Origin of the sequence: Bacteroides nordii (assembly GCF_019930665.1) — a bacterium.
GTDB lineage: Bacteria > Bacteroidota > Bacteroidia > Bacteroidales > Bacteroidaceae > Bacteroides > Bacteroides nordii.
Genome location: NZ_CP082886.1, coordinates 3,114,262 through 3,229,604, shown reverse-complemented (window position 1 = coordinate 3,229,604; position 115,343 = coordinate 3,114,262). Strand labels below are relative to the sequence as shown.

The following is a 115,343-nucleotide window of genomic DNA, read 5'->3' as shown; positions in this document are numbered from 1 at the left end:
GCGAAGCGTGAAAAACCGATGTATCAACTATCTTCAGCAGGAATATGTGCAACGGGAGGTCAGTATTAATCAATATGAAGATAAAGCGGCTATCGAAGAGCTGTTTTTTATCGAAAGTAAACATCCGTTGGAGAGTTTGCTTGAACAGGAATTGGAAAATAAAATAAATGAGGTGATAAATAGCTTGTCGCCCGAGTGTCGGCAAGTATTCCGGATGAGTCGTTTTGATAATATGAAATATGAGGAGATAGCGAGTACGTTGAATATCTCTGTTAATACAGTAAAGTATCATATGAAAAATGCGTTGATGAAGTTAAGGGCAGAATTAAAGGATTATGTGATATCAATTCTTGTGTTATTAACGATCATTTAATAATTTTGAAACAAAATAGAAATATCAGACTACACAAAAACACGAGATACTTGTCTTAGTTATAGATTATGGAGAAAAATATAACAAATATAGATAGCTTAATACTCTCTTTTCTGGAGAGGAGCATTTCTTCCGAAGAATTACAGGCTTTGAGGAAATGGGTAAAGGAGTCTGCCGAAAATGAAACCTATTTCCGGCAGTTTGAAGAGTCATGGTTAGTTTCTGCCGGTTCCGCAGAGAAATCCCGTTTTCATAAAGAACAGGCTTACAAGAACTTCGTGGCCCGCATTAATAGTACTAATAAGAAAATAAAGAGCAGGACTTTTCCTCTTCGTAAGGTGTTTTACTATGCAGCCTGTGTGCTCCTTATTTTCATGGCAGGAATTGGAACGCAATACTTATTTGAACGCTTTCAGGATAAAGAACTTCTGACTTATTCTTTGGAAGCTCCCCGAAAAGCAAAGGTGAAGATGAGTTTGCCGGACGGAAGTTTGGTATGGTTGAATGCGGCATCTACTTTGTGTTATAACAACGAGTTTGGAGTAAGTAACCGTGATTTGACTTTGCAAGGCGAGGGATATTTTGAAATCAGTAAGAATCCTGAATTACCTTTGATTGTAACTTCGGGCAATGTAAAGGTGCGAGTACTGGGTACTAAATTTAATGTACAGAACTATCAGGATGATGATGAGATTCGCGTGGCACTTTTGGAGGGTTCTATTGATTTTTCCGATAGTAGATATGATAAGTCTATTGTGATGAAACCCAATCAGTTGATAACTTGTAATAAAAGAACCGGGGTCTTGACTTTGAAGGATATTAATGCTGAGTATTCTAATTCATGGATTTATGATGATGTTTTCTTTAATGAAGAGAAGTTGGGTACTATTGCTAAAGTTTTAGAGAGAGCTTTTGATGTAGCTATTCATTTCGAAAATGATGATTTGAAGAACTTGATATTCTATGGAGACATCACGATAGAAGCTGATAATATAGTACAGATTATGGACATTATGGCAGCTACGAATAAGTTCAATTATCGTTATGATATGGATAAAAAGGAGATTCGTATTTATCATTAGTATTTCTTTCTTTTTCTGATTCTGTTCACCACAGAGTCGCACAGAGTTACACAGAGTTTTAAATCTCTGATGAAACGCGGATGAACGCAGATTAAAAGACTGTAGTTCTTTATCATCTATTTGTTTTTCTTTGCGAAAATCTGCTTTCATCTGTGTTTCAATAAACCATCGCCTGTCGCACCTCCCCGTGCGGGAAGCACAAAATACAATTCACATGAAAGAGCAGCGCAAATGTTTCGTTTTTTACTGCATTGTTTTTGTATTCATAATTCAGCCTTTATCTCTTGTTGCTAAAGATTATCTGACGCTGGGTAGTGAACAACAAGGGTGGAGAGTACTCATTCATCCCGAAAGTGGAGTTATTCATCAATATCAGCAGCAAATAGGGAATGTATGGGAAATAATTCCTTTCAGAGAGGATACATTGGCCGGTCCGGCCTGGAAAGGCATACGGCTGTCTCCATCCTCTGGTCAGCCCGGCACTTTTGAAGCAGAAACAAGAGCTATTCATTATGCACTCCGCTATCGTCCTGCAGCAGATCATTTGATTGTAGAGTGTATACTCTCCAATCGGGGAAAAGAAATCTTTGAACCGGAATATTCCCGTCTTTTTATTGGAATAGACTCAGAGATGAAAACATTTCCGGAGTGGGACACTAAGTTCTTTCCTACTTTACTACGGTGTGAGAAAGATTTTACCTGGGGATATTTCATGTCTCCGAGGCAGGTTATTATGGGAATTGGTATAGAAGAGCCGGTTGCTTCCTATACATTGAATTATGTATATGAAGGTTTGTTGGAGTGGAAATGGGGACATCAGATAAAAACTGCAAGTCTGGACTTGCTGCATTGTTTGCCTTTACCGGAACGACATCCGCAGAACAAAATCTTGCTGAAACCTGGCGAGACTAAAAAGTGGATACTCCATTTGGGAGGTATCGGTCAGCTGTCCGAAGTGAAAGAAACCTTGTCTCAATGGATACAAGCCCCGATGATTGAGTGTGACAAATACACGATCAGCGGAAAAGAGAAGAGTCGTCTGTATATTCACAGCCGGTATCCTTTGAAAAGTCTTGTTGTAAAAGCTCCGGATGCTGCATTAACCGAATTATCCGTTGATAAGGTTTCTGAATACTTATATACAGCCAGTTTCGTACCTTCTGCTCAAAAAGGAGTTTATCAGATTAAGGCCACAACCACAAACCGGAAAACTGCAGAAGCAAGTATTTATGTACGCCATCCCTGGTCATGGTACATGAAAAATGCCCGCGACTTTGTTGCGCAGAATCCGCCTTTGTTCTCCAATGGTTGCGAAGCTTTCTATGGTTACTATACTGCTTTTCTTGCCACCCGGCATTTTCCGGATACTTCTAAAGATAAGGGACTTGAAGAACGGTTCAACCGTACACTTCCGTTCTTTATAGATACTCTGACCTGGATTCCGAAGAAAGAAGCAGCACCGGACCGGGTGCAAAACTTCTCTTCGCTGATTGGTATGCTTGTTGATTTATGGGAGGCGACAGGAGAGATTAGTTATCTGGAGAAAGCGGCTCATATTGGTGATTATCTTTGTTCGGAGAAGGTTCAGTCCGCGGATGGTGCCTATCGTTCTAAAGGAACACATTATACAGCTGTAATTTATCCTGCAAAATCCATGCTTGAGCTGGTTGCAGCCGAAAAGAACTTTATGGGGCTTCCCCAGTGGAAAGAACGCTACGAAAGGCATCAAAAGTCGGCCTACAAAGCAATCGACGATCTGTTGTTGCGTCTGGACGATATTCAGACAGAAGGAGACATGACTTTTGAAGATGGGATGATAACCTGTAGTGCTTTACAATTGGCTTTGCGCGGTTTATCTGAAGAGGATTCTGTCAAACGTCAGCAGTATACGTCGGCAGCAGTTTATTTGATGGACAAACACCAGTGTCTGGAACAGTTACTCATTCCCGATTGTCGCATGCGGGGCGGGACGCTTCGTTATTGGGAAGCGCTCGATGTCTATTTCGTTCCCAATCAGATAATGAATTCTCCTCACGGTTGGACGGCCTGGAAAATTTATGCTTCTTATTACCTTTATTTATTGACGGGGAAAGTACATTATCTTACTGATTTTATGGATACGTTAGGAGCATGTGCTCAGATTATGGACTTGAATGGATATTTACGCTGGGGATTTGTTCCCGATCCTTATATAAAAGGGATGGTTTGTGTGGAACGGAGTGACAAACGGCATGACTGGCATCCGGTAGATTCTATTGTTGGAGAGCAATATCTGGATATGATCAGTCCCTGGTTACGCCCTGATGACGAGAACTCTGTTTGTGCTTTTGGCGAACGGGGTGGTTCGGGAGATAATACAGTACAGGAAATTTTTAAAGTAATGGAGGAGTGTACCCTGACTTCTGCCTATGTAGTGATAGATGAAACGGGCAGGATACAAAGTTGGAATTGTTCGGCGGGGTATGAAAACGGAGTTCTTCGTATTGTCCCCGATGAAGATTTGATTAACGCTATTCATCTTAATTCATTCCGTAAGATAGAGGTGGAAACCAATCTGGCAGGAAAACGCATTCGTAAAAGTTGTTTGCCTGGCATGAGATGGGTAAGAGATGAGCTTTAATTCAATATTTGTTCTCTTAGAGATACTTTTCTTTTATTCCTGAACCTCCTTTTTCTTATCGGTGAGGAACGATGTACGAGATGTACATGTCATACAGTACGAGATGCACATGTCGCGCTGTACGAGATGCACATCTCGTACTGCTTTACATGTACATGTTTTACATCGTTCCTCATCGGCCTTCGATCGGTTTCGTTAGGACTTCCGGTGGGTTTTATTCTATTAAAATATATTTAAAAAAAAGTCGGCTTTCAGACTACACAATTTCTTCCCGTATCTGTCTCTTATATAAACCGGAATACTTCGATCTATGTATACTATGTTTTGAGATTCCTGCTTTATTGTTTTTTCCGTATTAATCTTATTTAATCCTTATGATGAAAAAAAAATTAGGACTATTTACATTACTGCTGCTTTGCTGGTGTACCCTGATCCAGGCACAGAATGTATCGCTTAACCTAAAGAATGTAACGGTTAAGGAAGCGCTTGAAGCCGTAAGAAAACAGACCGGGAAGTCTTTTTTCTTTAATGTAAATGACGTCAATATGAATCAGCGTATCACGATGAATATCAAAGACGAATCTTTGGAAAAAGTTCTTGCACTTATTTTGGAAGGGCAACAGTTGAATTATGAAATAAAAGATAATCATATTATTCTTTCCAAATTACAAGCGAAGGCTCAAGTTGAGAAAGAACTTACTATAAGTGGAAGAGTGACGGATGCAACCGGTGAATTATTGATTGGCGTGAATGTAGCCGTGAATGGAGTAGGAATGGGAATTACCGACATCGATGGTAATTACCAGATGAAAGCGCCGGTAGGAAGTACGCTTACTTTTACCTATGTGGGCTATAAATCCCTTTCCGTAAAAGTGAAGGAGCGGACTACCATTAACGTAAGAATGGAAGAAGATAATAATGCATTGGACGAGGTAGTAGTGATTGGTTACGGTACGCAAAAGAAGGTAAACCTTACCGGAGCTGTAGGTTATACCGATTCAAAAGCGATAGAAAACCGTCCGGTAGCCAGTTTAGGACAAGCCATTCAAGGAGCTATTCCTAACTTGAATATATCCTTCGGATCAGGAAAACCGGGAGAGGTTACCAATATGAATATCCGTGGTTTTGCTTCGATCAACGGAGAGTCTAAACCACTGATTCTGATTGACGGAGTGGAAGGAAGCATTGATAATCTGAATCCGCGTGATGTTGAGTCAATCTCTGTATTAAAAGATGCTTCCTCGTCAGCCATTTATGGAGCCCGTGCACCGTTCGGAGTTGTTTTGGTAACTACGAAAAAAGGAAAAAGCGGTAAGATGCAAATCAGCTATAACGGTCGGTATAGCTTTTCTACCTCTACCACTAAGACTGATTTCATCACTACCGGTTATGATGCTGCCCGGTTGGTAGATGGATTTATGCGCTCTTATAATGGAAACTCGTATACCCGGTATACGGAAGATGATTATAAAGAGTTGGAAGCGCGTCGTTATGATAAAGTAGAGAATCCGGAACGTCCCTGGACAGTTGTACAGAATAGGAGTGGAAAAGATACCTATATGTATTATGCTAATTTTGACTGGTATAATTATCTGATCGATGCAAGTCGCCCGACTTGGGATAACAATGTTAGTATCTCAGGAGGAGATGATAAAATCAACTATTTAGTTAGTGGAAATTTCAATACGCAGAGAGGTATTTATGTGCAGAATTCCGATCGGTATAAAACTGGAAACCTCAGGGCAAGGCTAAATGCGGAAGTTACTTCCTTGTTCTCGCTTAGTTTCACTTCCAGCATGTTTTCTTCCAAATATTCAGCACCGGGATTAGGGCATGGAAACAACATACCGAATTATACTTTCCATGCAATGCCTTTCCTGATGCCATATAATCCGGACGGTACTCATGTGTTCCAAACTCCGGTGATAGGTGAACAGCCGTCAGACGGTGTACACATTATGACAGCAGACGGTTTCTCTAAATCAGTAGAAGATAAAAAGCAATATACCAATTCGGTAGGTGCTATTTTCAAAATATATAAGGGGCTTTCATTCCATGCCAATTATACTTTCAAACATAATATCGTAGATTACATGGAGCGTACGGCTATGTCTCAATTTTCACAGTATCCGGGTGAATTGGAAGAAGTTACGGGCTCTTTGTTTAAGAATAAGTTACGCCAGCTGGACGAACGTATTTATTACCATAGTACAGATGCTTATTTAAACTATGAGCAGAGCTTCCATGGACACAACGTGCGTGCTGTAGCCGGATTCAACTATGAACAGAACGCTTACAAACGGATTTATGGTACAAAATTGAATATACAGTCTAATACTCTGAATGACTTTAACCTGGGAGAAATAGGTAAAGATGTAACTTTAGAGGGTGGACAAACAGAGTGGGCTATATTAGGTTATTTCGGTCGTTTGGGATATGACTGGAAAGGTCGTTATCTGGCTGAATTTAATATGCGTTGGGATGCTTCATCCCGTTTTCCGAAAGATAAACGGTCCGGGATATTTCCTTCGTTCTCTGCCGGATGGCGTGTGAGTGATGAAAACTTTTTTGAACCCCTCAGAAATGTTGTTTCCAATCTGAAGATCAGAGGCTCTATCGGATCTCTTGGCAATCAAGCCATTGCAGTAAAAGAAAGCCAGAAGAATTTACCTGCCAATTGCTATCCGTATATACAGTCATTGAATATGGCTTCAATGGGAGGTTATTTGCTTGATGGAGAACTTCTTACTTATGCCAATGTAGGCGATCCTGTATCCGGTAACTTTACGTGGGAGACAATTGTTCATAAAAACGTTGGTATTGATCTGGGGCTTTTCAATGACCGGTTGACTTGTAGTGCGGATTTCTTTATTCGCGATACAAAAGATATGCTTGTTCCCGGGAAATTATTACCTGCTTTATACGGAAGGGATGCTCCGCGCGAGAACGCAGCTGATTTAAGGACAAAAGGGTTTGAGGTGACGATAGGTTGGAATGATAACTTCTATTTGTTGGGTAAACCTTTCAATTATAATCTTTCACTTAGTTTGGCCGATAGTCGTTCGCACATTACAAAATACGACAATCCCCTGAAAGAATTCAGTGCGCCTTATTACGAAGGAATGGAGATCGGAGAAATCTGGGGATACCATATTGAGGGCTTGTTTGCGACAGATGAAGAAGCGGCTGCTTATCAGGAAGCTGTAGATAATAGTTTTGTATGTAAGAATATTCTTGAAACTGCTTCTCAGGACTACAGAGGCTTGAGAGCTGGTGATATGAAGTTCGCCGATCTGGATGGGAGCGGTCGGATTGACGATGGTGAGAAAACTGCAAATAATCGCGGTGATATGCGCGTGATCGGTAATTCACGCCCCAGATACACATATAGTGGAAATGTCGGTTTCAATTGGTTGGGATTTGACTGTTCAGCTTTCTTTCAGGGAGTAGGTAAACAAAATCGTTATCCGGGTGGCAATGCTATGTTGTTCTGGGGTGGATATGCCCGTCCTTATAGCTCATTTACTCCGATAGATCTTCCGGATAAAATTTGGTCGGAAGATAATCCGGATGCTTATTTTCCCAAGATGCGTGGATATTCTGCACAAGGAGATCGTTCGTTGGCAAAGGTGAATGATCGTTATCTACAGAATTTGGCCTATTGCCGTTTGAAGAATTTCACATTCGGCTATACACTACCTAAGGAGTGGACCTCAAAAGTAAAGATGGATCGTGTAAGATTCTATTTCAGTGGTGACAACTTGCTTACGTGGACCAAACTGAAAAGCAAATATATTGATCCGGAACAATTCTCGGCAGATGCTGATGCACGGGTTTATCCTTATGCCAAAACATTCTCCTTCGGATTGGATGTAACTTTTTAATAAACTTTTAAGAATATAGATGGATATGAAGAAATATATATATGCCTTTTCGTTGCTTTTATGCACCAGCAGCTGTGCTGATATGTTGGATCGCTTCCCATTGGATTCTCTTTCTCCGGAAACTTATTATAACAATGAGCAGGAGTTGAAGACCGCCACAAATAATTTTTATGGGATGTTTCCGGGAGCTCCGTCCGGATATGGTGAGAAAGAAGATGTAGTATGTACTTTCAACCTCTCTTCGGAGGTGCTCGGAACCCGTACCGTACCTACCTCCGGTGGTGGATGGGATTGGGGATATCTGCGGAATATCAATTTTTATCTGGAACACTCTTCCCGTTGTACCAATCAGCAAGTACGGGAGCATTATGATGGAATAGCCCGTTTCTTTCGTGCTTATTTTTATTTTGAAAAAGTGAAACGCTTCGGTGATGTTCCTTGGTGTGACAAAGCACTTCTCTCTGGCGATGAACAATTGAAGAAACCGCGTGATCCAAGAGCTTTTGTCATGGATAAAGTACTGGAAGATATTGATTATGCCATTGCACATATCTCTGATAAAGTAGAACTGTATCGGGTTACTAAATGGACGGCTATGGCTTTAAAGTCGAGAATATGTCTGTTTGAAGGTACTTTCCGCAAATACCATGGGATCGACGGCTCTGAAAAATTCCTGGATCTGTGTATTGAGGTATCTGATGATTTTATTAAAACAAGCCCTTATTCCATATATAAAGATGGAGAAAAACCTTATCGCGACTTGTTCTCTTCGATGAATGCCATAGCGCAGGAAGTGATTCTGGCGAGAGATTATGACAAAGAGAAGGGTGTTATGCATGAAGCCAATTACAATACAATGGCGCCTACCTATGGCCGTCCCGGTATGAATAAGAAGGTAGTGAACAGTTATCTGATGACTGATGGCAGCCGCTTTACCGATAAGGCAAATTACGAAACGATGGAATATTATGATGAAATGCAGAATCGTGATCCGCGCTTGACACAAACAGTTGTAAGCCCGGGGTATACGCGCATTAATAGTGATATTGTAGAGTCTCCGAATTTTAACTCTTCTGTTACCGGATATCAGATTATAAAATGGGTGACCGATGCTTCGGGTGACGGTTATTTAGGATCGTCCAACGATTACATTCTGTTCCGTTTGAGTGAAGTGTATTTGAACTTTGCTGAGGCTAAAGCCGAGCGGGGTACACTGACACAAAGTGATTTGAACAATTCTATCAAACACATCCGGGATCGTGTAGGGATGCCTAATATAGATATGGCGGCAGCCAATGCCAATCCTGATCCTTACTTGAGTGCGAAGGAAACCGGATATGTCAATGTATCCGGTGCCAATAAAGGAGTTATTCTTGAAATTCGTCGTGAACGCACCATCGAACTGATACTTGAGGGCTTCCGCTATTATGATATTATGCGTTGGAAAGAGGGCAAAACTTTTGAACAGCCTTTTAAAGGAATGTATTTCTCGAGACTCAACGAAGGAGAAGGCGAAAACAAGTTTGGAGTATTCGATATGAATGATGGAACGCTTCGCGATAATGCCAAGGTAGATATCTGTATTTATACAGGCAAAAGGCCGTCAGGAGCATTAGTGAAAAACATTCGTAAATTCTATAAACTTGGTGATGAGTTTAAATTGACTGACGGAACATCCGGAAACATCATTTGCCATGACATCGAAGATGAACCTCGTACATGGCGTGAGGATCGGGATTATTTCTATCCTATACCGGTTCAGGACCGGGTACTGACTAATGGAAATATTACGCAGAATCCGAATTGGATTGATGGATTGGATTTTTAAGAATTAAATAGGAGCCGTTTAATGGCGGCTCCTGTTTAACTAAATAATTGTTTAACTATTAATGAATAAACTTATGAAAAGTATTACTTTAATTGGAAAGAAAGTATTGTCAACCGTATTACTTTCTTTATGTGTAACAACAGGTTTTGGACAACATATTTTCAATGTTGATCCTGTACAGGCTGCAGAAATAGCAGCATTTATGAAACAGCCTTCAGCTGTAGAAGGAAAATGCAATGCAGAGGTTTTGGGAATTGTAACCACTGCTTCTGAATTTAGCTGGGATGATATTAATACATGGAAAAATGCGGATGGAAAGGTTTGGGCTGACGGAGCGACAGCAGATTATGCTCCTACTGTATTTGGTTTTGGATTCAAAAAAAATGCTCCTTACAATGGTGGAGCATCCTGGATTTGCTTAATTACTAATAAGGATGACGACAAATGGAATCCTGCTATTCCGGGAGTTGCTGATTTGAAAGGTAATTTTATACTTAGTAATTGTAATGCAACTACAGTAAAAATAGCCAATTCACAAATTAATACTATAAAAATATGTATGAATAACCCTACTGAGGATTGTTATATAAGTACAAAACGTAATTCGAATCTCGAACAGTTAGATATCAGCGGCTCTACCGGTAAGTTACGCCAGATTGAGGCGTACAAGAATAAATTTCGGGACGAAACTTCTCTTGTAGCCGATAATTTAGGAGAAAAAGTACTAATTGACTGGCTATTCAATATAGAGAACAATCTCTATACCTTTTCTACATTGCCTAAACATCCGGTAACCGGTGCTATCATAAAAACAGGTTATAAAGATCAATGGTTGGCTGCCGGAGGACTTCCTATCGGTGAGTATAATGAAAAAGAAAAGATATATGAAATTAAAATTGGAGATGATATAGATTTGTCACAAGAGTATGATATTGATGGAAAGATGACTGTCTATACCTGGAAGAATGAGGATGGGGAAACGATAGTACCGTCATCGGCTACGGCGGACGGATGGTTCTGTTTTGAAACAGATGATTTTGCAGGTAAAACTTTCCGTTGCGAATTGAGAAATGAATCATATCCACTCCTGGCATTAAATACAGTTTGGGTGAAGGTGGTTAAAGAATATAGTGGTACAGGTATTCGGAATGTGGATCAGGAAGTAGTTAAAGTAGGACCTAATCCAGCAGAAAATACATTGAATATTTATACTTCCGGTGTAAAAGCTGTTCGTATTTATTCTTTGACAGGTCTGTGTGTTAAGAATGTTTCTGATGTAACGAACGCAATTGATATTTCTGAACTTGCAGCAGGTTTGTATACTGTTAAGGTACTTACTTCGAACGGAGAAAAAGTTGCTAAGATAATAAAAAAATAAGAATATTGATTATGTGAAATATGGAAGATATATCAATTAGGTTATAATTGATATATCTTCTAAAATAAAGAAACGATTATGAAAAAATATCTACTTCTTTTAGTTGGAGCCTTATGCTTTTGTTTAAACATTGTTGCTCAGACTTATCCTAAAAAGGCTAATGTAATACGATTGCTTACTTATAATTCGCATTATTGTAAAGGAGGTACTGATCCAGGAAATATCAATAGTTATAATACACAACGGTTTGCTCTTGTGATTAAAACGCTTGATGCAGATATCGTTTCTTTACAGGAATTAGACAGTGCGGCTAATAGTCGTGGAAAACGTTATTTATTAAATGAAATAGCACAAGCTACAGGGCTTGATTATACTCCGGTTTACGGCAAAGCGGCTAGTTACGATGGAGGTAGTATAGGATGTGGTACATTGGTAAAAAAGGATTTGACTATAACTAAAGTGAAAAAAATTCCTTTGCCGGGTGATGAGCCTAGAGTAGTGGTCAGAACGGATTTTGAAGATTTTGTCTTTATGAGCACTCATTTCGATTTGAATGATAATAAACGTATTCAGGGAGCGGGGATTATCAGTACTGAATTAGATTACATTCGTAAACCGGTTTTTCTGGCCGGTGACCTGAATGATTCACATCGTTGGGGAAATGGTGGAATTGCATTTCCTACTTTAATGAATTGTTTTGAAATAGCGAGTGATACGGAGGGTAATTCGATTCCGGGCAGGACAGATAATAGTGCACTTATCGATTATGTCCTTTTTCGGGATTATAACAACTCCGGAATAAAAGTGGTTGATACGCATATTGTAAGGAGTTTAACAATAAACGGATCAAATGTGGATCTAAAAGATGTTTCTGATCATTATCCGGTTTTTGTAGATGTAGAATTACCGGGTGCAACCGGAATAACAGACCAAGTGAAGAAAAATGTTCAATTGTACTATGATTCAGAACATGAGTCTATAACAATTTTGTCTTCAGAAGATATTGATAACGTAGAAATATATCAAATCACCGGACAAAAAATAAAAGAGGTATATGGTGAAAACACTGATAGAGTAAGTTTATCTGGTTTGAACAAAGGAATTTATTTGGTAAAGATTATAATTGGCAATAAATATATTGTAGAAAAAATAATGAAGAATTAACGGTAGAGCGGAGCTTATATTAGGAATAAAACTACTTTGGAGTTGTATTTTAATGATATGACTTCGATGGATACTGTAACTCTGCTTGTAGCAATCACTTAGTGATGTATAAGTTTGGTAAATAATTTATAGAAATATGATAACTCTGGATGTGATGGTTAAAAAAGTGATATCAACATTAGTATTCGTTCTGTCTGTTATTACGTTGTCTGCTCAGACATATTCCAAAGAGCCGGGAGTCATACGTATGATGACTTATAATGTAGCTTATTGTAGAGGGTTTGACGGATATCAGGATGGAAGTAAAACCGATAAGCAGAATACGGAACGGATTGGGAAGATAATCAAGGCACTTGATCCGGATGTTGTTGCTTTACAGGAATTGGATAGTGGCAATATAAATAAACGTTTCTTACTGGAAGAGATTCAAAAGGCTTCTGGCATAGACTACGAGGTTATTTATGGAATGAGTGATTTGGCTGACGTGGGAAATTATGGATTGGGTATTTTAATAAAAAAGAAATATCCAGTGTTGCAGGTCCGTAAATATAAGTTGCCGGGAACAGTGTACGGTTCCAATCCTCCGATTAAGAATAAGGATCGTTTAATGCTTCGCATTATGACCGACCGTTTTTATTTCATGTGTACACATTTGGATTTGAATGATGAGCAGAGAATCATTAGTGCCGGTATTATCAATAATGAATTGGAATATATGCGTAAACCTTCTTTTTTAGCTGGAGACTTGAATGATTCTCATCGATGGAATGGGGGAGCTTTTACAAATTACTTTAATGATACATGGGATTTATTTAGTACAACAGAATATACAATCAGCAATCCGAATAATAAAAATACTATAGATTATATTTTGTATCATGCTTACAACGGAGAAAGTCAGTATTCGGTCGTATCAACCCATGCGGTGAGAGGTATGCTGCAAATCCCCAATGAACCAACTCAGATACTGGTAGAGTATGCATCGGACCATGTACCTGTTATTCTTGATATCAGAGACAATAAATCAGTAGGAATAAGTGACTTGGAAGAAGATTCATTTTTTATTATCCAAAAAGAAAATAGTTTGTATGTTGACAAGTGTATGGAAGGCGATTTCTCTTATAAAATATATTCTATTTCAGGTGGCTGTATCAATATTGGAAGCGTGAATGAGAATCGTCAACTTATACCTATTGGGCAGTTACAAAAGGGAACTTACTTTTTGACTTTACATGCAACAGGTGGACACATGGTTTATAATCAAAAGTTTATAAAGTAGTAACACGAATGCTTCAGTCCGTTTGATTTATTGTGACTTAAATATTTAATATTATGCTAAAGATAGTTGTTTCATTTTTTATGTCGGTCCTTTTTATGGTGACTTTATCTGCACAAACATTTCCAAAGGAAAAGAAGGCAATAAGGATATTAACTTACAATACTCATTATTGTAAAGGAGCTACAGATCCGGGTGAGTTGACCAAGGATAATATTGAGAATCTTGGTAAAGTGATAAAGGCTTTGGATGCGGATGTGGTTGCTTTGCAAGAGTTGGATAGTGCTGCTGTAGGTAGAGGGGCGCGTTATCTGTTGAAAGAAATTGCTGATGCAGCTGGTAGCGGATATGTACCTTATTATGGCAGTGCGGCTCCGTTTGACGGAGGTAGTATAGGCTGTGGAGTATTGATAAAGAATACACTGCCCGTTAAGGGGATACAGGTCATTCATTTACCTGGTGATGAAACCCGGGCAGCGGTAGCAGTGGAATTGAAAAATTTTATATTTATAGGTACACACTCAGACCTGAATGACGAAAAGCGTAGGGAAGGAGCTCAAATAGTTTGCGATTGGATCGGGAAAAAAAGTAAACCGGTATTTCTTGCCGGTGACTTGAATGATTCTCATCGCTGGCCCAATGGTGGTGTTGCATTCCCGGCGTGGATAAAGTACTTTGATATTATTAGTGATACTACAGGAAATTCTATCCCGGGACGAACAGACTCCGGAGCTCTAATTGATTATGTCCTGTTGCTGAAAAACAGAAAAGCTTCAAAAATAAAAGTTCTCTGGACACACATTTTACGTACTGTTTCGGTGGATGGTAAGAGTGTGGATACAGCTACTGTGTCCGATCATTATCCCGTTTTTGTAGATGTGAAGTTCTAAAAATAATAGTTGTCCGATAGCAGGTCTCTCCCCCTTACGAGTAAAAATATCTCGTAGAGACACTTGCATGATCTTAATTAATTAAAATATATGCTGATGCGAAGAATCCTCTTACTCTTTTTTACATCCATGGTAATGTATGGATGTTCAATGTCTACTGAATCTGATCAACCTGTTAGTGAATTAGCAGAACGGTTATTGCCGGACAATAATTCTTCTTCCTTCGTCTTCGAGAAGCTTTCTTCGGATTCCGACTTCTTTGAACTGGAGCAGGCTGCAGATGATAGAATTATCATCAGGGGGAATAATGGTGTATCTATAGCGCGGGGATTGAATCATTATTTGAGGAATTATTGCCACAAATCGGTTTCGTGGTGTGGCAATAACTTATCAGAGTTACCCGTGCCCTTGCCACCGGTTAGAGAAAAAGTGAGAGTTACGGCTTCTTTTCCCTATCGTTATTATCTGAATTACTGTACATACAGTTATTCCATGGCTTTTTGGGATTGGGAACAATGGGAGAAAGAGATAGACAGAATGGCACTTCAAGGTATCAATATGCCGCTGATGGCTGTGTATAGTCAGTATGCGGTATGGCAGAATACGTTGCGGAGATTAAACTTCAGTGAAGATGACATACGCAAGTTTTTGCCGGGAGCAGGTTATGAAGCCTGGTGGTTAATGGGAAATCTTGAAGGTTTTGGTGGTCCGGTAACTCCGGAATTTATAGCACGGCAGACCGATTTGCAGCAGAAGATGTTGAAGCGAATGAGGGAGTTGGGAATGAAGCCCGTGTTTCAGGGATTCTATGGTATGGTTCCGAATACATTGAAAGAAAAATTTCCTGATGCCCGCATTAAAGATCAGGGGATATGGGGTACTTACCAACGGCCTGCATTTCTGGATCCTACCGATCCGCTTTTTGATAAACTTGCTGCTATCTATTATGAAGAGCAAAAGAATCTATTCGGTGAAGCACAGTTTTTTGGTGGAGACCCTTTTCATGAGGGAGGAACCTCTGAGGGAATTAATGTGAAACTTGCTGCGCAAAAGATATTACAGGCTATGCGAAAAGTAAATCCGCAGGCTGTGTGGGTATTACAGGGATGGCAACACAATCCGGTAAAAGAGTTAATGGAGGGGGTGAAGCCCGGTGAAACCATTATTCTGGATTTGATGGCTTGCGAACGCCCGCAATGGGGGGGAGTTAAAACTTCCATGTTCTACAAGCCGGAAGGACATTGGAATCATCAATGGATATGGTGCGCTCTGCCCAATTTCGGAGGAAAAACAGGATTGCATGGTAAGATGAGTAGTTATGCGTCAGGACCAGTCTTTGCCAAACACCATCCGATGGGGAAAAACATAAGTGGTATTGGCACGGCTCCCGAAGGAATAGGGACCATCCCGGTTGTCTATGATATGGTGTATGATATGGCCTGGCGAACGGACAGCATTCATATTCCTCAATGGCTTGACAATTACACCTATTATCGGTATGGGACAGAGGATAACAATTGTAACAAGGCCTGGAAATTATTATCCGAAACAATCTACGAATGTCATAATGAGTTGGGAGGTCCTGTAGAGTCTTATATCTGTGCCCGTCCTTCTGATACCATTCAGCATGTATCTACCTGGGGAAATGCCGTGATGTTTTATGATCCGATGAAGGTGGTAAAAGCGTGGGATCTTCTTTATCAATCGCGTAAGAGATTTAATCATTCGGATACGTATGAATACGATTTAACGGATGTCACTCGTCAGGTTTTGTCCGATTATGCCAAATATCTACATGAAAGAATGGTGCTGGCATTTCAGAAAAAAGACAAAGAACGTTTTATGGAATATAGTGGCAAGTTCCTGAATATTATAAAGGATGAAGACCGGTTGCTATCTACGCGTAAGGAGTTTATGTTGGGTACGTGGCTGGCAGAAGCAGAAAAGGCAGGGGGGACACCGGAAGAGAAGAGACGCTTTGTTACCAATGCCAAGAGGCTGATTACGACCTGGACGGATACTGATTCGGATTTGCACGACTATGCTAACAAAGAATGGAGTGGTTTATTGATCGATTTTTATCTTCCTCGCTGGGAGGCTTATGTGACATACAAAACCAGTTTGCTATATGGAAAGAAACTGCCGTATCCGGATTATTCCAAAATGGAACAGGAATGGGTACTTACTAATTCAACTTATCTTTCGCGGGTGAATCCTGAAGGAACCATAGCCGTTGTTGAAGATCTATATAAACGTTACCATACCGAAATAGAACAAAATTGTCAGAAAAATTGAAAAACAAGTATATGATGATAAAAATGAGTATATCCCGGTTGTTATTTTGCAGTAGTTTATTCCTGTCGGGAATATCTGTGTTTGCTCAGGAACTTCCTTATAAGCAACCCAACCTGCCCATAGAGGAGAGAGTGAATGATCTTTTAAGTCGTATGACTCTGGAAGAGAAGGTTGCACAGATCAGACATATCCATTCCTGGAATATATTCAATGGACAAACATTGGATACAGAGAAACTGAAAGCCTTTTCTAAAGGAATGAGTTGGGGATTTGTAGAGGGTTTTCCGCTTACAGGTGCAAATTGCCGGAAAAATATGCAATTAGTACAGAAGTTTATGGTAGAGAATACCCGGCTTGGTATACCTGTATTTACAGTTGCGGAGTCGTTGCATGGTTCTGTACATGAAGGTTCTGTCATCTATCCTCAGAATGTGGCTCTTGGTAGTACGTTCTCTCCGGAACTGGCTTATCGTAAAGCTGCAATGATAACGAAAGATCTGCATGCCCAGGGGATGCATCAGGTACTGGCTCCTTGCATTGACGTAGTACGCGATTTACGCTGGGGGCGTGTGGAGGAATCTTTTGGAGAGGACCCGATTCTTTGTGGTCTGTTTGGAATTGCAGAAGTAAAGGGATATATGGATAATGGCATTTCGCCAATGCTGAAACATTACGGACCACACGGCAACCCTCTTAGTGGTTTGAATTTGGCTTCTGTAGAATGCGGGCTCCGTGATTTACACGAGGTATATCTTAAACCTTTTGAAATGGTGATTCGGAATACATCTGTCCTGGCGGTAATGTCTACCTATAATTCATGGAACCGTATTCCTAATTCTGCTTCTCATTATTTATTAACTGAGGTACTTCGTAATCAGTTTGGATTTAAGGGATATGTATATTCTGATTGGGGAGCGATTGAAATGTTGAAAACATTGCATTATACGGCTCATAATTCGGAAGAAGCAGCCATGCAGGCCTTTACTGCCGGACTTGACGTAGAAGCTTCCAGTAACTGCTATCCGCTATTGGCTGATCTTATTAAAGAAGGTAAACTGGATGAAGAGATTCTGAATGAATCTGTCCGCCGGGTATTGTATGTGAAGTTTAAAATGGGGCTTTTTGAAGATCCTTATGGTGAACGATACGCTCATTGCAAAATGCATCCGCAGGAAGGAGTGCAGCTTTCAAAAGAGATATCAGACGAATCTGTAGTATTACTGAAAAATGAAAACGGGCTCTTGCCACTAAATGCCGAAAAGTTAAGATCGGTAGCAGTAATCGGACCTAATGCCGACCAGGTGCAATTCGGTGATTATACATGGAGCCGTAATAATAAAGACGGAATGACTCCATTGGCTGGAATCAGACAGCTGTTGGGGGACAAAGTAACGGTGCGTTATGAAAAAGGGTGTAGTCTGGTCTCTTTGGACACCAGTGGGATAAAGAAGGCAGTTGAGGTAGCCCGGCAAAGTGAAGTAGCTATTGTTTTTTGTGGTAGCGCCAGTGCCGCTTTGGCTCGTGATTATAAAAGCTCCACTTGCGGAGAGGGATTTGACTTGAATGACTTGAACCTAACCGGCGCACAGAGCCAGTTGATAAAAGAGGTGTATGAAACCGGAACACCTGTAGTGTTGGTCTTAGTAACCGGTAAACCTTTTACTATTTCCTGGGAAAAGAAACATATACCGGCCATTTTGACACAATGGTATGCAGGAGAACAAGCCGGAAATTCGATTGCTGATATCCTTTTTGGCAAAATTTCTCCTTCGGGCAGGCTTACTTTTTCTTTCCCCCAGAGTACGGGACATTTGCCTGTTTATTATGACTATCTTCCTTCTGACAAAGGTTTTTATAAAAATCCCGGAAGTTATGAAACTCCGGGGAGAGATTATGTTTTCTCCAGTCCCGATCCTTTGTGGGCATTTGGGCATGGGCTTACTTATACATCCTTTGTATACAAGTCTATGGAAACGGATAAGGAACACTATGATCCAACTGACACGATATATGTAAAAGTGGATATAAAAAATACTGGGAAAAGAAGTGGTAAGGAAGTGGTTCAATTGTATGTGCGTGACAAAGTGAGTACGGTGGTCACTCCTGTTAAGCAGCTTCGTGATTTTGAAAAGGTATTGGTTGAGGCTGGAAGTACCCGGACTGTCCGGTTGAAAGTTGCCGTGAAAGATTTGTATATTGTTGATGCCGGAAACAGGAGGATAGTTGAACCCGGTGAGTTCGAATTGCAGGTAGGAACTGCTTCTGACAACATCCTTCAAAGCAAGACGGTGATAGTAGGTGATTTTGAACGTTCGGCTTCTGCTGAAGGTATGAAAGTAGCTAAAAGTAGCAAGAATATTTCTATTCATGGTGAAGTGCGTGATGTACAGGCTACTCTGATTGCTGGTGTGAATATCTATGCCGGGAGTTCAGGAAAACTATTGGGGCAGAGTGATGATAAAGGGCAGTATCGGATTGATGCGGGAAACCATGAGATTTTGGTTTTTAGGAAAAAAGGATACCAATCTTTGGAAGTTCCTGTAGACAATTTAGGAATTATCAATGTCCGTATCAATTATGGAGAAAATTAAATGAATTGTTATTATCAATAAAACTTAGAATATATGCGAATTAAATCTTTTTATCTGATACTCTTTGTCTTGGTGGCATTATTCTCCTGTGAGAACAAAAATGAAGTGAAATCTTACAATGAAGGGCTTCATATTGTGCCCGAGCCTAAAATGATAGAGCAACAAACCGGTGAATTTACATTAACATCTCAAACTGCTTTTGTTACTGATAATGATAGTCTAAAAACGGTTGCCGGCTATTTTGCGGAAAAGATACAACACTCTACCGGACATCGTCCTGATATTGTGAAAGAAGCAAAAGATAACTGTATCCGATTGACTCTGAATCCAGCTTTAAGTATGAAGGACGAGGGATATAAGCTCATTGTTACTTCCCGTGAAATCTCTGTTCAGGCAAAGTCTGCACACGGTATCTTCTATGCTATGCAGACAGTAATGCAACTTCTGCCTGCAGAGATTGAAAGTGAAGAACCGGTGAAAGATGTTGCATGGACACTTCCTTGTGTTGTAATAGAGGATGAACCGGCTTATCCTTATCGGGGAATGATGCTTGATGTTAGTCGGCACTTTCATGATGTGGATTTTGTGAAAAAACAATTGGACGTGATGGCAATGTTTAAGATAAATCGTTTCCATTGGCACCTTACGAATGATCATTTGTGGACGATTGAAATAAAGAAATATCCGAAACTGACTGAAATAGGTTCTATCCGTCACAATGCCGATGGTACCATTCATCAAGGTTACTATACACAGGAACAAATAAGAGAGGTAGTGGCTTATGCTGCCGAACGGTTTATTACTGTTATCCCGGAAGTAGAGTTACCGGGGCATGCCTTGGCTGCTTTGACTGCTTATCCGGAGTTGTCTTGTACCGGAGGTCCTTTTCAGCTTAGAAACAAATGGGGAGTAGAGGAAAATGTGTATTGTGCGGGCAATGAGCAGACTTTTAAGTTTCTTGAAGATGTATTGGAAGAGGTGATCCCATTGTTTCCGGGAAAATACTTCCATATCGGAGGAGATGAATGTCCGAAAAAGAAATGGAATGCTTGTCCGAAATGTCAGAAACGCATACGGGATGAGAAGTTGAAAGATGCACATGGACTGCAAAGTTATTTTGTACATCGTATTGAGAAAGTACTTCTTGAACACGGAAAGAGTATGATAGGCTGGGACGAGATACTTGAAGGAGGTTTGGCTCCTACGGCTACAGTGATGTCATGGCGTGGAGAAGAGGGGGGAATAGAAGCCGCCTCTATGGGACATGATGTCATCATGACTCCTGCCAAATGGTTGTATCTTGATTTTGGGCAGGGTAATATTGAGGTAGAACCTATTGCGATTAATTTTACAACACTACTGAGCAAAACATATAACTATAATCCTGCTTCGGAGAAAATACCGACAGATTTACGTTCCCATGTTCTGGGTGCCCAGGGTAATATGTGGACGGAATATGCCACTACTCCGGATTATACCGAATACCTGCTTTATCCCAGAATACTGGCAGTAGCCGAACTGACCTGGACTCCTTTGGAGAAGAAGGATTATGCCTCCTTTGAACGCAGGTTAAATAACCAGTTGGTACGTCTGGATGAACATCACATCAATTATCATATTCCACTGCCGGAAGGTCCGATGGCAGATCGTGTTGCTATTGTCGGAACAGATACACTGAGCTTTTCGAACAGTCGTAATCTGCCAATGGTCTATACGCTGGATGGAAGTGAACCAACGATACACTCGACAGTTTACAATGACCCTATTATTGTCAGTGATAATCAAGTGATACGTATTGCTACTTTTTTGCCTTCGGGCAAGATGAGCAGAACCCGGGTGATTGAAGTGGTGAAAGAAAATTTACTTCCGGCATACAAAGATGATACGAAACCCGGCATACAGTTGGCGCATGCCGATGGAGATTTTTATTATGTAAAGGATACAGAAAATGCTGTATGGAAAGAGTCTAAGGCAGTAACGGATTTCGAATTAAAACCGGTTTTGGAAGATAAAGGGGCATTTTGTTATTCTGGATATTTTGAGGTTCCCTGTGATGGAGTCTATTATTTGTCAACCGAAATGGATGAACTTCAGGTAGACGGGAAAGTTGTATTGAGCAATGATGGTAAGCTGATACGTCATTCTCATAGCCGGACTTCCCTTGCTTTGCAGCAAGGAAAACATGCATTCCGTCTGTTGTTTATTAATAATAATATCGGAGGGTATCTCCGTGTGTGGAACAATAAAGGTTTTATTATAGGACAAAAAGGTGAAGAGTTGAAATTACCGGTTTCATTTACACATTGAGTGTGAGTTGTTTTTAGGATAATAAAGGAGAGCTACTTTTTTCAATCGGGATAAAAGTAGCTCTTTCTTTATAAATCTTTATTTAGAGGCATCCTTTTTCTGAGAATAATTTTATTCCTTTGCAGAAAATTTTATTCAAAAAGACTATGAGAAGTTTTGCCTCTGATAATAATTCCGGTGTGCATCCTGCTGTGATGGAAGCATTGATGCAGGCTAACCGGAATCATGCACTGGGTTATGGTGATGATCCATGGACAGAAGAAGCGGTCCGGAAAATTAAAGAAACCTTTACTGCCGATTGTGAACCTCTGTTTGTATTCAATGGTACGGGAAGTAATGTGGTTGCTTTGCAACTGATGACAAAGTCTTACCATTCAATTCTTTGTGCTGAAACAGCCCATATATATGTGGATGAATGTGGTGCTCCGGTAAAGATGACCGGTTGTCAGATTCGCCCGGTAGCTACACCGGATGGCAAACTTAGCCCTGAACTTATTCTTCCTTATCTTCACGGTTTTGGAGATCAGCACCACTCACAGCCAGGTGCTGTTTATCTCTCTCAGTGTACCGAACTGGGTACTGTTTACACACCTGAAGAATTAAAAGCTATTACCTCACTGGCACATCAGTATGGAATGCGCGTTCATATGGATGGTGCACGTATTGCAAATGCTTGTGCTGCCCTCAATCTCTCTCTGAAAGCATTGACGGTAGATTGTGGCATTGATGTTCTTAGTTTCGGTGGAACCAAAAACGGTTTGATGATGGGAGAGTGTGTCGTTATCTTTGATGATACATTAAAAGCAGAAGCAAGATTTGTACGGAAACAGTCGGCACAATTAGCTTCAAAAATGCGTTATCTCTCTTGCCAGTTTACCGCTTATCTGACGAATGAACTTTGGCTGAAGAACGCTTCTCATGCCAATGCCATGGCTCGTAGACTTTATGAAGCTTTGAAAGATTTTCCGGGTGTTTGTTTTACTCAAAAGATGCAGAGCAATCAATTGTTTTTGACGATGCCTCGTCCGGTAATAGACAAGATGCTTCAATCCTATTTCTTCTATTTTTGGAATGAAGAGAATAATGAAATTCGCCTTGTCACCTCATTTGATACAACAGAAGAGGATATTGACCAATTTATTCATCTGCTAAATATCTGATAATAACTTATTTTTGAGCGAGGGAGAATAAAACAGGTTCGTCTGACAAATAGCCGGTTTGTTAATATTGTTAATGTGTTTTTTTAACCCTTTGGGCTTGCTTTGACTTAATACAGTTTTACTTTACACCGTTTTAACATTATAAAAATTCATATGGCAAGTAAAGTATCTCCTCGTTGTAGGTATAGTTTAGATTTTAAACTTAAAGTATTAAGTGATTATTATCGTTCTGGTTTGACCAAATATTTCATCGAGCAGCGAGATGGTTTGGTTCATGGGAGTATTTACAGATGGGAAAAAGCCTTGATATTGTCTGCAAAAGACTTATCTTTGTCCCAGGATTTATTATCTCAAATAGAAACGATGCGCAAAGCGAAAGAAAAAAAGTCCCAAGTAACCTCTTCCTTATCTAAGGAAGAAGAGTTGCAGGCGGAGTTACTTCGTCTTCGTAAAGCTTTGGAATACTCCGAACTTCGCAATGAGGCTCTGTCTGAAGTCTTAAAAATCGGTCGTGAAGAATACGGCATCGATTTATTAAAAAAAGCTGGCGCCAAGCAGTAAATACCCTTCGGCACAGGCATCCAAAGATTTCCATCGGAAGCCTGTGCTCACTGTTTGGTAAGAGTAGAGAAGGGCATTATTCAGTAAGTACGCAAGTACTTTCAGACCGTATTCTCACGGAGGTCAAAGTCGCCCAACTTGTACGCGAAATCAGGTCATCAGCATCCGGTATTGGTGCCTATAAGTTATTTCTGATCCTAAAGGAAGTATATGAGGGGAAGTTGATGGGGCGGGACAGTTTTTATAACCTGCTCCGTCGCAAAGGTCTCATGCTTTCTCCTTTGAAAAGGCGTCATACTACCAACTCCAACCATAACTATCGGAAGTATAAAAACCTGATAAAAGACTATAAGCCAAAGACTTTAAATCGTTTATGGGTGGCAGATATTACTTATATTGAAACAGATGCCGGTGTTTGCTATCTCCACTTGCTTACAGATGCCTTTACTCATGAAATAGTGGGTTGGATCCTATCCGGTAGTCTCGTTGCAGATAACACTTTAGAAGCACTTAATCAAGCTATTGCTATGTTTCCTGATACCGATTTCAGTAAATTGATTCATCATTCTGACAGAGGATCACAGTATTGTTGTAACAGATATGTTGAGAGATTGAAAGAAATGCAAATCTCTATCAGCATGACGGAAGATAGTAACCCTACTGACAATGCGATAGCCGAGCGGGTTAATGGTATTATTAAACAGGAGTGGCTATACCGTCAGAAACGTCCAAAAGACATTGTTGAAGCTAGAAGTAAGATAACGGAAATCATTGACTTCTACAATAATGTGCGACCACATATGAGCAATAACATGAAAACGCCCAAAGCTATGAGAGCAAGTGTAGCCGCTTAACGCTCTTTGGAGGCTTCGCGCCTCCAGCCGCTAAGGCGAACCGCCGCGGTGTTTTTCATAATATGATTTGCAGGATAGTCAATAAATAGCTAATTTAGAAGCTGGAAAAATACACTGTTTATGGGATGTATTGATTTATGATCGGAAAGACGAGCAGGTAAGATAATCAATAAGGTATTCCTGAAGGTGTAAAGTGAAACAGTAAAACAATCAAGAAACTGTGAAGGAAAACAGTAGATATTAACCAAAATGTGTAAAGTGAATACAGGCATAGTCACTTCATAAGTGTACACTTTAGCATAGTAAGAATGTACAATATAGTATGACAAAAGTGTACAATTAACACTCGGATAAGTGTACACTCTTGCCTGTCTTTAAACAGGAGGTTTATATTCGTTAAAAATCAATAGATTACATCAGAATAAACGTTTATATTCTCTCTTACATTTCTGTTTGAAAAAATCCGGTGATTACTTTTTTGATAACTACATATTTATCGGATAAACTATAAAACAAAGGTTCGGGCCTTCACAGGTACGAACCTTTTTCATGATAACCTAATAAACTAACCTTTTGTACCTTTATTTATATTCCTGTTGCTGTACGTAGGGGAACAAATCTATAGCCTTTTTTCTTGAGAGCTTTTATCATTGTTTCTAAATAATTATTGTAGAATTTGTCTGTTCGCAAGTCGGATGTTCCAAGGTGTATTAGCAGTAAATGTCCATTTAGACCTTCTTCTTTTTCTAACTGCATGATTCTTTCATAAATCATTTTACTGCTTTTGTAGTTTTTCATATCCGGAGTAGTATAGTCTGCATTGCTGCCACTCCCCGGAGTGAAATTGATAAGTTGTATACCCATGGCTTTTGCCCATGCTGCTATCTTTTTATTATAGTATTCATAGGGAGGAATGTAGAGTGGGGCATCTTTGTACTTAATTCCTGCTTCGCTGAGTGTTTCATAACTTTTCAGCATATCTTTTTCAAACTCCTCACGTGTGACGAGGAGTGAATCCCGATTCTCCCAGGGGCTATATAGTAAATGTCCATAACTATGACTGCCGATGTAATGTCCTTCTGCTTTTAGTTTTTGTACTACTTGCGGGTAAAGTTCAAAAAACTCACCGGTGAAAAAGAAAGCTCCTTGTATTTTCTGTTTATTCAATATACGAATGATGGCATCAGCTCCATCTGCCTTATTGGCTGCTGTAAAAATAAGTGTGAGTTGCTTTTGAGAAGGGTCAGTACGTATAATACCTCCTTCGCTATAGATGTTTTTATCATTGTCGGATTGGGCTTGTCTCATTCCTTCTTTTTGAAGGGCAGACAAATAATAGGTCAGGCTGGCAGTTCCATCCATTGTCGGTTCGTTGGTAGAATAGTCGTGTGTGCTGTCATGGTATACCATTGTGCCAGGTTGGAAGCGTTGATAAGTTTCTCCGGTGGAAATGTTTACTCCTCTCAAACTGTTGAATATGTTGGTATAAACAGGACCGTCAACAAGTCCGCCAGTCGCGTTTCCTGTGTTGTTAGTAAAGTAGGAAGAGTGAGGTTCTGAAGGATAATCCCCATATAAAGGGAGTTCTACAATCATGCTGCTTCCCCAGGGGTTACAACCAAATAGCCAGTCGCGCAGAGAGGCTTCCATCTCTTCGTATGTAGAATCTCCGGTAACTTCTCTATACAATCTGCATTGAGTTAACATGGCTGTGGTAAGATTATTGGAACACCAGATAGCAGGGATGCCGTATAGGAATGGATTTTGCCGGGCTTTTTCATAAGTACGTTGAAGTCCGATACGGATATTGCGGATGAATTCTTCATTCAACCGTGTATTGTTTTCAGTTTTTGCCAACCAGTAATGCCCCATGTTCATAAATGGATACCATTGATAATGTCTGGCGCTGTCTGCTCCCATCCAGGGAGTTACCGGTTCACGTCGTCCATATTCTATAGCTTGTTGCAGGTATCTATTGTTTTGGGTTGATTTATATAATTCAATAGCTGCCAACTCCATATCGTCTGTCCAGTTATCTTCTTCGTAGATATAGGGCGAACGGACAGAGGCAGTCTGGCAGACTCCTGGCTTTTTTATGCCTTCTTCATAGGCGGCATCGGCTTTCTTTTCAATCTCTTGAGCAAATTCCGGATAAAAGTCTTTTAAAATTCGGGCACCTAATGCAAAGCAAGAAGCAAATTTCCCGGCAGTGCTGGCTATGCCTGTTGTTGCATTCGTAAATTCACCGCGCACCTGTTTTTCACCACTACAGAAATAAACCGGTCTTCCTTTTCCGGGGCCATAGCCATAGTCTACCTTGTCATGATTGGGCAATCGCATACTGGCGTGGTCGCGATCATCGGCAATTTGGTTGTACATTTCTCCGGTAGTCGGATTCATTCTGTTTAGCCAGTCGAGTCCCCATTTTATTTCGTCTACAATATCAGGAATTCCATTCGCCTTTCGGTGTCCGTTCGCATCGTAATAATCACTAAATGCTTCCGGATTTTGTTGGTAAGCAAACATCATTTGATAAATGGCATTGGCTGAAGTAGTAGTGTATTGAAGATAATCAGCTGCATCATGCCAACCTCCGCGTACATCAATTTTTGTTCCGTCTTTGGTGGGATGGCAGATGATATATCCGTCATCCATATGGCAACTATCTTTTAGGTATGGATTATAACCACAACGTTGCTGGCGCATATAGTTAAGTAAAAAATCGGCTGTTCCATTGTATACCTGATTATTTATCGGGAAATAAGGAGACCGGGTATTACCGGCTTTTAGATAATAGGTACCGGGATGATTAAAATCACTGAAATCTATTCGAAATGTGCTTTTCATACTCCCAAGTGTACCTGTTGGCTGGATGGATGTAAATGTAGATACCGTTTTTCCAGTGAAGAGATCGATAAGTGAACACTCTTTTACACTGGCATCTTCTTCACTTAGGAATACTGCTACTTTCTTTGATTCAGGCAGATAGCCAAGCTGATTGATCCGAATCCATTCGTCTGCCCGTACGGTAATGGCACAGAGAGTGAATACAACAATAGATATCCAATGTTTTAGCTGCATATTGGGGGAATATTTGCTTAAGGTTAAAGATGCGTTAAGTTGTATAATGCAAATAAAGCAGATTAATTTAACTTTAGAGACAAATTCTTTGATTTATTAATAACTATTTAGTGTTGTTGATCTATTTTTAATATTAAACGTGCGCTGGTTTTTGATGTAATATATGAACATAAATGTAGTAAAGGTATCAATGAGATATATTAAAGAAAACTATTATCTTTATAATAATAAGGGATTTGGTCCTTTGTCTGATCGTTGATTTAAAGAATATAAATTTTTAAGATGTCCGGAAAAGAAGAGATTAAATATTAGTGGTTTTCTAAACTTATTTATATATTTACCCTCTTAAATATCAAGGTGCAAACTTATGGCAAACAATCTACTATTAATCCCTGACAATGGGCCTATGAACAGTTACTTATGGCTTTTTATTTTATTGATTATATTATTTATAATCATATTTTATTTATTGTATCGACTTCACCATTTAAAAAAAATTGTTGCGAGAAACAGGGATTATCGTCATTTTCTGTCTGATATATTAGATAATCTTCCTTTTCCTATCATGGTAAAAGATATTCAGAATGAATTTCGTTATGCTTATTGGAATAAAGAATCGGAGGTGCAATCGGGGATAAAACGTGAGAAAGCGATAGGGCACAATGATTATGATATTTATGGAGAGGAGAGAGGGCGACATTATCGGAACATTGATGAAGAGTTAGTCAGAATAGGCAAACCTTATCGGTCTGAAGAGCGGTATTCAACTACAGATGGTGTAATACACGATACAATTGTAATGAAATCGATTCTTTCTTGGGAAGCATTAGGCAAATGGTTGTTGGTAGCTCGTTGGGACGTTAGTCAGTTGAAAAAATATGAAAGAGAGATTACGGCAGCTAAAGAAGAGTTAGAAGAAGCAATTAAAAAGCAGAGCCTTGCATTAAAGAGTATCGACTTTGGGCTGATCTATATTGATAAAACTTATAGAGTGCAGTGGGAGGAGACAACGCACATCAAGAGTCTGGTATCCGGCCGGCATTATACTCCGGGATTAATTTGTTATCAAACCAGTGCCCTGAGAGATAAACCCTGTGAACATTGTGCATTTAAGGAGGCTATAGAACAGGGGGTAATTGTTCGTCATACCATTCGCATCGATAAGGTTGATTTTGAAGTGACGGCTACTCCCGTATATGCTACGGGTGGAAAAGAGGTGATAGGCGGACTATTGCGTTTTGAAGATATTACAGAAAAGCTGAAAATAGAACAAGACTTGCGGGAGGCGAAAAATAAAGCAGAGGAATCTAATAGGCTAAAATCTGCTTTTCTGGCTAATATGAGTCATGAAATACGTACTCCTCTTAATGCGATTGTGGGGTTCTCTGATATGATTTGCCAGATAGATGATCCGGTAGAGAAACAGGAGTATATGAAGATTATTATTGCAAACAACGAACTGTTATTGCAACTTATTGATGATATTCTGGATCTATCGAAAATTGAAGCAGGTACAATGGATTTCTCCTATTCCGTTACTGATGTCAATGAACTAATGAGCAATATATGCCATCAGATGGAGCAGAAAGACCACTCTCCGGAAGTGCAGATCTCTTTTATAGAGAAAGCACCTACTTGTGTGATTAATACAGACAGGGTACGTTTGTCTCAGGTGATGATTAATTTAATGAGTAATGCAATGAAGTTCACTGAGCGGGGTAGTATTTCTATTGGATACCGCATAAGTGAAGCAAAGGATAAAATATATTTCTTTTGTAAAGATACCGGTATGGGCATTGCTGCAGATAAACTGGAGCTGGTCTTTGAGCGTTTTGTGAAACTGAATGCTTTTGTGAAAGGAACCGGATTAGGGCTGGCAATTTGTCGGGTCATTGTAGAACGTTTAGGAGGGGCTATTGGCGTTGATTCTAAAGAAGGAGAGGGAGCTTGTTTCTGGTTTCGTATTCCGGTTATTTTTGTTTCATAAAGAGTAGAGTCTGAAGATTTATTAAAAAATGAATCCAAATGCTGTGTTGGCGTGTTATTTGTAAACGTTTAAAGTAGTAGAACGTTTAAATATATAAAAGCATGGCTTATATAGATTATTATAAAATTCTTGGAGTAGACAAAAGTGCTTCTCAAAGTGATATTAAGAAGGCTTTTCGTAAGTTAGCCCGCCAGTATCATCCGGATTTGAATCCAAACAATCCAGGTGCAAAGGATAAGTTTCAGGAGATCAATGAGGCAAATGAGGTGTTGAGTGACCCGGAGAAGCGTAAGAAATACGATGAATACGGTGAACACTGGAAGCATGCCGATGAGTTTGAAGCTCAGAAACGTGCTCGGCAACAGGCTGGTGGCAGTGGTGGATTCTCCGGTTTTGGAGGAGGTGATGATAATGCGTATTGGTATTCTTCGGATGGTCAGGGATTTTCCGGAACCGGAGGCGAAGGGTTCTCTGATTTCTTTGAATCCATGTTTGGAGGTCGTGGTAGAGGAGGCCGTAGCAGTGCGGGATTCCGTGGGCAAGATTTTAACGCAGAACTTCATCTCTCTCTTCGTGACGCTGCAGAGACTCATAAACAGGTATTGACGGTGAATGGTAAGAATGTACGTATCACTATTCCTGCTGGTGTAGCCAATGGACAGGTTATCAAACTGAAAGGATATGGTGGTGAAGGCGTTAATGGTGGGCCTGCCGGAGATTTGTATATCACGTTTGTGATTCCTGAAGATTCTGTGTTCAAACGTTTAGGCGATGATCTTTATATCGATATTCCGTTGAACCTTTATACAGCTGTATTGGGAGGTGAACAGGAAGTTGATACACTGAACAGTAAAGTGAAACTGAAGGTGAAACCTGAAACACAGAACGGTACGAAGGTACGGTTGAAGGGGAAAGGTTTCCCTGTTTATAAGAAAGAAGGACAATTTGGCGATTTGATAGTGACCTATAATGTCAAAGTGCCTACCAATCTGACAGATAGGCAGAAAGAGTTGTTCCGGGAATTACAGAGTATGAACTAAAAAAATCAGCACTATGCAGACCGAATTAATTATAGTCAGTGAATATTGTCACAAATGCCATATTGAGCCCTCTTTTATAGAGTTATTACAGGAGGGTGGATTGATTGAAGTACATATCGAAGGTGGCGAACACTATCTGCTTGTGTCACAGCTTCCGGAGGTGGAACGTTATAGTCGTATGTATTATGACCTGTCTATCAATATGGAGGGTATTGATGCCATTCATCATCTATTGGAAAGGATGGAGAGTATGCGTAAAGAAATCAATTCGCTTCAAAGCCAGCTTTTGGTATACAGAAGACATGGCCTGGAAGAAGTAGAATGGTAATGAAAGTTGGAGATTAGTTCTTATATGAACTAAATTTCTGCCGGTTATATAAAGCAAAAGCTCCGTCTTATTTGAACGGAGCTTTTGTTTTTATATAACCGGAACTCATATTTATGGGTGTGTAAACTGAACGTTTTCAAGCATATCGTCTAAATCCTGTTGGGCAGCTTCATCATTAATCAGCATAACGAACGCATATATTGTTTTCTTTTCAGGAGAGAAGTAATAAAGAACAGTTTGCAGTATTTCATAACCTTCTTCATCAGGTGCACCGAAATGCTGCATATTGTCAGTTTTTATAAAATTCAAACCATTGATTGTAAGTGTACTGCGCTTATAATCTTCTGATGGCTCATTTTGGGCATTTCGTGGAATACTGAGAGATAATTTTTTATTGTATTCGTATATTTCGTCTGTATCATATTGTGAAACAGTGATTATAAGGTGATTGGCAGCATTGGTCCAACGTTGTTGAAGTAATATTGTTTCATTATCCTGGCGGGTAGTTTCTGCCGTCTGCCAGTTGGAAGGATAACGAAGCTGTATGCCTGCCTTTTCACTACTGAAGTTTAACCACGTATCTGAGGCGGTAAAAGGAGCGTAAGGTGGTAGTTGATCTTTGCTGGTGATACGTTTGCTTATGGGGTGTTCTTTCTGATTTTCATACTTTTCCGATTCATTGGATTCACCGGTAAGATAAGCTTGTACGAGTCCGCTATCCCATTCGTGACGCAAATCCTGATAGTCGGAGGGAACATTTTTGTTGAGGACCAGAAGTCCTATAAGGTATATCAATAAGATTCCGGCTTCTCCTCCCATCGTATAGTATTTTTGCAACTTTGATCTCTTTTCGTTGAGTGCCATTATATAGACGAAACCTAAAATGAATCCGTTGATTAATCCTCCTATATGGGCGGCATTATCTATACCCTCTTTTAATCCGTATATCAGATTGTAACCAACGAAAATCAATATACTTGAAAGTAATGCATTACGTTGTGTTTTCTCTATATGATGGAAACAAAGAAATGCCAGAAATATTCCGTATAGACCAAAGATCGCCCCGGAGGCTCCGGCGCTTATTGTTTCGGCATGCCAGAAGAGGCTGGACACTGCGGAGCAAAGTCCTGTTAATAAGTAAGCGGCAAACATACGTCGTGTTCCGAGTATCGGTTCGAGCAGCACACCGATGTAAACCAACGCATACATATTCATCAGAATATGAATGATGCCTATATGTACAAAATTGCAAGTAAGTGTACGCCACCAGCTACCGGTTAGTGTAAGTGGTCCGAAATCGGCTCCCCATTGTAGTAGTTCGAGGGTTTTAGGTTCAAACAGGTTGACACCGGAGAGAGTCATAAGAATAAAAACGAGCACATTAATGCCCAGTAGAATGGGAGTAGCTATAAAACCTTTGTGTGGGAGAAACATCGAATTTCGTTCTTTCTTTTCTTCGTTGACGTCGTCGGATTGGATCAGTTGTTCTTCTTGTTGGTCAGAGTTCATTGCCATGTGATGTGTGATGTTAATTATTATTGCGCAAAAATACGGAATAAACCTGTAAAGTGAAGATTATAGAAGTAATATATTTATTACTTTATGGCAGGGTAGGTTGGGTATGAAAAGGAGGGTGTGTCAATAAAGTAAATTAACCATCATTAAAACGCAGATTAACGCTAATTTACGCAAAGATTAAATTAAATCCGCGGTCATTTGTGTTAATCTGCGTTTCTAAAGTTACATATTGATAACTTTCTCAGACTTTTGACTCACCTTCCTTATTCTTAATTTGATTGCTGTTTATTTTCTGTAGTAAGCCAAATCGTCTTTATCGAATTTACGAATAAAGTTGATATGTTTTTCTACTTCACTTTCAGCATAACGTACATATACTTGTACAGATGTTCCGAAAAGTTCAGCGTTCTTTGAAGCATCCTGTACGAGTAGGTGCCCCATAATGATATGAGCAGCCATTTCTACCAGGCGACGTGCGCAGAAGTCGAGTAATTCCTGGTCTTTAGCCTCTGTAATCTGAGCAACACAAGCGGCGTATTTGCTTGCCATTGTTTTCAGGCGGTTGTGCAAACCTTCCATTTCGGGAGCTACCGGCATGTTTTCATACTCTTTGATACGATTGAGGTAGGCACCGGTAGTCACGTAACGGATAGCGGCTACTACCTGCAATTGAGTGGTTCCTTCGTAGATGGAAGTGATACGTGCATCACGATAAATACGTTCGCAGGCATAATCTTTCATAAAGCCCGATCCCCCATGTATCTGGATACAGTCATAAGCATTCTGATTGGCAAATTCACTACCCATACCTTTACCCAGTGGTGTGAAGGCGTCTGCCAGTTTGGCAAAAGTCTTTTGCTCAGCACGTTCTTCCGGAGTCAGTTTACGCTCTTTGGCTATATCGTCCAATGCCTTGTAAACGTCAACGAAGCGGGCAGTCTCGTATAATAGTGTACGTGAAGCGTCCAATTTTGCTTTCATCAATGAAAGGATTTCAGCTACAGCAGGGAATTCGATAATTGCTTTACCGAATTGTTTGCGGTCCTGTGCATAAGCCAGCGCTTCATTGTAAGCAGCCTGTGAGATTCCTACAGACTGGGCAGCGATACCCAGACGTGCACCGTTCATCAGTGCCATTACGTATTTGATAAGACCTAATTTGCGGTCACCACAAAGTTCAGCCTTAGCATTTTTGTATACAAGTTCGCAGGTAGGAGATCCTTTGATACCCATCTTGTTTTCAATACGGCGAACATTCACTCCACCATTACGTTTGTCGTAGATGAACATGGATAAACCACGGCCATCATGTGTTCCTTCTTCCGAGCGAGCCAATACGAGGTGGATGTCGGAATCACCGTTGGTGATAAAACGTTTTACACCGTTCAGATACCAGCATTGGTCTTTTTCGCTGTAGGTTGCTTTTAACATTACAGCCTGCAGGTCGGAACCGGCATCCGGTTCTGTCAGGTCCATAGACATGGTTTCACCTTGGCAAACTCGGGTGATATAACGTTTCTTCTGATCTTCGTTTGCAAATTCATAGATCGTTTCAGCACAATCCTGCAATCCCCAAAGGTTCTCGAAACCGGCATCACTGCGGCTTACGATATCGGCAGCCATGATGTACGGAGTAATTGGAAAATTCAGTCCACCGAAACGGCGTGGCATAGCCATACCCATCAATCCTGCTTTGCGGCAAGCTTCTAGGTTAGCTGCTGTACCATTGGCATATGTTACACGGTTATTGGCACATACCGGACCTTCATGATCAACGTTTTCGGCATTGGGAGCAATGATGTCGCCACAGATTTCACCTACAATTTCGAGCACTTTGTCATAGCTGTCCATTGCATCTTCAAAATCTATCGGAGCATAGTCGAAGTTATCTTTATCAGCGTAATTACGCTCTTTTAGCTCAACAATTCTCTTCATCAGCGGATGGCTGAGATGATGTTTTAATTCGGGAGTATCTAAATAAAAATTGGCCATTTTAATAATAATTTATAATAAGTAATTAGTAGTAAGTATTTAGTAGTTTTAAATCGATGCAGCTATTGATATTACGTTGCCGAAAAGATTTTAGCTACTAACTACCAGATTCTAAATTCCAATTTATTTATGAAGGTAAATGAAAATTAATTGGTAATGTATAGCTGATGCGTTTGGCTTCTCCATCTATCTTGCCGGGAGTCCATGTATGAGTACGGCCGATAGCTTCGACAATGCGCATTGCTTCTTTGTCAAGCAAAGGATCGACACCCGAAATTAATCGGGGAGCCGTCATATGCCCCTTTTCGTCAATCACAATCCGGAGAATAACTTTTCCCTCTGTTTTGGCTCTGACAGCATCAAGCGGGTACGCTAAGTTGTCCTTTAACAGTTTGGCCAGTGCATCTATACCTCCGGGAAATTCCGGTGCTACAAAGTAAGGCTCAAACGATAATTCGTTGCCATCGGCAGCCAGAAGCTTTCCATCTGTACATTTGTCGTTCAGATATGATTCTTCTCTGCGTAGCTTCCCATCCGGATAGTATCCTACCAATTTTCCTTCCATCTTTCCATCTTTGTAAGTAATAATCAGTTTTGTATTTCCTTCCGGATAATAAGCTATGCTTTGACCTTCCAGACGATTCTCCTTATAGATGTTTACCAGACTGTCTTTGCCATTGGCATACAAAAAAGTGCAGACTCCGTTTCTCACTCTGTTTTTCGGCTCTTTTGTGTAAGCAGAATAGTGACCTATTCCTTTAAGCCTGCCATCAAGTGTGTAGAATTCTACCTTTGTTTGCTTCTTTTTAGCTTTGGAGATCACTGCATATTCTACAGCTTTCTCCTTGTCGGTAGTCCATTGGAAGTGTTTATCCACATAAACTATTTTTTGGGCCGAAAGCGTACTGCTACCTGTAAATAGTAGTACTGCTATGATAGTCAGAAATACACCTTTCATATTACCCCTGTTTTTGGCTATTTGGAATTTTGTTTATAATACTTTATCATCTTCGGCACAACCTCTTCGATAGAACCGTTGATTACATAATCGGCAATCGTATTGATCGGAGCTTCCGGATCGTTATTGATAGAGATAATAATACCGCTTTCCTGCATACCGGCAATGTGCTGGATTTGTCCGGAGATACCGCAAGCGATGTAAAGTTTCGGACGGACTGTCACACCGGTCTGACCAATTTGACGGTCGTGATCGATAAAACCTGCGTCTACTGCAGCACGGCTGGCACCTACCTCAGCATTCAATACTTTTGCAAGATCGAACAATAAGTTGAAGTTCTCTTTAGAACCTACTCCATAGCCACCGGCGATGATGATGGGCGAACCTTTCAGATTGTTTTTAGCTTTTTCTACATGGCGTTCAATCACTTTTACTACATAATCCGTATCGGCAACATATTTTTTTACGTCATGACGGATTACTTCTCCTTTGTAATCAGCAGAAAGAATTGCTTTTTTCATCACACCTTCGCGAACGGTAGCCATTTGCGGACGGTGTTCGGGATTCACAATTGTAGCTACAATGTTACCACCAAAAGCCGGACGAATCTGATACAACAGGTTTTTGTAAGTCTTTCCTTCTTTCTTATCCTCATGGTCACCGATTTCAAGTGAAGTACAATCGGCAGTAAGTCCGCTGGTCAATGCAGAAGATACACGCGGACCAAGGTCACGACCGATAACGGTAGCACCCATCAGGCAGATTTGCGGCTGCTCTTCTTTAAACAGATTTACCAGGATAGAGGTATGTGGGAGGGAAGTATAAGGGTAAAGTCCTTTACCATCAAATATGTGAAGTTTATCTACTCCGTATGGCAGGATTTGTTTTTCAATATCTTTGAGACCGGTTCCGGCAACTACAGCTTCGAGTGCGCAATTCAATTCGTTAGCTAACGAGCGGCCTTTGGTCAGAAGTTCGAGGCTTACGTCTGCGACGATACCTTCTTCTATTTCGCAATATACAAATAAGTTATTCATATCTTTTAAGTAGTTAGTAGTTAGAATATAGTAGTAAGCATAGGAATGCTATTACTGTATTCATACTCCTTAGCCAATGGTATGGTTAGCTAACAGTTCAACAATCAGATTCTCTACATCATGGTCACTGCCACTGATGGTTTTACTCTCTTTTGCCTGGAACACAATGTTCTGGATGGACTTTACTTTTGTAGGTGAACCGCTAAGACCGCACTGTGCAAGATCTCCGTTCACATCGGCTACACTCCATTCAGCTAAATTCAGGTAGTCACGGTTGTCATACAGGTCGGTGTAATCCAGATTACCCTGCTGTTTTTCAGTTACAGTTTTGGCGTGTTTGTACTTCTGTACGAGTTTCGCATTGCGTGGGCGGCAGGGAGCTGCACTTCCGTTTACAGTGATCACAATGGGTAACGGACCTTCTACGGTTTCGATACCTCCGTCAATATGACGTTTCACAGTAATGCGTCCATCAGCTACTTTCAGGATTTCTTCGGCATATGTGATCTGAGTCAGACCTAATTTCTCTGCTACTTGCGGGCCTACTTGTGCAGTGTCTCCGTCAATGGCCTGACGACCGCCGATGATGATGTCACACTTACCTATTTTCTTGATGGCTGTAGCCAAAGCGTACGATGTAGCCAATGTATCGGCACCGGCAAAAGCACGGTCAGTCAACAAATAACCGTTATCGGCACCACGGAAAAGTCCTTCACGAATAATATCGGCTGCACGGCCCGGTCCCATGGTAAGGATGGTAACGGTTGAGCCTGGATGGGCATCTTTCAATCGGAGAGCTTGCTCAAGAGCATTCAGATCTTCGGGGTTGAAGATGGCAGGGAGTGCCGCACGGTTAATAGTTCCGTCGGCTTTCATGGCATCTTTCCCAACGTTACGTGTGTCGGGAACTTGTTTTGCCAATACAACAATTTTCAAACTCATGCTATTAATTTTAGTATTAGTATTTCTACAAGTTAGTAGCCAGTAGTCAGTAGTAAGAATCTTGCTATCAAACTATCCGGTTAACTATCAGCGTGCAAATTTACGGAAACAGTTGGTTCTGACAAGAAAACCATTAAGAAAATGCACAGGTTTAAAGTTTTTGAGCAAAAGATCAGGAGGGAGGATGTAGATTTCCGCTCTTCATTCTTTGTTAAGATTAAGATAGCGAATCCAATATGTTGGGTTCCGCATAAACCACATATCCGGGATATTCCATCGCTTCATCCAGCAGTAATAAAATAATATTGGCATGTTCTGTCACCCAAATGGCAACAGGATAACCATCTTTCTTTTGTTCAGAGAACAATTTGTCATACAGTTGCCACATCTTATCAGTTTTATCTTCATACGTTGGAGCTGAATAGAGCTTACAGAAATAATCATAAAGAACATGGTAACTTTGAGTAATGTCGTTATGAAAAAGCCTTACTTCAGCAAATGGGACAGTACCGCTAAGGCCGTATGTGGTCATTAAATCGGGACTGCTATTCAGTACATCTGCATAAGAATACCAGGCTTGAGAATCTTTAGTGATGTCACTCCAATTATAAACCAGAAAATCTTTGTTGTCGGTGATGGAGATATCGAGCTGATGACGGAAAATTGTCTTATTGTCTTTCCATGCAGTCAGGTAAGTTTTATATTCACTGGGATACTTGAAGCAGTGTCCCCACTTCAAGGTCAGATGGCTATCCATCCAATCTTCTCCTTCTTCATGTTCAAACACTCGAAAACTACCATTCAGACCATCTACTGTCCAAACGATTGAATCGCATATAGCAGAAAGTTCACTGGAATTGATTGACTGCGAATTTTTATTATAGAGATAAAAGTTCATCATATTAAAAATGTTTCCTTTCTGTTGCTCGACGGCAAGAAGAGGCATTGGATATTCTGTCACTTTCACCTTTATTGTAGCCGTTTGTCTCGTTTCATGGTCGATGACTACTATGTCAGTTTCGCCTTTCTGTTTGCCTTTAATTTCTATTTTAGCTTTATAACTGCCAAATTCCCAAGTATAAAGGACGTCAATCAGGTCTGAGTTTTTAACATCTAACGTAGTGTTTTCATGGGCAGTCAGGTCTACGATAACACTGCGCCCCTGCATTACTTCGCAGGAGTTTTTAGAGAGTTCCAAATGATACTCAGGATTATTATCATCACTATTTTTGCTACAACTTGTACTAAAAACAACAAATAGAGATAGTAGTAGACTACCTAATGACAGGTTTAGTTTGTTTTTTGTTCTCATGATTATATGCTCGTATATATAACGGTACAAAGTTAAGAATATCAAATGAAAAAGTCTTGAAGTGATTCAATACTTTCATTCTTTCCGTAATTTTCTTCGATATGGCTAATGGTTTCGGATGTTAGCCCAGCAGGAAGAGATACTATTTCCTTTAGAGTGGTATATTGTGGTAGATTTGGGCAACGCTGTAACGTAACAAATTGATGTCGTATCGTTTTAAGAATTGAAAGAATTTTTAGCGCGTATCTCAGTCTGCATCTTCTTCCATGGTTTCAATCAAAAAACTAACCGGACGAAAGCCGTCATTGCACGATATCATGGCAGACTTTTCATTTTTCATCCAGCCATTGTATAAATTGCTGCCGCCATGTGACAAAGTCATCACAAAAGGTGATATACTCTCCCAGGCACTATCACACATCTCTTTGGGTTTCTCCCAACCATTGGCTATAAAAACTTGTCCCTCTTTCATATCACAAGCATGTTCCATCGGATTTTCATACTTCTCCATCAAATCTTGATAACAAGCTATTCGCATAACGGTAATCTTACATTTTTTCATAATTATATTATTTGGGGAGGTTAAAGTGATATTATAAACTTATTCCAAATACAAAATATACCTGGTTTTCGTGTGGATTTACTATGAACTTGCCAGAGATAGGAAGTGAGAAGCTCTTGGTGAATTTTAGTTCTTTGGTAGCTGATAAACCTATATTGACTACATTAAACTTATCAGCGTACATACCCTCCCAGGGAGTGAATCCGGCTTCGATGGCAAGGTCAACTCCCTTTACATTAAAAGGGTAGGAGAGTTCGCAATAACTGGACCATGCCCGTTTATCGTTTTCACGATAATCATTACCGGCAAAAGTAGTGTACCAGGCAGCAGTCAGAGGAAATCTTTCACTGATAGTATATGCTGCTCCAAATTCAAACGTATGGCCACTGCTGTGTGCCGAATAGTTGAAATAGTCAAAGGGCTCTTCTTCGCTTTGTTCGAAATAATTGGTAACGCTCAGAGTGAATCCTTTAAATTCGTATTCTAATGTAAGGTCTATCTCGTTGTTTTCATTGCGAAATTCAGTAGATCCCCATGCCGAAAGAGTGAAATCTCCCAGACTTACTCCTAAGGTAGGCTGTACGGAGGCATTACCGCATTTCATACCTCGCCATATATAATTGCTAACGAAGTCGGCATTGACAAAAACTTCTTGTGCCTGCATTATGAAAGGGCAAAGGAGTAATAATATAAATATGATTCGTTTTTTCATCCTGTTGGTTGTTTTTTTAAGTTGCAAAGATAATGCAAAGATTGATTGGATAAAAAAGATTCTTTTACTTCATTTTAAACTTAGTATTTTAACTACTATTTAAAATGCATATTAACGGTGTATTAAAATGCATAGTTTGGACTAATAAAGTACGTACTTTTTTATCCCTTGATTATCAGGTGTTTCTGGACTTTATAAAAAGAAAAAACGGCAACTCGCAAAATTGTTTATGCGGGTACACCGTTCTTATATTGTTACTCTCTGCAAAATTGCAGAAATTTCCCGTTTGCGTATCATCTTTGATAGGAATACCTACATTCCGGTAGGTGAAAGCTATAAAGAGCGTTTTACGGAGTATATTGAAAAACTAATGTAGTTCTTATTTGATACCTAACTTTTTCGCAATTTCTTTGGGAAGAGCATCTTTGTGCACCAGAATATTCATTGTCTTGTAAGCAACGAATGCTTTGGAAGCATACCATATTCCGTCGTATTTACCGCTTGGGCCCCAAGAGTTCTTTACCATAAAGTACTCTTTGCCATTCTGATCTTTGGCAATACCGTAGATTACCATACCATGGTCATCTGTTGTTTCCCAGTTATCAAATGCTTGTTGACGCATCTCCTGAGTTACATTCATTTCCGGCAAAGGACGTGCAGTCAGTTCCTTACGCTTATCGGCGGCAGTAAGTCCTGTCCAGCGAGCCATATCAGAACCTGTCAGCTCAGCGCCTTTTGCTGCATCCGGCATAACGGCGATACCATCACGGGTAAAACCTTGTTCGCTCACATCACTTCCCCATGCAAAAGTATACCCTTTCTTTACTGCATTATCCATTACTGCCATAAATTCATCCAACGGAAGGTTCCATGATAAACCATTGCGCCAATTGTCCTGAATTTCGATAGAGAACTGGCTATAGAAAGGATGGTGTGTATATGAAGTCAAAGATACATAGTCATCCGGATTTATACCTAATGATTGTGCAAAAGTCTGCGGAGTGTATTCTTTTCCTTTATAAGTAAACTTTTCCGGACACTGTCCCAGGTATGTATCATAGATGGCACTGATACCTTTTTGCCATACTGGAGTCAGTTTGGTTAGTTTTCCCTTGGCAATAGCATCTACATAAGCACCTGCTACGGCATCCAGCTCATTGTGTACCGGCAGTGAGTCGCCATACATAATTCCCGGCATAGCTTCTTGTGGTACAAGGCCGTAATTCTTCAGACAGTACATGATATCATAGAAACTACCGCCTGGTGAAAAAGAACTGTCACCATGATAACGAACATAATTGCGTGCACGGTCTACCATTGTATGATGAACCACGAACATTTCAGAGAAATCATATTCTCCTTTGCCCATCCGGAGCAATTCTGATTCAAGAAAACCGAGGGCAGAGAAGCTCCAACACGTACTCGAACGGTTTTGATTTTTGATAGATGTAATCGGATTTTCTTTAACTGTAGTGAAAACGAAGCCTTCTTCTTTTGTGTCCTGAGCTTTCATGCTCATACTGCAAATACAGAGTGCTGCCGCAACAAGAATTGTCTTTTTCATTATTATGTTGTTTTTATTATATTTATGCGACAAAGATACATGAATAACTTTGAAAATAGAAATAATTATTGCAGTTTTGCCCGGTATTGGTGTTCTGATCTTGTTGGGGAGATACATTAATTTCATTAGATTCATTGCCGAATCTTGTTCATTTGTTATTTTTGATCGAGAAGCAAATATAAATTGCACTTTGGCATAAAAAAATGAATGAGTTCATTTTATTCTGCTTCCGGTTTGCATTATCTTTGCAAAAAGAAAAGAACTATGACTCTTGACAATCAGACCGGACTGGTGCTTGAAGGTGGAGGTATGCGGGGAGTATTTACTTGTGGCGTACTTGACTATCTGATGGATCGTGATATTCGTTTTCCATATACAATCGGTGTTTCTGCCGGAGCATGTAATGGGCTCTCTTATATGTCTCGTCAGCGTGGACGTGCAAAATACAGTAACATCGATCTGTTGGAGAAGTACCATTACATTGGTCTGCGCCATTTACTCAAGAAACGAAATATTATGGATTTTGATCTTTTGTTTACTGAGTTTCCCGAGCATATCCTGCCCTATGATTATGATGCTTACTTTTCTTCTCCCGAACGTTTTGTGATGGTGACTACAAATTGCCTGACCGGAGAAGCTAATTATTTTGAAGAGAAAAGCGATAAGAATCGGGTGATTGATATTGTAAGAGCTTCAAGTAGTTTGCCATTTGTTTGTCCGATAGCCTATGTAGATAGTGTCCCGATGTTAGATGGTGGTATTGTTGATAGCATTCCTTTGCAACGTGCTATTACGGATGGATACCTTAACAATGTAGTGGTTTTAACTCGTAATCGTGGTTACCGGAAAGAGAATAAAGATATTAAAATCCCCTCATTTGTTTATCGTAAATATCCCAAAATGCGTGAAGCCCTGAGTTGCCGTTGTGCTGTTTATAATGCACAGCTCGAAATGGTGGAACGTATGGAGGATGAAGGACGGATAACTGTTATCCGTCCCGTTAAACCTGTGTTGGTAGATCGCATTGAAAAAGACATTCACAAACTGACCGAATTCTATGAAGAAGGTTATGCCTGTGCCAAACGCATATTTGAGGATATTACCCTTTAATAAACTAACCGGTAACTCAAAATGAACGATTAGGCGATTATTATGGAGTATCCTCCCCGGAACGTTTCGCCTACTGCCAGGTGTTGCATCCAATCCTTGTCTTTGTATTCTCCGGTGTAGTGTGCACGGTCGCAGCGGCCATACCATGGTTCGATACAAACAAATGGTGCATTCTTAGTTGGTGGTGACCAAAGACCTACTACTGGAGCTGTGAAGCGCAGACTCAGATAAGGTTTCTTTTCTTTGGTACAGAGAATTACTTCTTTTATCTGGCTATTTTCTATTATCAGAGCATCTTTGTCAAAGGTATGTGTGTCTATTGGCAATAGTCCGTCTGACGGGAGCTCCAACAAATACTCTTTATTAGGGTCTGTACAACCTTTTTCGGAGATAAGAATGTATTTTATTCCTTCCTTTTTATCAAATTCAAAGAATCCGCGTTCAGCATTGACATTGTTAAATTCCGGAAAATAGAATGCCGGATGAGCACCTATCTGGAAGTACATTTCTTTATCTCCCGTATTTTTCACCGTCCATAATACGTCAATTTGTTTTCCTTGTATACGATATCCTATTTCGAGGCAGAAAGGGAAAGGATATTTCTTTCGGGTCTCTTCATTATCTATTAGTCGGTAACGTACTTCGTCAGGTTGTTCAAGTATGAGTTCGAAATCCATGTCGCGGGCAAATCCATGTTGGGTAAGATGATAAGTTACACCTTCGTGGTGATATTCATTATCCCATACGCTGCCTACGATGGGAAATAACACGGGAGAATGACGTTTCCAAAAGGCAGGGTCAGCTTGCCATAGATATTCTTTTCCGTTAGAGATAATGCTACATAATTCGGCTCCGTGAGAGGATACCTGAATGGAAAGTTGTGAGTTGGATATTGTTTTCATGATTATCCGATCTTTATTATATTTAATGCTATCTGTTATTTATCCTTCAAATGTAGCATATTTATTATTTAATCTGATAATCTCTATTGCATATTCTGTATAATAACTGATTGGAATTATTTTAGTATATATATTCTGTTCATACGATTGCTAAAGTGTTGCCGGAACTAGTTTGTATTTTATATCTTTTATTGGTTGGTTACTTCCCATGAATTATAAATTCTACCTTTTAACTTTAAAAGTCCTTTGTTTACGGCTCCATGTATCAATATTGATATAGTATGAAACAAATGTGGCATGTTATTTTATGTTTTCCGCAATATCTTTGCCATAGGATTTCTATTAAGAACAACTTTATTTTTTTATTTCTTAAATTTTAATATTATGAATGAGAGTAAACATGTATTTCAGAATTGCATAATCTTTGCACTTCTTTTTTTGCATCTTATTAATAGCGAAACAATTTTGAGAATAGGCAGTAGGACTGCCTGATAACTGTTTTGAAGTAAAGTGTATCTATTTTCAGGTATTGATGAAACCTCTCTTTCCTTCCTGAGAAAATAAGAGAGTGAGTATTTCGTTCTGATGGGTAACTTATATTTTTATTCTTAGAAAATGATATTTTTTATTAATGTGTATTTTAAATCTATCAAAAAACATGAAGAGACTTATCTTTAGAACAAAGCGAAGCATGGTAATCTTTCTTTTGTTACTTTTCCCTATTTTATCTATTGCACAGGTTGTGACAGGGAAGGTAATACTATTTGAGGATAAAGAAGCTTTGCCGGGTGTTAACGTTCTCGAAAAGGGAACGACAAATGGTACTATAACTGATATTGATGGAAATTTTTCTATTCATTTAAAGAGCCCGAATTCTACATTGGTTTTTTCAATGGTCGGGATGATTAAACAAGAGAAACGGGTTAATGCGGGTGATAAAGTAGATATAGTATTACAACCAGATCATTATCAGTTGGATCAGATTGTAGTGACGGGTTATTCTACTCAGAAGAAATCAGATCTGACAGGTTCTGTAACAGTTGTTTCGGTTGATGATATGATGAAATCTGCGGAGAACAATCCTTTAAAGGGTTTACAAGGGCGTGTACCGGGTATGGAAATTACTGCAAATGGTAACCCAAGTGGAGCTGCTACCGTTCGTATCAGAGGTATTGGTACATTAAATAATAATGATCCTCTTTTTGTTATTGACGGTGTGCCTACCCGTGGTGGAATGCATGAATTGAACTCAAATGATATTGAGAATATTCAGGTATTGAAGGATGCTTCCGCAGCGAGTATTTATGGTTCCCGCGCAGCTAACGGGGTCATTATTGTTACGACCAAGAAAGGGAAAGAGGGTAAAATTAAACTGAATTTCGATGCCTATGTTACCCAGACTTTTTATAATAATAAGCTGGAAGTAATGAATGCGAAAGAGTACGGACAGGCATTGTGGCAGGCTACGGTAAATAGCTCAGAAGATCCCAATAAAAATAACATTGGATATACTTATAAATGGGGATACGATGATAATGGAGAAGCTGCCTTATATGATATGTATTTACCAAAGTATTTGGATACGGATAAAACAATGCTTACTTCTGATACGGATTGGTTTGATGCAGTGTCTCAAAAAGGATTATTGCAATCATATAATCTTTCGGTGAGTAATGGAAGTGAAAGAGGGGATTACTTTTTCTCCCTGGGGTATCTGAGCAATGATGGTACATTGAAGTATACTTCTTTTGATCGTTTTTCAGCTCGTATGAATGCATCTTACCATATTATTAAAGATGTGTTGACTATTGGCGAAAACTTTTCTGTAAATCGTACATCAGAAGTACAGATTCCGGATGATAATATTTTGGACATGGCATTGAAAGCATTGCCTCTGATTCCTGTACACACAGTAGACGGCAAAGGTTGGGGAGGCCCTACAACCGGTATGAATGACCGTCATAATCCTGCTCGTCTATTGTATGATAATAAGGATAATAAATATGCATACTGGCGTTTGTTCGGCAATGCTTATATTAATCTGCAACCCCTGAAAGGATTGAATCTCCGGAGTAGTTTCGGACTTGATTATACAAATTATTATAAGCGTAACATGGTGCATAGTTATAAAACTGGTACGTTGAATAATGATTTGAGTTCTGTTACTTTGGGGGGAACTTATACAACTAAATGGACCTGGAGTAATACAGCCAGTTATGCAAAACAAATAGGTGTACATAATTTTGATGTATTGGCAGGTTTGGAGATGTATAAAGAGGAGCAGATTAATTTCTCTGCATATAAAGATGGTTTTCTGGTAGAAACTCCGGAACAGATGTGGCCTGATATGGGAATTGGAACATCCAAAGTGACAGGTGGCGCTACCAGTTATGCTTTATTATCTTATTTTGGTAAAGCCAATTACGCATATGATAATCGTTATCTTGCTTCTGTAACACTTCGTTATGATGGCTCTTCACGTTTCGGAAAAAATAATCGTTTCGGTACTTTCCCGGCATTCTCTTTGGGTTATCGAATCAGTGAGGAAGCATATATGGAGAAAACAAGAGAGTGGTTGTCTGATTTGAAATTACGCTTCGGATGGGGACAAACAGGTAATCAGGAAACGGCCAATACTGCTGTACATACACTTTATGTTACTGACTATGGTATGGGAGATCCTACCTGGACTTCTTTGAATGGTACTTCTTATGACTTGACAGGAAAAGGCGGTACTTCACTTCCTTCCGGTTATAAGAAAGTGCAACAAGGTAATCCTGATTTGAAATGGGAGACAACGACTCAAACCAATATTGGTCTCGATTTTGGCTTCTTTGATCAGAAGTTATATGGTACTGCTGAATATTATATCAAGAAAACAAAAGACATTTTGGTACAACCCCCTTATTTAGGCATCATAGGTGAAGGAGGTTATTGTTGGTACAATGGTGCTTCAATGGAAAATAAAGGTTTTGAAGTGAGCTTAGGTTATCGCGATCAAACACCTTTCGGACTCTCTTATGATATTTCCGGTAATATATCCGGTTATCGTAATAAAGTGACCAAGTTGCCGTCCGATGTTGAAAACTCTTATGGCGGAAACGGTAAGGGAGATAATATTCTGGGACGCCCCATCAATTCGTTTTATGGTTATATTGCTGATGGATTATTCCGCACAGAAGAAGATATTGCCGACCATGCAACACAAAATGGAGGAGAAGATTTGGGACGCATTCGCTATCGTGACTTGAATGATGATGGAAAAATCGATGATGATGATCGCACCTGGATTGGCTCACCTCATCCTGATTTTATGTATGGTTTGAACATTGAGCTGAGTTACAAGAACTTTGATTTAAGTGCATTCTTTTATGGAGTAAATGGCATTGATGTGAATACGTATGCAGTGAAAAGTGAAACTGATTTCTGGAGTATCAATGATGTTCGTTCCAATAAAGGTACACGTTTATTAAATGCCTGGAGCCCAAGTAATCCAAATTCGGATATTCCTGCTATCACGGCTCTAAATGAGAATGATGAAGGGCGTTTATCCACCTATTTTATAGAGAATGGTTCTTTCCTGAAATTACGGAATTTACAATTAGGATATACTCTACCACGTAAAATCAGTGAGAAAGCATTCATTGAAAAATTCCGTATCTACGTTAGTGGACAGAATCTGTTTACAATTAAAAGTAAGAACTTCTCCGGAGTAGATCCGGAAAATGCAGGGTTCGGTTATCCGATACCGACCACGTTTACCGTAGGAGTGAATATTGGTTTTTGAGTTTCAAATATTATGCGAAAATAAACTAACAGAAACATGAAAAAGATAAAATATATATTGGGTTTTATTGGAACTGCATTAATGTTTACAGCTTGTTCCGATTTTCTGGATGTAGCTACCCAAAATGGCTTGGATCCGGATCAGGCAAATGATGCAGAGAGATTTTGTAATGCTGCTTATGCTTCATTAATGAATCAACGTGATGTGAAATTATGGGCCTGGGGTGATGTCCGTTCTGATGATGCATATAAAGGTGGCGGTGGAACAAACGATGGTTATACAGAGCATTGTTATGAGACAGGTACACATATTGTGACTACTTTTGGTGAACCGGATGGATACTGGTTTGTACAGTATTGTGGTATTTCCCGTGTCAATTCGGCTCTTAATGCATTGAATATTGTATCAGAAAAAGAATTTCCGAATAAGGTGACCCGACAAGCAGAAATGCGTTTTCTAAGAGGACACTTTTATTTCTTATTGAAAATACTTTTCAAGAATATCCCTTTTGTTGATGAGACGGTCCCCGAACATCAATATCAGTTCATATCTAATGTAGAATTGACTGATGTTGAGATGTGGGATAAAATTATTGCAGATTTTAAGTTTGCTTTTGATAATCTGCCAGAGAAGCAGGCCGATTTAGGAAGAGCTAATAAATATGCCGCTGCTGCTTATCTGGCTAAGGCCTATTTATATAAAGCTTATCGTCAGAATGAAAAATATGAAGTAACTTCAATTGACGTTGATGATTTGGAAGAAGTAGTAAAATATACCGGAGAAGTCTTGAAGTCAAATTACGGTTTGGAAACAGATTTCGCTTATAATTTTATGCCGGAATTTGAGAATGGGAAAGAGAGTATTTTTGCCATTCAATTCTCTAAAGATGATGGTACAATGTTTGGTAACCTGAATTTTGCAGATTTTCTTTCTGTTCCGCAGGGATTGGGATGTTGTGATTTCCATAAGCCGAGCCAGAATCTCGTAAATGCGTTTAAGACAAGCAAAGGACTGCCGATGTTCAAGGTAAACAACGGTGTATATTCGGAGAATTATGATATAGCCAATTATTCGAAAAGTAAAGCGGCTGATCCTCGTTTATTCAGTACGGTAGCAATGGATGGTTTTCCTTATAAATACAATGAGGATCTTCTTTTCCAGAATTCGTGGAATCGTAACCCGGAAGTATACGGTAATTATGCTTCATTGAAAGAGAATGTAGACCCTTCCTGTGATTGTTTTGTTAACCTTTCTCCGTATTATGCCAATTCGATGAATAAAATTCTCATTCGTTTTGCCGATGTTTTATTGATAAGAGCTGAAGCTTTGATTGAATTAAACCGTGAACCGGAAGCGTTACCTTTAATAAATCAGGTTCGTCAACGTGCACAGGATAGTGCGAATGGGATGGTAAATTATAGTGATCCGGATTTGAAACCGGTTATGGAAGTTGCACTTTATGAGGATGGAAACAATTGCACCTGGAATCAAGACTTTGCCCGCTATGCTTTGAGATGGGAACGACGTCTGGAATTTGCAATGGAAAATATGCGCTTTTTTGATCTGGTTCGTTGGGGGATTTGCAGTGAAACGATGAATAAGTATTTTCAATCGGAAAAAGCAAGACGTTCCTATCTGAAGGAAGCCGTATTTACAAAAAATAAAAATGAATATGTTCCTATACCTCAGCAGCAGATAGGTTATAGTAAAGATTTATACAAGCAGAATTACGGATGGAAATAATCTTAAATAGACAATTCATGAAAAAGTATTTTAGTTTAATAATGATAATGTTGTCTGTATCTTGCCTGTTTCTGACAGCTTGTGATGACGACAAACGTGATTCATTGGATTTCTCACAAGACGTGAATATTCATGAGTTTACAATAAATGGGGTGCAAGGAGTTATCGATAATGAAACCATGATGATCAAGGTAATGCTTCCGCCTAAGTCGGATGTTACTTCATTAGTGCCTGATATTAAGGTTGCAGATAACGCTGTTATAACTCCGGGTAGTGGCGAATCACAGAATTTTTCCGGAAATGTGGAATATAAAGTGACAAACGGTAATTTATATAATACTTATAAAGTATCAGTTGAAGTATTGAATGCCAGAATTACTAAGTTTATACTCAATGGTAGATATGTCGGTACGATCGATCCTGTTAATAACACGATTAGTGTAACAGTTCCTACTACTATTGATATCACAAAACTGATTCCTACAATCGAATATACAGAGGGAGCTACTATTTCTCCGGAAAATTCGAAAATACAAGATTTCACTAACCCTGTGGTTTATACACTTACTTATATGAATGAAACCTTTACTTATGAGGTTTCTGTAATACAAAGTGATCATACCTATGCATTCCTGGGTACGGCCGAAACCATTGACGGACTGACTAATGCTGATGAAAAGACTGCGGCAGAATGGATGATGGAAAATATTCCGAACAGTAAATATGTATCATTGGAGTCATTGAAAGATGGCGCTGCTTCACTCAATCAGTTTACAGCGGTATGGTTCCATTATGAACAAGCGAATACACTGCCGGTTATTGCTGCTAATAAGAATGTGACAAATGTAATTAAAGGATATTACAGCAATGGTGGTAATATTTTCCTTTCCGGAACAGCTTGTCTCTATACGGGAAGTCTGGGTATCACCCCTGCTGCATATACTCCAAACAATGCTTTTGGCAGTTTTGGTGATGCCGGGCAGGTGAATGCTCCTGGTGAACTTTGGGGTATTGCTATTACCGGTTGTGAAGAGCATCCTATTTATAAAGGAGTGACAATTGATAAAACCACTCAATCGTGGCCGGTAGTTTGGCTTGTTGGGAAAGAGATATCCTGGAGAAGGAATATCGGATGTCCGTGGGATCTTGTTGCCCCTTATACACAAGACTGGGCAGATTGGGCATCAAAGACGGGTGGTACACCATTGGCTTCTTTCAATTGGGATGATGATTGTAATGAAAAAGTTGCTGTTTCGGTATTTGATGGTATCGAAGGTGGAAAAGGAACTGCTGTTTGTATCGGAGCCCCGTCTTATGACTGGTATTATGAGAAAGAAAATGTGTCGTCAAATTCATACTATTCTAATATAGAAAAGATGACGTTGAATGTTTTCAATTATCTCACTAAATAATTGGTGTAAAATGATACATCGTTGCTTGTCAACGATGTATCCTATCCTTTACTATAAACAACAAACTTATTTTTTTAGTAGTCAAAATAAATAGAGATCATAATTATGAAAAAGTATATCTATGTTTTGTTTATGTTCGCAACTTTCAATTTATGGGCATGTAGTGATAGCGAACCTTCAAATGGCGGAGGAGAAGAGGTGGTGGATAAAACCACTGATTGTCAATCTGCCAGCGAGAAAGGTGCTTATACTACTTGGTATAAACCTGCAAATGGCTGGGTAGGTGATCCGATACCTTATTATGATGACGGTAAATTTTATATTTTCTATTTACAGGACTGGCGTTCGGGGTATCCTTTCTTACATCCATGGCATATGGTTTCTTCCACCGATCTTTCTTCTTTTACTTTTGGTGGTGAAACCATCCCTTGTGGGAAAGAAGAAGAGCAGGATGTAGCTTTAGGAACAGGTGGTGTAATTAAAGATCGTATTACCGGAGAATACTGTGCGTTTTATACAGGTCATCAATGGAAGTGGCAGGAGATGGGAGTACCTACACAGGCTATCTTATTAACTACCTCTAAGGATATGAAGACCTGGACAAAGAAGGGTGAACATAATTTCTATCTCTCTCTTAGGGGACAAAGTGGATATGTGGAAAATGATTGTCGTGATCCACATGTATTTTATGATGAAGAAGACGGATTGTATAAAATGGTGGTGACAACCCATACGAATGCAGGGGCAACATTGGCTTTATTCACATCTAAAGAGTTACAGAACGCAAAGGCATGGACATTGCAGGAACCTCTTTATACAGATCCGGCTATTTGGGTCATGGAGTGTGCCGATGTCTTTAAGGAAGGGGAGTATTGGTATTTGACTTATTCGAATGTAGCCGACCGTAAAGTACATTATCGTTATGCCAAGTCACTGAAAGGGCCATGGATAAAACCTGCCAATGATATATTTGATGGCATTGCTTTCTATGCCGGAAAAACGATGTCAAACGGAAAAGAACGTTATTTGGCGGGATGGTGTCCGACGCGTATCGGTGATGGTGATCCCGATCAGTGGGGAGGTTCTTTGGTTTGCCATCATATGTTGTTTAATGCTGACGGAACCATTGATCTTAAACTTCCTGACGGAATTGATAAGAAGTTTACTACGTTGAAAAAGACAGTACTTATTGATAAATCCGGGAAAGCTGTCAAGAAAGAGAATTCATATGTTCTTTCGGATGTGGCTTCAGTGTCCTTCCCGCGATTGGATAAGACATGCAAAATAGAAGCAACTGTCAAAGCCACCGGCGATGAAGATGTTTTTGGGTTTGCTTTTGGAGCATGTGATGATAAAACAGAAGTTTATTCTATTCGTTTTGATTTGAAATCCAAGAAAATGATAATGTCAAAAGATGATTTGACACGTGGGACTACTCCTGCACAAACCGATGTTACATTGGCAGTTCCGGCCGATAAACAATTTAAGGTGAAGATTGTGGCTGAAAAATCAGTTTGTGTGATGTATGTAAATGATAAGATTGCATTCTCTAATCGTATTGACAAAATGCCTAAAAATCCTTGGGCAATTTTTACAGATAAGGGAACCGAGATTTCTTTCTCTGATATAAAAGTATATGAATAATCCTTTATTTAATAAATTAAAACATTGATAACATGAAAAAGACATTTTTACTCGTTGCTGCACTTGCTGCCACTTCTACATTATTGGCTCAAGATGATTTAGTTATTTATGGTGATGTAACTTCGGGCGTTGAATGGCACAACTTTGCCGGTCCGACAAATGTACAGGAAGTGGATAATCCAACTCCGGATGCGGTTAATTCGACAGCTAAATGTATCTCAATGAATCGTCCTAAAGAGACGGGTGGCTCTGACGAGATAGGATGGCCTTGGGAAGGCGCTTTATCCGAGAGTTTTAGTGTGCCTAATATTACTGACTATAATTCGATTTCGATGTTAGTAAAAAAGCCCTATCCTGGGAAAGTTTGCCTTGAATTACAGAGTCCGACAGGAGGAAGCGGTATGATATATGCAGAATATACTGCCACCGATGATTCCTGGCAGAAGTTGACATTTCCGATCATAAATGTTTCAGGGCTTGGAGCAACCGGACTTACCAAAATATTGATTGAAATTCATCGTGAAGATGAAAATAACAATGATGATTTCGAAGATTGCATTATGTATGCCGATGAGATTACTTTACATAAGGCTATGCCGGAATTTGGTTTTAATGGAGAAGATAAAATTGCTGGTGGATGGATTCCTTTCCCGGGAGATGAGTTCAGCAGAAAAGCCAGAATTGTTGCTAATCCGGATCAGACAGGTATCAATACCACTGACAAGTGTTTGTGGATTAAGAGAGAAAAGAATGATGAAGTATTTTCCGGTGCCATTAATCGTAATTTTAAGGTGAATAATTTAAATGAATTCAGATGTATGACGATGATGGTAAAGAAGAGTATAGCAGGACCGGTAAGTCTGGAGTTACAGTCTCCTGGTGAGGAGAAGAAACAAATTCTGACAGCTGATTATACAGAGGTGGGTAGATGGCAAAAATTAGAATTTGTATTCCCTGACAATTTGTTGGAGGGTGCTCCATTACAAATTATTATTTTGCAGGCTCATGTTGTAGATACGAAAGAAGATGCAAGTTTTACCGAACCTGTGGATATATATGTAGATGAGCTTTATTTGTCGAGTGAAACTGTATCCATTCCTTTATATTCAAAGGATAAGAAAGAAATTGTGAAGACTGAGATTTATGATATCAGAGGAATGCTTATGACAACATTCGGTGCAAACGAAGAAGCCGTTATAGACAATCTGGAAAAAGGAGTTTATGTTGTTCGTCAAACAGATAAAGAAGGAAATGTGACGGTTGAGAAAATGATGAATAGATAATTTTAGTATGTATGGAAAGTGAAGAGGAGGGATTGAACATGACTCTTCACTTTCTTTTATAAAACTTTAAAGAATGCCGATATGAATTATACACGCTGTTTGCTTTTGTTGTTTAGCATGATGTCGTTTTTTTCTTGTAAACAAGAAAAATATGATATTACCTTTAGCTCATTATTAGATGAAATGGTTGATTACGAAGAGAGTGCCCGTTTTCCCGCCATACCATTTTCTTGCCGTCAGGAAAGTAGTTACGACCGCCGTTCTGTTCATCCGGACTCAGCAGGCTGGTTTGCCAATAATGATGGTTTTGGGATAATCCGTGTTGATACAATCAATGGGAGAAAAGAAAATGTTTTATTTGATCAGGATGGTCCGGGCGTTATTACGCGTTTCTGGTTAACAACAATGGATAAACGTGGTATAATGCGTTTTTATTTTAATCATGCCGGGGATGCCCAATGGGAGATACCGGCTTATGATTTGCTCCGTTCCGGTTTGTCAATAGGTAAAGAATTAGTGCAGGAACATCCGAATTATACTCCGGATGGAAAAGGAGGTAATACATTGTTTTTACCCATACCCTATAGTAATGGATGTAAGATAACATTTGAATTACCGGATTCAATTGAGCCTTCTCCTAAATACTATGGAATAAATTATCGTAGTTATCCGGTAGGAACAAAAGTTGAAACTTTTTCTGTTGAGCTCGTAGAGCAGAATAAAGATAAGATATTATATGTGGATTCATTACTCCGGAATTATCCTTCTTATGAGAAGGGAACATTGTTAACTGAATCCAAAGAGTTGTTTTCAAAAGATTCATTGTCGGTTGCTTTGCCCGAAGGAACGAATGCTGTCCGTTTATTATCTATAAATATTCAGATGGATTCAGTACATTATGAACAGGCGATGCGCGAACAGGTTATTAAAATGAGTTTTGATGGTGTGGAGACAGTTACCGTGCCTTTGAGTGATTTCTCGGGAGCAGGTATGGGAGCACACAAATCAGATAGCTGGTATATTTCTGCTGATGGCAAAGGGCATGTACTTAGCCGTTGGGTAATGCCTTATCAGAGTAATGCGTTTTTTAAACTTGTGAACCTATCTTCTACCACAGTAAAAGCTGATATCGAAATACGTGTGGATGATTGGAAATGGGATGAACGCAGCCTTTATTTTCATTCTTCATGGAGACAGGAAAATGGCATTCATGTAGAAGCAAATCCGGATAATGATGCGGCATGTATCGATTGGAATTTTGCAACATTAAATGGGCGTGGAGTTTATAAAGGAGATGTATTATCGCTTTTTAATCATACATTAGCATGGTATGGAGAAGGAGATGAAAAGATATGGGTGGATGATGATAAAGACTTTCCTTCTCATTTTGGCACAGGCACAGAAGATTATTACAATTGTTCCTGGGCTCCTGTCATTCCTTTCTATACACCGTTTGGAGGGGCAACCCGTGCAGATGCTGAAACGTCAATCGGGTATAATACATTTTTCCGAACCCGTAGTCTGGATCAGATCCCGTTTAATAGACACCTTCGTTTTGATATAGAAATGTTGAGTTGGATATCGGGTGAGGTTGATTATGCTGCTACTGTATATTGGTATGGTGATCTGAACGCAAAAGCAGAAAACAGCACATTGATAGAGGAGGTAACACGTCCTTTACTGCCTCAACCAGCGGATCCGGCCGCTTACAAGATTGCAACGAATGCGATAGAGTTTGAAAAATTAACTCCCACAGCAAAATCCGAAGAACTATTTACTGATGGTCAGGGCATGCTTACTTTCTCTAAAGGAAAGTGGAGTGGGAGTAAGCAATTGATCTGTACACATGGGAAAACTGGTAGTTTTATTGAATATGAATTTGAGGTGCCTGAGAATAAACCATATGATATAACTGTTCATGGAACAAAAGCACCGGATTATGGTATTATCGGCTTTTATGTAAATGGACATAAATCTCCAACCTTGTTTGATGGTTGCAGTGCGCCTGAATATGGTGTTGTTAATTCCGGGGCTATTCGTATCGGACGCTATGATCCGGAGAATGGAAAAATACGTCTAAAAATAGAGCTGGTTGGTAAGAATGAAAAGGCCCATGGTACGGGTGGTATTTTCGGATTAGATTGTTTGATATTAAATGCTGTGAAATAAATGATTGAGTAAAATATATAAAAGACAGACGTATCATTATTAGTATAGAATGAATCAAATATTATAAATACCGAATATTCAGACTTGGGCAAATGAGAACCCATGTAACAAATATAATATAGTTTGCAATAAATGTGATAGGCGTTCTATGCTATGGCGCCTATCTTTGCAGCAGTAGAATTTAAAAATCTTAATACCATAACAACATGTTTCATTTAAAAGATTCCTGGCGGAAAATCGGAAAAACACTTTCCTTGTTTATAGTAGGGACTGCTGCTTCTGTCTGTTCTTGTCCGGCTATAAATCCTCCTTTCGTGATTAAACATTTAGGTGACGGACAAAGTATTGTTCAGATAGAAGAACAGAAAAAGTATTTGCTTCTTCCGGTAGAAGAGGCTTCGCCCGAAGCTAAATTGTATATGATAGCCGATAACGACGTAGTGCGTAATATGAATGTCCGTTTGGCTGTTAATAGAGTAGATTACTTTGTACCAGTCGACCTTACCGGATTTGACAACAAACATCTTTCTTTCAATTTTCAGCTTATCCCGGATTCGGCTATATGCTGGAAAGAAATGAAACTTTCTGATGAATATGATATTTCCAATTGTGAAAAATTCCGTCCGGTTTATCACTTTACACCAGCTTATGGATGGATGAATGATCCGAATGGGATGGTATATAAGGATGGTGTTTATCATCTGTTTTATCAACACAACCCTTACGGTTCTATGTGGGGTAATATGCACTGGGGACATGCTACCAGTACGGATTTAGTAAATTGGAAGCATCATGGTGATGCCATCTCTCCGGATGCACTGGGTACGATCTTCAGTGGTTCGTGTGTAGTCGATAAAGACAATACTGCCGGATTTGGTGCCGGAGCCATAGTGGCTTTTTATACCTCGGCAAGTGACCGTCAGGTACAGAGTATGGCTTACAGCCTCGATAACGGAAAGACATTCAAAAAGTATGCCCGTAATCCCATTCTTACTTCCACCCAACGTGATTTTCGTGACCCGAAAGTGATATGGCATGAAGATACAAAGAAATGGATTATGATTCTTGCTGTAGGACAGGAGATGCAACTTTATTCTTCTCCTAACCTGAAAGACTGGACTTTGGAAAGTAAATTCGGTGAAGGACAGGGTGCTCACGGTGGTGTATGGGAATGTCCTGATCTTATAGAACTACCTGTCGAAGGCACTGAATTAAAGAAATGGGTACTAATCTGTAACCTTAATCCGGGGGGGCCGTTCGGTGGCTCGGCCACGCAGTATTTTGTGGGTTCATTCGATGGACAGAAGTTTGTAAATGACTCTCCGGCTTTAACCAAATGGATGGACTGGGGGAAAGATCATTATGCTACAGTAACCTGGAGTAATGCCCCCGAAGGCCGTCACATCGCTTTGGCATGGATGAGTAACTGGGAATATGCGAACAATGTTCCGACTCAACAATACCGTAGTGCAAACTCTGTACCTCGTGATCTTTCACTCTATACTTTCAATGGGGAGACTTACGTGAAGTGTACTCCTTCCAAGGAGTTACTTAAGTTACGAGATAAAGCAATAAAGAAGCGTACTTTCAAAGTAGACCGTACTTATAATATGGATAAGCTTTTTGCCGACAACACGGATACTTACGAAATAGAGATGACTATCAAAAATAAAAATGCCGAAGTTATCGGATTTCAACTATTCAATTCAAAAGGAGAAGAAGTGGAGATGAGCTACAATCTGATTGAGAAGAAATTCTCTATGGATCGTACAAAGAGTGGAAATGTATCATTCAGCAAAGATTTTCCAACTGTTACAATGGCTCCTATCGGGGGTAGTAATGAAATGAAACTTCGTCTGTTTATTGATAAATCGAGTGTTGAAGCTTTCGGCGACGATGGCCGGTTTGCGATGACGAACCTTGTGTTCCCATCGGAACCTTACAATCGCATTAGTTTTTATGCCAAAGGCGGAAGCTATAATGTGACTTCATTTACTGTGTATAAATTAGTAGTAAGTAGATAGTAGTAAGTAGTGGATAGTTCTGCTTTATCTAAGCAAAACATTTCTACTTAACTACTTCTCAACTTAAAAACTTCCCAACTTAACAACTCAAAAATAATGGAAAATACTAAAAATGCTTCGCTAACGAAGCTTGTCCCAGTGATGCTTTGTTTCTTTGCTATGGGATTTGTTGATCTTGTAGGTATCGCCTCTAATTATGTAAAAGCAGATCTTGGTCTGACAGATGCTCAGGCAAATATCTTTCCTTCACTGGTATTCTTTTGGTTTCTTATCTTCTCCGTACCTACAGGTATGTTGATGAATCGTATCGGACGTAAAAAAACGGTACTTCTTAGTCTTGTAATCACTTTTGCATCTTTGGTTCTCCCTATTTTCGGAGATGGTTATGTATTGATGCTTGTTTCGTTTTCTCTGCTTGGTATTGGGAATGCCTTGATGCAGACTTCATTGAATCCATTACTTTCTACTATTGTTAGTGGTGACAAACTTGCCAGTAGTCTTACCTTCGGACAGTTTATAAAAGCCATTGCTTCTTTCCTTGCTCCTTACATCGCTATGTGGGGGGCTACACGAGCCATTCCTTCATTCGACCTTGGCTGGCGTGTACTTTTCCCCATTTACATGGTTATATCGATTGTTGCCATTCTGTTACTGAATGCTACATCGATAGTAGAAGAACCGGAAGAAGGAAAGCCTTCTACTTTTATGCAGTGCCTGGCTTTGTTGGGTAAACCTTTTATTTTACTTTCATTCGTCGGGATTATGTGTCATGTGGGGATTGATGTGGGTACAAATACTACTGCTCCGAAGATTCTTATGGAGCGTTTAGGCATGACATTAGCAGATGCAGGTTTCGCAACCAGTCTGTATTTTATCTTCCGTACCATAGGTTGTCTTTTAGGATCCTTTATTCTGCGTAAAATGTCATCTAAAACTTTCTTTGCTATCAGTGTGTTTTTTATGTTGATGGCAATGGCAGGATTGTTTATTTTCCATGACTTGATGATGATTTACATTTGTATTGCTTTTATAGGATTTGGTAATTCAAATGTATTTCCTATCATTTTCTCTCAGGTATTATTGTTTATGCCGAATAAGAAAAATGAAGTTTCTGGTTTGATGATCATGGGGCTTTTCGGAGGAACAATTTTCCCTTTGGCAATGGGAGTTGCTTCTGACGCCATCGGACAGAGCGGTGCGGTAGCCGTAATGACGGTTGGAGTAGCATATCTCTTATTCTACACTTTCCGCATTAAAAAGTAATTTAAGTTGTAAATAGTTTAATCGTAAATTAGTATGAATAACATAATCGTAGGAATGGGTGAGGCACTATGGGATGTGCTGCCCGAAGGAAAAAAAATAGGTGGTGCTCCGGCAAACTTCGCTTATCATGTATCGCAGTTTGGATTTGACAGCCGTGTGGTAAGTGCTGTTGGCAATGATGCGTTAGGGGATGAAATCCTTGAGGTATTCAAAGAAAAGCAGTTGAAGCATCAGTTGCAAGTGGTGAATTATCCTACCGGAACCGTACAGGTAACGCTCGATAGCGCTGGTATACCTCTTTATGAGATTAAAGAGGGGGTAGCCTGGGACAATATTCCATTTACTGATGATCTGAAACGCTTGGCGCTCAGTACTCGTGCTTTCTGCTTTGGTTCGCTGGCGCAACGCAATGAAGTGAGTCGCACCTCTATCAATCGTTTTCTTGACACAATGCCCGATGGAGATGAGCAGTTGAAGATATTCGATATCAATCTTCGTCAGGGGTTTTATACCAAAGAAATCATTCGTGAGTCTTGCCAGCGTTGCAATGTACTGAAGATTAATGATGAAGAATTGGTTGCTATCAGCCGTATGTTCGGTTATCCGGGTATCGATCTTCAGGACAAATGCTGGATCCTCCTCGCTAAATACAATTTGAAGATGTTAATACTGACCTGTGGAACCAACGGGAGCTATGTATTTACTCCGGGCGTAGTCTCTTTCCAGGAGACACCCAGAGTACCGGTAGCCGATACGGTGGGGGCAGGTGATTCGTTTACGGCTGCTTTCTGTGCTTCGTTATTGAAGGGTAAGAGTGTGCCCGAAGCCCATAAACTGGCAGTTGAAGTTTCTGCATATGTATGTACTCAGAGTGGCGCTATGCCTGAGTTACCACAGGTTTTGAAAGACAGACTATTGTGATCTATATCTGTTTGTAATGCGCTGATAATGAGGTGATGCAAGAGTGTACACTTTTGTATAACAAGAATGTACATTCTTGCATAGTAAGGTTGTACATTCTTGTTATGTAAAAGTGTACAACCTTGTAATATCTTTACTTCTTTCTATTTTTCTTCATATTCTATTATTGATTTTGCTGAGTATAGATTTGGTAGTCAAACAAAAAAACATGGATTACTGCTTGAGCTTTTGGATTGATATTCCATAAGCATCCATCGTGGCGGCTTGGGGGACCGGAATAACTGGTAATTGAGCATATAGCTGCCAACTACATAAGATGGCGAAGAATATAGTTAACAATTTCTTCATTGTAGCAGTTGATAATGATTACAATATAAGGATTTATTATTGACTAATCAAAAAAATACTGGAAAAGTGAGAGTAAGTAGATAAATAATCCCTTTCCTCACCAATACACATTTGTTTTCTTACCGAGCTATAATGTTTTACATATACATGTAATGTTGCTTTAGATGATTCTTTGGCAATTTGGTTGAAAACGGAATTCGAATGGACTGATGAGTCGATGTTATGTTATCGAATGCAATACCATGATGGAATTAATAAAAGTTTCAAGAAATGTAGTTATCCTGTCTTTTTGTTCTTATATAATCGTTTTTTATAACACACTTATTCTAATCATTGCTATAACTGGAGAATAAATTGCATAATAATGTAAATTATCATCGCTGTTTTATTGCATAATCTTCCTTTATTTGGATAGTTATGCACATTTACCCGGCATGTTATCTTAATTTTCCCTATATGATAAGTTCGGTTCCTCTACGAGGAACAACCCGAACCTCGTAGAGAAACGACTCGAGACTCTACGAGAAAAAATAAAACCGCCTTAAAAGACGTTTTCGGACGCTAACTGACGACTAAATTTACCCAAATCTTAATTGTCAAAAGTATAATCAAGGAGGTTTATAAAGTTGAATTGTGTAACGAATGTCAAAAGAATAAGATGTTTTTGTTATGTAATTTTTTGAAAACTGTACAATGAGAATTGTCAAAACTGGAAATGCCGAAGATTTTTATCACTTGTGAGAAACCTTCCCTGAATTAGAGGATTCCAGAGGATCAGGAATGTCACTTTGTCAAATTGCAAGTAGTTATGTACTGTGTATTTCGATCATAGAACAATCACTTATTAGAACTTACTTCCTTGTTCTTTGCCTTTTCCTTATCAATAATTTAAAAGAAACTTTGTATCTTTGAACACTGTAATGCCTTCATAAATGACGAAAAGGAATGCTATGAATGTCTCCCGAAGTATGATAAAAAACTTCTGTGTATTGGGATTACTACTCGTCTCCCTGTCTACTCTTGCACAACCTCTGGTCTGGAAAGATGCTCCGGATGAAACTTTTGTTTTCAAGCTCAGTGATAAGGAAGCATTGAAACTTCTTAAAGGGCGTTTCCGCCCTAAGGACTGGGAGAGAGTGCTTACTACTCCTTTTGCTTCTTTCTCGGAGAAATGGGAAGAACAACCGGCTGAGGGACATTTTATTTTTGCCAATATTGAGAGAAATAAAATTAATTATAGCTATCATCCTGTTATTCCTTTTCAGGTATTTCTTTTCAAAGAATATGGCGCACTTACTTTGCAGGTGGTAGATGCCGAAGGTGATATCCGCAATGATGCTAAAGTACGTCTGGATTATAACCGTCTCTTGTATGATAACTCCAGCCAAACATATAGTTATGAAGACTGGTCGGAAGAAGAAGATCATATTCTTACTGTTGAGCTGGATAAGTTTCGGGCTGTCTTCGACCTGAAAAAACATCTCGTTCCTTCCTGGTATTCAGATTATTGGGATCGGGAGGAGAGTCGTCCCAGCTTTTATAGCTACATGATAACAGATAAAAATAAATACAAACCGGGTGAAACGGTTCGTTTTAAATCATATGCCTTGTCCGGTAACAGACGCCCATTGAAGCAGGAGCTTTCTTTGTGGATGCGGACAAAGGGATATCAGTTTAAAAAAATATTAACTTTGCCTCCCTATCATCCGGGAGGTTTTGCCGGAGAATTCCAGTTGGACGATTCATTGAAGCTGGAACTCGACCGTCTATACTCTATCCAGTTACGTGATAAACGGGGACGGGTAGCGGCTACTACCAATTTTCGTTATGAAGACTATGAATTGACAGGAAGTAAATTGGAAGCTAAGCTTCATTCGGATGTACAGTACGCTTCGCAGGTAAATAAGCTGGAGGTTGTTGCGACAGATGCCAATGGATTGCCTATGCAAGAAATGGAGGTGGAGATCACTGTTCGGCTTCGCACAATACTGCATTCTTACACAAGTGTACTGTCATTACCGGATACCTTGATGTTTCGCCGTATCAGTCTGGATGCAACAGGGAAAACGCATCTTGAGATTCCTGCCGATATATTTGGTCCGGCAGATTGCGCATACGAGGTGAATGTACTTTTACTTACGCCGGACAATGAGCGGAGAGAACAACGATGCCGTGCCACTTTTTATCATTCACACTACGAATTGCAGTATCATACCCGGGGGGATTCTTTACGTTTTGCATTTCTGGACAAGGGGGTGGAGAGAAGTGTAGAAGCTGAGTTAATATGTGGGAATGATAAAAAGATCCGGAAGATTCATCTACCTTATGAGCAGAAATTTAGCCAGGCTGCTACGGGTTATCTTTTAAGAGTACCGGCTTTTAACTACGAATCACGTATTGCAGTTGCAGATATGAATAGTCAGTTGGATTTGAAAGGGGAGATAGATAGCGACTCATTGAAAGCTTGCCTGACGAATCCTTTGAATTTGGATGTGTCGTGGTATGTCTATCAAGGTAATCAGCTTTTGCAAAAGGGGGCGGGAAAGGAGCTGGACTTGCATATTGGTGACATTGATACTCGAGCGGTTTATTACATTGAAGTGTTCTATTTCATGGGAAATGAAGAGAGGTCACTGAAACGTGTGTATCGTGTTTACCCCAACAGCCTGTCTGTGGAAACGAATCTGCCGAAGCGAATTTATCCGGGACAGAGAGTAGATGCTACATTGCACGTGCGCGATAGATACGGAGAGCCTGTGCCGAATGTAGATCTTACCGCTTTTTCTGTAAACTCTCAGTTGGGATATGATATACCTGATTTGCCTTATTATGGAGCCGAACCACAGGCACGTGAGCAACGGGCGAGTTACTCGATGAAACAGAAAAACTATTTGCATTCTGCCTCATTGGATTTTGAACATTGGAATAGATTGGCGCATCTTGATCGCTTGCCTTATTATCGGTTCATATACCCTTCGGGGCAATTGTTCAGACATGTGATGGATACACCCGATGGCAGTACTCAGTTTGCACCTTACGTGATGATGGGAGGGAAGTCCGTGACTATTTATGTGATAGAATTGAATGATAAGCCTTGTTATTTTTCGTGGACTAAACAACCGCAAGGATACTCTTTCCGGATACCGCCCGAATCATCCAAACAAAAAGTGACTATACGCTTGTCTGACAGGGCTATCGTGTTGGATTCTATCTCATTTGAGAAAGGAAAGAAGACCATCCTGAGCCTGGATATGGAGCAGGTTCCGAAGGAAGCGAAAACAGTCTGGCTGAAAACAATCCGGGACAGGCAGGGGCGAACTGTTTTTTCCCGTAAAGAGGAAGAACGGTACCAGTTTTATCTCTGTCGTCTTCCCGTACCGGATGGAGTAGAATATACTTGTCTGGAGGGAGAATTTGGCAAGATGTGTCCGGTTTATCTCAATTACGCATTGCCACGTATGAAAAGTGTATTGGTTGGTCCGGTAGAGCCGGGATATTGGAAGTATGCCAATGGGGTAGAGTATCGGCACGAGGGTGGTTTTGCTTATGAGTTTGAAGGCAATGTGGTTTATAAATATTCAGAAGAGTTTTGTCCTAAATATCTTAGTTTTTCATCTACTGATGTAATAACCAACCTGAATGATTTTTATTTCACACCGGAAGTATTTCGGCAGTTTGTAGAGAAATGCAGGCAGAGAAATGCCTGGCATCCGCAAAACATCTGTATTGCTCAATCGGATAAAGCGCTAAATCTTCGGTTACCCGTAGAAAAAGACTCTACCGGAGTGGCTGGTTTATTATTTGAAGATCGGATTACCCGGAAAGTTTCTTATCCGGATATGATTGTTAAAAATGGGAATAGGAATCTTGAGATCCCTACAGGTGTATATAATATTATTGTTCTTTATAATAACGGGAAATATCTGAAACGGGATAGTATTGAATTGCGTCCTTGTCATCATGTGGATATCAATATGGAAATGTCGGTATGGCACAAGCGGGATTCTCTCTCTTCGCAGTGGCTGGCATTGCAAAGACACCTTGGTACGTTCTCTTTGAAACCGGCTTATCGTGAATTAAGGCTGACGAAAACGCGTTGGGCAGGCAGAGATAAAGTGTCTGGTTATGTATATATTGAAGGAGATGACGAGCCGTTGACTGGTGTTTCGGTTGTAGAGAAGGGAACCGGAAATGGTGCTGTTACAGACATTGACGGATATTTTGAGTTGATGTGCGAACGTGGAGGTAATAGTACGCTGGAATTCAGTTTTATCGGAATGCAAACGAAGGAAGTGGAAGTAAGGCCTAATACGGAGTTGATTGTTATGATGAAGGAGGATAATTTGGCACTTGATGAAGTAGTAGTAACGGGATATGGAACCAGAGTCCGATCTACTCTCGCTGGTTCTGTGAGTGGTCTTTTAACTACAACTACGAGAAGTGGTGCTGATGTTGTCCCTCCCGAAGAAGAACTTCCGGATGAAGAGGCGAAAACTTCTGAAGAGGCTGAACATAGGCTGTATGATGAATTGATGCAACTGAACGGGCTTCGTCGTAATTTCTCTGATGTAGGTTTTTGGGAGCCGAAGTTGTATACGGATAAAGAAGGTAAAGCGCAGTTTAATGTGACTTTTCCTGATAACATAACAAAATGGGATGCAGTGGTTTATGCTATGAATCGTAAACTGAATTCCGGCACTTACCGTCAGTCGATACAATCCTACAAACCACTGATGGCGGAATTGAAAACACCGCGTTTCCTGACTGTGGGCGATACAACTAATTTCACCGGGACAATACGTAATTATACAAAAGAGGAAGAGGTAAAAGGGAGTACCGTTTTTTGTGTTGAGGCTGACACGTTGATGAGACAGGAGGTAAGATTAAAAGGAACTTATAGCATAGGATTGCCTGTGCAGGTTACCACGTCGGATAGTATGAAGGTCAGTTATATTTTTACTCGTGACGATGGTTACAGAGATGGAGAAGAGCATATGATTCCTGTAGTTGCACAGGGGACTGAGTTGTCAAAAGGATCTCTTTGTGTTTTGCAAAAGGATGAAACGGTGAAGGTGAAAGCCGGGCCGGGGGAGGAAGTCAGGGTGGAACTTAGCGGAAGTCAGTTAGATAGTTATCAGGACGCTGTTAATTATTTAGGGAGATATCGCTATTGGTGTAATGAACAATTGGCTTCTAAACTGATAGGACTGTTGGGACAGAAAAAGATAGCTTATTATAACGGTGAAAGGTTTGCGGGTGAGAAAGAGATAATAAAGATTATTCGCCGTCTGGTCAATAATCAGAATGACGAACAGCTTTGGGGATGGTGGGGACGTACGACAGAATCTTCTTTATGGATGTCGGGACATATTCTGAAAGCCTTGAAGATGGCTATGGAAGACGGTTATGAGGTTCGGATTAATTTGGATAAATTGAGAGTACGCTATGAATTGGCACAACCTTTCAGAGGGAAACGATTGGAAGATATATACCTGTTGCATGCTTTGTGGTATTGGGGGGCGGAACAGGATTATGCGGCAATATTCCGTTTGCTGAATCCATTGGTAGAGCAATGTGAGGTAAAAGAAAATGCCTTAAAAGAAGCTGATAAATCATATTTACCTCAATCCTGTCTCAAAGAAAAACTGTTGCTTTGGGAGATGTTACAGTCGCAGGTTAGTGTGGCCGACAGTATTCGCAGGTACCTGAAAGAAGATGCGCTGGGTGGAGTATATTGTACGGACGACCGAAGATTATCCTACTGTGATTACACCGGATTGGAAAATACGCTGATCGCTTATCGGATAATCAAGAGTGAACCTTCTTTGAGTCACTTAAAAGAAGCAATGCAATGGCATATTCTTCGTACGCGAAATACGGGTTGGAATACTTACCAGGCTTCTTTGGCGGTAGCAACTGTGTTGGATGATTTGCTGGATGGGCAATCTCAACAAGGTGTTCCGGCAATTGTAGAACTCACAGGAAAGGAAAATCGGCAAATAACAGAGTTTCCTTATACCATCCGTTTAGCTGCCGGCGATTCTCTGGTGCTGACCCGTAAAGAGGGGATACCTCTAATACTTAGTTCATCTATCGTAAAGCGGGTGACAGAAGCTAATGGCAGTGATGCATTTGAAGTACAGTCTGTTTTTGAGGGGGGTGACCGGTTGAAAGCAGGAGAACCTGCTACACTGGTGGTTACTCTCAATGTAAAGCAAGCTGGAGCAGAATATGTGATGCTGGAAGTACCGATTCCTGCATCCTGTAGCTATAATTCTAAAATAAATAGTAATATTTCGGAGGTACATCGCGAATATTTTAAAGAAAAAACCGTTATCTTTTGTGAGAAGTTACCAGTAGGAAAACATCTTTTCCGCATTTCGTTGCTCCCGCGTTATACAGGGACCTATTCACTTAATCCGGCGAAAGTGGAGTTGATGTATTTTCCGGTAGTGAATGCAAATAACGAGATACGTAATATACAAGTCACAGAGAGAAGAACAGAATAAATTATGAGATATATTGTTTCAGTCGTACTTTTTATACTTGCCTTGACCTCCTGCAAGAGGGATACTCCGCGCTATGTAATCGGTATGTCTCAGTGTAGTGATGACAGCTGGCGGCATAAGATGAATGATGAAATATTGCGCGAAGCCATGTTTTATGAAGGGGTGTCTGTAGAGATACGTTCGGCACATGACGATAATCGGAGGCAACAGGAAGATATTCAGTATTTTATTGATAAGAAGGTGGATCTGCTGATTGTTACGCCCAATGAGGCAGCACCGATTACACCAATAGTAGAAGAGGCTTTTGATAAAGGTATTCCCGTAATTGTGGTGGACAGAAAGATTCTTTCTGACAAATATACTGCTTTTATGGGAGCAGATAACTATGAGATAGGACGCGAAGTAGGAAAGTATCTTGCCGCCAAACTGGGTGGTAAAGGAAACATAGTAGAGCTTACCGGCCTGAGCGGTTCAACTCCGGCTATGGAGAGGCACCAGGGATTTATGAGTGCCATTAGCCGTTATCCGGATATTCATCTGCTGGCCAGGGCCGATGCTGCATGGGAACGTGAGCCGGGACGGATCATTATGGATTCTTTATTGCGGATTTATCCGAAGATCGATGCCGTATACTCTCATAATGACCGCATCGCACCGGGAGCTTTTGAAGCGGCTGAAAAGCTGGGGCGGGCCAAAGATATTGTTTTTGTGGGTATTGATGCCTTGCCGGGCAAAGGGAATGGAGTAGAGTTGGTGTTGGACAGTGTGTTGGATGCAACTTTTATTTATCCTACCAATGGAGATAAGGTACTGGAAATGGCAATGAACATTCTCGAAAAGAAGCCTTTTGCACGTGAAACCACGATGGAGACTGCCATTGTAGATCCGATTAACGCTCCGGTAATGAAGCTCCAGACTGCTCATATCGCTGAGTTGGATAAAAAGATTGAAACGCTGAACGGACGTATCAGTGGCTATCTCTCTCGCTATGCCAATCAGCAAGTGGTGCTTTATGGTAGTTTGCTTGTATTACTGCTGGTAGCCGGATTGTTGCTGGTGGCTTATAAAGCGCTTCGTGTCAAAAATAGGCTGAATATTGAGTTATCCAAACAAAAGAAGCAGCTTGAAGAGCAGCGGGATACTCTTTCCGAACAACGTGATCAGTTGATACAGCTTTCGCATCAGCTGGAAGAAGCTACTCATGCCAAACTGGTGTTTTTCACAAATATCTCTCATGATTTCCGCACTCCGTTGACATTGGTTGCCGACCCGGTAGAGCAATTACTTGCAGACAAAGACCTTTCCGGTGATCAGCATCGGTTGTTGCTGCTTGTTCAGCGCAATGTGAATATTTTGTTGCGTCTGGTCAATCAGATTCTGGACTTCCGTAAGTACGAGAATGGCAAAATGGAGTATACTCCTGTCGCGATAGATATGTTGCAGTGTTTTGAAAATTGGAACGAATCTTTCCTTGCAGCGGCACGTAAGAAGCATATTCGCTTCTCTTTTGATAGTATGCCTGATACAGATTATCATACACTTGCTGATGTAGAGAAATTAGAGCGGATTTACTTTAATCTTCTTTCCAATGCGTTTAAGTTTACGCCGGAAAATGGAAAGGTTACGGTTCGTCTTTCCGCACAGGAAAAAGAAGGGCAGAACTTCTTCCGTTTTACAGTAGCCAATACCGGCAGCCTTATCTCGGCAGAACATATCTGTAGCATTTTCGACCGTTTCTATAAGATAGATATGCATCATGCGGGGTCGGGTATCGGGCTTGCATTGGTCAAAGCTTTTGTTGAGATGCATGGTGGTACGATACAGGTAGAAAGTGACGAACGGCAGGGGACGATGTTTACGGTAGAACTACCGGTATGTAACTGTACGTCTGTTGCAGATACATTATCTTTGGAAGTATCTGAGCAGGATTTGCCTGTTGAGTTTTCAGAAGATGAAGAGGAACAGGAGTTGGGCTATGACTCTTCAAGGATGTCTGTACTGATAATTGATGATAATGCGGATATACGTTCGTATGTCCATGGGTTGCTCAATGCAGAATATTCAGTGATTGAGGCCGCTAATGGCTCCGAAGGTATCCGGAAAGCAATGAAGTATGTGCCTGATCTGATTATCTCGGATGTTATGATGCCGGGTATGGATGGTATTGAGTGCTGCCGCCGATTGAAGAGTGAGCTGCAGACGTGTCATATTCCTGTGATATTGCTGACTGCCTGTTCTCTGGACGAACAACGCATACAGGGCTATGACGGTGGGGCAGATTCATACATTTCCAAACCTTTTAGTTCGCAGCTTCTGTTGGCACGTATCCGTAATCTGATAGATTCACACCAACGATTAAAGCAATTCTTTGGTGATCGGCAGACATTGGCGAAGGAGGATATCTGCGATCTCGATAAAGACTTTGTCGAGAAATTCAAGAAGATTATTGAAGAGAAGATGAGTGACTCCGGATTGAATGTAGAAGATTTAGGAAAAGATATGGGACTGAGCCGTGTGCAGCTCTATCGCAAAATAAAATCGCTGACCAATTATGCGCCTAATGAATTGTTGCGTATGGCGCGTCTGAAGCGGGCGGCTTCTCTGTTGGCTTCTTCGGAACTGACGGTGGCGGAGATTGCTTATGAAGTAGGCTTTACTTCTCCTTCTTATTTTACAAAGTGTTATAAGGAACAGTTTGGAGAAAGTCCGACGGAGTTTTTGAAACGTAAAGGATAAAGAAACGGAATGAAAGATTATAAGGTTGGTAAAGAAACCATGTCCGATGCCTTCTGCCGGGAGGTGTATGCAGTGGTACGGGATATTCCTGCCGGGAAAGTAATCTCTTATGGAGAGATAGCCGCTTTGCTGGGAAAACCACAATGTTCACGCATGGTGGGACGTAGTTTGAAGCAGGTACCTCTTGACTTGAATCTTCCTTGTCACCGGGTAGTCAATGCACAGGGTAGGCTTGTTCCCGGGTGGGAAGAGCAACGGACCTTGTTGCAACTCGAAGGTGTCTGCTTCAAAAAGAGTGGTAATGTAGATATGGCCCGGTGCCTATGGAAATACGATGAAATACGTTAATACATACAAATAAAATATCAGATATATCATGAAGAAATTATTATCTCTTCCTCCGAATCTGGTGCACTGCTTTCATGAACTGGAAGAAGTAGATGCCTCAGAATGGTTTTGTACTTCCGATCCTGTTGGAGCAAAGTTAGGTTCGGGTGGTGGAACAACTTGGTTGTTACAGGCATGTCATGAGAATTATGCTTCTAAAGAGTCTTTTTCAAATTGGTTGGGAGCTGAAAAACGAATTTTACTACATGCCGGAGGGCAGAGCCGGAGGCTTCCGGGATATGCTCCTTCCGGGAAAATTCTTACGCCGATCCCTGTTTTCAGTTGGGAGCGTGGACAGAAGTTAGGGCAGAATCTACTCTCTTTGCAATTGCCGCTTTATGAGAGAATTATGAACATGGCTCCGGAGAATATGCATACATTGATAGCCAGCGGAGATGTATATATCCGTTCGGAGAAGCCCTTGCAGGAGATTCCTCAGGCCGATGTGGTATGTTATGGGCTTTGGGTCAATCCGTCATTAGCTACGCATCACGGAGTGTTTGTCTCTGATCGTAAGACACCGGATATTCTCGACTTTATGCTGCAAAAGCCCTCTCTTGCAGAATTGGAAGGACTGGCAAAAACACATCTGTTTTTGATGGATATTGGGATATGGTTGCTTAGCGACCGTGCTGTGGAATTGCTGATGAAGCGTTCTCTTGATACTAATTCCGGAGAGATTACCTATTATGATCTTTATTCAGATTATGGGCTTGCACTGGGGAGTCATCCCAAAATAGAAGATGCCGAACTGAATAGTCTTTCTGTTGCTATACTGCCTTTACCCGGGGGAGAGTTTTATCACTATGGCACGAGCCGTGAGTTAATCTCTTCTACATTGGCTGTACAGGATAAAGTGCGTGATCAGCGATTAATCATGCATCGTAAGGTAAAACCCAATCCTGCCATCTTTGTACAAAATGCTTCTACCAGTATCTCTTTCTCTTCCGAAAATGCCAACTTATGGATTGAGAACAGTTATGTGGGGAAAGGTTGGAAACTGGGATCTCGTCAGATTATTACCGGAGTACCGGAGAATGATTGGGAGATAACGGTACCCGATGGTATTTGTTTGGACGTAGTTCCTATGGGAGAAGCCGGATTTGTGGTACGCCCATATGGACTGGATGACGTGTTTAAGGGCGCATTGGATTCACCCGGTACTCTGTTTACTGGTATTCCTTTTGTTGAATGGATGGAACAGCGTGGCATTACTTGGAATGACATTCAGGGGGGTACGGATGATTTACAGGCAGCTTCCATCTTTCCAATGACGGAGTCGGTTGATGAACTTGGTTTATTGTTGCGTTGGATGACAACGGAACCTGATCTGGCAGAAGGACGTGTGTTGTGGTTGAACTGTATGAAGTTCTCTGCTGATGAAATTTCTGCCCGTGCCAATCTGCAACGGCTTTATGCTCAACGTACGGCTTTTCGTCGAGAAAACTGGAAGGGCTTGTCAGACAATTATGAGAAGAGTGTTTTCTATCAGCTCGATTTGGAAGATGCTGCCCATGAATTTGTAAATCTCGGACTTGAAGTGCCCCAGGCACTGCCGGATGATACTGCACAGTTATTGCAAATGCATAACCGGATGTTGCGGGCGCGCGTGATGGAATTGAAAAATGATCCGGGCAGCAAGGAAGAAGAGAAAGAGGCATTCAATCTTTTGCGAAATGGCTTACTAGGGCAGGTTTGCAAGCAGAAATGTAATCCGAAGCTGAATGTTTATTCCGATCAGATTGTATGGGGACGTAGTCCTGTACGTATCGACGTGGCCGGTGGCTGGACAGATACTCCTCCTTATTCGCTTTATTCGGGGGGAAATGTGGTGAATCTGGCTATTGAACTGAACGGGCAACCTCCTTTGCAAGTATACGTCAAAACTTGTAAAGAACCTCATGTTGTACTTCGTTCCATAGATATGGGAGCGATGGAAGTGGTGAATACGTATGAAGAGTTGCAGGATTACCGAAAAATAGGTTCTCCTTTCTCTATACCTAAAGCCGCATTGGCGCTAGCTGGCTTTGTTCCTCAGTTCTCGGAGGTGCAATATGATTCTTTGAGGGAGCAGTTGGAAGTTTTTGGTGCCGGTATTGAAGTTACATTGCTTGCAGCTATACCGGCAGGTTCCGGACTGGGAACAAGTTCTATTCTTGCTTCTACTGTGTTGGGAGCAATCAATGATTTCTGTGGTTTGGCATGGGATAAGAATGAGATTTGTCGTTGTACATTGGTATTGGAGCAGTTGCTTACCACAGGAGGAGGCTGGCAGGATCAATATGGTGGCGTTTTCTCCGGAGTTAAGTTGTTGCAAACAGAATCCGGATTTGATCAGACTCCGTTAGTGCGTTGGTTACCCGATCAGTTATTTACGAATCCTGAATATCGGGATTGTCATTTGCTTTATTATACTGGCATAACCCGTACGGCAAAAGGTATTTTAGGAGAGATTGTCCGTTCTATGTTTCTTAATTCAGGGAATCATCTTGCTTTGTTGTCAGAGATGAAAATACATGCTTTGGATATGAATGAGGCTATTTTACGTGGTAACTTTGCAAATTACGGTAAGTTGGTAGGAAAGAGCTGGATACAGAATAAAGCACTTGATGCCGGTACAAATCCACCGGAAGTGGAAAAGATAATCCGTTTGATTGAAGATTATACTTTAGGGCATAAGTTGCCGGGAGCTGGTGGTGGCGGATATCTGTATATGGTTGCCAAAGATCCACAGGCGGCTGTTCAGATTCGTCGGTTACTCACAGAATATGCGCCTAACCCTTGTGCACGATTTGTAGAAATGACTTTGTCTGACAAAGGGTTACAGGTATCAAGAAGTTAGTTCATGATTGTACGAATATGAATAAATTTACGATTAGACGATTGACGATGTACGATTGAAGTTGCTCTTTTAAAAGCCTGTTTCAGCGCTATTAGAGATAGAGTAATCCCAATCGTACATCGTCAATCGTCTAATCGTAAATTTATTTATTCCTGTATGGCTATGTAAGTGAAAATAATCTTCTCGTGATGATTTTATTTTCGTATGTGATGCGGCATCTCTTCCGGAAGTTCCATTGATATTTCCACCAGACCACTTACTACTCCTTCGTTAAACCAGGGTGTTTGATAGATCATTTTTTTGATGCCATTTTTTTCTATCGTGTAGGCATTACTGCCACCTGTTGCCAGCATCTCACGTATCTTCTCCTGTGATTGTAGATTGTGGCAATCGAAAAGATTCTTACCGATCAGACCGCCGTGTTTGGCAAATGTTTTACATGCTTTATCATTCATAAAAAGGATAACTCCTTTGGTGTCACATACTGTGACAGCACAATTCATTTCTTTAGCCCATTCGTACATTGCTCATTCTCCTTTCTTGGTTTTAATCAGCAAAGATAGTTCTATGATTCAAAAAAGAAAAGGAAGAAACCCTTTTAAAATGTCTCTCCCTTCTTAAATAGATTATTTAATAATGACTTTCTGCAAAAGCTTATCCACTTTTATCAAATAAATACCCGAATGATCTATCTGTATCATTTCCATATCTTTTGCTTTATGAATAACTGTTTGGCATACGCCCTGTAAGTTATATACGGAGATCATTTTTTCTTGTGCATTTTCTATCCAAAGAGAAGAGCCTTCTACTCTTATGCAAATATTGGTGGAAGTTGATATGTCTTCAATACCTGTAGGCGTTGTAGAAAATGTCCCTATTTGTTCGGATAGGGTTTTATTAGATTTATCATTTGCAATTAAGCTATAATAATAGGTAACTTCCGGTTTTAAATCCGTCACACGGAAAGAAAGCTTGGAGGCTGTACGAGTGACTAATTCGCCTTTTGCATCAAATTGATAAGAAGCGATTTCTTTCTTCATATCTATGTCCGAATATATTTTTAATATGTATTCATTCGTATCATCTATTGTTTTCCATGTAAAATTAACTGCATTACTTTCTGTGTTGATGATCAGTGAATTTTCATTTTGTACAGGTATAAATACGGCTAATAAATTTTTGTTTTCATTGATAGTAAAGGAGTAATTATCTTCTTCGCTAACTATTTCTCCGTTATCCATCCAACATTTGAAACGATAGCCTGAGTTCGCTCGTGCTGACAAGTTTACCATGGCTCCTTGCTGGTATTCAGTGATTCCTAAAATAATACCTGCATTCAATATATTTTTAGTCACATTGACAGTCAGGGGTGCTTCTTCCTGCATATAGAAAAATTTCTTCCAGCCATCACTTGCCTTATAGAGGTTTGTAGTGTTATAAGGGATGTGGAGTTTGCAAGTGGTGACTCTGATTCCGGTAAAACTATTGTCGTAGGCAGCAGCGGGAGCAGCTCCCTTGCAATAGATATCAGTTAAACCAGCACAACCATAAAGTGCTTTTTCACCAACCATGTATAAGGTATAAGGAAGTGTGATTTCTTTAATGGTAGAACAACCATAAAAAGCGCCATATTGAAGCTCTTCACATTCCTCTGTAACTGTTACTTTCCTTAAATTGGCAGGTAAATAATACGTTTTAGCTTTATTATCCTGATAATATTGGGTAGTGGCTTTCATTTCAGCATTAGAAGACGTACCAAAAAGATCACCAAATAATCCTTGTATCCCTGCAGCGGTTTCTTTTACTCCTGTACCAACAAAAGGGATAGTAAGTTCTTCCAAATTACTTGAATTAGAAAGTATCCCACTACTTAAACTTTTAAGGCTACCAATATTTAAAGAAATAAGAGATTTTGGAAATCTCAAAATGTCTATATTTCTTACTTTTGGTAAAAGTACTATTTGTAGTTTATCACAGTTATCTAAAAAACCTGCCTCTGTAGAAGTAGCTACGGGAAGGCTTAGAACTTCAAGGCTATAGCAATTTTGAAAAGCATACTTTCCTATAAAATCGGCCGACGGAAGACTGACATCTTTAAGATTTGTGCAGCCATAGAAAGATTTTTCACCAATGGAAGTGGCTATAGGTAAATTTATATCTTTAAGATTTTTACAACCAGAGAAGGTATTATTTCCGATAGAGGTAGCCAAAGGGAGATTTGCAACCTTTAGATTTGAACAACCATTAAAAACACCATAATACCAATAATTAGGTCCATATCCATAACGGCAAGAAAGATTTGCTTGTTTCATCACGCTTATCTCTGTTAACGATAATGGAATATAATAACTGTAAATCCCAAAAACATCACGCCCGTATGTAACAATGACATAACCTTGTTCGGGGGGGGCCTTATAATTAGATCTTAATTCAAACAAATAACCGAGGTGCTCTTGGAGCTTAATAGAAGAACCAATAAATGGTAAAGAGAGCTTCTGCAAATTGCGACAACCTGAAAGAATAGAGTTTCCAATTTCAATAACACTGTTAGGGATAGTGATAGAGGTTAATCCGATACAGTCGGAGAAGGCATAATCTCCAATGCTGGTAATACCATCAGGTACGGTATAAGTGGATGATTTCGCATTAGGATAGGATAGTAATTTTGTTTTGTTTTTATTATATAAAACTCCATCAATCGCTGAATATCGCGGATTATCATTTGATACAACAAATTTTTTTAAATTGGTGCAACCACGAAAAACTTGATCGCTGAGTATTGTTATGCTGTTAGGAATGTTTATGGAAGTTAATCCTACACATCCATAGAAAGCCTCTTGGTAAATACTTGTTATACCTTCAGGAATGGTAATAGATGTTAGTTTCGTACATCCATAGAAAGCTCTATTTCGAATACTTGTTACACTATTAGGAATAGTATAAGTCCCAGATTTTGCATTAGGAAAAATAATTAATTCAGTCTTATCTTTATTAAATAAGATACCATCAACAGATAAATATTGAGGATTATTATCTGATACAATAATTTCTTTAAGAGCTGTACAGTCAGAGAATATATCATTGCTAAATTTGTTTATATTCTCACCAATAATGACAGATGTAAGATTAATGCAATCTTTAAATGCATTATAGGCGATAGAAGTAACCTTATATGATTTCTCACCATGTGTTATATTACCGGGAATTACTACTTCACCTGAATATGAATTATAGTTATCATTGTTGTAAGTAACTTCTGCCTCTATTCCTGTTTCAGTTGCGAAAATACGATAATAAATGTCATTGACTTTAAAATCATATGCCATACCTTTCAACATTGGCAGTAAACAAGCTAATAAAATTAAGATCTTCTTCATAATATGTGATTATAGTTTTACCTCTCTATCCCATAGTTTGGCGTTTATAAAAATATAAATAGAATGTGGGAAGTATTAATGTCATATATCAACAGTATTCTCTAAAGAGAAGATTTTCTGCGATTAATGAGGCATTAAAACATCCTTTGTATCTCCTCAAGCTTTGATATTCAAAACTAAAGGGAAAGTAATAGTTAGAATATCAAAGTAGGAGAGTGGATATATTTATTTATTGTACGATTACTTTGCCTGTATTAACGGACTTTCCACTGGCTATTACATTATAGATATACATTCCTTTCATACGGCGTGTTGGTACTTTAACTTTACTGCTTATGATAGCCTGGCGATAAACCATGCGGCCACTTTGATCACATAATTCAATGAAACTGCCGGAAGTTACATTTTCTTCTCCTACTTCTATAGTAAATGTTTCGTTCTGGCGTACCGGATTAGGATATCCTTTAAATTCAGCCATTTTGGTGAATTTAATGCCTGAGCTATTGCCTTTTATTATTTTATAGAAAGTAGTAAGTGTTAGGTCACTGCTATTGTGGGCACGTTTCTCGCTGAGTATATAATGGTTATCTCCCATTTTTACAACATTTAAGTATGAGTAAGGTTGGCCGGAACCGGGATAATCAGTAATTGCATCTGTTGGAATTTCTGTTAAAACCTTTCCATTTTCATCGAGGATCTCAGCTTTGGTCAGTTTCCATTCTTTTCGTTCGTAAGACTCACTATTTTCAACTGTATAGACATAGGTACCCCGAATATATTCCCATTTTTCATCATTATTGAAAAGTGTTTGAGTGGCAGGGCTCCCTTCTCCACCATCATGTTCTGCATTTACCATTTGGTATTCAATTAGTGAATATACGGTTGCTCCAATATCAAAAGACTGATTGTAATCATGTTCTACATCTTTTACTATGATATTTTTCACATTGTGTATTTCGTCATTGTAAATACTGATTGTGCGGTCTGTTTTGTTTTCATTATCTAATATGGAAAAGAAGTAATCTTCATTTACGAAATTGTGAATAAAGTAACAGGCCTTTTCGAATACTTGAGGTTCTCCAAAACTTTGCCCTTGCACATTTAAAGCTATTGCAGTAAATATGCCAAATAATAGTTTCTTCATTTGTTCTGTTTGTTTAAATAATTGTTGTAGAATATTGATGTGTAAATGAGATTGATAGAACTTATTGTACTATCACTTTACCTGTACTGATAGCCTTACCTCCAGATATTATATTATAGATATACATCCCTTTCATACGACGTGTTGGTACTTTAACTTCACTGTTTGTGATAGCCTGGCGATAAACCATGCGACCGCTCTGATCACATAATTCAATGAAATTGCCGGAAACTACATTTTCTTCTCCTACTTCGATAGTAAAAGTTTCGTTTTGGCGTACCGGATTAGGATAACTTTTAAAGCTGGCAGTTTTGGTGAAGCTTACACCCGATCCTCCTTTGCTTTTATTGAGTTTCCAATAGGAGGTGTTGTAAGTAGGTTCTCCGGGATCAACAGGCTCATTGAGTTCTTCGTCATTCACTATGTAATAGTTGTCGCCAATTTGGGTTAATTCAACCGATATCTCTAACATATCATATCCTGCATAGAACTCGACAGCTTCTACAGGGAGAGTGCCTAATATTTCTCCGTCTTCATTGATAACTTCTGCTTTTTGAAGTATGTATTCATATCGCTCACCTGTCGTCTGCTTTTTGAAAGTACAAAATACATATTCTATTTTGTCATCGTCATTGAATAGATACTGGCTCAATAAAGAACCACTATATGCGTCATATCCGGTTAAATTATCCATGTCTAAATCGACAATGCCATAAGCCATGTTATCTTCACGATTAAAAACCGCATTCTTTACAGTGAATTTTCTGGATTTCTGTAATTCATCATTATAGATGTCAACAATGTAATCTTTGTTACTTTCTGTGATGGTATACAGAAATGGTTTGCTGACAAAGAAATGTGCGATTTCACTTCTTTCTTTCATCACTACCGGTGTATCGGTTAAACTCTGTCCTTGCACATTCAGAGCAAGTACAGTAAACATTCCAAGTAATAGTTTTTTCATAATAATGTTTGTTTTTATAATTAAAATGTGACACGAAGTTAGGCATTTATATGTAAAGTATAAAACGCTATTTTGGAGAATGATGCCTGTTTGGATATATTCAGGGGCTATTGGTGCTTATTTGATGGTTATGTTACAAAAAAATATTATTCTTTTGTATAACTTTTCTTCTTTGATAAGTAAATGTGTCTGAACAAAAGCCAAAGAGGCATTGTTCTGTTTGTAGCGTGAGTTCAACACACATTACGTGATATTTCGTTTAAACTATCATTCATACAGAACTCTCACCAGTATATTTTGCTGCTCAAAATGTGTATTTATTAATCTCTATATCGGGAGGCGAAAGCCTGTTGTTTAATCGGAACTTTATGAGATATAAAGAAGGATTTCTATGGCTATTATTAATTATCTAAATATTATTATATATGAACAAAATAAACATCAAAGATTTATACCTTATTTTTGGAAATGACAAGCAGAAGGCACTTCGCTTATTGAAAGAGGGGAGAAGCAAAAGCGAAATATTGAAAGCAACCGGATGTACGGTTGCTGTGAAAGATGCAAACCTCTCGATTGACGAAGGAGAAATATTTGTTATTATGGGATTGTCAGGGAGTGGTAAATCTACTCTGCTGCGTTGTATCAACCGACTGATAAAACCAACTTCGGGCGAAGTGGTAATCAATGGAACGGATATTGCTAAGGTATCTGACAAAGAATTGTTGCAGATACGACGAAAGGAACTGGCTATGGTTTTCCAGAATTTTGGTTTGTTGCCCCATCGTACAGTACTGCATAATATTGCTTTCGGACTTGAACTGCAGGGGGTAAAAAAAGAAGAAAGAGAACGAAAAGCGATGGAGAGTATGCAACTGGTAGGACTAAAAGGATATGAAAATCAAATGGTTGGTGAATTATCCGGTGGTATGCAGCAACGTGTAGGACTGGCACGTGCATTGGCTAATAACCCGGAAGTACTACTGATGGATGAAGCTTTCTCTGCTCTTGATCCTTTGATTCGCGTACAGATGCAGGATGAACTATTGGCTTTACAAGCCAAAATGAAGAAGACAATTGTATTTATTACCCATGACCTGAGTGAAGCTATTAAACTTGGAGACCGTATTGCTATTATGAAAGATGGAGAAATAGTACAGATCGGCACTTCGGAAGAGATACTGACAGAACCTGCCAATGCTTATGTAGAACGTTTCGTGGAAAATGTAGACCGTAGTAAGATTATTACAGCGGCTTCGGTGATGATTGATAAACCATTGGTAGCGCGTTTGAAAAAAGAGGGTCCGGAGGTATTGATCAGAAAGATGCGCGAACGTAACCTGACGGTGCTTCCGGTAGTGGATACGGGTAACGTATTGGTAGGAGAGGTCCGATTGAACGATTTATTGAGGCTGAGAAAGGAACAGGTGAGGTCGATTGATTCTGTGGTACGTCATGAAGTACATTCTGTATTGGGGGATACGGTTCTTGAAGATATCCTGCCGTTAATGACAAAAACCAATTCACCTATTTGGGTGGTAAATGAGGACAGGGAGTTCGAGGGGGTGGTTCCACTGTCATCTCTTATCATTGAGGTGACCGGAAAAGATAAAAAAGAAATTAATGAAATCATTCAAAATGCAATAGACTTATGATAAATATCGGAAAATATATAGAGATGGCCATAAACTGGCTTACAGAACATTTTGCTTCTTTCTTTGATGCACTAAGCATGGGCATTGGAGGATTCATTGACAGTTTTCAGCATGTATTATTCGGGATACCGTTTTATATTACTATTGTGGCGCTTGCTGTACTTGCCTGGTTTAAGGCAGGTAAAGGAGTGGCTGTATTTACATTGTTGGGATTATTGTTGATTTACGGTATGGGATTCTGGGAAGAAACAATGCAGACACTTGCATTGGTACTTTCTTCCACCTGTCTTGCTCTGTTGTTGGGAGTACCGTTGGGTATTTGGACCGCCAATAGTGATCGATGTAATAAGATAATGCGGCCTGTTCTCGATTTTATGCAGACGATGCCGGCTTTTGTTTATCTGATTCCGGCAGTATTATTCTTTGGGTTAGGGACAGTGCCGGGCGCCTTTGCAACTATCATTTTTGCGATGCCTCCGGTGGTTCGTCTCACAGGATTGGGGATACGTCAGGTTCCTAAAAATGTAGTGGAAGCTACACGCTCGTTTGGGGCTACTCCCTGGCAATTACTTTATAAAGTGCAATTACCATTAGCGCTACCTACCATATTGACCGGAGTAAACCAGACTATTATGATGTCTCTTTCAATGGTTGTTATTGCTGCGATGATTTCTGCCGGTGGACTGGGAGAGATTGTCTTGAAAGGGATTACTCAGATGAAAATAGGCTTGGGATTTGAAGGAGGTATAGCCGTAGTTATACTTGCGATCGTTCTGGACCGTATTACTCAGGGGATAGCGCAAAACAAAAAGAAATAATAGAGATATGAATACTAAGATAAAAATTATAGTAGCAATCTTACTTGCTATATTCTTTTTCAGCTCATGCGGAGGAGGAGATTCTGATAAAAAGATAAGTATTGCTTACGCCAATTGGGCGGAAGGTATTGCAATGACGCATCTGGCAAAAGCCATCCTTCAAGAGCAGGGATATGATGTGAAATTACTAAATGCCGATCTTGCTCCTATATTTACTTCACTTGCCAGAAAGAAAGCAGATGTTTTTATGGATGTTTGGCTACCGGTAACAATGAGTGATTACATAGAGCAATATGGTGATAAACTGGAAATAATAGGTGATATATATGATGAAGCCCGTATCGGACTGGTTGTACCGGAGTATGTAACGATTAATTCTATTGATGAATTGAATTCTCAGAAGCAACGTTTTGGTTCGAAGATTGTTGGTATCGATGCAGGGGCAGGTATTATGCGGGCTACGGAAGACGTTATTGAAGACTATAATCTGGATTATAAGCTGATGACCTCAAGTGGTCCTGCTATGACTGCTTCATTGAAGAAAGCAATTGACAGAAATGAATGGATAGTGGTCACTGGTTGGACACCGCATTGGATGTTTGATCGTTTCAAATTAAAGATATTGCAAGATTCCAAGAATATTTATGGTAGTGCGGAGAAGATTCATATTATTACCTGGAAAGGTTTTCCGGAGAAAGATCCGTTTGCTACTCAACTTTTCAGGAATATTCGTCTGACAGATGAGCAGATCAGTTCTTTGATGCTGGCTGTGGAAGAAACAGAGAAAACAGAAAAGGAGGCTGCCCGTAAATGGATAGATGAACACCGGGAATTGGTGGATAGTTGGATTCCAAAAGAACAGTAAACAGACAAAAAGGCGGGAGCCCTTTCGGATTCCCGCCTTTCTTTTATCTGATAAGTTGAATTACTTATTCGGCAACACCCCAAGCCTGGTTAGCCAGACGCTTGTAGTTGTTGTAACGCCATTTAGCATTGTCTTCAGCTGCCTGGAACAGTTCTTCTGCTTCTGCAGGATATTGCTTCATTACAGATGCATAACGAACTTCACCTTTCAAGAAGCCCTTGAACTCATCCCAGTTCGGTTCTTTGCTATCCAGTGAGAACGGGTTCTTACCTTCAGCTTCCAAAGCCGGGTTGTAACGCCACAGGTGCCAGTAACCGCACTTAACTGCTTTTTCTTCTTCTTCCTGGCTCTTACCCATACCAGCTTTCAAACCGTGGTTGATACATGGAGCGTAAGCGATGATGAGTGAAGGTCCTGGATATGCTTCAGCTTCGCGGATAGCTTTCAGAGTCTGAGCCTGGTCAGCACCCATAGCGATCTGTGCAACATAAACATAACCGTAAGTAGTAGCCATCAGACCAAGGTCTTTTTTGCGAACACGTTTACCGGAAGCAGCAAACTTAGCGATAGCACCTACTGGAGTAGCCTTAGAAGACTGTCCACCTGTATTTGAGTAAACTTCAGTATCGAGTACCAGGATGTTAACGTCTTTACCGGAAGCGATAACGTGGTCAAGACCGCCGTAACCGATATCATAAGAAGCACCGTCACCACCGATGATCCACTGGCTACGTTTAACGAGGAAGTGAGTCAGACCTTTCAGTTCTTTGCAAACCGGGCAACCTGCAGCAATACCTTGTTCGATGATTGCTTCGATTTGTGGAGCAAGTTCTTTAGTCTTGTCTGCATCGTACATGTTTTCGATCCATGCTTTCAATACTTCTTTTGCTTCAGCCGGAGCATTTTCACCTGCAAGAATCTGGTTGAATAGTTTCACGATACGGTCACGCATCTTTTCGTTAGCCAGTTCCATACCCAAACCGAACTCACAGAAGTCTTCGAACAGAGAATTAGCCCATGCCGGACCGTGACCCTTTTCGTTTGTAGTATAAGGAGTTGAAGGTACTGAACCTGAGTAGATCGAAGAACATCCGGTAGCGTTAGCAACCATTTCGCGGTCACCGAACAACTGAGTGATCAGTTTTACGTACGGAGTTTCACCACAACCTGAGCAAGCGCCGGAGAACTCAAACAACGGAGTTGCGAACTGAGAGTTCTTAACGTTAGCTTTGATGTCAACCAGGTGTTGTTTGCTCTTCACGTTGTCAATGCAGTAAGTCCAGTTATCAGCCTGAGCCAATTGGCTTTCGAGGTGTTTCATGGTCAATGCCTTGCCACCCTTCTTCGGATTACCCGGACAGATGTCAGCACAGTTACCACAACCCAGACAGTCGAGAACGTCTACCTGAATACGGAAAGTTGTACCTTCGAATGCTTTACCTACAGTTTTCAGCATTTCGAAGTTTGCACCCTTCTGCTCTTCAGCATCAAGTACGAACGGACGGATAGAAGCGTGAGGACAAACGTAAGCACACTTGTTACACTGGATACAGTTTTCTGCGTTCCACTCCGGTACAAATGCAGCTACACCACGTTTTTCGTATTTAGAAGTTCCCTGATACCAGGTTCCGTCTTCAATACCCTTGAATGCAGATACCGGCAGCAAGTCACCGTCTTGTGCGTTGATAGGACGAACTACTTCATTGATGAATGCAGGATCGTTGTTAGTAGCTTTAGCATCATCTGCCAGGTTGGCCCATGAAGGATCAACTGTCAGTTGTTTGTATTCACCACCACGGTCAACGGCTGCATAGTTCTTGTTAACGATATCTTCACCCTTCTTACCATAAGACTTCACGATGAATTTCTTCATCTGTTCTACCGCCTGTTCTACAGGGATAACGTTTGTGATACGGAAGAATGCAGACTGAAGGATTGTATTGGTACGGTTGCCCAAGCCAATTTCCTGTGCAATCTGAGTAGCGTTGATATAATATACAGAGATGTTATTCTGTGCAAAGTATTTCTTCACTCTGTTAGGCAGGTTCTTAGCCAGTTCTTCACCTTCCCAGATTGTATTCAGCAAGAAAGAACCGTTTTTGCGCAAACCGCGTGTCACATCATACATATGCAGGTAAGCCTGAACGTGGCAAGCCACAAAGTTCGGAGTATTTACCAGGTAAGTAGAACGGATTGGAGTATCACCGAAACGCAGGTGAGAGCAAGTGAAACCTCCTGACTTCTTAGAGTCGTAAGAGAAGTAGGCCTGGCAGTGTTTATCAGTGTTGTCACCGATAATCTTAACAGAGTTTTTATTAGCACCTACTGTACCGTCAGCACCCAGTCCGTAGAATTTAGCTTCGAACATGCCTTCGCCACCCAAAGCAATTTCTTCTTTCTGAGGAAGTGAAGTAAATGTTACGTCGTCTACGATACCGATAGTAAAGTGGTTCTTCGGCATTGGCATAGCCAGATTTTCGAATACAGAGATGATCTGGGCAGGAGTAGTGTCCTTAGAACCCAAACCGTAGCGGCCGCCTACGATAACCGGAGCATTTTCTGTGCCGTAGAAGCAGTCTTTTACATCCAGATACAGAGGTTCGCCGTTAGCACCCGGTTCTTTTGTACGGTCAAGAACTGCGATAGACTTCGCAGTCTTAGGTACAGCAGCCAGGAAGTGTTTTGCAGAGAACGGACGGTACAGGTGAACTGCAACCATACCTACTTTCTCACCGTTAGCTACCAGATAGTCGATAGCTTCACGGGCAGCTTCTGTTACAGAACCCATTGCGATGATTACGCGTTCTGCATCTTCTGCTCCATAGTAATCGAACAAACCGTATTTACGACCAGTAATCTTAGAAATTTCGTTCATGTACTCTTCTACGATAGCAGGAACTGCTTCATAGTAGTTGTTACATGATTCACGATGCTGGAAGAAGTGATCCGGATTTTCAGCCATACCACGAGCAACCGGAGTCATCGGGTTCAGTGCGCGGGCACGGAATTCAGCCAAAGCTTCCTGATCAACCAGCGGAGCGAGATCCTCATTTTCCAGCATTTCGATCTTCTGGATTTCGTGTGAAGTGCGGAAACCGTCGAAGAAGTTCATGAAAGGAACGCGCGCCTTGATAGTAGCCAGGTGAGCTACACCAGCCAGGTCCATAACTTCCTGTACAGAACCTTCGGCCAACATAGCAAAGCCGGTCTGACGGGCAGACATAACGTCCTGGTGGTCACCGAAGATACACAACGCGTGAGAAGCCAGTGTACGAGCCGATACGTGGAATACGCAAGGCAGGAATTCTCCGGCAATCTTGTACATGTTAGGGATCATCAACAAAAGACCTTGAGAAGCAGTGTATGTAGTAGTCAACGCACCTGCCTGAAGAGAACCGTGAACTGCACCGGCAGCACCGCCTTCAGATTGCATTTCCTGTACCAATACTGTTTCGCCGAAGATGTTCTTACGTCCTGCGGCAGCCCATTCGTCTACATATTCAGCCATTGTAGAAGAGGGAGTGATGGGGTAGATGGCAGCTACTTCAGAAAACATATACGAGATATGTGCAGCAGCCTGGTTACCATCACAAGTGATGAATTTCTTCTGTTTAGTCATAACTAAAAATTAATATTTAAGTAAATAAATCATTTCAATATAAGAATCCGAACATCCAAAGAGGTATATGGTTGTTTCTGCCTATTTCTGCTTTTTGCAAAGCATACGTCACACCGGGATTATTCTTTATCTTCACCCCTTCGCAACATATCCTGAACGGCATCACTTCATCCACCAGGAACGAGGCATTCTTGTCTCCCTTATATACCTTATGGTCTTTCCACAATGAATTTACAAAGAAAGTGTCGAGCACGTCTTGTTCTTCTACTTTCACCGGATAAATGGAATACATCAGATTGGAATTATGCATCATAATCTTTGACGGTTTCTTGGGGAATTCTTCTCCCTTTGGATATACCAGATTAATAAGACGGGCATCTGCCAGATACTTGATGTAGTTCATTACCGTAGCACGTGATGTCTGTATATCGGTAGCCAATTGGCTCACGTTGGGGGCCTTGGGACCGTCTACAGCCAACAAATATAGTAATTTTTTTATCTTTGAGAGATATTTCAGTTCAATTTGTTTGATAAGAAGAATATCTACCTCCACCATCATATTCATGGTTTTGAGTAGGTTTTCCGAGAAATTACGCTTTTCAAGGAAGAACGGATAGAAACCATGGTGCAGATAATCCTGAAAAAAGTCCAGCGGACGAACTTTTGAAAGTATTCCTTTAGCTATCTGTTCGTGGTTACTGAGCAGTTCTTCAAGCGAGTAGGCACGGAACTTCATTCCGGTCTGAAGATTCAGGTATTCGCGGAAGGAGAATCCTCGCAGGTTATAACTTTTCACAATGTCGCGAAGTTCGAGGTTCTCTTCTTTCAGTCGCATCACCGATGAACCTGTGAAAACAATCTTCACATTGGGGAAACGATCGTAACACATTCGCAGTTCTTTACTCCAGTCCGGATGTTTGAACACCTGGTCTATCAGTAATACCTTTCCGCCCCGGCGTTGAAACTCATTGACGAAATCGACAAGGCTATGGCCGGAGAAATAGAAGTTGTTCATGTTGATAAAAAGACATGAACGGTCTGTTCCGAATTTCTCTTTAGCGTATTGGAGGAGGAAAGTGGTTTTTCCTACGCCACGGGTCCCTTTGATACCAATCAAGCGGTCGCTCCAGTCTATTTCGTCCATCAAGTCACGACGGACAGGAGCATTGGTGTGCTCAACAAGGTAAGCATGTGTGCGGTAGAATGATTCCATTTCTTTTCTTAGGTTTTACGGGTGGCAAATATAGTTCTTTTTCTGGTAATTGCAAAGTAGAGATAGCAAAATTGTACTTTTATTTAAGTAAGTTTGTACTTCATCTACAAGGAGGTGCGCTTCCCATGCGGGGAGAAGTTCACCAGGTGATGGTGATCGGAACTGGATTTTGCCGTTTTGTCAAAGTGATATTCCTGTTGTTAAGGGAGGGGCTTTTGGTGATCACCGGGACGATTGAAACGAAAAAACTCAGTTATTTCAATTAGAGTTTTGTTCTTTTGCTACTCTCTTTGTGTGTTGGGCTGCAAATGTAGTAAAAGTTTGCTTATTTTGGGCTGTTTGTGAGAATAAATATTGTTTCTTCTTTCTTTTTGCCTGCCGGATAGATCGATGGGAATTTTGCTAATAAATGGATGCAGGTGAAAAAAAGGGCGGTTTGGAGGCAAAAAGGCTTTCATAGGAAGATAATAAAGTTTTCTTCGGATGAAAAGAGGCTTTTCTCGGTATGATATTGCGATTCTCTTCGGTTGATATTGCGATTCAACTTGACCGAAAGTGCATTGGAATTCGGAGGAAGTACCGGTTTTACTACTGGAAAGTGCTATTTCTTGTGTATATTTGCGAAATGTGAACTGCCTTATTCGCTGGTTTGTTCTTTAGACAGGGAATGCTTGTTAGTCAGGAGTAGGAAAAGATGGATATGTGTAATTAATATGTGAATAATGAAAGCAAAATGATAAAACGTTCTCTTTATATTTTTAATCCGGACCATGATTTGGCATTGGCAAGTGGGGATGTGAATTATATGCCTCCTGCCTCTGCCCGGCAGATGGCGGCAGATCTGGCATTATTGCCGGTATGGTATGCTTCTCCCGAAAGTGCGGTACTGGCGCCTTCGGCTTATAATCTTGACTTTCTTCGCGAGATGCAGCAGCATTTGTCGTTACCTGTAGAATTGATGACGGAGCCGGAAGTAGCTTCGGAAGAGAACTTGCAACCGATGCCTTGGGGGTGGAACCCGGCTTTGAGAAAGAGGTTGCAGCTTTTGGGAGTACTGGAGTCGGAATTACCAGCATTATCTCAATTGGAAAAACTGCGTGTCCTTTCACACAGAAGTCGTGCGGTGGAGTTATTATCTCATTTGCAGTTGGATGAGCTTTTCTGCGGAGAATCTTTTTACCTGACCACTCCTGAAGAGTGGCAGCAGTTTGTAGAACGGCATTCGTCTTGTTTGCTGAAAGCCCCGCTTTCAGGTAGTGGAAAGGGGTTGAACTGGTGTAAAGGTGTATTTACTCCTTTTATCGCCGGCTGGTGTAAACGTGTGGCAGCTTTACAGGGTGGAGTAGTGGCAGAACCTATATACAATAAGGTGGCAGACTTTGCTATGGAATTCTGTTCGGACGGGAGAGGAAAGGTGGTCTTTGCCGGTTATTCTGTATTCTCCACTAATGGAAGTGGAGCATACGAAGGCAATTTACTGCTATCGGATGAAGAGATTGAACACAGGTTTTCCGTTTATGTCTGTAAGGAAGCTTTCCGCAAGTTAAGGTATCGGTTGGAAGAAGAGTTATCAGCTTGTTTCGGTCTTGGTTATTCGGGGTATCTTGGGGTAGATATGATGATCTGCCGGTTTCCTTCAACGGAGGTAGAATATAGAATTCATCCTTGTGTAGAGGTCAATTTGCGAATGAATATGGGGGTGGTAGCTCACCTCATTCATAAAAAGTATATTGCTTCCGGGACCACCGGACGCTTTTCCATTACTTATCATCCGGTCTCCGGTGAAGCTTTGCAGATACACGAAGAGATGAAGGCTGCTTTCCCTTTACAGATAAAAGACGGAAAAGTGGTTGATGGTTACATAGGACTGACTCCGGTTACTAATAAAAGTGTGTACCGGGCCTGGATAATGTGTGAGATGACGCCTTGATTATCTTCCTTGTACGGCTTTCCCTTCATTTCCATATCTGTCTATAGCTGTTACTGCAAAGCATTTTTTTCTGTCCCATGGCAGGAGGGAAGTATATACATATTCTGTACCCCTCACACTTTGGGCGATGATATTTTCTGGTTTTGTAGTATCTACAGGATATGTTTCCGAAGCATAAATGACATAGCGGGGGGCATTCACAGGGTCATTGTCTTTGGCAGCTTTCCAGGTCAACAGGGTGTATCCGTCTGCTGTTTCTGTAATGCGCAGTTCCTCCGGGGCAGTGGGGGGGACATTGTCCAGCCAGGGCATGGCCGGTTGCAGTGCCGGATAGGCATAAAAGTTTTCTGCCAGTTCGTCGTAGACTCCTTGCGTGTTGTCCATTAAGAATTTGGCACGATAATGTCCTTCTCCTGCCAGCTTATGTGCACGAATGAAGTTTATTTGCCGGTCTACGTCCTCCCGTACCCAGTTTCCTTCGCTCGGGTGCAGAAAGTAAATACCTAATCCCGGTATGATCTGCCGTCCGTTAGATTGTTCCTGCCAGTCGAGAGCAAAGGGATAGAAATTATTTTGGCGGAAATACATCATTGGGTAAATCTGGTCTTGTATACCTTCGCCCAACCAGCCTTGTGGGTCCTGATAGACAGCATGGAAGGCATTCCAGCCCCTGGAAGAGTAGCGTGATGTGTCTTTGTACTTCCCTACCGGACAGGTACTTACCTTAACCCACGGTTTAATCTCTTTTACACCTTTATATATATAGCGTACAATATCTGTGATATTATCACGGCGCCATTGGTCCAGCGTTCTGCCTTTTCCATAGCGGCGAAAATCGTAGTTGTCCGGAAAGCGTGGGGCATTCTCCGGATAGCGCAAATAATCAAAGTGTACACCGTCTATATCATAGCGGGTTACGACTTCGCGTACCAGTTTCATTAGGTATTCTTTGGTAGACGGGTGCCCCGGATTGAGAAAATATTCATTCTTATAGGGGATGCAGATCTCCTTTCTTTGTTTAGTAACGGATTTATTTCCCAGGCTGGCCACGTGCTTTTTGTTCCCCAAAGGAATAGCCACCATCCAGGCATGACATTCCATACCACGTTTGTGGCATTCGCGTACGGCAAAAGCAAGTGGGTCATATCCCGGATCGCCATCCACTTTTCCGGTCAGAATAGAGTTATAAGGCTCGATGGAAGAGTGGTAAAGTACATCTCCTCGCGTGCGTGTCTGGAAGAGAATGGTGTTGAAATTGGCAGCTTTCAGTTTATCGAGTATATCAGTCAGTTCTTCTTGCTGGCGTCGGATAGCAGTAGGGGTGGTTGCTTTGGTGCGTGGCCAGTCCAGTCCATATACAGCCGTCACCCAGGCTGCACGAACTTCATATTTGGGCTGTGCCTTTGCAGGGGCAAGCAATAACAGAAAGAGTAAAATAGAGAGATAACAGCGCATTGCAGTTTGAATATTGTTATAAATGGCAGCAAAGTTAGCAAAAGCGTCGGTATTCTTGTACGTTTCGTGGGATTATGTTACATTTGCCACAGTTAAACGAATAACACGCCATGATTACATTTACACTGTGCTTATTGGCACTTATTATCGGGTACTTCACTTATGGACGCTTTATGGAACGCGTTTTCGGGCCCGATGACCGGAAAACTCCCGCTCTAACCAAAGCAGATGGAGTGGATTATATTCCACTACCCACCTGGAAGATTTTTATGATTCAGTTTCTCAATATCGCCGGGTTAGGGCCTATCTTCGGTGCGATAATGGGAGCAAAGTTTGGTATTTCTTCTTATTTATGGATTGTGTTCGGTAGTATTTTTGCCGGTGCTGTACATGACTATTTTGCCGGAATGCTTTCGTTAAGGAATGGGGGAGAGAGTCTGCCCGAAATCGTTGGCCGTTACCTGGGATTGACGACAAAACAGGTGATGCGTGGTTTTACCGTAATTCTGATGATTTTGGTAGGTTCTGTGTTTGTCGCTGGTCCTGCCGGATTACTTGCCAAACTTACGCCGGAATCACTGGACGCTACTTTCTGGATTATAGTGGTTTTTGCTTACTACATCCTTGCTACTCTGTTGCCGGTCGATAAGATTATTGGCAAGATCTATCCTATCTTTGCTGTTGCACTGTTGTTTATGGCAGTAGGTATTGTGGTGATGCTTTATGTACATCATCCTGCTTTGCCGGAATTGTGGGATGGATTGCAGAATACCAATCCCGATGCTGCCGTACTACCGATCTTTCCTATCATGTTTGTCAGTATTGCTTGCGGGGCTATATCTGGTTTTCATGCTACGCAAAGCCCTTTGATGGCACGTTGTATGACTTCCGAACGTCATGGTCGCCCTGTCTTTTACGGTGCTATGATTACTGAAGGTATTGTGGCTTTGATTTGGGCGGCAGCTGCTACTTACTTTTTCCACGAAAACGGAATGGAAGAGAACAATGCTTCGGTGATTGTAGATTCAATAACGAAAGGCTGGTTAGGTGTTGTGGGTGGTGTACTGGCTATTTTGGGTGTGATTGCTGCACCTATAACTTCGGGGGATACTGCTTTCCGTTCAGCTCGCCTTATCGTAGCTGATTTTCTGGGAATGGAACAAAAAAGTATGAGCCGTCGTTTATACATCTGCATTCCAATGTTTGTGGTGGCTATCGGGCTGTTGCTTTACAGCCTGCGTGATGCGGACGGTTTCAATATGATATGGCGGTATTTTGCTTGGGCCAATCAGACGCTTGCCGTGTTTACCCTGTGGACTATTACGGTCTATCTGGTTCGTTCGAAGAAGCCGTACTGGATAACACTGATACCTGCTTTGTTTATGACAGCCGTTTGTTCTACTTATATCTGTATCGCTCCGGAAGGACTTGCGTTTGCGCATCCGCTATCCTACAGTATTGGGGGAGTATGCACATTAGTGGCTACCATCTGGTTTTTTGTATGGAAAAGGCGTTCGGCTCAAAAAGATTGAATGATTAATTTAGACCTAATGAAGAAAATAAAGAAATCAACCGGGGTTACTCTTGCCCTGCTTATTTATGTTTCTGTGACGGCTGCCTATTTGTTGCCGCGCAATACGGAAGTAAGCGATACAGAGAAGTATGTTACTCTTGCCGTTTCATATGTCATCGTCTTTGCCCTCTGGCTGGTGTTGAGAAAAAAAGAGAAGATGCAGCAACGGCGCCGTGAAGAAGAACATTATAATAACTTAAAGAAATGAATGTATGAAGAAACTTGCATTGGTTATTTGCCTGTTGGTAGCCTCATTAGGTGCTCGGGCGCAGTTTGAACAAGGAAAGTGGATTATTAACCCGTCACTGACCGGATTAAATTTCTCATATAGTAACAGTGAGAAGGCACAGTTTGGTATTGGTGCCAAAGCCGGTACTTTCCTTGCAGAAGGCATTGCTTTAATGGTAGAAGCCAGTGCCGATTGGAGTAAACCGATAGATGTGTATACGATAGGAACAGGTGGTCGTTTTTACTTTAATAAAACAGGTGTTTATTTAGGAGCAGGTATTGATCTGAACCGTTATCGTATGAAAGGCGGACATAGCGGGACGGAATGGGGACTGGGAATTGAAGCAGGATATGCATACTTCCTTTCAAAAACAGTAACCATTGAACCGGCTGTATACTACAAATGGCGCTTTAATGACAGCGATTTATCCAAGTTCGGTATTAAGATAGGTTTCGGATTCTACTTCTGAGTAAATGGAGAAGGGATATAAAAAGGCAACTAACTCGTAATGAATTAGCTGCCTTATTTGTTTTATTTTCAGAATGTCTCTGTCTTATTTTTTTTATCTGATTTGTTTCCATAATAATTATGATTTCTATTCATTAGCACTCTAAATAGTGCAATTTTTATTCTGTTTTGCACTGTAGATAGTGCAAATTTAACTTCGTTTATTTATTAACCATCACCTCATAATTATTATCAATGAACTTCATTAACAACTTTTTCAGATCTTGGAGATAGTTGTCAATCTCAGCTTCTGATTTCAGTGGTTGGGTCGTTTGAATATTCAGTTTTACATTTCTTGTCTGTTTCACCGAGGACCTTTCCTATCCCATTGTTTTCTATCGCCCCGTTTCAATCCTTTGAGAAGATAGTTTTATTACTATGAGAAAAGTGTTTCATCCTATTGAGAGTCTTTTCTCAACAAGATGAAACACTTGCATCATATAGGTTGAAACAGTTGTTTTATACAGGTTGAGAAAGTTTTCTCAATGTATTGAAACGCTCTGAAACTCTTGTTCCCAATTGGTATGAGTCTTACTATGTTCGTCTACCACTCATAGCGTTCCAGGTATTCATCATATACGGGTTCATCTTCTATTCCCCTTTTACGGAATAATTGCCGGATGTATTTCTGTTCGGAAGGACTTATGAGGCGTTCTTTTCTCAGGAAGCGGTAATAAGAGTTTCGTCCGAAGTATTCGAGCATCTGCTGCTTGATGACGATTGCGTCACTATAAGGAATGCTATCCAGTAGGTGTGTAATACCTGATGTATACTGCATGAGTTTGTCTGCTTTGAAAAACTTACAATTGTCTTTACCTGCCGAAGTGGCATATACTGGATTTACAATGCTAATAATATTGCATTCTGTAGATAGGTGAAGCGCCACTTGGTAGCGTAGGCACTCTACGGCGTGCGGACATTGTTGGTTGAGGCAATGGACGAAGTCATAGGGTACGGCACTGTGATCGAAGTTCTCTTTCATCTCTGTTTTCGGTTCGTGAATTTATAGTTTTATTTTTCTTACAAAGAAAGATAAAAACACAGAAATAGACGAATAAAAATGGAAGAATAAAACTGTTGGATTTTAATATTAGGTAGTTGATAGAATATTGGGAAAGGCAATGGCGCGAAATATTTATAAAAGCATTCTTTGATATATTGGGAATTAAAAGAAATAAAGTATATTTGCAAGTAATCAATAGATGAGGACGTTATGAGACGAGCAGAAGTTATTGAACAAATAAAAGATATTATTCGACGTGTTGCACCTACTGCAAAAACCATATTGTACGGTTCGCAAGCAAGAAATGAAGCACGTGTTGACAGCGACATCGACCTGCTCATACTGCTCGACGGTGAAAAAATGACGTTGGAAGAGGAAGAAGCAATCACATTGCCCCTCTACGAACTTGAGCTGAAGACTGGAGTTTCTATCAGTCCGATAGTTATGCTGAAGAAACTTTGGGAGAACCGCCCGTTTAAAACTCCCTTTTATATTAATGTTACTAATGAAGGAATTGTATTATGAAAGATATTTTAGATGAAGAAAGTCGGAAGGCATTGATTAATTACAGGATACAGCGTGCTTATGAGACAATGAAAGAAGCCAAACTCATGATTCGGGAGACATTTTACAATGCTGCCGTAAATCGAATGTATTTAAAAGGAATACATGTCGTATTATCAATGAAGAAATGGAGGATTAATGTAAATGAGGGTGTCCGCAAAGGGTACCCTCATTTGTATATAATAGTAAACTTCTTACCGGTTCTTATTTATTTTTTTGCAAATAACTTTCCCAATAAATAAAATACTTCTGTTACGCTCTTTTTTCCACCCGGTACAGGGGTATGCAGTGCGTTTGTCCCTTCTCCATTCTCTTTAAGCAAGCTTTGCTTGTAAAAACTCTCCCGTATAGCTTGTTTTGCAGGCTGCTACCTCTTCCGGTGTTCCTGTAGCTACGATATATCCACCTTTATCCCCGCCTTCCGGTCCGAGATCTATTATGTGGTCGGCACATTTTATCATATCCATATTATGCTCAATAATGATAATTGTATGTCCACGGCGGATCAGTGCATCGAATGCTTCCAGTAATTTTCGGATATCGTGGAAGTGTAAACCTGTGGTAGGTTCATCAAAGATGAAGAGCGTCGGGTCAGCTTTCTCCTGGCTCAGGTAGTATGCCAGTTTCACACGCTGGTTTTCACCCCCCGACAGGGTAGAGGAGGACTGTCCTAATTTGATATATCCCAAACCTACATCCTGTAGTGGCATTAGTTTTTTCACTATCTTCTTTTGTCCATGCTCAGTGAAGAATTCTACAGCCTGATTTACGGTCATCTCCAGTACATCATATATATTTTTATCATGGAACTTTACTTCCAGTGTATCTGCTTTGAAGCGTTTTCCATGACAAGATTCACATTCCAGTACAAGGTCTGCCATGAACTGCATCTCTACTGTGATTGTTCCGTCCCCTTTACACTCTTCGCAACGCCCGCCTTCACTATTGAAACTAAAGAATCCGGCGGTATATCCCATTTGTCTTGCTAATGGTTGCTCTGCCCACAGTTTACGGATTTCGTCGTATGCCTTAATGTACGTAACCGGATTGGAACGGGAAGATTTACCAATCGGGTTTTGGTCAACGAATTCGATATTACGTAAGTTCTGGATATCTCCTCCGATAGAAACGAATTCTCCCGGACGATCACTACACTCATCCAGTTCACGTTTCAGTGCCCGGTAAAATATGTCACGTACCAGTGTACTCTTTCCCGAACCGGAAACTCCGGTCACTACTGTCATTACATTTAATGGGAAACGTACATCCACCCCTTTCAGGTTGTTCTCACGTGCTCCTTTTATTTCTATATAGTTGTTCCATGGACGTCGGTGTGCGGGTACAGGTATTTCTTCTTCTCCCAACAAGTAGCGTACCGTGTGGCTGTTACTTCCTTTTTTCAAGTCTTTCATATCACCTTCATAGACAACTTCTCCTCCCAGACGTCCGGCATTCGGACCGATGTCTATGATGTAATCGGCAGCACGGATGATTTCTTCGTCATGCTCCACTACTATGACTGTATTACCCAATGCCTGCAATTCGCGCAGGACTCGGATCAAACGATCTGTATCGCGACTGTGCAAACCTATACTTGGCTCGTCGAGAATATAAAGGCTGCCTACCAGACTACTTCCCAGAGAAGTTGCCAGGTTGATACGTTGACTCTCACCACCCGAAAGCGAGTTGCTTAACCGGTTTAGGGTCAGGTATCCTAACCCCACATCAATAAGGAAGCGGATACGGCTATTGATTTCCAACAGGATACGGCGGGCTACTTCTGTGTCATGTTTATCCAGTTGCAGTGTATCAAAAAACTGTTGTAATTCTGTGATAGGGAGATCAACCAGTTCTGATATGCTGCGTCCTACTACCCGCACATATCCCGCTTCCGGTTTCAATCGTGTACCGTGGCAGGTAGGGCAAAGCGTCTTTCCTCTATAGCGTGCCAGCATTACACGGTATTGTATCTTGTATTGATTTTCTTCAAGCATTCTGAAAAATGCGTTGATGCCTTCAAAATACTTTGTACCTTCCCATAGCATGCGGCGTTGTTCGTCCGTCAATTCAAAATAAGGAGTAAATATAGGTAATCCGGCTTTCTCTGCACCACGTATTACCATGTCTTTCCATTCACCCATTTTCTCACCTCGCCAGCATACTACTGCTCCGTCGTAAACCGAGAGTGAACGATTGGGCACTACCAGATGTTCGTCAATTCCAATCACTTTACCGAATCCTTCGCACACAGGGCAGGCTCCAATTGGAGAGTTGAATGAAAACATCTGGTCGTTCGGTTCTTCAAATGTGATACCGTCAGCTTCGAACTTAGTGCTGAATGTATGTAGCTTCGTTGTTCCATCCGGCAGATAAAAGCGAAGCATACACATACCGTCTCCTTCGTACATTGCTGTTTCTGCTGAGTCTGTCAAACGGCTGATGGCATCTTTGGTACTTGCTGCAGACATGCGGTCTACCAGTAGATATACAGTGTCATTTTGGGCTGGTTTATATTCGTCAATACGTACCATTTCTCCGTTTACCTCAATACGATTGAAGCCCTGTTTGAGGTCTATCTCCAGCTGTTGTTCTATTGTCCGGCCTTCGCGCAGAAGTATTTGCGTGAGAACAGTATAACGTGTACCTTCCGGATAAGAAAGCATGCAATTCACGATATCTTCCGGCGAGTGCTTTTTTACTTCCTGACCACTTATCGGACTGTATGTTCGTCCTACACGCGCATACAACAGACGCAGGTATTCATAAATTTCGGTAGAAGTTCCTACGGTAGAACGGGGGTTACGGCTGTTTACTTTTTGTTCGATAGCAATCGCAGGGGGGATACCTTTGATGAAGTCGCATTCCGGTTTACTCATTCGGCCCAGAAACTGGCGGGCATAGCTACTCAGGCTTTCAACATAACGCCTTTGCCCTTCGGCATAGAGTGTGTCAAAAGCGAGTGATGATTTACCCGAACCTGATAATCCGGTTATAACGACAAGTTTGTTGCGGGGGATGTTTACATCAATATTCTTTAGGTTGTTAACCCTGGCTCCTTTGATTGATATATAGTTATTTTCTGACATATTAATGGTCCTTTCTATAGATGGCTGGCAAAGTTAATGATTTTATCGTCAGGACGTAGCAGGAGCCTGCTTGTTCAACTGGTTAAGATATGTTATATTTTGAAACATATTATAACACGCTGTTAATTAAAGTCGTAATTTAGTTACGATTTATTGAATCTTGATAATATAAGGAATTAACGCATGAAAGGCATCCGGATTATTTCTTGTTTAGTTATTCTTCTTTTGCTATGCAGTCTCCCTTTACGGAGTACAAACAAAACAAAGAATTTGCAGATTTTGGCCGATAGTGCCCGGCAGATGATTGCTAAAGAGGGTTTTCTGGTACTCAATGACAGGTGTATGAAATTGGCACGTGAACTGGATGATAGTACTCAGATAGAGAATGCCTATGGTGACTTGTTTGACCATTATTATCAGTTGGGAGAAGTTGATAGTCTGAAAGTTGTGGGATATGAACTAATGAACTGGCATGCCGGACGCAACAAGAATAATGCCCGTTATCAGATATGGCGTCAGTATATTCAGCGATTGACAGAGAGTGGCAGGCAGGAAGAGGCTATTGCCGAAACTGAATTGTTGAATAAAGATGCAGAGAAAAGTCGCAGTCGTTATGGACAGGCCTGTAGTGAAATGTGTATTGGTTATAATCACAGGATATTTAGTAATAACATGAAACTCTGTATTGAATATTATAACAATGCTCTTAAAATATTCGAAGATGCCAAGTATTATGAAGACGCTTATGTGGTCTGTCTGAATATAATGCAAACTTACCTTTCCCGGCAGGAATACTCCAATGTTCTTCAATACTTTGATCGTATCGAAAAGCTGGCGGCTGAGATGAAAGCTGCCGGACAGAAACTGCGCGAATCATTATATATGCGTTTCTTACAGTTTCGGGTGATTGCCACTCTTGCCGAGAAGGGTGAGGGGGCAGCTGCGAAGTATATTCGTGAGGCTGACAGTCTTTATTTGAAACATCCGGATAGTATGGCTAAAGATGCCTGGTTTGGATATAAGATTATGTGTAGCCGTACGGCTAATAATATAAATCAGGTACTGACTTATCTGGACTCTCTGGAGGATTATCACAAGTCTATTGGTGCTTGTTATCCTTCTAATTTATTTTATAAGGCGCAATGCCTGGAGAATGTGGGGCGTTTTAAAGAGGCTTGTAAGGTATATGCTTCTTACTCTCAAGTTAATGATTCTGTACGTTCGGCGGAGTTGGACGATAAACTGAGTAAATATACAATTCAGTTTGATGTGGATAAGTTGAAGATGGAAAAGCTTGAATTGAGTGCTGAGGTTAGTAAGAACAGGCTTATTGCAGTACTTACGGGAGGATGTTGTATTCTCGTTCTGTTACTTATCCTTACTTATTATTATGTTCGTACGTTGGCTATGAACAAGAAACTCGATGCAGCCAATAAAGCTGTAATTAAGGCAAGCCGTATAAAGAGCTCTTTTATTCAGCACATCACTCATGAAATTCGTACTCCATTGAACTCTATTGTTGGTTTCTCTTCTTTGATTGCTGCCGGAGGGATCAGTGAAGAAGAAGAGAAGGAATATGCCGAACAAATAGAAATGAGTAACACTTATCTGCTTGATTTGGTGAGCAATGTGATCGATATCGCTGATATGGACTCTCAAACGGAAGATGCACCCAAACAGATTATGGATGTGGATACCTGCTGTAAGGAGTGTATTTCCGAAGTACTTCCTTCTTTGAGAAAAGGGGTTGAGTTACAGTATGAACCCTTGTCTGTACCTGTGACCATGCGGGCTGTTTATCCTTGGGTAAAGCGTGTACTCCTTGCTCTTCTAAGCAATGCGGCCAAGTTTACTGAATCCGGAGTGATTCGTCTTCGGTATGATGAAGATAAACAGAGACGAATGGTGCGTTTTGTTGTGGAGGACTCCGGACCGGGTATTGATGTGGAATATAAAAACTCTATTTTTGAACGCTTTGTCAAGATAGATACTTTCTCTCCGGGCACAGGTCTGGGACTTGCTGTTGCGCGGCAGATAATGGATATTGTAGAGGGGCAAATCTTCCTGGATACTACCTATACGGATGGGGCACGTTTTGTTGTGGAATGGCCGGTCGGATAGTTGTAGATAATGTAGATTGTATTATCTTTGCTCGAAAAGCGAAGATAAGCTGCACCTTGGCATAAAAAATGAACTCGTTCATTTTATTCTACTCTTGGTTTGCATTATCTTTGCGCCCTATATAATAGATTGAGAATAAACATATGAATCTGAGAACCTTTACTATTTTGTTTGTCCTTCTCTTGTCTTTGGGAGTAGGAGCACAGACCCCGGGTACTGCTTATCCGAAACGTGAATTTCGTGCTGCATGGATACAAACCGTTAATGGGCAATTCAAGGGTATGCCTGCCGAAAAGCTGAAACAAACGCTTATAGAGCAGTTGAACTCTTTGCAGAAAGCTGGTATTAATGCTATAATCTTTCAGGTGCGTCCTGAGGCAGATGCATTGTATGCTTCACAACTGGAACCCTGGAGCCGTTTTTTGACGGGGGTGCAGGGACAAGCTCCCTCTCCTTATTGGGATCCTATGCAATTTATGATTGATGAATGTCATAAACGAGGTATGGAGTTTCATGCCTGGATTAATCCGTACCGTACAAAAACAAATCTGAATAGTGATCTGGCTACTAATCATGTGTACAATATTCATCCGGAATGGTTTGTTACTTATGGAAACCAATTATACTTCGATCCTGCCTTGCCTGAAAGCCGTAAGCATATCTGCATGGTTATTACCGATATTGTATCCCGTTACGACGTAGATGCCATTCATATGGATGATTATTTCTATCCCTATCCTATTGCGGGGAAAGATTTTCCTGATGATGCCAGTTTTGCCCGTTATGGTGGCGGATTTACTAATAAAGCCGACTGGCGTCGTAGTAATGTCAATGTTCTGATAAAAAAGATTCATGAAACTATTCGGGAGCTAAAACCATGGGTGAAGTTTGGTATCAGTCCTTTTGGTATTTACCGGAATGAAAAGACTGATCCGTTGGGTAGTAAGACAAATGGTCTGCAGAATTATGATGATTTGTATGCTGATGTTCTTCTTTGGGCGCGTCAGGGTTGGATAGATTACAATATTCCACAAATATATTGGGAGATCGGACATCCGCGTGCCGATTATGAAACATTGGTGAAGTGGTGGGCTAAGAATACGGAAAATCGCCCGTTATTTATTGGTCAGTCTGTGATGAATACAGTTCAGCATGCCGATCCGAATAATCCTTCTGTCAATCAGCTTCCCCGCAAGATGGCTTTACAGCGTGCTTATCAAACAATTGGTGGAAGTTGTCAATGGCCTGCCAGTGCTGTGGTGGAGAATGCGGGTAAGTATCGGGATGCATTAGTACAAGAATATCATAAATATCCGGCTCTGGTTCCAGTTTTTGACTTTATGGATAATGAAGCGCCTGGTAAAGTTCGTAAAGTGAAGAAAGTATGGACGGCCGATGGCTATATGCTCTTCTGGACGGCTCCTAAAGCTAAAGATGAGATGGATAAAGCTGTGCAATATGTGGTTTATCGTTTTGATAATAAGGAAAAGGTGAACATTGATGACCCTTCACACATCGTAGCTATTACCCGCAATAACTTTTATAAATTGCCCTATGAGAATGGGAAAACCAAATATCGTTATGTTGTGACGGCTCTTGACCGTTTGCATAATGAATCCAAATCGGTAGATAAGAAAGTTAAACTATAAGAATTGACAGTGGACAATTGACAGTGGACTGCGTATCACGCTGCATAGTAACTGTCAATTGTCAATTGTCCACTGTCAATTCAATAAAGTATCAACCCTGCTATTCCGCAAGCTATAATCATTAATATGGGGTTCGCCTTATATTTTTTTGTCCCTATAAAAGCTACCAGAAAGATAATAACACTGATTACAAATGTATAAGTGTCTTTCGTGGGTGATCCGAAGTTTTCCGTATTCATCAGTACGAGTGCTGCTGATGCCAGTAATCCTACTACGGCTGGGCGTAGTCCACTGAATACCGACTCAACAGCAGGATGTTTCTGATACTTTAGAAAGAATTTACTGATGGTTAGCATTAAAATGAATGAAGGCAACACTACTGCAAAAGTTGCTATAACCGATCCCCATATACTTCCTGTTGAAGTGAATCCTACATAGGTTGCTGCATTGATTCCGATAGGTCCCGGAGTCATTTGGCTGATAGCCACAATGTCGGTAAACTCTTGTGAACTAACCCAATTGTAACGGGTAACTACTTCTCCTTGTATCATGGATAGCATTGCATATCCACCTCCAAAGCCAAAAAGCCCGATTTTAAAGAAAGTATAGAAAAGTTGTAAGTAAATCATGAAATGAGTGATAAACGATTAGTGATAGGTGATTAGTAATTAGTGATAAGCGATTAGTAATTAGTGATAAGTGGGCTGCGCTGTAATGCCGCACGGCACTAATCACTAATCACTAACCCGCTAATCACTCTTTTTAAGCTTCCCCCACAAGAATCCGCCTACTCCTGCTATGATGATAATCCAGATAGGAGAGAAGCCCAGTAGCCAGATCAGTAATGCGGAGACCACAGGAATCCAGATGTTGTAGCGGCTGATACGTGCTGACTTTGCCATGCTGAATGTAGGCGCAGCAATCAGAGCAACTACTGCGGGGCGGATTCCTTTGAAGATCCGTTCTACGATCACATTGTCCTGAAAGTTGTGGAAAAACAGGGCAATAGCCAGAATGATGATAAACGAGGGTAGAATAGTACCCAGTGCAGTGATGATACTTCCCGGAATTCCTTTTAGTTTGTAACCTATAAATATAGAAATATTCACAGCCAGGATACCGGGTGCTGATTGAGAGATAGCCAACAGATTAATAAAATCATCCTGGGTGATCCATTTTCGTTTAGTTACGATTTCATTTTCTATAAGCGGAACCATTGCGTAACCGCCACCAATAGTAAAAGCACCTATTTTGAAAAAGATGCCGAATGTTTCAAAATAAATATTCATTTTATTTAAGTATAATATTGTGGGCAGAATGTTTATACTTTTCCATTCTGCTGCATTAATATTCTTCCTCTTCTTCTTTGGTATTTTTATTATCTTCTCCCTTCATATATCTGCTGGGACTTACTTTGAAGTGCCTTTTGAACACTTCGCGGAAGTATTTAGCATCATTAAAACCAGTCATTTCAGCTACCTCAGTAATTGTATATTTCTCTGTCTTTAATAGGTGGGCAGCTCGTTTCAATCGAATCAGGCGGATATAATCTGCCGGAGCCTGATCTGTTAGTGCTTTAATTTTATTGTAAAAGCTTGTACGGCTCATGTTCAATAATGTGCAAAGCACATCCACGTTGAAGGCTTGGTTATCCATGTTGTCTTCCACGCTTTTCTTCACGGTAGCAATGAATTTCCAGTCTATATCTTTTGAGCAATTGATGCATTCTTCCTCTTCCTCATTGTCACTCAGTTCGAGGTTGGCATATTTATTACGCAACAAAGCACGGTTAGTCAGTAAGTTTGTGATTGTTGCTTTTAGTATACCTATATTGAAGGGTTTCACAACATACTCATCAGCACCGATCTTTAATCCCTCAAGGATGTTCTTTTCATCGTTCAGTGCAGTAAGTAGAATGATAGGAATATGTGAAGTCTCGATATCATTTTTAATTGCTGCGCACAATTCGTCTCCACGCATCTCAGGCATCATAATGTCTGAGATGATTAATTCCGGTTTATACTCTTTTACAATGGTAAGAGCTTCTTTACCATTGCTGCACATCTGTATGGTGTATGTTTCTGAGAGAGTATGTCCCAGGTAATTACGTAACTCATCATTATCCTCAACAATCAGTAAGCGTTGACGATTTTCATTATACACGCTTTGGGCATTTTCATAAATTTCCGGCGAACTATTACTATAGATACCCTGTTCATCTTCTTTCTTCTCCCGGCTTTTCACCGTCAGATGTGCTTTCTTGAATTGCTTATTATCTTTAGGGAATGATACTTTAATTATCGAACCCTGGTGCTCGATGCTATTCAGATGTATTTTCCCTTTGTGCAGGTGTACGAGCTTCCACACGAGCATTAGTCCAATGCCACTACCTGTCACTTTAGAATTGATGGCATTACTTCCCCGGAAATGAATTTTAAATAGTTTCTTCTGTTCATTGGCAGGGATACCTATACCTGTATCTTTTACTTCCACACTCCATGTATCCTCGTTTTCACTGACAAATACATGTACACTGCCACTCTCGGGTGTGTATTTTAAGGCATTGGATATGATGTTTTTCAGTATTGAATCCATCTTTTCCTTATCAAACCATACATTCAGATAGCGGAAATTACTTTCATACGTGAAGTTGATATGCTTTACTGTGGCGTATGGACGGAATGCATTGAATGTTTCCTCCATATATGTGTTAAGCTCGTATTCTGAGATATATAGTTCTGAAGAATAGACGTCAGCCCGTTCAAAGTTAATCAGATTGGTAGTCAGTCGTAACAAAGCATTAACGTTGCGTAATGCCGTATTTGTATTTGCTATACCATCTTTGCTGAGTTGTTCTTTCTCACGCAGCTCCTCCAAAGGTGCTTTGATCAGAGTGAGTGGGGTACGAATGTCGTGTGCTGTATTGATAAAGAAGTGAATCTTTTCGTCTGACACTTTTCTTTGTTTTCTAAGAATGATGACGCGAATTACAATAGCGCTGATAAGTCCTATGAGAATTGTATAAAATAATAGTGCCCATAATGAAAGCCAGATAGGTTGTGCTATGATGACTTTCATTTCACGTTCTTCCAATACAATCCGTTTATCTTCATTGGAAACAGCTCGTACGCGCAACATATACTCTCCCGGGCTAAGGTTAGTAAAACGAATGATGTTTTCATTTCCGGGGCGGCTCCATTCGTCATAAAATCCTTCCATTTTGTAAGAATAGAGAATATTGGACGGGTAGTCATAATTGATAGACGATACCTTGATAGAAAATATATTCTGATCATACTCTAATTTTAGTGTATGAGTTTCGTCTATATCTTCTTTCAATGGTGAATTTTTATCCCCTGGGTATAGGGTCTGATAAAAGAGACTGAAATCGCTGAAAACCATCTTTGATGAATACGTTCTTGGTATTTTCATATCCTTATGAAATTCTACAGCTCCGTCCGAACTTCCGAAAATGAAGTTGTTATTACTACGTAATATACCTGATTCTGCATTGAAATGAATGGTCATCAACCCTTGTTCTTTAGTCCAGTTATGGAATGTTTTCACTTGCGGATTGAAACTGACCAACCCGTTTTCTGTACTGATAAATATGGTTTGTTCTTGATCAGAAAGTATGGTATATATATTATTTGATATGAGTGCACAGTTGTCCGTATAATAATGGGTGAATAGCTTGGTATTAGGATCGTATATCAGCAATCCCGAACCGCTCGTTCCGATGTATAAACTCCCATTATGCGCCTGGAATAATGAATAAATATAAGTTGATTCAACAGGTAGTTTGATACGTTCAAAACTTCCTGACTTCTTGTCCAGAAGGAATAGTCCTGTGGCTGTTCCTATCCATATTTGTGTACTGTCTTTTTCTACAATAGCTGTAATGGAGTTCAAGCCGTGATAAGGTTGTATCGATTTTGTTTTTAAATCAATCTTTTTAAGATTATAGTATCCTCCCGACCATATACTTCCCTGTGAGTCTTTTATTATAGTACGTATATACTTGTCCGAACGTATGTTCAGATTGGCAAATGAGGAGGGGGCAAAGTATTCCACAGATAAATCTCCTTTGTTTATCTGGTGGATTCCCGAACTATATCCTCCTGCCCAGATTATCCCGGGAGTCACTTCACACAGGGTGATAAATATATGGTTCTTGTTTTGGGGATCTGGATCAAAAGAACTCAGAAAAGAATGCCATTGCCCGGTTTTAGAATAATAAAGACTGATACCGTTATTAGTAGCAAACCACAGGTCACCGTCAGAATCTTCAATGATACTATTCACTTGGTCGTTGACCAGCGACTGCTTGTTTCCGATAGAATGTTTTATCCAGTTATAGCTTGAGTAGCGATTGTTGCGCACAGTTACACCTATGGGATAATTTGCCAGCCAGATACGGTCTTCATCATCCACATAGATATCATTAATGCTATTACCGTTCATAGCATTATTTTTATTGTAGTCAGCAACGACGTATGGAGTGGTGTGATATGAATCCATGTTCATTTTGAATACTCCTGCACCGTCTGTGGCAATGAGAAGTTCTTTGTCATTCAGCGGTTTAATGGTATTGATGCTGATATCTCTGAGACTTTCTTTGGGCTGACTGATTTGTTTGGTATTCATGTCATATACGAAAATACCACGTTGGAAGGTTCCTATGTATAGTTTTCGTACTTTAGGGTTAAAGTACAGCTTGTTCATTTGGATAGCGATGTTGTCCAGTTTATCACAATGCACATGAGTAAGTGTTTCACCTTTTAATTCGGCATAGTGTATTCCTTCTTCAGTAGCGATAAAAAAGCGCGTTTTGTCTATCTGAGCGATATCTGTGATGGTCTCTTCTATTGTGTTTTTCAGCTGGGATACTTCTTGTGACTTTGTATTATACAAAAAGATTGTTTCGTCACAACATAACCATATATTGTGATTGTCATCAATGAAACTATGACTGACCGGTGCAGGTAGATCTTTATTCTCTACAACGGGAAGTTTATATTCCAGTATGAAAGTATCGTGCATTGTGTCGTAACGAAAGATACGTCCTTTTTTACTTATCTCCCAAAGAGTTCCTTCCGTATCAATATACAGCCAGTTCAAATTAAGTAAAGAACCGCTTTCTTCTTTTCCGTCCTGTAATTTGTAATGTTTAAATTCTTTACCGTTATAACGGTCTATTCCATCGTGTGTGAGAAACCATATATAGCCTTTCCGGTCTTTTTGGATAGCGTACACCCGTCTGTTACTCAGACCATCTTCTACTCCGATGTATTTATAGGTCTGTGCTATACAAGTAAGCGGAAACAATAATAAGAGAAAAAGCCATTTTTTCATGTTAGTAAGACATTTAGAGTTACAGAACTTAGCTTTCTGGAGGGGGATTCAGACACAAAATTAAGAAGTATTTTTGATATAACAAAATATTTCCATAAGATAGCGATTCGCTTTGCGTTGTCTGCTTGTCTAATGTATTCAAACGTTGCATAATGTGAATATGCCGATGTTTCTGTTCTGATATTAGAAAAAAATGAGGTTGTTTTTCTCGTTATTACGAAAACAAAAAGGCTGTCACTTTTGTGTGGTGACAGCCTTTGACATATAAATGTAATATAAAAGTTTATTTCATGTTCTTTTCCACCCACTTGCGTGCGTTGACAAATGCTTCGATCCATGGTGTTACCTGATCGCTGTTTACGCGGTCTGCCGGGTAATATGCGTTTTGCCAAGGAAAAACAGCACGTTCCAGGTGAGGCATCATTGCCAGATGGCGTCCGTCTTCGCTTGCCAATCCGGCTATTGAATAATCTGAACCATTCGGATTACCCGGATATTCATCATAAGAATATTTGGCAACTACGTTGTATTTATCCTCTTCGTAAGGAAGTGAGAATTTTCCTTCTCCGTGGGCTACCCAGATACCCAGTTTGCTACCACTTAATGAGCCAAACATGACACTGCGATTAGTAGGGATGGTCAGCCCAATGAAAGTAGATTCAAACTTATGAGATTCGTTGTGAAGCATCTTACCTTGCTTTTTGTGCTCCGGATTGATAAGTCCCAACTCCATCATCAACTGACAACCGTTACAGATACCTAATGACAGGGTGTCTTTGCGAGCATAGAATTTATCGAGTGCCTCTTTGGCTTTCGGATTAAACAGGAAGCCTCCTGCCCAGCCTTTGGCAGAGCCCAATACATCCGAGTTCGAGAAGCCGCCACAGTAAACAATCATGTTTACATCTTCCAGTGTCTCGCGTCCGCTGATGAGGTCGGTCATTGTTACATCTTTCACGTCGAAGCCTGCCAGATAGAGTGAGTAAGCCATTTCACGCTCACCGTTTGTACCTTTCTCACGGATGATGGCAGCACGGATACCACTTGGTGTACGACGGTCCGGAGTGATGCCGTATTGTGACAACTTTCCTTTAAATTCCGGCATGAATGCGAACTCCAGCGGTTGCATCTTGTAATTCTCAAAACGTTTCTTGGCGCAACCGTTCATAGATTGTTTGCGATCCAACAGATAAGAAGAAGCATACCATACGTCGCGCATATAGTCGATACCGAATTGGTAAGTGGCATCTCCTTTAGATACCAGGATATGACGTTCGTCAGTTGGTTTTCCTAATTTGATATAGCCTACACCTGCATCTTCGAGAATCTTTTTCACTTCATCCTTGTGCTTATCGGCAATTTGGATAACGATACCCGGATTTTCCGCAAAAAGAATTTTCACTATATCGGTCTCTTTTATTTTGTCGAGGTTAATTTCAAGACCACCTTCTACGTTGGCAAAACACATTTCAAGCAAAGTAGTGATCAGACCACCGGCAGAGATGTCGTGTCCGGCAAGGAGTAATCCTTTGTTTACAAGTTCCTGTACAACCATAAATGCATCTCGGAAGTATTCGGCATCTTGTACACAAGGTACTTCGTCACCTACTTTGCCAAGCGACTGTGCAAAAGCCGATCCGCCCAGTTTCAGTGTATCAAAACTGAAGTCGATATGATAAAGTGTTGTTTTTTCATTGTTTACCAATACCGGAGAAACCACCTTCTTTATGTCAGACACTTCACCACCGGCAGAAACAATCACTGTTCCCGGAGAAATAACTTTCTCGCCATTGGGGTATTTTTGTGTCATAGATAGAGAGTCTTTTCCGGTAGGGACATTGATTTGCAGCGCACAGCAAAAATCACTCAATGCTTTTACGGCTGTATACAAACGGGCGTCTTCACCTTCCTGGGAACGACACGGCCACATCCAGTTGGCTGACAGAGAGATGCTGTCCATACCTTCTGCCATGGGTGCCCATACCAGATTGGTCAATGCTTCGCTGACGGATAGGATAGAACCGGCCGCAGGATCGGCAAGTGCAGCCTGAGGCGCATGTCCGATAGAGGTAGCGATACCTTTTTCGCCACGATAGTCTAGGGCTACGACACCACAGTCGCTCAATGGCAACTGAATTTCTCCCTGGCATTGCTGGCGGGCTACTTTGCCTGTTACAGAACGGTCTACCTTGTTCGTCAACCAGTCTTTACAGGCCACAGCTTCCAGTTGCAATACGTTTGTGAGGTATTCGTGTAGTTTAGGGAGTTCATATTGTGGCATTTCGTAGTGGCGTTCTACGGTCTTGTCTATCATGTATGTTTTGGGAGATGAACCGAACATCTGCTCTACAGCCAGATCGAACGGGCGTACACCGTCAGCCTGTTGGAAAGCAAAGCGATGGTCACCGGTTGTTTCACCTACCACATACATCGGAGCACGTTCACGTTCGGCAATCTTGCGCACATGTTCTATGGCTTCTTCTTTGATGAGAAGTCCCATACGCTCTTGTGACTCATTGGCTATGATTTCTTTGGCTGACAGGGTTTTGTCACCAATCGGTAATTTACTCATGTCTATCAGTCCGCCACATTCTTCAACAAGTTCCGAAAGGCAGTTGACATGACCGGCTGAACCGTGGTCATGGATAGAAACTACCGGATTTTCATCTTCTTCACAAAGGGCACGTACCACATTGTTGGCACGTTTCTGCATTTCAGCATTGGCACGTTGTACGGCATTCAGCTCAATACCGCTACTATAACGGCCTGTATCAACGGATGATACAGAACCGCCACCGAGTCCGATACGGTAATTGTCACCACCGATGACAACTACTTTGTTACCGGCTTCGGGCTTTCCTTTCAGGCAGTCGCGCTGTGTGCCATAACCTACACCACCGGCAAGCATGATAACCTTGTCGTAGCCATATACCTCGTTGTTCTCTTTATGTTCGAAAGTCAATACCGAACCGCAGATCAGTGGTTGACCGAACTTATTACCAAAGTCACTTGCACCATTAGAGGCTTTGATCAGAATCTGTTCCGGAGTCTGATACAACCATTGGCGTACAGGTAGGATATCTTCCCAACTGCGTTCTTCGTCTGTACGGGGATAAGAAGTCATGTAAACAGCTGTTCCGGCAATCGGCAATGAACCTTTACCGCCACCCATACGGTCGCGTATTTCACCACCCGTACCGGTGGATGCACCATTGAAAGGTTCTACGGTAGTAGGAAAATTGTGTGTTTCTGCTTTCAGTGAGATCACACTTTTAATATCTTTTATCTGGAAGAAGTCGGGTTGGGAATGGTCTGCCGGAGCAAACTGTTCTACTACCGGACCTTCTGCGAATGCTACGTTGTCTTTGTAAGCTGAAATAATCTTGTTTGGATTTTCCTGTGTAGTTTTCTTTATCATCTGGAAGAGCGATGATTCCTGCTCTACACCGTCGATGATGAACGTTCCGCCGAAGATTTTATGACGGCAATGTTCCGAGTTGATCTGTGCGAAACCAAAGACTTCTGAGTCGGTGAGTTTACGTCCCAGATCGTTTTCTACCTTTTTCAGGTAGTCCATTTCTTCTTTGGAAAGGGCAAGGCCTTCTTTTTCGTTGTATACTTCCAGGTCCTCAATGTGGATGATTGGTTCCGGCTGGCGGTTGGTAGTAAACACATCCTGATCCAATCCCTTGTACATGCGTTGTAACATAGGGTCACGATCCGCATTTTCATCTTTCACGGGGAAATACTCTTCGATGCGATTGATGCCTTCAATGCCCATGTTCTGGGTAATTTCTACAGCATTTGTACTCCAGGGAGTGATCATTTCGCGGCGTGGCCCAACGAAACAACCTTTCAGGTTTTCTTCACTTTCCGCTTTGGCTTCTCCAAATAGCCAGCAGAGTTTCTTACTATCGTCCGGGGTGAGCGGTTGGTTGCTCTCTACGGCAATCACACTCTTGGAAGGGGTTCTGAAAAAAAGAATCATGTTTTATATTTACGATTTAACGATTTACGATTTAACGATTGAAGCTTCTTCTGGATACGAAGATTAGTCTCGTTTTCTTTACGGTGCAAAGATAAACAAATTCATTGGTATCTTGAAGTTATGAGCTGTTTTTTCATACAACCGGTAATTGGATGGAAGGCAACCCGCATTTTTCTTTCTTCTTCTTTTTCCTTTTAGTACTAGCTTCTCCATTTATACTATATTATAGTAGTGTTTTTATATATTTACGGTGAAAAGTTTTGTTCATGGTTTTTTCACAGCGATGTTGTAAACGCTGTAAAAAGGTGTTTTCCGGTTCTGGTCGTTTTAGGGTAGAGCCGATCGATTCAAATGCGACTGTAGCGGGTTTTGTGTTATCGAATTATGTTCTCTACGGTTCGTGACATTTTTGCTTCTTTAGGTGGTTTGGCTGTAAATCTGTAGCCCGTAACAACTTTTCTCGCATAAACTCAATCGAAAAAACGTTAATAACCTATGTCCGTCTCATAAAAAAGTGCGATATTTGCGACATGAATCAGATAGAAACAATTCTCGATATACTGATAAAGGGCTTTGCTATCGGCGTTATTGTCTCTGCTCCGTTGGGGCCGGTTGGAGTCCTTTGTATTCAGCGCACTTTGAATAAAGGGCGTTGGTATGGATTTGTGACCGGATTGGGAGCCTCTTTGAGCGATATTGCTTATGCCTTGCTGACGGGGTACGGAATGAGTTTTATCTTCGACTATATTGATAAAAATATTTTCTATCTGCAATTATTGGGAAGCATTATGTTGCTTCTTTTTGGAATTTATACATTTCGTAGCAATCCGGTCAAATCCATTCGTCCGGCGTCTACCAACAAAGGTTCTTATTTTCATAATTTCGTCACGGCTTTTGCCGTCACTCTTTCCAATCCACTCATCATCTTCCTGTTTATTGGTCTTTTTGCCCGTTTTGCTTTTTTGCAGCCCGGGGTGTTGCTATTTGAGACAATTACCGGATATCTGGCTATAGCCGTAGGTGCATTGGCTTGGTGGTTCGGAATTACTTTTTTCGTCAATAAAGTGCGTAAAAAGTTCAATCTACGCGGTATCTGGATTCTGAACCGTATCATAGGCAGCATTGTTATGCTGGTATCCGTAGTGGGATTAATCTATACCCTGCTGGGAGAATCAATTTATTGAACTTAAGACAGAGATATTGAAGAGATGAAAATAGCACAGCAACTGAAAGAAAAGAATATTGCCGAATACCTTATATATATGTGGCAAGTAGAAGATCTGATTCGTGCCAATGGTTGTGACCTTGACCGGGTAGAACAAAACATTATTGCCCGTTATCCGGAAGAAGACCGTCCGGCATTGTGTGAATGGTATGGCAATCTCATCACTATGATGCGTGAGGAAAATGTCCTCGAGAAAGGCCATTTGCAAATTAATAAGAATATCATCATTAACCTGACAGATTTACATAACGCACTGCTTGCTTCCCCGAAATTTCCGTTTTATAATGCTGCTTACTTCAAAGCGCTACCTTTTATAGTAGAACTGCGCAGTAAAAGCGGTAAGAAGGAAGAGCCCGAACTGGAAACTTGTTTTGAAGCCTTGTATGGAGTCATGTTATTGCGTTTGCAAAAGAAAGAGCTGAGCGAAGGTACTACAAAGGCAATAGAGTCTATCAGTAGCTTTCTTTCGATGTTGGCAAACTACTATGATAAGGATAAAAAAGGAGAACTGGAATTAGAATAAAATAATGTGCCAATTAAATAATATGCCAATGTGTTAATTGGCTGTGCTGTAACGACGCGTCGTATGGTAATTGGTACATTGGCATATTAGCGCATTGAAAAATTATTGATTATGAATATATTGATAACCGGAGCCAACGGACAGTTAGGTAACGAAATGAAGGTACTTTCTGCGGAAAATACACAACACACTTATTTCTTTACGGATGTACAGGAACTCGATATCTGTAATGAAGAAGCGATTGAGGCTTTTGTTGCAGAGAATGAAATCGAATTGATTGTGAATTGTGCTGCTTATACTGCGGTGGACAATGCGGAAGACAATCGTGAGCTATGTGACAAATTGAACCATATCGCACCGGGATATCTTGCCCGTGCTGCCCAACGCCGGGGTGCGGCTATCATACAGGTGTCTACAGATTACGTTTTTGACGGAACGGCCCATATTCCTTATACAGAAGAAGAACCAACTTGTCCGGCCTCTGTATATGGCTCTACCAAACTGGCAGGTGAACAGGCGGTGATGGATGGTTGTGAAAAAGCTGTCATTATCCGTACGGCATGGCTCTACTCTATTTATGGCAATAACTTTGTGAAGACAATGATACGCTTGGGGCGTGAGCGCGAAGCGTTGGGTGTGATTTTTGATCAGGTGGGAACACCTACCTATGCCAATGATCTGGCACGTGCCATCTATGCCGTTATTAATAAAGGTATAGTGCGTGGTGTTTATCACTTTAGTGACGAAGGAGTGTGCTCCTGGTATGATTTTACAAAAACAATTCATCGTCTGGCAGGTATCACTACTTGCAAGGTGCGTCCGTTGCATACGACAGACTATCCCACGAAAGCGGCTCGCCCACACTATTCGGTGCTTGACAAAACGAAGATTAAAACCACTTTTGATATTGAAATTCCCCATTGGGAAGAGAGCCTTGCGCGTTGCATGGCACTATTGAATGATTAATTTATTGTATGGCAGATAATTCAGAAATACAGAGAAGGCGTACATTCGCCATTATTGCACATCCGGATGCCGGTAAGACCTCATTGACTGAAAAGTTGTTGCTTTTTGGTGGACAGATACAGGTGGCAGGTGCCGTAAAGAGTAATAAAATAAAGAAAACGGCTACATCGGACTGGATGGAGATTGAAAAACAGCGTGGTATTTCAGTAACTACCTCCGTGATGGAGTTCGATTACCGCGATTATAAAATTAACATTCTCGATACTCCGGGGCACCAGGATTTTGCCGAAGATACGTATCGTACGTTGACCGCTGTAGATAGCGTTATCATTGTAGTAGACGGTGCGAAAGGTGTGGAAACACAAACCCGCAAGCTGATGGAGGTGTGTCGTATGCGTAAGACACCTGTTATCATCTTCGTCAATAAGATGGACCGTGAGGGTAAGGATCCGTTTGACCTGCTGGACGAACTGGAAGAAGAACTAATGATTCAGGTTCGCCCGTTGTCATGGCCTATCGAACAGGGAGCCCGTTTTAAAGGTGTATATAATATATATGAGAATAAGTTAGATCTCTATCAGCCTTCCAAGCAGGTGGTGACAGAGAAGATTGCAGTAGATCTCAATAGTGAAGAACTGGACAACCAGATTGGTGCCACACTGGCAGACAAACTGCGTGGTGATCTGGAACTGATTGAAGGTGTTTATCCTGAATTTGATAATGAGACTTATCTGGCAGGAGATTGTGCACCTGTGTTCTTTGGTTCGGCATTGAATAACTTTGGTGTGCAGGAACTACTCAACTGCTTTGTAGAGATAGCTCCCAGTCCCCGTCCTGTACAGGCAGAAGAACGTGAGGTGGAACCGGATGAACCGAAGTTTACCGGATTTATCTTTAAGATTACCGCTAATATTGACCCGAACCATCGTTCGTGTATTGCTTTCTGTAAGATCTGTTCGGGTAAGTTTACCCGTAATGCTCCTTATCTGCATGTGCGTCATGGTAAAACGATGCGTTTTTCGTCGCCTACACAGTTTATGGCCCAGCGCAAGACTACAATTGATGAGGCGTATGCAGGTGACATTATTGGTTTGCCGGACAATGGTACTTTTAAAATTGGTGATACGCTGACAGAAGGTGAGCAATTGCACTTCCGTGGTTTGCCGAGTTTCTCGCCCGAAATGTTTAAGTATATTGAGAATGCCGATCCTATGAAGCAGAAACAACTGGCCAAGGGAGTTGATCAGTTGATGGACGAGGGTGTGGCACAGTTGTTCGTCAATCAGTTTAATGGACGGAAGATTATTGGTACGGTTGGTCAACTTCAGTTTGAGGTGATCCAGTATCGTTTGTTGAATGAATATAATGCGTCTTGTCGTTGGGAACCGATAAGCCTATACAAAGCTTGCTGGATTGAAAGTGAAGATGCCGAAGAGCTGGAAGCATTCAAGAAACGTAAATATCAGTTCATGGCAAAAGACCGTGAGGGGAGGGACGTATTTCTGGCAGACTCCAACTATGTATTGCAAATGGCACAGATGGACTTTAAGAAGATAAAGTTCCACTTTACCAGCGAGTTCTGAGTTCAGAGTTCACCACAGAGTGACATAGAGTTTCACAGAGTACTATTTTTCTAGTTGAAACGCGGATTAACGCAGATTAACGCAAAAACACAGGTGCAAAAGAACATCAGCACTTTAATCTGTGCTAATTCGCGTTAATCTGCGTTTTATCCGGATTGGTGAGCAGAACCGTAAATTGTCATAGTCCACTATTGCAAGCCTTATTATTCCTTGTTTTTCCTTCTCTGATCTTCCGATTTAGCTTTTTTTATTCTTTCCTGCCTTTATTTTTTCTTCTTTTATTGGTAATTTCGAGCGATTTTTTTTTGAAACCGATTAAATAACTAATAATTTATTATATGGAAAACTTAGAGACAGCGTTTCTGCTGATGGTAGTTGGTATGGCTACCGTGTTCGTTATTTTACTTATCGTCATTTATCTTGGTAAATTACTGATCTCACTCGTCAATAAATATGCTCCCGAAGAGGTAGTGTCTGTCAAACAGACTTCTTCGCAAGCTCCTGTGCCTATTCCTGGGAATATCTTAGCTGCAATTACTGCGGCTGTTAATGTAGTAACCCAGGGGAAGGGCAAAGTGACAAAGGTAGAGAAATTATAAATAATAGATTAATGTGCCAATTTGCCAATAGTATCGATTGGCTGCGCTATATGAGGGCTGTAATACACCGGCACGTTATTTAATTGACAAATTATCAAGACACAACTAAAAGAATATGAAAAGAGAAATCAAGTTTAGTCTGGTTTTCAGAGATATGTGGCAGAGTGCCGGAAAATATGTACCTCGTGTAGACCAGCTTGTTAAAGTAGCTCCTGCTATTATTGAAATGGGATGTTTTGCCCGTGTTGAAACCAATGGTGGTGGTTTTGAACAAGTGAATCTGTTGTTTGGTGAAAATCCCAACCGTGCTGTCCGTGAATGGACGAAGCCTTTCCATGAAGCCGGTATTCAAACCCATATGCTCGACCGTGCCCTAAACGGACTTCGTATGAGCCCCGTTCCTGCCGATGTGCGCAAACTCTTCTATAAAGTGAAAAAAACACAGGGAACAGATATTACCCGTACTTTCTGCGGATTAAATGATGTTCGTAATATTGCTCCTTCAATCACCTATGCCCATGATGCCGGAATGATTTCACAATGTTCACTTTGTATTACTCATTCGCCCATCCATACGGTAGAGTATTATACTAATATGGCTTTGGAGCTGATAAAGCTGGGAGCAGATGAGATCTGTATCAAAGATATGGCAGGTATCGGACGTCCTGTCTCTTTAGGAAAGATTGTGGCCAATATAAAAGCTGCATATCCTGATATTCCTGTGCAGTATCATAGTCATGCAGGACCCGGTTTTAATATGGCAAGCATTCTTGAAGTTTGCGAGGCAGGCTGCGATTATATTGATGTGGGTATGGAACCACTTTCCTGGGGTACCGGTCATGCCGATTTGCTTAGTGTACAGGCTATGCTGAAAGATGCCGGTTTCAAGGTACCTGAAATAAATATGGAGGCGTACATGAAAGTACGTGGCATGATTCAGGAATTTATGGATGATTTTC

The 115,343-nt window shown here is 40.6% G+C and carries 74 protein-coding genes and 1 pseudogene (2 of these 75 only partly in view); 50 read left to right on the top strand and 25 right to left on the bottom strand.

What is annotated here, in order from left to right:
• From K8P02_RS12880 to K8P02_RS12810, 15 genes are all read left to right on the top strand, one after another.
• Positions 1–373, top strand: the 3' portion of a protein-coding gene (locus tag K8P02_RS12880; protein WP_007486103.1) for an RNA polymerase sigma-70 factor. It extends 245 nt beyond the left edge of the window; the window shows 373 of its 618 coding nt (coding positions 246–618); its start codon lies off the left edge, out of view; the stop codon is at positions 371–373.
• Between the two features lie 68 nt (positions 374–441).
• Positions 442–1,455 carry a FecR family protein gene (locus K8P02_RS12875; RefSeq protein WP_025868018.1) on the top strand — a complete coding sequence of 338 codons (1,014 nt, stop codon included), beginning with the start codon at positions 442–444 and terminating at the stop codon, positions 1,453–1,455.
• 214 nt (positions 1,456–1,669) lie between these two features.
• Positions 1,670–4,075, top strand: coding sequence for a hypothetical protein (locus tag K8P02_RS12870; protein WP_025868019.1), 2,406 nt, complete (start codon positions 1,670–1,672; stop codon positions 4,073–4,075).
• Between the two features lie 374 nt (positions 4,076–4,449).
• Positions 4,450–7,959 (top strand): TonB-dependent receptor, encoded by a 3,510-nt coding sequence (locus K8P02_RS12865; RefSeq protein WP_223381342.1) that lies wholly within the window; start codon positions 4,450–4,452, stop codon positions 7,957–7,959.
• A gap of 19 nt (positions 7,960–7,978) precedes the next feature.
• Positions 7,979–9,787 carry a RagB/SusD family nutrient uptake outer membrane protein gene (locus tag K8P02_RS12860; RefSeq protein ID WP_044158531.1) on the top strand — a complete coding sequence of 603 codons (1,809 nt, stop codon included), beginning with the start codon at positions 7,979–7,981 and terminating at the stop codon, positions 9,785–9,787.
• A 73-nt stretch (positions 9,788–9,860) separates the two neighbouring features.
• Positions 9,861–11,165: a T9SS type A sorting domain-containing protein gene (locus tag K8P02_RS12855; protein ID WP_007486111.1), complete on the top strand. Its 1,305-nt coding sequence runs from the start codon at positions 9,861–9,863 to the stop codon at positions 11,163–11,165.
• 78 nt (positions 11,166–11,243) lie between these two features.
• Positions 11,244–12,329 carry an endonuclease/exonuclease/phosphatase family protein gene (locus tag K8P02_RS12850; protein ID WP_025868022.1) on the top strand — a complete coding sequence of 362 codons (1,086 nt, stop codon included), beginning with the start codon at positions 11,244–11,246 and terminating at the stop codon, positions 12,327–12,329.
• A 136-nt stretch (positions 12,330–12,465) separates the two neighbouring features.
• Positions 12,466–13,608, top strand: a complete 1,143-nt coding sequence (locus tag K8P02_RS12845) for an endonuclease/exonuclease/phosphatase family protein (RefSeq protein WP_002560931.1) — start codon at positions 12,466–12,468, stop codon at positions 13,606–13,608.
• Positions 13,609–13,661: 53 nt separating this feature from the next.
• A complete protein-coding gene (locus K8P02_RS12840; RefSeq protein WP_025868023.1) occupies positions 13,662–14,495 on the top strand; it encodes an endonuclease/exonuclease/phosphatase family protein in 834 nt (277 codons plus the stop codon).
• Between the two features lie 96 nt (positions 14,496–14,591).
• The gene (locus K8P02_RS12835) at positions 14,592–16,790 is read left to right on the top strand and encodes an alpha-N-acetylglucosaminidase (RefSeq protein ID WP_025868024.1); all 2,199 of its coding nucleotides are present in this window, start codon (positions 14,592–14,594) and stop codon (positions 16,788–16,790) included.
• 11 nt (positions 16,791–16,801) lie between these two features.
• Positions 16,802–19,381, top strand: a complete 2,580-nt coding sequence (locus K8P02_RS12830) for a glycoside hydrolase family 3 C-terminal domain-containing protein (RefSeq protein ID WP_394369060.1) — start codon at positions 16,802–16,804, stop codon at positions 19,379–19,381.
• 33 nt (positions 19,382–19,414) lie between these two features.
• On the top strand, positions 19,415–21,688 hold the full coding sequence (locus K8P02_RS12825) for a family 20 glycosylhydrolase (protein ID WP_002560935.1): 2,274 nt from the start codon (positions 19,415–19,417) through the stop codon (positions 21,686–21,688).
• 146 nt (positions 21,689–21,834) lie between these two features.
• Complete coding sequence (locus K8P02_RS12820; protein WP_025868026.1) at positions 21,835–22,848, top strand: threonine aldolase family protein; 1,014 nt, start codon at positions 21,835–21,837, stop codon at positions 22,846–22,848.
• 153 nt (positions 22,849–23,001) lie between these two features.
• The gene (locus K8P02_RS12815) at positions 23,002–23,409 is read left to right on the top strand and encodes a hypothetical protein (RefSeq protein WP_002558726.1); all 408 of its coding nucleotides are present in this window, start codon (positions 23,002–23,004) and stop codon (positions 23,407–23,409) included.
• Entirely contained in the window at positions 23,367–24,263 is an 897-nt protein-coding gene (locus tag K8P02_RS12810) for an IS3 family transposase (protein ID WP_317197245.1), read from the top strand. The genes K8P02_RS12815 and K8P02_RS12810 overlap by 43 nt, the downstream gene beginning before the upstream one ends.
• Before the next feature lie 585 nt (positions 24,264–24,848).
• Here K8P02_RS12810 and K8P02_RS12805 read toward each other — a convergent pair.
• A complete protein-coding gene (locus tag K8P02_RS12805) occupies positions 24,849–27,344 on the bottom strand; it encodes a glycoside hydrolase family 9 protein (RefSeq protein WP_002560938.1) in 2,496 nt (831 codons plus the stop codon).
• A gap of 367 nt (positions 27,345–27,711) precedes the next feature.
• On the opposite strand from K8P02_RS12805, the gene K8P02_RS12800 reads away from it, so the two are divergent.
• The 3 genes from K8P02_RS12800 (at position 27,712) to K8P02_RS12790 (ending at position 30,699) form a co-directional block, all read left to right on the top strand.
• The gene (locus K8P02_RS12800) at positions 27,712–29,331 is read left to right on the top strand and encodes a PAS domain-containing sensor histidine kinase (protein WP_195350234.1); all 1,620 of its coding nucleotides are present in this window, start codon (positions 27,712–27,714) and stop codon (positions 29,329–29,331) included.
• Between the two features lie 101 nt (positions 29,332–29,432).
• A complete protein-coding gene (locus tag K8P02_RS12795) occupies positions 29,433–30,371 on the top strand; it encodes a DnaJ C-terminal domain-containing protein (RefSeq protein ID WP_025866986.1) in 939 nt (312 codons plus the stop codon).
• A 13-nt stretch (positions 30,372–30,384) separates the two neighbouring features.
• The gene (locus tag K8P02_RS12790; RefSeq protein ID WP_007486130.1) at positions 30,385–30,699 is read left to right on the top strand and encodes a chaperone modulator CbpM; all 315 of its coding nucleotides are present in this window, start codon (positions 30,385–30,387) and stop codon (positions 30,697–30,699) included.
• Between the two features lie 111 nt (positions 30,700–30,810).
• Here the strand turns inward: K8P02_RS12790 and K8P02_RS12785 are convergent, their stop codons facing one another.
• From K8P02_RS12785 to K8P02_RS12750, 8 genes are all read right to left on the bottom strand, one after another.
• Complete coding sequence (locus tag K8P02_RS12785; RefSeq protein ID WP_025866987.1) at positions 30,811–32,214, bottom strand: rhomboid family intramembrane serine protease; 1,404 nt, start codon at positions 32,212–32,214, stop codon at positions 30,811–30,813.
• A gap of 288 nt (positions 32,215–32,502) precedes the next feature.
• Positions 32,503–34,209 (bottom strand): acyl-CoA dehydrogenase family protein, encoded by a 1,707-nt coding sequence (locus K8P02_RS12780; RefSeq protein ID WP_025866988.1) that lies wholly within the window; start codon positions 34,207–34,209, stop codon positions 32,503–32,505.
• 127 nt (positions 34,210–34,336) lie between these two features.
• Positions 34,337–35,167 (bottom strand): energy transducer TonB, encoded by an 831-nt coding sequence (locus tag K8P02_RS12775; RefSeq protein WP_025866989.1) that lies wholly within the window; start codon positions 35,165–35,167, stop codon positions 34,337–34,339.
• Between the two features lie 17 nt (positions 35,168–35,184).
• A complete protein-coding gene (locus K8P02_RS12770) occupies positions 35,185–36,204 on the bottom strand; it encodes an electron transfer flavoprotein subunit alpha/FixB family protein (RefSeq protein ID WP_002560946.1) in 1,020 nt (339 codons plus the stop codon).
• A 69-nt stretch (positions 36,205–36,273) separates the two neighbouring features.
• Positions 36,274–37,146: an electron transfer flavoprotein subunit beta/FixA family protein gene (locus tag K8P02_RS12765; RefSeq protein WP_002560947.1), complete on the bottom strand. Its 873-nt coding sequence runs from the start codon at positions 37,144–37,146 to the stop codon at positions 36,274–36,276.
• Between the two features lie 217 nt (positions 37,147–37,363).
• Positions 37,364–38,458, bottom strand: a complete 1,095-nt coding sequence (locus K8P02_RS12760; RefSeq protein WP_025866990.1) for a hypothetical protein — start codon at positions 38,456–38,458, stop codon at positions 37,364–37,366.
• Positions 38,459–38,705: 247 nt separating this feature from the next.
• Positions 38,706–39,020: a TIGR04076 family protein gene (locus K8P02_RS12755; RefSeq protein ID WP_025866991.1), complete on the bottom strand. Its 315-nt coding sequence runs from the start codon at positions 39,018–39,020 to the stop codon at positions 38,706–38,708.
• A gap of 31 nt (positions 39,021–39,051) precedes the next feature.
• Positions 39,052–39,732 carry a transporter gene (locus tag K8P02_RS12750; RefSeq protein WP_002560950.1) on the bottom strand — a complete coding sequence of 227 codons (681 nt, stop codon included), beginning with the start codon at positions 39,730–39,732 and terminating at the stop codon, positions 39,052–39,054.
• 220 nt (positions 39,733–39,952) lie between these two features.
• On the opposite strand from K8P02_RS12750, the pseudogene K8P02_RS12745 reads away from it, so the two are divergent.
• Positions 39,953–40,108, top strand: a pseudogene (locus K8P02_RS12745) (LytTR family transcriptional regulator DNA-binding domain-containing protein); the annotation flags it as partial.
• A 3-nt stretch (positions 40,109–40,111) separates the two neighbouring features.
• Here K8P02_RS12745 and K8P02_RS12740 read toward each other — a convergent pair.
• The gene (locus K8P02_RS12740) at positions 40,112–41,296 is read right to left on the bottom strand and encodes a C1 family peptidase (RefSeq protein WP_002560952.1); all 1,185 of its coding nucleotides are present in this window, start codon (positions 41,294–41,296) and stop codon (positions 40,112–40,114) included.
• Between the two features lie 264 nt (positions 41,297–41,560).
• Between K8P02_RS12740 and K8P02_RS12735 the strand changes: the two genes are divergently transcribed.
• Entirely contained in the window at positions 41,561–42,406 is an 846-nt protein-coding gene (locus tag K8P02_RS12735) for a patatin-like phospholipase family protein (protein ID WP_044095391.1), read from the top strand.
• A 29-nt stretch (positions 42,407–42,435) separates the two neighbouring features.
• Here the strand turns inward: K8P02_RS12735 and K8P02_RS12730 are convergent, their stop codons facing one another.
• Positions 42,436–43,308, bottom strand: coding sequence for an aldose 1-epimerase family protein (locus tag K8P02_RS12730; RefSeq protein ID WP_025866992.1), 873 nt, complete (start codon positions 43,306–43,308; stop codon positions 42,436–42,438).
• Positions 43,309–43,966: 658 nt separating this feature from the next.
• On the opposite strand from K8P02_RS12730, the gene K8P02_RS12725 reads away from it, so the two are divergent.
• The 13 genes from K8P02_RS12725 (at position 43,967) to K8P02_RS12665 (ending at position 72,376) form a co-directional block, all read left to right on the top strand.
• Entirely contained in the window at positions 43,967–47,095 is a 3,129-nt protein-coding gene (locus K8P02_RS12725; protein WP_025866993.1) for a SusC/RagA family TonB-linked outer membrane protein, read from the top strand.
• Between the two features lie 36 nt (positions 47,096–47,131).
• Positions 47,132–48,838, top strand: coding sequence for a RagB/SusD family nutrient uptake outer membrane protein (locus K8P02_RS12720; protein ID WP_025866994.1), 1,707 nt, complete (start codon positions 47,132–47,134; stop codon positions 48,836–48,838).
• Between the two features lie 17 nt (positions 48,839–48,855).
• Positions 48,856–50,250 carry a DUF4960 domain-containing protein gene (locus tag K8P02_RS12715; protein ID WP_223381340.1) on the top strand — a complete coding sequence of 465 codons (1,395 nt, stop codon included), beginning with the start codon at positions 48,856–48,858 and terminating at the stop codon, positions 50,248–50,250.
• 105 nt (positions 50,251–50,355) lie between these two features.
• A complete protein-coding gene (locus tag K8P02_RS12710) occupies positions 50,356–51,894 on the top strand; it encodes a glycoside hydrolase family 32 protein (RefSeq protein WP_195349752.1) in 1,539 nt (512 codons plus the stop codon).
• Between the two features lie 32 nt (positions 51,895–51,926).
• Positions 51,927–53,177, top strand: coding sequence for a T9SS type A sorting domain-containing protein (locus K8P02_RS12705; protein WP_025866996.1), 1,251 nt, complete (start codon positions 51,927–51,929; stop codon positions 53,175–53,177).
• 81 nt (positions 53,178–53,258) lie between these two features.
• Positions 53,259–55,346, top strand: a complete 2,088-nt coding sequence (locus K8P02_RS12700; protein ID WP_025866997.1) for a glycoside hydrolase family 172 protein — start codon at positions 53,259–53,261, stop codon at positions 55,344–55,346.
• Positions 55,347–55,552: 206 nt separating this feature from the next.
• Positions 55,553–57,370, top strand: a complete 1,818-nt coding sequence (locus K8P02_RS12695) for a GH32 C-terminal domain-containing protein (protein WP_025866998.1) — start codon at positions 55,553–55,555, stop codon at positions 57,368–57,370.
• 96 nt (positions 57,371–57,466) lie between these two features.
• A complete protein-coding gene (locus K8P02_RS12690; protein ID WP_025866999.1) occupies positions 57,467–58,633 on the top strand; it encodes an MFS transporter in 1,167 nt (388 codons plus the stop codon).
• Positions 58,634–58,666: 33 nt separating this feature from the next.
• Positions 58,667–59,554, top strand: a complete 888-nt coding sequence (locus K8P02_RS12685) for a carbohydrate kinase family protein (RefSeq protein ID WP_025867000.1) — start codon at positions 58,667–58,669, stop codon at positions 59,552–59,554.
• A 1,280-nt stretch (positions 59,555–60,834) separates the two neighbouring features.
• A complete protein-coding gene (locus tag K8P02_RS12680; RefSeq protein ID WP_223381338.1) occupies positions 60,835–66,411 on the top strand; it encodes a carboxypeptidase-like regulatory domain-containing protein in 5,577 nt (1,858 codons plus the stop codon).
• A 3-nt stretch (positions 66,412–66,414) separates the two neighbouring features.
• Positions 66,415–69,147: a hybrid sensor histidine kinase/response regulator transcription factor gene (locus K8P02_RS12675; protein ID WP_044158087.1), complete on the top strand. Its 2,733-nt coding sequence runs from the start codon at positions 66,415–66,417 to the stop codon at positions 69,145–69,147.
• A 9-nt stretch (positions 69,148–69,156) separates the two neighbouring features.
• Positions 69,157–69,495, top strand: coding sequence for an MGMT family protein (locus K8P02_RS12670; protein WP_025867002.1), 339 nt, complete (start codon positions 69,157–69,159; stop codon positions 69,493–69,495).
• A 28-nt stretch (positions 69,496–69,523) separates the two neighbouring features.
• Complete coding sequence (locus K8P02_RS12665) at positions 69,524–72,376, top strand: bifunctional fucokinase/fucose-1-phosphate guanylyltransferase (protein WP_025867003.1); 2,853 nt, start codon at positions 69,524–69,526, stop codon at positions 72,374–72,376.
• A gap of 194 nt (positions 72,377–72,570) precedes the next feature.
• Here the strand turns inward: K8P02_RS12665 and K8P02_RS12660 are convergent, their stop codons facing one another.
• The 4 genes from K8P02_RS12660 to K8P02_RS12645 all read right to left on the bottom strand — a co-directional run bounded on the left by K8P02_RS12660 (position 72,571) and on the right by K8P02_RS12645 (position 77,861).
• A complete protein-coding gene (locus K8P02_RS12660; RefSeq protein ID WP_025867004.1) occupies positions 72,571–72,900 on the bottom strand; it encodes a PAS domain-containing protein in 330 nt (109 codons plus the stop codon).
• 102 nt (positions 72,901–73,002) lie between these two features.
• Entirely contained in the window at positions 73,003–75,753 is a 2,751-nt protein-coding gene (locus K8P02_RS12655) for a leucine-rich repeat protein (RefSeq protein ID WP_122200774.1), read from the bottom strand.
• 229 nt (positions 75,754–75,982) lie between these two features.
• Positions 75,983–76,897, bottom strand: a complete 915-nt coding sequence (locus tag K8P02_RS12650) for a T9SS type A sorting domain-containing protein (protein WP_025867005.1) — start codon at positions 76,895–76,897, stop codon at positions 75,983–75,985.
• Positions 76,898–76,958: 61 nt separating this feature from the next.
• Positions 76,959–77,861, bottom strand: a complete 903-nt coding sequence (locus tag K8P02_RS12645; RefSeq protein ID WP_025867006.1) for a T9SS type A sorting domain-containing protein — start codon at positions 77,859–77,861, stop codon at positions 76,959–76,961.
• A 425-nt stretch (positions 77,862–78,286) separates the two neighbouring features.
• Here K8P02_RS12645 and K8P02_RS12640 point away from each other — a divergent pair, with 425 nt between their 5' ends.
• Genes K8P02_RS12640 through K8P02_RS12630 form a run of 3 tightly spaced genes read left to right on the top strand, consistent with a single transcriptional unit; the run spans position 78,287 to position 81,196 of the window.
• Positions 78,287–79,513, top strand: coding sequence for a quaternary amine ABC transporter ATP-binding protein (locus K8P02_RS12640; protein ID WP_002561048.1), 1,227 nt, complete (start codon positions 78,287–78,289; stop codon positions 79,511–79,513).
• Positions 79,510–80,331, top strand: a complete 822-nt coding sequence (locus K8P02_RS12635; RefSeq protein WP_002561049.1) for an ABC transporter permease — start codon at positions 79,510–79,512, stop codon at positions 80,329–80,331. Before K8P02_RS12640 ends, K8P02_RS12635 begins: the two co-directional genes overlap by 4 nt.
• A gap of 7 nt (positions 80,332–80,338) precedes the next feature.
• Complete coding sequence (locus tag K8P02_RS12630; protein WP_025867007.1) at positions 80,339–81,196, top strand: glycine betaine ABC transporter substrate-binding protein; 858 nt, start codon at positions 80,339–80,341, stop codon at positions 81,194–81,196.
• 64 nt (positions 81,197–81,260) lie between these two features.
• On the opposite strand, the gene nifJ is transcribed toward K8P02_RS12630, so the two are convergent.
• Both nifJ and K8P02_RS12620 read right to left on the bottom strand, forming a co-directional pair.
• Complete coding sequence (gene nifJ, locus K8P02_RS12625) at positions 81,261–84,815, bottom strand: pyruvate:ferredoxin (flavodoxin) oxidoreductase (RefSeq protein WP_002561051.1); 3,555 nt, start codon at positions 84,813–84,815, stop codon at positions 81,261–81,263.
• A 34-nt stretch (positions 84,816–84,849) separates the two neighbouring features.
• Complete coding sequence (locus K8P02_RS12620; RefSeq protein WP_007486205.1) at positions 84,850–86,028, bottom strand: ATP-binding protein; 1,179 nt, start codon at positions 86,026–86,028, stop codon at positions 84,850–84,852.
• A 733-nt stretch (positions 86,029–86,761) separates the two neighbouring features.
• Between K8P02_RS12620 and K8P02_RS12615 the strand changes: the two genes are divergently transcribed.
• Entirely contained in the window at positions 86,762–87,958 is a 1,197-nt protein-coding gene (locus K8P02_RS12615) for a hypothetical protein (protein WP_025867009.1), read from the top strand.
• Here the strand turns inward: K8P02_RS12615 and K8P02_RS12610 are convergent, their stop codons facing one another.
• Complete coding sequence (locus K8P02_RS12610) at positions 87,959–89,413, bottom strand: glycoside hydrolase family 10 protein (protein ID WP_007486207.1); 1,455 nt, start codon at positions 89,411–89,413, stop codon at positions 87,959–87,961.
• A gap of 110 nt (positions 89,414–89,523) precedes the next feature.
• Between K8P02_RS12610 and K8P02_RS12605 the strand changes: the two genes are divergently transcribed.
• From K8P02_RS12605 to K8P02_RS12595, 3 genes are read left to right on the top strand one after another with little or no spacing between them, the layout of a single operon-like run.
• Positions 89,524–90,945 (top strand): carbon starvation CstA family protein, encoded by a 1,422-nt coding sequence (locus K8P02_RS12605; RefSeq protein ID WP_007486208.1) that lies wholly within the window; start codon positions 89,524–89,526, stop codon positions 90,943–90,945.
• Positions 90,946–90,963: 18 nt separating this feature from the next.
• Positions 90,964–91,194: a hypothetical protein gene (locus K8P02_RS12600; protein WP_002561056.1), complete on the top strand. Its 231-nt coding sequence runs from the start codon at positions 90,964–90,966 to the stop codon at positions 91,192–91,194.
• Positions 91,195–91,198: 4 nt separating this feature from the next.
• Positions 91,199–91,684 carry an outer membrane beta-barrel protein gene (locus tag K8P02_RS12595; protein ID WP_002561057.1) on the top strand — a complete coding sequence of 162 codons (486 nt, stop codon included), beginning with the start codon at positions 91,199–91,201 and terminating at the stop codon, positions 91,682–91,684.
• Positions 91,685–91,883: 199 nt separating this feature from the next.
• Here the strand turns inward: K8P02_RS12595 and K8P02_RS12590 are convergent, their stop codons facing one another.
• Both K8P02_RS12590 and K8P02_RS12585 read right to left on the bottom strand, forming a co-directional pair.
• Entirely contained in the window at positions 91,884–92,030 is a 147-nt protein-coding gene (locus K8P02_RS12590) for a hypothetical protein (protein ID WP_155896573.1), read from the bottom strand.
• Between the two features lie 236 nt (positions 92,031–92,266).
• Positions 92,267–92,704 carry a DUF6078 family protein gene (locus K8P02_RS12585; RefSeq protein WP_025867010.1) on the bottom strand — a complete coding sequence of 146 codons (438 nt, stop codon included), beginning with the start codon at positions 92,702–92,704 and terminating at the stop codon, positions 92,267–92,269.
• A gap of 231 nt (positions 92,705–92,935) precedes the next feature.
• Between K8P02_RS12585 and K8P02_RS12580 the strand changes: the two genes are divergently transcribed.
• Entirely contained in the window at positions 92,936–93,250 is a 315-nt protein-coding gene (locus K8P02_RS12580; protein ID WP_002561059.1) for a nucleotidyltransferase domain-containing protein, read from the top strand.
• Positions 93,247–93,531, top strand: a complete 285-nt coding sequence (locus tag K8P02_RS12575) for a hypothetical protein (protein WP_025867011.1) — start codon at positions 93,247–93,249, stop codon at positions 93,529–93,531. The genes K8P02_RS12580 and K8P02_RS12575 overlap by 4 nt, the downstream gene beginning before the upstream one ends.
• 72 nt (positions 93,532–93,603) lie before the next feature.
• On the opposite strand, the gene uvrA is transcribed toward K8P02_RS12575, so the two are convergent.
• On the bottom strand, positions 93,604–96,375 hold the full coding sequence (gene uvrA / locus K8P02_RS12570) for an excinuclease ABC subunit UvrA (protein ID WP_122200768.1): 2,772 nt from the start codon (positions 96,373–96,375) through the stop codon (positions 93,604–93,606).
• A gap of 183 nt (positions 96,376–96,558) precedes the next feature.
• On the opposite strand from uvrA, the gene K8P02_RS12565 reads away from it, so the two are divergent.
• Both K8P02_RS12565 and K8P02_RS12560 read left to right on the top strand, forming a co-directional pair.
• Complete coding sequence (locus tag K8P02_RS12565; RefSeq protein WP_025867012.1) at positions 96,559–98,496, top strand: sensor histidine kinase; 1,938 nt, start codon at positions 96,559–96,561, stop codon at positions 98,494–98,496.
• Between the two features lie 143 nt (positions 98,497–98,639).
• Entirely contained in the window at positions 98,640–100,145 is a 1,506-nt protein-coding gene (locus K8P02_RS12560; RefSeq protein WP_122200766.1) for a glycoside hydrolase family 10 protein, read from the top strand.
• Positions 100,146–100,225: 80 nt separating this feature from the next.
• Here K8P02_RS12560 and K8P02_RS12555 read toward each other — a convergent pair whose 3' ends face one another.
• From K8P02_RS12555 to purL, 4 genes are all read right to left on the bottom strand, one after another.
• Entirely contained in the window at positions 100,226–100,774 is a 549-nt protein-coding gene (locus K8P02_RS12555; RefSeq protein ID WP_025867013.1) for a chromate transporter, read from the bottom strand.
• Between the two features lie 120 nt (positions 100,775–100,894).
• Entirely contained in the window at positions 100,895–101,434 is a 540-nt protein-coding gene (locus tag K8P02_RS12550; RefSeq protein ID WP_002561066.1) for a chromate transporter, read from the bottom strand.
• A gap of 55 nt (positions 101,435–101,489) precedes the next feature.
• The gene (locus K8P02_RS12545) at positions 101,490–105,500 is read right to left on the bottom strand and encodes a hybrid sensor histidine kinase/response regulator transcription factor (RefSeq protein ID WP_025867014.1); all 4,011 of its coding nucleotides are present in this window, start codon (positions 105,498–105,500) and stop codon (positions 101,490–101,492) included.
• 283 nt (positions 105,501–105,783) lie between these two features.
• Positions 105,784–109,488: a phosphoribosylformylglycinamidine synthase gene (gene purL / locus K8P02_RS12540; RefSeq protein WP_025867015.1), complete on the bottom strand. Its 3,705-nt coding sequence runs from the start codon at positions 109,486–109,488 to the stop codon at positions 105,784–105,786.
• 530 nt (positions 109,489–110,018) lie between these two features.
• On the opposite strand from purL, the gene K8P02_RS12535 reads away from it, so the two are divergent.
• From K8P02_RS12535 to K8P02_RS12510, 6 genes are all read left to right on the top strand, one after another.
• On the top strand, positions 110,019–110,672 hold the full coding sequence (locus K8P02_RS12535) for a LysE family translocator (RefSeq protein ID WP_002561069.1): 654 nt from the start codon (positions 110,019–110,021) through the stop codon (positions 110,670–110,672).
• Positions 110,673–110,696: 24 nt separating this feature from the next.
• The gene (locus K8P02_RS12530; RefSeq protein WP_002561070.1) at positions 110,697–111,236 is read left to right on the top strand and encodes a DUF4924 family protein; all 540 of its coding nucleotides are present in this window, start codon (positions 110,697–110,699) and stop codon (positions 111,234–111,236) included.
• A 111-nt stretch (positions 111,237–111,347) separates the two neighbouring features.
• Positions 111,348–112,202 carry a dTDP-4-dehydrorhamnose reductase gene (gene rfbD, locus K8P02_RS12525; protein WP_025867016.1) on the top strand — a complete coding sequence of 285 codons (855 nt, stop codon included), beginning with the start codon at positions 111,348–111,350 and terminating at the stop codon, positions 112,200–112,202.
• Between the two features lie 8 nt (positions 112,203–112,210).
• On the top strand, positions 112,211–113,785 hold the full coding sequence (locus tag K8P02_RS12520) for a peptide chain release factor 3 (RefSeq protein ID WP_002561072.1): 1,575 nt from the start codon (positions 112,211–112,213) through the stop codon (positions 113,783–113,785).
• A gap of 338 nt (positions 113,786–114,123) precedes the next feature.
• Entirely contained in the window at positions 114,124–114,384 is a 261-nt protein-coding gene (locus K8P02_RS12515) for an OadG family protein (protein ID WP_002561073.1), read from the top strand.
• A 115-nt stretch (positions 114,385–114,499) separates the two neighbouring features.
• On the top strand, positions 114,500–115,343 hold the start of the coding sequence (locus K8P02_RS12510) for a biotin/lipoyl-containing protein (RefSeq protein WP_025867017.1). Its footprint extends 980 nt past the window's final position; the window shows 844 of its 1,824 coding nt (coding positions 1–844); the start codon lies at positions 114,500–114,502; its stop codon lies beyond the right edge, outside the window.

Excerpts from the sequence above, each read along its gene's own strand:
- K8P02_RS12875 (WP_025868018.1), top strand. The coding sequence starts at position 442 with ATGGAGAAAAATATAACAAATATAGATAGCTTAATACTCTCTTTTCTG.
- K8P02_RS12870 (WP_025868019.1), top strand. The coding sequence starts at position 1,670 with ATGAAAGAGCAGCGCAAATGTTTCGTTTTTTACTGCATTGTTTTTGTA.
- K8P02_RS12865 (WP_223381342.1), top strand. The coding sequence starts at position 4,450 with ATGATGAAAAAAAAATTAGGACTATTTACATTACTGCTGCTTTGCTGG.
- K8P02_RS12860 (WP_044158531.1), top strand. The coding sequence starts at position 7,979 with ATGGATATGAAGAAATATATATATGCCTTTTCGTTGCTTTTATGCACC.
- K8P02_RS12855 (WP_007486111.1), top strand. The coding sequence starts at position 9,861 with ATGAAAAGTATTACTTTAATTGGAAAGAAAGTATTGTCAACCGTATTA.
- K8P02_RS12850 (WP_025868022.1), top strand. The coding sequence starts at position 11,244 with ATGAAAAAATATCTACTTCTTTTAGTTGGAGCCTTATGCTTTTGTTTA.
- K8P02_RS12845 (WP_002560931.1), top strand. The coding sequence starts at position 12,466 with ATGATAACTCTGGATGTGATGGTTAAAAAAGTGATATCAACATTAGTA.
- K8P02_RS12840 (WP_025868023.1), top strand. The coding sequence starts at position 13,662 with ATGCTAAAGATAGTTGTTTCATTTTTTATGTCGGTCCTTTTTATGGTG.
- K8P02_RS12835 (WP_025868024.1), top strand. The coding sequence starts at position 14,592 with ATGCGAAGAATCCTCTTACTCTTTTTTACATCCATGGTAATGTATGGA.
- K8P02_RS12830 (WP_394369060.1), top strand. The coding sequence starts at position 16,802 with ATGATGATAAAAATGAGTATATCCCGGTTGTTATTTTGCAGTAGTTTA.
- K8P02_RS12825 (WP_002560935.1), top strand. The coding sequence starts at position 19,415 with ATGCGAATTAAATCTTTTTATCTGATACTCTTTGTCTTGGTGGCATTA.
- K8P02_RS12820 (WP_025868026.1), top strand. The coding sequence starts at position 21,835 with ATGAGAAGTTTTGCCTCTGATAATAATTCCGGTGTGCATCCTGCTGTG.
- K8P02_RS12815 (WP_002558726.1), top strand. The coding sequence starts at position 23,002 with ATGGCAAGTAAAGTATCTCCTCGTTGTAGGTATAGTTTAGATTTTAAA.
- K8P02_RS12805 (WP_002560938.1), bottom strand. The coding sequence starts at position 27,344 with ATGCAGCTAAAACATTGGATATCTATTGTTGTATTCACTCTCTGTGCC.
- K8P02_RS12800 (WP_195350234.1), top strand. The coding sequence starts at position 27,712 with ATGGCAAACAATCTACTATTAATCCCTGACAATGGGCCTATGAACAGT.
- K8P02_RS12795 (WP_025866986.1), top strand. The coding sequence starts at position 29,433 with ATGGCTTATATAGATTATTATAAAATTCTTGGAGTAGACAAAAGTGCT.
- K8P02_RS12790 (WP_007486130.1), top strand. The coding sequence starts at position 30,385 with ATGCAGACCGAATTAATTATAGTCAGTGAATATTGTCACAAATGCCAT.
- K8P02_RS12785 (WP_025866987.1), bottom strand. The coding sequence starts at position 32,214 with ATGGCAATGAACTCTGACCAACAAGAAGAACAACTGATCCAATCCGAC.
- K8P02_RS12780 (WP_025866988.1), bottom strand. The coding sequence starts at position 34,209 with ATGGCCAATTTTTATTTAGATACTCCCGAATTAAAACATCATCTCAGC.
- K8P02_RS12775 (WP_025866989.1), bottom strand. The coding sequence starts at position 35,167 with ATGAAAGGTGTATTTCTGACTATCATAGCAGTACTACTATTTACAGGT.
- K8P02_RS12770 (WP_002560946.1), bottom strand. The coding sequence starts at position 36,204 with ATGAATAACTTATTTGTATATTGCGAAATAGAAGAAGGTATCGTCGCA.
- K8P02_RS12765 (WP_002560947.1), bottom strand. The coding sequence starts at position 37,146 with ATGAGTTTGAAAATTGTTGTATTGGCAAAACAAGTTCCCGACACACGT.
- K8P02_RS12760 (WP_025866990.1), bottom strand. The coding sequence starts at position 38,458 with ATGAGAACAAAAAACAAACTAAACCTGTCATTAGGTAGTCTACTACTA.
- K8P02_RS12755 (WP_025866991.1), bottom strand. The coding sequence starts at position 39,020 with ATGAAAAAATGTAAGATTACCGTTATGCGAATAGCTTGTTATCAAGAT.
- K8P02_RS12750 (WP_002560950.1), bottom strand. The coding sequence starts at position 39,732 with ATGAAAAAACGAATCATATTTATATTATTACTCCTTTGCCCTTTCATA.
- K8P02_RS12740 (WP_002560952.1), bottom strand. The coding sequence starts at position 41,296 with ATGAAAAAGACAATTCTTGTTGCGGCAGCACTCTGTATTTGCAGTATG.
- K8P02_RS12735 (WP_044095391.1), top strand. The coding sequence starts at position 41,561 with ATGACTCTTGACAATCAGACCGGACTGGTGCTTGAAGGTGGAGGTATG.
- K8P02_RS12730 (WP_025866992.1), bottom strand. The coding sequence starts at position 43,308 with ATGAAAACAATATCCAACTCACAACTTTCCATTCAGGTATCCTCTCAC.
- K8P02_RS12725 (WP_025866993.1), top strand. The coding sequence starts at position 43,967 with ATGAAGAGACTTATCTTTAGAACAAAGCGAAGCATGGTAATCTTTCTT.
- K8P02_RS12720 (WP_025866994.1), top strand. The coding sequence starts at position 47,132 with ATGAAAAAGATAAAATATATATTGGGTTTTATTGGAACTGCATTAATG.
- K8P02_RS12715 (WP_223381340.1), top strand. The coding sequence starts at position 48,856 with ATGAAAAAGTATTTTAGTTTAATAATGATAATGTTGTCTGTATCTTGC.
- K8P02_RS12710 (WP_195349752.1), top strand. The coding sequence starts at position 50,356 with ATGAAAAAGTATATCTATGTTTTGTTTATGTTCGCAACTTTCAATTTA.
- K8P02_RS12705 (WP_025866996.1), top strand. The coding sequence starts at position 51,927 with ATGAAAAAGACATTTTTACTCGTTGCTGCACTTGCTGCCACTTCTACA.
- K8P02_RS12700 (WP_025866997.1), top strand. The coding sequence starts at position 53,259 with ATGAATTATACACGCTGTTTGCTTTTGTTGTTTAGCATGATGTCGTTT.
- K8P02_RS12695 (WP_025866998.1), top strand. The coding sequence starts at position 55,553 with ATGTTTCATTTAAAAGATTCCTGGCGGAAAATCGGAAAAACACTTTCC.
- K8P02_RS12690 (WP_025866999.1), top strand. The coding sequence starts at position 57,467 with ATGGAAAATACTAAAAATGCTTCGCTAACGAAGCTTGTCCCAGTGATG.
- K8P02_RS12685 (WP_025867000.1), top strand. The coding sequence starts at position 58,667 with ATGAATAACATAATCGTAGGAATGGGTGAGGCACTATGGGATGTGCTG.
- K8P02_RS12680 (WP_223381338.1), top strand. The coding sequence starts at position 60,835 with ATGACGAAAAGGAATGCTATGAATGTCTCCCGAAGTATGATAAAAAAC.
- K8P02_RS12675 (WP_044158087.1), top strand. The coding sequence starts at position 66,415 with ATGAGATATATTGTTTCAGTCGTACTTTTTATACTTGCCTTGACCTCC.
- K8P02_RS12670 (WP_025867002.1), top strand. The coding sequence starts at position 69,157 with ATGAAAGATTATAAGGTTGGTAAAGAAACCATGTCCGATGCCTTCTGC.
- K8P02_RS12665 (WP_025867003.1), top strand. The coding sequence starts at position 69,524 with ATGAAGAAATTATTATCTCTTCCTCCGAATCTGGTGCACTGCTTTCAT.
- K8P02_RS12660 (WP_025867004.1), bottom strand. The coding sequence starts at position 72,900 with ATGTACGAATGGGCTAAAGAAATGAATTGTGCTGTCACAGTATGTGAC.
- K8P02_RS12655 (WP_122200774.1), bottom strand. The coding sequence starts at position 75,753 with ATGAAGAAGATCTTAATTTTATTAGCTTGTTTACTGCCAATGTTGAAA.
- K8P02_RS12650 (WP_025867005.1), bottom strand. The coding sequence starts at position 76,897 with ATGAAGAAACTATTATTTGGCATATTTACTGCAATAGCTTTAAATGTG.
- K8P02_RS12645 (WP_025867006.1), bottom strand. The coding sequence starts at position 77,861 with ATGAAAAAACTATTACTTGGAATGTTTACTGTACTTGCTCTGAATGTG.
- K8P02_RS12640 (WP_002561048.1), top strand. The coding sequence starts at position 78,287 with ATGAACAAAATAAACATCAAAGATTTATACCTTATTTTTGGAAATGAC.
- K8P02_RS12635 (WP_002561049.1), top strand. The coding sequence starts at position 79,510 with ATGATAAATATCGGAAAATATATAGAGATGGCCATAAACTGGCTTACA.
- K8P02_RS12630 (WP_025867007.1), top strand. The coding sequence starts at position 80,339 with ATGAATACTAAGATAAAAATTATAGTAGCAATCTTACTTGCTATATTC.
- nifJ (WP_002561051.1), bottom strand. The coding sequence starts at position 84,815 with ATGACTAAACAGAAGAAATTCATCACTTGTGATGGTAACCAGGCTGCT.
- K8P02_RS12620 (WP_007486205.1), bottom strand. The coding sequence starts at position 86,028 with ATGGAATCATTCTACCGCACACATGCTTACCTTGTTGAGCACACCAAT.
- K8P02_RS12615 (WP_025867009.1), top strand. The coding sequence starts at position 86,762 with ATGATAAAACGTTCTCTTTATATTTTTAATCCGGACCATGATTTGGCA.
- K8P02_RS12610 (WP_007486207.1), bottom strand. The coding sequence starts at position 89,413 with ATGCGCTGTTATCTCTCTATTTTACTCTTTCTGTTATTGCTTGCCCCT.
- K8P02_RS12605 (WP_007486208.1), top strand. The coding sequence starts at position 89,524 with ATGATTACATTTACACTGTGCTTATTGGCACTTATTATCGGGTACTTC.
- K8P02_RS12600 (WP_002561056.1), top strand. The coding sequence starts at position 90,964 with ATGAAGAAAATAAAGAAATCAACCGGGGTTACTCTTGCCCTGCTTATT.
- K8P02_RS12595 (WP_002561057.1), top strand. The coding sequence starts at position 91,199 with ATGAAGAAACTTGCATTGGTTATTTGCCTGTTGGTAGCCTCATTAGGT.
- K8P02_RS12585 (WP_025867010.1), bottom strand. The coding sequence starts at position 92,704 with ATGAAAGAGAACTTCGATCACAGTGCCGTACCCTATGACTTCGTCCAT.
- K8P02_RS12580 (WP_002561059.1), top strand. The coding sequence starts at position 92,936 with ATGAGACGAGCAGAAGTTATTGAACAAATAAAAGATATTATTCGACGT.
- K8P02_RS12575 (WP_025867011.1), top strand. The coding sequence starts at position 93,247 with ATGAAAGATATTTTAGATGAAGAAAGTCGGAAGGCATTGATTAATTAC.
- uvrA (WP_122200768.1), bottom strand. The coding sequence starts at position 96,375 with ATGTCAGAAAATAACTATATATCAATCAAAGGAGCCAGGGTTAACAAC.
- K8P02_RS12565 (WP_025867012.1), top strand. The coding sequence starts at position 96,559 with ATGAAAGGCATCCGGATTATTTCTTGTTTAGTTATTCTTCTTTTGCTA.
- K8P02_RS12560 (WP_122200766.1), top strand. The coding sequence starts at position 98,640 with ATGAATCTGAGAACCTTTACTATTTTGTTTGTCCTTCTCTTGTCTTTG.
- K8P02_RS12555 (WP_025867013.1), bottom strand. The coding sequence starts at position 100,774 with ATGATTTACTTACAACTTTTCTATACTTTCTTTAAAATCGGGCTTTTT.
- K8P02_RS12550 (WP_002561066.1), bottom strand. The coding sequence starts at position 101,434 with ATGAATATTTATTTTGAAACATTCGGCATCTTTTTCAAAATAGGTGCT.
- K8P02_RS12545 (WP_025867014.1), bottom strand. The coding sequence starts at position 105,500 with ATGAAAAAATGGCTTTTTCTCTTATTATTGTTTCCGCTTACTTGTATA.
- purL (WP_025867015.1), bottom strand. The coding sequence starts at position 109,488 with ATGATTCTTTTTTTCAGAACCCCTTCCAAGAGTGTGATTGCCGTAGAG.
- K8P02_RS12535 (WP_002561069.1), top strand. The coding sequence starts at position 110,019 with ATGAATCAGATAGAAACAATTCTCGATATACTGATAAAGGGCTTTGCT.
- K8P02_RS12530 (WP_002561070.1), top strand. The coding sequence starts at position 110,697 with ATGAAAATAGCACAGCAACTGAAAGAAAAGAATATTGCCGAATACCTT.
- rfbD (WP_025867016.1), top strand. The coding sequence starts at position 111,348 with ATGAATATATTGATAACCGGAGCCAACGGACAGTTAGGTAACGAAATG.
- K8P02_RS12520 (WP_002561072.1), top strand. The coding sequence starts at position 112,211 with ATGGCAGATAATTCAGAAATACAGAGAAGGCGTACATTCGCCATTATT.
- K8P02_RS12515 (WP_002561073.1), top strand. The coding sequence starts at position 114,124 with ATGGAAAACTTAGAGACAGCGTTTCTGCTGATGGTAGTTGGTATGGCT.